Below are 114,772 nucleotides of genomic sequence, written 5' to 3' on the forward strand. Positions count from 1 at the left end.
GAGGCCGCGCATTCTACAGCAGCCTTGTGTCTCGTCAAGCTGTTTTTGAAGAAGTTTTTCTTTCTTCTCAACCGCTTGCGCTTCCGATCAACCTAATGCCTCTCGTCAGCGGGAGGCGAATCATACAGCGTCTAAAACCGCTGTCAACCACCTCTTTCAACCGCTTCCGATCAACCTGACCGAAGCCACCAACAGGACTCAACCACCACCCTGCCAGCCCGGCGCATTCTACTCGAATTCGCCATCCGTACAACCCTTTATTTTCGCTAACTTCTTGATTTACAAGAGGTTCGCTAAAGGCCTGCGCCGGAGAAGGTGCGCATTATAGGCACTCAGAAACTCACGTCAACGGTTTTCTCTGCCCTGCGAGCAGTGCGCATTTTTCTCTATATAAAGAGGCATCTCGTCTCGTATGAGCACTGCCCCTGGTTATGAGAAATGCCGAGGAGACAAAGACTCCGGAAAGAGGTTCATCATGATTGAGCACCAAGAAGTTAACTACTGCTCATCTCGAGCACACCCCTAGCGTCACGGAACGCTCCATTGGCCTAGATGGAAACCACTTCACAGTCGAACCCAGCCTTCCTGCCTAGCATTCGCATCTCAATGACGTGCGGGTTTAGCACGTGGCAAGTCGTTGCGCATGAAGCGCACCTGCAACAGTAAACGCTGACGCAGGCATTAATTGAGTCATGGAATGACGTTTTCGAACAAGCTAGCCGTCCATGTATTGACACTAGCAAAAGCACCCATCACAGCCACTTGCTTCGCAGGCGACGATGTTCGCTATGCCGCTGAATATGAGTTGCTGGAGCAGGAGCTTGGCAAGGCGGCGTCGCTACATGCCTCGGGGTCCGTAGACTGGGATACAGTGCGTGAGGGCAGCGAAAGCCTGCTGAGCACTCAGACTAAAGATTTACGTATTGCGGCTTGGCTGACTTGGAGCCTGTATCAACGTGATTCGTTTCTCGGGTTGCATGCCGGCCTGTCCATGCTTGGATTCTTTTGCCGCGACCACTGGGACGACATCCATCCACGCAAGGACCGCACGCGTGCTGCTGCGATCACGTGGCTGGTTCCTCGGATGGAACAGGTGCTTGCCGAACATGTGCCGATGGGCGAGCAACTTCAACTATTCGAGCAGATCACGGTCGAGCTACGCAGCCTCGAAAGCTGCCTAGCAGCGAAGTTAGGGACACAGGCTCCGCTCCTATTACCTCTATGTCGTCGGCTCGAGGAAATGGTCAAGCGAGCTGGCGCCGCGCATCCGCACCCAGGTGCTGTGGGCGCAGCTATAGCCCAGGTCAAACAGGTGGCTGCGCAAGTGTTCACCGCTGCAACACCGGTAGAGCACGAGAAAGACGCCCATAAGAGCCTGCGCAGCCTGCAGGATCAGGCCAGACCGCTTTGCGGCTGGTGGCTCAAGCAAAAAGCTACCGATCTCAAGCCTCTGCGGCTGGCTCGCACTCTTCTGTGGCTACCCATCGACTGTCTCCCCGAACGCAACGCCGATCAGATCACCGCACTACGCGGCATCCCGGCAGACAAACTCGCCAGCTATCGCGAGCGCTTCTCGCAGGGCCTATACGCCGACTTATTAGCCGACCTAGAAGCCAGCATTGCCCGCGCGCCGTTCTGGCTCGATGGTCAGCGCCTGGCCTGGGGATGCTTGAGCGAGCTCGACGCCGAACAGGCAATGCGCGAGGTAGAAATCCAGCTCGCGCTCTTCCTGCAACGAATGCCGGGGCTAGAGGAGCTGCGCTTTCATGACGGCGCACCCTTTGCCGACGCAGAAACTCGCGCCTGGATCAGCGCCCAAGTAATGCCTCATGTACAGCCCGCGCAGGCTGCAAGCGAATCGCCAATCAACCGGGGCGGTACTACGCCCGTCTGGGAAGAGGCGCTGCAGGAGGTACTTCCTCACTTACGCAAAGACGGCCTCAAAAGCGCCGTGCAGAAGCTCAAGCTCGGCCTCAACCAGGCACGCGGTGGGCGGGAGCGTTTCTACTGGCAACTGACTTTGGCCCGGCTGTGCTTGCAGGCCAAAAAATACGACCTGGCCAAGACCCAACTCGAATCCCTCGATCAGACGCTACAGGCCACGGGCCTGGGCGACTGGGAACCCGATCTCGCCCTCGAGGTGCTGCGTCTGCTGCATAGCTGTTGCGAGCTGCTGCCGCAGAACCACGCCGTGCGCGAAAGCAAGGATGAGATTTACCGCAGGCTGTGCCACCTCGACCTCGAAGTGGTACTCGATTAGGCCCCCGGGCCGTAAACCAAAGGAGAAGACCCATGGCCAAAGAAGGCTCGGTAGCCCCCAAAGAACGCATCAACGTCACCTTCAAGCCTGCCACCGGCGGCGCTCAGGAAGAACTCGAACTGCCACTGAAGTTGATGGTGCTCGGCGATTTCACCCAGCGCGCCGACCATCGCAAGATCGAGGACCGCAAGCCGATCGCCATCGACAAGAACAGCTTCGACGAGGTCCTGGCCAAGCAGGAGCTGAACCTCACTTTCTCGGTGCCGAACCGTCTGCAGGACGAGCCCACCGATGAAGAGCTGGCCGTACAGCTGAACATCAACTCGATGAAGGACTTCAACCCGGCCAACCTGGTCGAACAGGTTCCCGAATTGAAAAAGCTGATGGAACTGCGAGACGCGCTGGTCGCCCTCAAGGGCCCGCTGGGTAACGCCCCGGCCTTCCGCAAAGCGATCGAAAGTGTACTCGCCGACGACGACTCGCGTGACCGTGTACTCGGTGAGCTGGGTCTCGCCGCGAAAGAACAATTGGACGCCTGATTACTTCCGACAAGGAACGCCAACACCATGAGCACTAGCGCAGCAGCCGTTGAAAGTGGCAAGAACCTTGCCGAACTCGGCATTCTCGACCGCATCATCGCTGAAACCAAACTGACCCCCGAAGACGAGGCCTACGACATCGCCAAGCGCGGCGTGTCGGCTTTCATCGAAGAACTCCTCAAGCCACAGAACGAGCACGAGCCGGTCAAGAAGGCCATGGTCGACCGCATGATTGCGGAAATCGACGCCAAGCTCAGCCGTCAGATGGACGAGATTCTCCACCACCAGCAGTTCCAGACGCTGGAATCCTCCTGGCGCGGCCTCAAGCTGCTGGTCGATCGCACCAACTTCCGCGAGAACATCAAGCTCGAAGTCCTCAACGCGTCCAAGCAAGACCTGCTCGATGACTTCGAGGACAGCCCAGAAGTGGTCCAGTCCGGCCTGTACAAGCACATCTATACCGCTGAGTACGGCCAGTTCGGCGGCCAGCCGGTCGGTGCCCTGATTGCCAATTACTTCTTCGACCCGAGCGCACCGGACATCAAGACCATGCAGTACGTGGCCTCGGTCGCCAGCATGTCCCACGCGCCCTTCATAGCGGCGGCCGGCCCGAAATTCTTCGGTCTGGAAAGCTTCACCGGCCTGCCGGACGTGAAGGATCTGAAAGATCACTTCGAAGGCCCGCAGTTCGCCAAGTGGCAAAGCTTTCGCGAGCAGGAGGATGCCCGTTACGTCGGCCTGACCGTACCGCGCTTCCTGCTACGTAATCCCTACGACCCGGAAGACAACCCAGTCAAATCCTTCGTCTACAAGGAAAACGTGGCCAACAGCCACGAGCATTATCTTTGGGGCAACACCGCGTACACCTTCGCCAGCCGTCTGACCGACAGCTTCGCCAAGTTCCGCTGGTGCCCGAACATCATCGGCCCGCAAAGCGGTGGCGCGGTGGAAGACCTACCGCTGCACCACTTCGAGAGCATGGGCGAGATCGAAACCAAGATTCCGACCGAAGTGCTGGTCTCCGACCGTCGTGAATACGAACTGGCCGAAGAAGGCTTCATCGCTCTGACCATGCGTAAGGGCAGCGACAACGCCGCGTTCTTCTCCGCCAACTCTGCGCAAAAGCCGAAGTTCTTCGGCAACAGCGAAGAAGGCAAGAACGCCGAACTCAACTATAAGCTCGGCACTCAGCTGCCTTACCTGTTCATCGTCAACCGCCTGGCGCACTACCTCAAAGTGCTGCAGCGCGAACAGATCGGTGCCTGGAAAGAGCGTACCGACCTGGAACTGGAACTGAACAAGTGGATTCGCCAGTACGTGGCCGACCAGGAGAACCCAAGCTCCGAAGTCCGTAGCCGTCGTCCGCTGCGCGCCGCGCAAGTCGTCGTCAGCGATGTCGACGGAGAGCCGGGCTGGTACCGCGTCAGCCTGAACGTGCGCCCGCACTTCAAGTACATGGGTGCCGATTTCACGCTGTCGCTGGTTGGCAAGCTGGACAAGGAATAAGCATCCATGTCCTACGGCAGCCTTTTCGAACGCCTCGGCGGTGACGCCGACAAGCGCGCCGGCTGGAGTCGCGAAGTCGCGGCAATGGCTTCGGTGGCTGCCCATCTGGCCAAAATGCTCAGCACCCGGGCGGGCAGCGTGCAAACGTTGCCCGACTACGGGTTGCCCGATTTGAACGATATGCGCCTGTCGCTGCACGACTCGCTGCAACAGGCGCGTATCGCCATTGAACGCTTCATCGAAGCGTACGAACCCCGCTTGAGCCAGGTCCGGGTGATATCCCTGCCCCGCACGCACGATCCACTGAGCCTGTCCTTCGCCATCGAAGGTCTGCTGGAAGTCGACGGTTCGAAGCGCCAAGTAAGTTTTTCCGCGAGCCTGGACGGCAGCGGACAAGTGAAAGTCCACTAAGGAGAGCCTGATGTCCGGTAAACCCGCAGCCCGACTGGGCGACCCCACCAATTGCCCGAAGAAGGGCCACGGCACCAACCCGATCGCGGCCGGCTCTCCTGACGTTCTGTTCGAAGGCATGCCCGCCGCACGCATGGGTGATCCCACCTCGTGTGGCAGCGCGTTGGCCAGTGCGGTCATCCCAACAGTGCTGATCAACGGCAAACCGGCTACTACGGTGGGCACGATGGCTGATCACGGTAATCCGGTGATCGCCGGGTCCGGCACCATTGTGATTGGCGGTTGACCATGCGCCTTACAGGGATGGCCGGCTGATGTCCTTCAACCACTACTACCAGAGCGAACTCACCGCCCTGCGCCAACTCGGCAAGCGCTTCTCCGAGCGTAGTCCGGCGCTGGCACCATTCCTCGGACAGGCCGGGCGTGATCCGGATGTCGAGCGGTTGCTGGAAGGCTTCGCCTTTCTCACCGGGCGCCTGCGCCAGAAGCTCGATGACGAGCTGCCGGAGCTGACCCATTCCTTGATGCACCTGCTGTGGCCGAACTACATGCGCCCGCTGCCGGCGTTCAGCATGTTGCAGTTCGACCCGGTCAATCGACCAGGCCCTGCGTTGATGGTGCCGCGCAATACGCCGGTCGAATCCAAGCCGATCAAGGGTGTGACCTGCCGCTTCCGTACCGCCTACGCCACCGAGGTTCTGCCGTTGGCGCTCGGCGCGTTGGACTATTCAGTTAAAGGCGGTGGCGCATTGCTGAGCCTGCGTTTGCAGATGACGGCCGATGGGCATCTGGGTGAGTTGAATCTTAAGCAGCTGCGCCTTCATCTCGCTGGCGAGCGTTACATCAGCCAGATGCTTTATCTGAGCTTGCTGCGCAACGTCGCTGACGTGCAGCTGTTTGCCTTGGATGCCAACGGCAAACCATTCAGTGACGGCTTCGGCGTTGCGCTACCCGCACTCCATATCGATCCATCAAAGCTTCAGCCGGTGGGATTTGCCGAAGATCAGGCATTGATCCCCTATCCGCTCAACACCTTCCGCGGTTACCGCTACCTGCAAGAGTACTTCGCCTTCCAGGAGAAATTCCTGTTCGTCGACTTGCTTGGCCTCGATGCCATCAAGCGTCTGCCGCAGGAGGTGCTGGAACAGGCGCGTGGCTTCGAGCTGCGCTTCGACATCCACAAGGCTGGCGTGCAGCGCATCCGCCCGACGCTGGATAACGTGCGCCTGTACTGCACCCCGGTGGTCAACCTGTTCGAACACGACGCCATCCCGATTCGCCTGGACGGCAAGCAGGACCAGTATCTGCTGATGCCATCCGAACTCGACAGCACCCACTGCGGTGTCTTTTCGGTCGACCGTGTTACCGGCTGGAAGCCGGGCGGCATGGGCTACGAAGAATACGTGCCGTTCGAATCCTTCGAGCATGACCCCAGTTTCGACGTACCGGTGGCGCGCCCGCACTACAGCGTGCGTCAGCAGCCCTCGATGCTGGGCGACGGCCTTGAGACCTACCTCAGCTTTGGTCTGCGCAACCTGGACCAGCACGAGACACTGTCCATCGAGCTGACCTGCACCAACCAGAACCTGCCGCGCCAGCTGCGCCTGGGCGATATCTGTCTACCCAGCGAAGACACGCCGGAGTTCCTGACCTTCCGCAACATCAGCGCCGTGACGCCGAGCTATGCGCCGCCGCTGCATCGTGACTTCCTCTGGAAGTTGATCAGCAACATGTCGCTCAATTACCTGTCGCTGGCCAACGTCGAGGCGCTCAAGGTGATCCTCGAGACCTATGACCTGCCGCGCTATTACGACCAGCACGCGGAGAAGGTCAGCAAGCGCCTGCTCGGCGGCCTTAAGCAGATCGGCCATCAGCACGTTGACCGGCTGCACCGCGGCCTGCCGGTGCGCGGCGTGCGCACGGAACTGGTGATGGACCCCGAGGGCTATCTGGGCGATGGGGACCTGTTCCTTTTCGCCTCGATTCTCAATGAATTCTTTGCGCTGTACGCAAGCCTCAACTCGTATCACGAGCTGCGCGTCAAGAGCACACAGGGAGAGGTGTACCAATGGACGCCGCGTATGGGGCAGCAGCCCCTACTCTAAACCGGATCAGCCGGGGTATCCGCGAGTACAGCCTGTTCCAGGGTGTGCTCCTGGTGATGGACCGTCTGAAAGCCGCACATCCGGACCTGGACGAAGAGGCGCTCTGCGAGCACCTGGAGTTCCAGGCCAACCCGAGCCTGGGCTTCCCCGGCAGCGACGTCGACCGCGTGCACTTTTTCGAAGAGCATGGGCAACTGCGTGCGCAACTGCGGATCAACCTGGTCAGCCTCTTCGGGGCCGGCTCGCCATTGCCTGCCTTCTATGGTGAGCAGGCTCTCGGCGATAGCGCCGAAGGCAACCCGACACGCGAATTTCTCGACCTGTTCAACAATCGTCTGCAGCGTCTGATTCTGCCGATCTGGCAGAAGTACCGTTACCGCGCACGCTTCAGCACTGGCGCACGCGACCCGCTGTCCGAACAGCTGTTCGCCCTCATCGGCCTCGGCGGTGAGCAGATTCGTGCCGCCTCTGAGTTGAACTGGAAGCGCCTACTGCCGTACCTGGGGCTGCTCAGCCTGCGCGCACACTCGGCGGCTTTGATCGAGTCGGTACTGCGCTACTACTTCAAGCACGCCGACCTGCGCATCGAGCAATGCCTTGAGCGTCAGGTCGAGATTCTCGCCGAGCAGCAGAACCGCCTCGGTCGTGCCAACAGCCAGCTCGGTGAGAGTCTGGTGCTGGGCGAGCGGGTGCGGGATCGCGGCGGCAAGTTCCGCATCCATATCCGGCAACTCAGTTGGGACCGCTTTCACGAATTTCTGCCAGTCGGCACCGGCTATCAGCCGCTCTGTGCACTGGTGCGCTTCACCCTGCGCGATCCGCTGGACTATGACATCCGCCTGCAATTGCGCCAGGACGACATTCGTGACCTGCGCATCGGCGCCGAGAACACCTGCCGCCTCGGCTGGACCAGCTGGCTCGGCAGCGAGCGCGCCGACGGCATGGTCACCCTGGGCAGCCAGACTCATTAAGGAAGATGAAGATGATCAACGTAGACCTTCAACAACTGGTCCAGGCTCTGGATGCGCAGACCAAGCATGATCTGGAAACCGCGGCGGAGCGCTGCGTGGTCCGTGGCGGCAACAAGATACTCGTCGAAGACCTGCTGCTCGGCTTGCTGGAGCGCCCCGAAGGCCTGCTGAACCGCGCGCTGCAGGATGCAGACGTTGTTCCCGGCACGCTGGCCCAGGCGCTGCAACCACGTGGCGAGCACAGCGAGTCGCGCAATCCGGTGTTTTCCGCGGAGCTGGTGCAGTGGCTGCAGGATGCGCTGCTGGTCGGCAACCTCGAGCTCGGCCAGAGCCAGATCGACCAGGCCGCGCTGATCCTGGCGCTGTTGCGCAACCCGATGCGCTACGCCGGCAGTCACTACCAACCGTTGCTAGCCAGGCTCAACGCCGAGCGACTGCGTGAGTTCGCCTTGGCCCAACAGCCGACGCAACAACCCGCAGGCACCCCCACCGCCGGTGGCGAATCGAACCTCTCACGCTTCACGCATAACTTTACCCAGCAAGCCCGTGACGGCAAGCTCGACCCTGTCCTGTGCCGCGATGGCGCCATTCGCCAGATGATCGACATTCTCGCCCGCCGGCGCAAAAGTAATCCGATCGTGGTAGGCGAAGCCGGGGTCGGCAAGACCGCCATCGTCGAAGGCCTGGCGTTGCGCATTGCGGCCGGCGAAGTCCCGGACGCACTCAAGGGCGTCGAACTCATGGCCCTGGACCTTGGCCTGCTGCAGGCCGGCGCCAGCGTCAAAGGGGAATTCGAGCGCCGCCTGCAGGGCGTGATCGATGAAGTCAAAGGCTCGCCCAAGCCAATCATCCTGTTCATCGACGAAGCCCACACGCTGATCGGCGCGGGTGGCCAGGCAGGTAGCGGCGACGCGGCCAACCTGCTCAAGCCAGCACTGGCCCGGGGCGAGCTGCGCACCATCGCCGCCACGACATGGAGTGAATACAAAAAGTACTTCGAGAAGGACCCGGCCCTCGCACGTCGCTTCCAGCCGGTGCAGCTGCACGAGCCGACTGTTTCCGAAGCGGTGACCATCCTGCGCGGCCTAGCGCCGGTCTATGAAAAGAGCCACGGCATCTATCTGCGTGACGACGCAGTGGTAGCCGCCGCCGAACTGTCGGCCCGCTACCTGGCAGGCCGCCAACTGCCCGATAAGGCGGTGGATGTATTGGACACCGCCTGCGCCCGCGTGCGCATCAGCCTTGCAGCTGCACCGGAAGCACTGGAGCGCCTGCGCGGGGAAATTGCAGAAGGTGAACGCCAACGCGAAGCGGTACGTCGGGACCTCGATGCCGGATTGAGCGTAGACCGTGAGGCGCTCGACGCTTTGGACGTCCGACTGAGCGAAGCACGTGCCGAACTCGAACAAGTAGAAACCCGCTGGTCCGTCCAGCGCGAACTCGCCGAACGGCTGCTGGAACTGCGAAAGGCTTGCGCGACAGCTCGCCAAGTAGCTGTAGACGAAGCCTGCGCGCAACCGCCGCAGGATATCGAAACGCTGGAAGCCGAACTGCGTGACGTACAGGGTGAGCTGGCCAGCGCCCAGACCCACGAGCGCCTAGTCAGCTTCGAGGTGTGCCCACGTCTGGTGGCCGAGGTGATCAGCCACTGGACCGGCGTGCCGCTTTCGCAACTGGCACGCGAGCACAACAGCAAAGTGCTGACCTTCGCCAGCGACCTTCGCCAGCGGGTGCGTGGCCAGGAGCAAGCCGTCGAGGCACTGGACCGCTCGATGCGCGCGACCGCCGCCGGCCTCAACCGCGCCGACGCGCCGGTGGGCGTGTTCCTACTGGTCGGCCCCAGCGGGGTCGGCAAGACCGAGACTGCCCTGGCGCTGGCCGACCTGCTCTACGGCGGTGAGCGCTTTCTCACCACCATCAACATGTCCGAGTTTCAGGAAAAGCACAGTGTTTCTCGGCTCATCGGCGCGCCGCCAGGCTATGTGGGCTACGGTGAGGGCGGCATGCTCACCGAGGCCGTCCGGCAGAAACCCTACTCGGTGGTGCTACTCGACGAAGTCGAGAAGGCCGATCCGGATGTGATGAACGTGTTCTATCAGATCTTCGACAAGGGTGTGGCCAACGACGGCGAAGGGCGCGAAATCAACTTCCGCAACACCTTGATCCTGATGACCAGCAACCTGGCCAGTGAACGCATCGCCGGTCTCTGCGCCAACAGCCAGCGCCCCGCAGCCGACGATTTGGAGCAGGCCATTCGCCCGCAGCTGACGCAGCATTTCAAGCCGGCACTGCTCGGCCGGATGCGCGTGGTGCCTTATTACCCGATCGAGGGTGACGTGCTGGAGGAGCTGGTGGGGCTCAAGCTCACCCGTTTTGGCGAGCGCCTCGCCCGACGTCAGCTGCAGTTCAGCCATTGCCCGGCGTTGCTGGCGCATCTGGCCGAGCGCTGCACACATAGCGAAAGCGGCGCGCGGCTGATCGACCATCTCATCGACCAGCACCTGCAACCGCTGGTAGTCGACCGGCTGCTCGACGCCATGGCTGGCGGCGAAACCCTGCAGCGCGTGCATGCAACCCTCGACGGCAACGGGGCGGTGGTCTGTGAGTTCGCTTAAGGTCCCGCCCATGTTCGTCGAACCGCCCTCAACATTTGACCCGCGATCGCTGCTCGAGCGCTTCGCCGAGTTGGCATGGAACACCGACACGAACGCTTGGCTCAATGGGCTCACCGAACTGGTCGCACAACTGGCGCACTGCCCGCTCGCTCAGCTCTACCTGCTCGACGCAACCCATACGCGCCTGACGCTTTCGGCCGAATGGTTGGAGGGAGCGCGGGGGCACGAGGCGACCAGCGTGCCCAGCGACTATCGCGACGAACAATTGCTGCAGTATTGCCTCAGCCAGAACCAGCAACTGAGCATCGCGCCACTCGATGCCAGCCTGCACCAGACCAGCTTCCTGCCAGAAACATCGCGCCCATGGCGCAGCCTGCTGTGCCTGCCGCTGCAGGACGCTGAGGGCCATACCGCCGGGTTACTGGTGGCTGCCAGCAACACCCATCAAGATCTCGCGGCGGACTCGGCCACGCTGTCCAACCTTGGCCGGTTCGCCCTTGGCCAGGCGCAACTGCTCAATCGTTTGCGTGACACTCGGCAACCAGATCTCGCACCCGCTGCATCGACGCGTCCCTGCGCCAGCGGCTATGGCCTGATCGGCGACAGTCCACGGATGCGCGCAGTCTACGGGCTGATCAGCAAGGTATTGCATAACCCGGTAAGCGTTATGCTGACCGGTGAAACCGGCACGGGAAAGGAACTCGTTGCCCGCGCCATTCATGATTGCGGCTCGCGACGCAGCCAGGCCTTTATCGTCCAGAATTGCGCGGCTTTACCGGAGCATTTACTGGAAAGTGAGCTGTTCGGCTATCGCAAGGGGGCCTTTACCGGTGCTGATCGTGACCACGAAGGGCTGTTCGATGCGGCCAATGGCGGCACGCTGTTTCTAGACGAGATCGGTGACATGCCGTTGACCTTGCAGGCCAAGCTCTTACGGGTCCTGCAGGAAGGCGAAGTGCGGCCGCTGGGCAGCACTCGCACCCACAAGGTCGATGTCCGGGTCGTCGCTGCAACTCACCAAGACCTGCACAAGCGCGTCGAGGAAGGTCGTTTTCGCGAGGATCTTTACTACCGGCTCTCCATTTTCCCGATAGAACTGCCGCCCCTGCGCGAGCGCGGGCAAGACATCCTGCGCCTGGCGCGGCATTTTGCGGACAACGCCTGCGGCTTTCTGCAACGTGATGCCGTGCGCTGGTCCGATGCTGCACTGGAACAGCTCGCCGGCTATGGATTCCCGGGCAATGTGCGGGAGCTAAAGGGACTGGTCGAACGTGCCGTACTGCTCTGCGAGACCGGCGAACTGCTGCCGGAGCATTTCAGTCTGCGTAAGCTGGATGATGAACTCGACAGCACGCTGAGCCTGCGCGAACGGCTCGAGCGGGTCGAGCGCAACCTGTTGATCGACTGCCTGCGCAACAACGGTGGCAACCAGAGTCAGGCCGCACGCGAACTCGGCTTGCCGCGCCGCACCCTGCTCTATCGCATGGACCGGCTGAACATCAGCCCAGCATCCCTCTAAGTACGGACCGAAGACATGTTCAACCCGGCCAACGAAACTCACTTCAGTCTCGCCATCGATGGCATCGAGCACGACCTGCAGGTTCTAGAATTCAGGGGCCGCGAGGCGCTCTCTCAGCCCTTCTCCTTCGAGCTCGAACTGGTTAGCGAACGCCCTGATCTGGACCTGGAAAATCTGCTGCATCAGCCGGCCTTCCTGGCCCTATCGCCGGCCGGAAACGGCATCCATGGCCTGATCCACCGCGTCGCCCAAGGTGACTCCGGCAAGCGCCTGACCCGCTACCACATCACCCTACGTCCGCAGCTGGCCTATTTATCCCACCGTACCAACCAGCGGATCTTCCAGCACCTCACGGTGGAAAAGATCATCAGCCAGGTGCTCGAAGAGCATGGCATCCAGGCCAACGCTTTTCGCTTCCGCCTCGGCTCGGTCTACCCCGAGCGCAATTACTGTGTGCAGTACGACGAAAGCGATCTGCACTTCATCCAGCGCCTGTGCGAGGAAGAGGGCATTCACTACCACTCCCAGCACAGCGCGGCGGGCCATGTGCTGGTCTTCGGAGATGACCAGACGGGGTTTCCCAAGCTCGCACCGGTGACGTACCAGCAGGATTCCGGTTTGGTCGCGGACGAGCCGGTGGTCAAACGCTTCGGCCTGCGGGTCGAGACCCGCACCAGCCGCGTCACTCGCCGCGACTATGATTTCGAGAAACCGCGCCTGACCATGGAAGGTGCCTTCTACAGCGAGTTCCAACCGGACCTAGAAGATTACGACTACCCCGGCCGTTTCACCGAGCGAGCCCGCGGCAAGCACCTGTCCCAACGCGCGCTTGAACGCCACCGCAGCGACTACGAACTAGCCGAAGGTGAGAGCGACCAACCGCAGCTGGCCACCGGCCATTTTCTCGCGTTGACCGACCACCCGCTCAATGACTGGAACCAGCTCTGGCTGCTCAACGAAATCCTCCATGAAGGCAAGCAGCCGCAAGTGCTGGAAGAGTCGGTGACAAGCGATAGCCTGGCCCCTGACGGCTTCACCCAAGGCTACCGCAACCACTTCACCGCGACGCCCTGGCATGCCCCCTACCGCCCGGCCCTGAAGCATCCCAAGCCTAAGGTTCTCGGTAGCCAGACTGCCGTTGTCACAGGCCCTGCTGGTGAAGAAATCCACTGCGACGAGTACGGTCGCGTGAAAGTCCAGTTCCACTGGGACCGCGAAGGCCAGGCCGACGACAAGACCAGCTGCTGGCTGCGTGTCAGCACAAGCTGGGCCGGCGACCGCTACGGCGGCATCGCCATCCCCCGCGTTGGGATGGAAGTGCTGGTGACCTTCCTCGAAGGCGACCCAGACCAGCCTCTAGTCACCGGCTGCCTGTACCACAAGGAACATGTCGCCCCCTACGACCTGCCAGCCAACAAGACCCGCAGCGTCTTCAAGACCCTGAGTTCACCCGGTGGCGGCGGCTACAACGAACTGCGCATCGAAGACCGCAAAGGCGCCGAGCAGATCTACATCCACGCCCAGCGCGACTGGGACGAGAACATCGAACACGACCAAAAAATTCGCATCGGCCACGAACGCCACGACACCGTCGAGGCCAACAGCTACAGCGAATTCAAGGCAGAAGAACACCGCACCACCCACGCCGACCGCAAAACCGAGATCCGCGCCAACGACCACCTCACCGTGGGCAACGCCCAGCACGTGAAGATCGGCACAGGCCAGTTCGTCGAGGCGGGTAACGAAATCCACTACTACGCCGGCAGCAAAGTCGTCATCGATGCCGGAATGGAGCTCACCGCCAGCGGCGGTGGCAGCTTTCTAAAGCTCGACCCCAGCGGCGTCACGCTGAATGGCGCGACCATCAAGATGAATTCCGGTGGGGTCCCGGGTAAAGGCACAGGGTTGAGCATTTTGGCGCCAGTGGTTCCCTGGGCAGCCGATCAAGACAAGGCCGGCGCGCAGCCAAAGCTGGCACTGGCAAATACTCAACTGCAAATCGCGCGTAAGGCCAGACAGATTGGCGCAAGCCGTTGCCCGATTTGCGAGGCGTGTAGGGATGGAGTTTGCGAAACGGGAGCCAGCGAATGATCGAACTCGCTCGACACTGGCTAGACGATCAGCAATCCCGAGGGCGCGAGCTGCTATTGGTAGTCGATCGTTTAGCGGAACCCGATCCGATTGTGGAGCTATTCGGCGCGAACCTGATGCAGAACTACATCAACCTTTATCAAGGTACAGAGTTTGACGATATGGCCGTTGTTGGCCCATGGCTGGTACATGTAAACCATCCAGACGCAGCGTTTCTTCAAACCTTGTTGGATGATCCCCAAAGAAACTGGGGTTGGATGGCCAGCGCCGAGCACATCGACTTAAGCGTACTCGCTCAGCACTGGCGAGAGCGCATGCTGATCGATGGGCAAGAGCAACGGGCACTCTACCGTTTCCAGGACAACCGGGTAATCGCCCGCCATCTCGCAGAGCTCAGCGAGAATCAATATCCGTTGCTGCTGGGACAATTAAACAGTGCGCTATGTTGGGATGGTCAGACTTGGCAAAGCATCCATAACCCGTACCCAGGCCTATACCAAGCCCCCTTCGAAAAGCCCTGGCAGGAGCTCGCCGAGCCAGAGTGCGTCACTCATGAAATCCTGCACCATAACCTAGAACAATGGTTGTGGCAGAACCACTCAGCCGCAACCGCTCAGTTGGCTGAAACCCAGCCCCTGAGTAACTGGCTAGAGGCCCAGCTTGGTAAAGCCAAGAGGTGGCGGTGGCAGTCGTTAGAACGCATTCAGTTTCTCCTTCAGCATCAACTTCAACCTGAACTCGTCGGTCATTCGGCATGGGCTGTTTTGGATAACGAAACACCAGACGCACACTTCGAACGCACTAGCCGTGAGTTGGCAACTACTGCGGTTTACCCAGCGTAGAGGCTGTGCAGCCAAGCGCTAACGAGCGGCAACAATGATAAAGGAATTAGCATGAGCACTGTGATACGCGCCGGTTTATTGTTAGCCGCTTTACTTTGCCTAACCGCCTGCGGAACGTTAATAGGACGATCAGAACCCACGGCCATAGAGAGCAAATATTATAAAGGGACGCAGGGCAATCTCATGTTGCTCGGCCTGCACAACACTAACAAAGAAGCTAACGGCGCGACTGTAGCCTGCTGGATTATGGTGGTATGCCCCATAATAACATTAGCGTCACTGCCAATCGATGTTTCGATAGACACGTTATTAGTTCCTTATGACACATTCAATTATAAAAATTAAGTCCTGTTCAATGGCTAGGAGTAATCAGGAATGAAATCCTCTAATAAGACTAAACTTGGCCGCATAGTCTTATGCTCCAGTTTGCTTGGCCTCTCGCTCAGCGCGTGCAGTTCACTCAGCCCGATGATCGGTGAAAGCTTTACCTTGGAGGGCGAACTGCCGGCCAATTTTTCACTTAAGGCGCAGGCCCACTACGGTGTGGCCAATGGTTGTGACGGCGGACGGCGCCAAGCCAAGTCGTTCGAGAGTGGCTTTCAGGACGATAAGCAGCAGTACCGTTTCACTATCCCTGTCAGCTATCGCAATGGGTTGTGCGAAATGCGTTTGGCCAGGGTCGGGTTGTTTATACATGGTCGTTACGGCGACATGGACTGGCAACAGACGTACGACAACGGAGGTTTGGAGATAGTCGACAAACTCCCGGAGGGGGCTCCGGGCTTTGACGCAAACGGGATTCTCACCAGGCAGGCTGACTGTACTTGGTGGTTCCAGCAAAGCACTGCCAAATCACGTCTAGGTGAAATCAGCAAACTAATGAATTGCAAAGGTGCCGGGGCCCATTTAGCAGGCAACGAGCTGCGGGATAAAACTATCAGGTTGGATTTTCGGGTAAATCCTGAAGAACAGCCGTCTCGAGATAGAACCTGGGTTAAGTTCGCAAAGGGCTGGAAACCTTGCCTGCCAAAGGATGGATGGCAAAGCTGCCAAGTGCCCCCCGTATTTAAAACTTTCAAAATGAACGGCCGCGAATGCACCGTCTACCCCAATTGCACGGAGTGATCAGGGATGAATGACTCGGCGAAGTTAAGCAAGGTTGAAACACTGGATTGCCCGCAACGGAAGCATTGGGTCAGCTTTCGCCTAGTCGACGAGCACGGCGAAGGTATGCCTTATGCCAGCCTCGCTTATACGTTGCACGATAGCCAAGGGCAGAGGTACGAAGGGACTCTGGACGATGACGGGTTCGCACAAGTAGAGGGCTTCAACTGCGGCCCTGCTGTTCTTGATCTTTCAACCATCGATGCAGGAAGTCTCGACTGGTGGTACGAGGAGTTAACCATTAGAAAAGCTTTCAAGTTACCGCTCACATCTCTGCAAGTCGCCGCCGAACAATCCCCTATGGGCCCTCGCCGTGCGGACGGCAAAACCTATCTGGCAGAAGAGCGTGCAACGCGGGAAAAAGCACGCTTTCTGCGGGTGGAGGTCAGCGACTTTGCCGAAGCAACCAAGCACCTACCCGATCAGGATACTTCCTGGTGGCCGCGACCATCTGCGGTACTAAAGGAAAGTGCTGGACTGGCAGCCAAGGAGTTGGGCGCAGCCCTGACACCCAACCTGCATCACCTATTGGAGGTGAAGGCGCTACGTGCCTTTAGCCCCCTACTATCGCTGGACAAAACCTTCTGCGCCTTGAATGCATACCACTTGGCGGTGATGAGTGCATTTGTTTATGCGCCATTCGGTCAACGGATGATCACCGACAAGCCCTATGTTTCCTCAGCTCCACCCTATGATCTCGCTGGCACCATCGGCCATGTCTTGCGCGAGCAGCTGGCCCGCTTGGTAAAGCCGAGCCGCTTCAACGATGCGAAGTACCATCTGCTCTGCGAAGAAGTGCCCTACTCCAAACGTTTGGAGGTGATGCCGCACGATCCAGCTCGCTATCAAGCTGAAGCAGCTGAAGGCTGGAACAACCCCGAAGACGTTCACTTTATCTATCACGAAAAATCAGAAACCCAGGCCTTTATCACTCATAGCGACAAGGTAATTTTGATTACCGTACGGGGTACACAGGAGACATCGGATATTCTTCGCGACCTGGATGCCCGCCAAGTGCCCTATAAGGAAGGTGACGGCCAGGCACATCGTGGGTTTTACGAAGCCTTTCAGGCCGCTAAAGATTTCATACAGCGCTATCTAGATGCCTTCCATCGACCAGAACATCACATTGTGGTCTGCGGCCATAGCCTAGGCGGTGCAATTGCTCTGCTATTGGCAGAGTGGCTACGTCGCGACTGGTCGGACAACATTCAGCTCTACACCTTCGGCGCCCCGCGTGCAGGCGACCGTGCTTTCGCCGAAGGTGCAGCAGCCCTTATCCACCACCGCTTGGTCAACCATAACGACCCGGTGCCGGGCGTGCCCTTCACCTGGATGGATGCGGAGTGGAAACTCGCTCTACCCGGTACAGTGGCCCTACTCAGCTCACCGCTTCTGGGTATCGCAATGCTGTTAGGTGGGCTGCTGAATCTACGTGGCGATCCTTACGAACACCATGGTGAGCAGCGCCACTTTATGCCGCGTAAGCACAATGCCGGCAGTGAAGCGGCGATCCTCTGGCAACCCGGCTGTGCAGTTATTGACGAGCAAGCCTGCGCCACCTACGCCGGTGCGCTGGACCTCGAAAATGATATGCCCAAGCGTAAATCACTGATCGCCCAAGCCCTTTCTGCAGCGGAGCACTCCAGCGATGGCGGCTATAGCCGCTCCATGCTGACGACGCTGCTGCGCTGGAATGCTAGTGTCGAGAGCCGCAATGGTGCGCTGTTTACACCGGAGGAGTTGAGGGACATCCAGACGCAAGTGCAGCAAGTAGAGCAGCAGCTGGCAAATTGGCAGCCCGGCAGCTTCATCGAGTTTCGTCGCCAAGTACGTCTGCGTCATGACGCCCGTTTCTATAACAAGTCGGATATGGAACTACGCCAGCTTTATCACGATGGCATCAACTTGGCGCGCAAGCTCGGTAGCGAACAACGCGAGGCATTGGTGCGCGCGCGCACCCGTTTGCTCAAACAGGCGCAGCGACAACTGGCCAGTGAAGATGTCTTCGGCGATCTTAGCCAACGTCCAGATCTTGCGGAATTGGTCAGCGAGTGGCGTGCAATTGACGCAAATATGCAAGCCGAAAAGCTGGCCAAGATCCCAACCGTTGAGATGTGGGCCTATGCGTAACGCGGCCTCCAGCCCAAGCAGTTAACAACCTTGAAACTGGTCTTCAATGTGGTCAGTGCATAGCAATTCGCGCGCCAGGCCCATCGACTACCAAACAGTCAAGCACGCCGGGGTGTCATTGGTCTCCGGCGGAGCACGACTGAGGGGCGCTGGATGGCAAGCGCATGCTGATAAGCCGACATGTAAGGAGAGCCAGCCGATGGCTCCGGCTTTTTGACCGGCGTTAGCAGCCAAACGGCATCCGGCTCATGGACATCGGTGCGGGCCTGGACAAGCATCGAGCTAAGCGCACCACGCATGGTCGCGTCTAGCGCCCGGGCCACTTAACGCCGCAGCGGGGGCCACGGTCTTTAATAAACGGAGATCAACTGCACGCCACCCTCAGGCGACTCAGCTCCGAAGACGTCCTAGGAATTGGCCCCGCTTGTTGCGGCTTTAGAGTCTCAGCTCTCGTTTCCAAGCCAGCCCCACCCTTTTTCGTGACCGCGTTCACTCACAGGCACACCTGGGTGAACTTCAATGCACAGCCTGAGTCTCGCTTCGCCGTTATCGGTCAGCGGGGCCGTCTGCCCACACGCTTTCAAGGAGGAAATTGCGTGCTAGCCCGCTATTGCGCCCTCGTTTTATTCATCGCATCCCTCGCCCTTGCCGGCTGCTCCGGTAACTACAAATTCAACGATGACGAATATCGCCCTCTGGGCGATCCGCAAGCATCGACACGCAGCAGCTGACTCGCCAAGGAGAAGAAGCCATGGAACTGGTTTTCGATATGGTCAGTGCGCAGCAGTTCGCGCCGGGGCTGATCAGCAGTAAGACCTTCAAGCAGGCCGGCGGCATCATCGGCCGCGCTGAAGATTGTGACTGGGTAATCCCGGACCGTAAGCGGGTATTGTCCAGTCGACACGCCGAAGTAAGCTACCGCGACGGGGCGTTCTTCCTCACCGACACCAGCAGCAACGGCATCCAGCTCAAAGACACCGGCGCCAGCCTGGACAAAGGTCGGGCCCAGCGCATCGAGCATGGCAGCGTCTACTGCCTGGGTGACTTCGAAATTCGCGCGCGACTGATTCAGGACCCCGCTTCTTTCGAAGGCGACATTGGGCGCCCGCAGCCGGCCGGTAGCATCATCCCCGACGATGCCTTTCTTGACCTCGACCCGCTGACTGCGCTCGATCAGCAGGAGCGCGTCTACGCCGAGGTCGACGACCTGACTGCGGTGCTCGCGCCCCCACGCGCCCAAGCTCAGCAGCGCGACTATGCGCAGATCGACGAGGAGAGTCTGCGGGTTCCCGAATTAGTGATGCCCAAGGAGGCCACACCACCCCAGATCGCACCGGAGCCCGAACGTCTAGCACCAGATTTCTGGACGCGCTTCGGTGAAGCGCTCGGCGTCGATCTGGGCAGCCTGGACGAAGAAGCTCGTCAAGCATTGGCCCTCAAGGCTGCATGTCTGCTCAAGCAGAGCGTCGGTGGGCTTCAACAGGCGCTGCGCACCCGGGGCGAGCTGAAAAACGAGATGCGCCTGTCAGTGACCACTGTGCAGAGCGCCGGCAACAACCCGCTCAAGCACAGCATCGACAGCGGGGAAGCCCTGAACCTTCTGCTGCGCGGCGGCAAATCGGGGCAGCTACCCGCGGAACAGGCCATGGGGCGCGCTTACCGTGATCTTCAGGCACATCAAGTGGCCATGCTGGCCGCCAGTCGCGCTGCCATCAAAGGCATGCTGGAGCAATTGTCCCCAGATCAGCTGGCGCTGCGCTTCGAGCGTGACAACAAACCTCTTATTTCCACATCCGGTAACCGCTGGCGTGCCTATAAGCGGCTGCACTCGGCGATGCAGCGTGACGACGATTGGGGCGAACGTTTATTTGCTCGAGACTTCGCCCAGGCTTACGAGGAGCAGGCCCGCCTGATCGCCACGCTCAACACAGACCTTCAAGGATGATGTTCATGTCACGCTTTTTACCCGCCGCAGTGCTGGCGGCGCTTGCCGTTCTGAGCGGCTGCTCTGCCCTCTCGCCCAACTCAGACCTGACCAAGCTGGACCTGTCGCTGCAGGGGAGCGACAGGCTCAACCCCGACCTTAACGGCCGCCCGTCACCCGTCGTGATCCGCCTGTTGGAGCTCAAGCATCCGGTGGCCTTCGAGAACGCCGACTTCTTTTCGCTCTACCAGCGACCCAAGGAAGCCTTGTCCCCGGACATGGTGATTCAGGAAGAGCTGGAACTGCGGCCAGGGGAGCAGCGCGACCTCAAGCTGTTTGTTCAGGACGGTAGCCGCTATGTCGGCGTGATGGCCGCTTATCGCGACCTGCCCGAATCGAGCTGGAGTTTCGTTATCCCGCTGCAACACAAGGCGCAGAACCGCATTGAGCTGATGCTCGACGAGCACGGAATCAAGGCCATCGATCCGCTCGCGAAGGGAGACTGATCGATGAGCATGAACAAAGTCATCTGGCAGGAAGGCATGCTGTTGCGTCCACAGCATTTCCAGCAAAGCGATCGTTACTACGACGCGCAACTCAAGCTGCGGACACAGAAGTTAGGCCATTACGCCTGGGGCTTCTTCGGGCTGGAGATCGACCGTCAGTTCCTCAATATGGGCAAGCTGGTGCTTAGCCAGGCGAGTGGTCTACTTCCTGATGGCAGCCTGTTCGAGATTGGCGCAGAGCGTGAGCCACTGGCTCTGGACGTGCCGCCCAACACTGGCAATACGCCTGTGTACCTGGCGTTACCGCTGGTGACCGGCAATCACATCGAGAGCCGCCGTCCAGAACAGAAGGACGTACTGGCGCGCTACACCGCTTTCGACGAAGAGGTCACTGACTCCAACGCTGGCGACAGCAGCAGCAGCCAGGTCAGCACTGGGCGACCGGACTTTCGGCTGTTGCTGGGTGAGCAGCAGAGCGATCAGGCTTACGTGAAACTCAAGCTTTGCGACATCCTCGACACCACGCCGGATGGGGTCATCAGCCTCGACCCCGAGTACATACCGACCTTTATCGACTTCCAGGCATCCAGCTATCTACTGTCGTGCCTGAAAGAAGTGATCAGCATGCTGGGGCATCGCGGCGACATCCTGGCCGAGCGTATTCGCGCGACCGGCAAAGTAGGCGGCGCTGAAGTTGGTGACTTCATGATGTTGCAGCTGATCAACCGCTACGAACCCGTGCTACGCCATTACATGGGCATCGACCGGATCCATCCCGAACACATCTACCGTGAGCTGCTGGGGTTGCTGGGGGAACTGGCGACGTTCTCCAGCGAGACCAAGCGCCCTCGCCTGGAGGGTCGTTACCTGCACAACGATCAAGGGCTGTCGTTCCGCAAGCTGATGGATGCGATTCGCCAGGTGCTGTCGATGGTGCTTGAGCAGCATGCCATCGAGCTGCTACTGCAGCAGCGCCAGTACGGCATCCAGGTCTCACCACTGCACGATCACAAGCTGCTCGGCAGCGCCTCGTTCGTACTCGCAGCCAGCGCCCAATGTGACTCCGAAGAGTTGCGAACGCGCTTGCCAGCTCACCTCAAGGTCGGTCCGGTGGAGCGTATTCGCCAGTTGGTCAATCTTCACCTGCCGGGGATCAAGGTCAAACCGCTGCCGGTGGCGCCGCGGCAGATCCCATTTCATTCCGGCAAGACCTATTTCGCGCTGGAACTTAGTTCCGAGGAACTGGCGCAGCTGGAGCGTTCCGGCGGCTTCGCCTTCCACGTGTCCGGCGAATTTACCGGCCTTGAGCTGAAATTTTGGGCGATCAGGAACTGACCAACATGATCAGAGAAATGGACTACGCACAGGACGACAAGACCGTCATCCTCAATCGCCACGGCGATGCTCCGGCGCAAAGCCCGCTGACCGACTTCAGCGCGCCACCCAAATTCGAGCAGCTTGAAGAGCGGATGATCTACGCAGCGCGGCTGCGTCCGGCCGAAACCTTCAACATCAGCCTCAACCCATTGGTCGCGGCGGCCTCGTCACTGCTCTCGGAAGTGGTGCGGCTCAAGCACAGCTACGAAGGCGAAGACCTGCTCGTGCTGAACCAGCGCCTGTCCGGCGAACTCAAGCTGTTCGAACACCGGGCCCTGCACGATGGTGCGGAAAGCAGCCAGGTGATGGCCGCCCGTTATGTGTTATGCACGGCAATCGACGAGGCTGTGGTGACCACACCTTGGGGCAACGAAAGTGAATGGTCGCAGATGAGTCTGCTGTCCTCCTTCCACAACGAGACTTTTGGCGGCGAGAAGTTCTTCCAGCTACTCGAGCGCCTCTCGCGCAACCCGGTCAAGCACTTGCCGATGTTGGAGCTGATGTATCTCTGCCTGTCGCTGGGCTTCGAGGGCAAGTACCGGGTCATGCCGCGCGGCATGCTCGAACTCGAAGCGGTGCGAGACAGCCTCTACCGGCAGATTCGTCAACTGCGCGGCGACGTACCGCGCGAGGTCTCGCCGCACTGGCAGGGTCTGAAGGATACCCGCCGGCGCCTGGTACGCATCGTGCCGTGGTGGATGGTCGCGCTTTGCACCCTGATCTGCCTGGGGATGCTTTACGCCGGTTTCGCCTGGGTGCTGGGCGAGCAGCGCGAAACGGTCCTGCAACCATACCAATCCATCGATCCAACCATTCAGATCGAGCCCAAGCCGTAACAAGGACGTAACGCCATGAAGGTTTTTTTCGGCAAGCTTGCCGCGTTTTTCCGCAAGACCTGGGTATGGAGCCTGTGCGTCTTGCTGGCCCTGGACCTGTTGGTGTGGTTCGTCGGACCGCTACTGGCGGTGGATGACTACAAATTCTGGGAACCCTCGACCAGCCGCCTGCTGACCATTGCCGGCCTGTGCTTGGTCTGGGGGCTATTCATCGTATTCGCTAGCTGGCGTAGCACCCGCCGCAAAAAGGCCGAAGCCAGCGACGAAGAAATGCAGGAGCGACTTCGGCGTGAAGGCTTGGTCAGTGAGGAACAAGGCATCCTGAGCCAGCGCTACCGCGACGCCGTGCGCACGCTCAAGAGTTCGAGCCTGTACCGCGGGCGCAGTGAGAAATGGCGCAACGACCTGCCCTGGTACCTGTTGCTCGGCCCTCAGGGCAGTGGCAAAACCTCACTGCTGGACTTTTCCGGCCTCGACTTCCCGCTCAACCGCGGTGAAAACCAGCGTCTGACCAAGGATGTATCAGGCACCCGCTACGCTGACTGGTACTTCGCCGACCACGCCGTGCTGATCGATACCGCCGGCCGATACCTGACCCAACCGGACTCGGGAGTCGATGGCAAAGCTTGGGATACATTGCTTGGCCTGCTGCGCCGCCGCCGTGCACGGCCACTCAATGGCGTGCTGATCAACATCCCGGTCGAGCAGTTGCTGTACTCGAGCGAATTGGAGCTCGAGACACTGGCGCGCCAGAGCCGTCAGCGTTTACATGAAATTCACCAACGCCTCGGCGCCGACGTACCGGTTTATCTGGTGCTGAGTAAAGCGGACAAGGTGCTTGGCTTCGACGAGTTCTTCGATCAACTCTCGCGCGAAGAAAGCGATCAGGTCCTCGGCGCGAGCTTTCGCAAGGAGCAGGACGGCACCGACGTCAATGCAGTCCGGGGCGAGTTCGAGGAACTGCTGCGCCGACTCAACAGCCAGGTCATCCTGCGCATGCACCAGGAGCGCGACACCCAGCGCCGAGGTCGCATCCTCGATTTTCCACATCAGCTTGGCCAGATTGGCGAACGTCTGTGCCTGTTCGTCGAGCTGGCCTTCTCCGGCAACCGCTACCAGCGTGCCAGCCAACTGCGCGGGTTCTACCTGACCAGCGCACCGCAGCTGCAAGGTGAACTCGACCCGCTCACCAGCGGCATCGGACGCAACCTCGGTATGTCGAGCAGTACATTGCCGACGTTCCGTAGCGGTCGGGCGCGCTTCATTAATCATCTGCTAAGCCGCGTGATTTTCCCCGAGGCGGACCTGGCCGGCCTGGATCAGAAGGAAGTACGCCGCATCGACTGGGGTCAGCGCGCCCTGTATGCCGCGAGCTTCGCCTGCCTGGCACTGTTTGGTGCGCTCTGGGCAAACGGTTTCTCCGACAATCACGAACGACTCGAGCAGCTGCGCAACCTCGCTGACCAGCTGGGTCGCGAGCTCCAGGAAATCGCTCCCCAAGACGATGCATTGCGTACGCTCAAGGCGCTGGATACCAGCTATGCGGCCGCCCAGGTATTCCCAGATAAGGCTCAGGTGTCCTACCTGCAGCGCGGCGGGCTCTACCAGGGCGCGCTGGTCGATCCCACCGTCTATCAGGCCTACCGCCGCGAGCTGCAAACCCTGCTATTGCCTCGTGTTGCGCGTCAGCTCGAAGCCCAAATCCGCGCCAATCTCACTGATCGAGAGCGCCTGCTTGGCAGCTTGCGCGCCTACCTGATGCTCAACTTGGAAGAACGCCGCGACGACGACTTCCTCAAGGACTGGGTCGCCGCCGACTGGTCGCTGCGCTATGCCGGAAACGCCGTCGCGCAGAACGGTCTCAACACCCATTTCGAGCGGCTACTCAATGACGGATTCGCTCCTTATGCGCTTAACGACCAGCTCGTTACCGAGGCACGTCAGGTGCTGCGCAGCGAGTCGCTAGCCAACGTCGTCTATCGCATGTTGCGCGACCAGGCTCGCAGCTTGCCTGACTACCGGTTCAGTCAGCGTCTCGGCCCGCAGGGCGCATTGTTCAGCGGAAGCGACTACACAATTCCTGGCTTTTATACCCAGCATGGTTATCAGAAGTTTTATCTCGCCCAAGGCAGCGAGTTGGTACGCGAGATCCTCCGCGACAACTGGGTGCTCGGCGAAGGCGACAACTTGAGTCTGAAAGATGTTGGACGGCTAATGATTGAGATGGAGCAGCTCTATTTCCGTGACTACGCCAACTATTGGAGCGAAGCGGTAGCTCAGCTGGCGCTAGAGCCTATCGCAGGTGCTGGCCAGGGCGCGGCACTTCTCAGCGGCTTGAGCGCAGCCAATTCGCCGCTGCTGCAATTGCTGGTCGAGGTGCGCGATAACACCCGATTCGCCGGCGTAGCCGATGCCGCCGGCGATGCCACGGAGGCGGCCGATGCCCTCAAGGAAGCCAACGGCAAGCTCGGCAAGGCGGCCAAGCTGGCTTCGGCCGCTGCAGAGCAAACACAGGCAGCGTTAGCAAAGAACCTGCCTGATACGGCACGCAAAACACTCGAGCGCCGCTTCGAACCGCTGCATCGTTTGCTCGATGAAAACGCAGGCGCCAGCGCCGAGCTGGTCCCAACCCTGCAGGCCCTCGACGCACTTCAAATACAACTGGCTAGCCTGACCCACGCCAGCGCGCCTGATCAGGCGGCGTTCGAACTCGCCAAGGTGCGCATGGGCGGGCAACGTGATGCGATCAACCAGTTGCGGACGAGCGCAGCGCGCTTGCCACAACCGATCGGTAACTGGCTCGGCCTCCTCGCGGAAGACAGCTGGACGCTCGTTCTAAACGATGCCTATCACTACCTCAACCAGCGCTACCAGAGCGAGCTCTACGCGGTCTACAAAGGTTCGCTGCGCCAGCGCTATCCGTTCAGCGCCCACAGCGAGAGTGATGTGGCCATCGCTGACTTCAGGGAGTTCTTCAAGGCACAAGGCGTTGCTGACGGGTTCTTTGATCGCTACCTGAAAGCGTTCGTCAGCGGAAGCGCTGGCCATTATCAGCTTCGTCGAGTCGACGGCCGTGGCTTGCCCCTGTCACGCGAATTCCTATCGCAAATGAGCAACGCGCAAACCATCCGCCGCAGTTTCTTTGCCGAAAACCCGAACGAGCCGCAGATTCGTTTCAAACTCGAGCCTTACTCGTTGGATTCGAGCCTGGGTCGCGCCGACTTCCGCTTCGGCAATCAACAGATGGAATACCGCCACGGCCCGATCATGCAGACCGCCTTCAGCTGGCCAGCCGATGCAGATGACGGCCGTACCAGCCTGGTAGTCGAAGAGTTGGGCGGGCGCCGCGTCGGCATCGAGAAGAACTCCGGCCCCTGGTCGCTGTTCCGTCTGCTGGACCTGATGCAGGTCGACTACCACAGCGGTCGCGACGTGCTGATGCTCAAGGCCAATCTGGGAGGCCGCAACGCTAATTACCTGTTGCATAGTCAGCGCTCGCCGAACCCGTTCGACATCGCCCGGCTGCGTGACTTCAAGCTTCCGGCAACGCTCTGATGTCAGCCACCGCAAGCCTGGCTTACAGCTGGCGCAGCGCCGCGCGGACCGATACGGGTAAAGTTCGCGCGCGCAATGAAGACGCTTTTCTCGACCTACCCGAGAAGGGCCTATGGGTGGTGGCCGATGGGATGGGCGGCCACCACAACGGCGCGCTGGCCAGCCGTCTGATCGTCGAGCAACTCGCCGTGTTGCCTGAGGGCAATATGTCCGAGCGCCTGGTCAGCTTGCGCCGCTGCCTGCATGACCTTAACCGCAGGCTGGGACAGGAACTGACCGTCACGGCTGATCGCCCCGACCCCATAATCGGCAGCACCGTGGTTGCGCTGCTGATGGAGGCCGATCGCGCCGCCTGCGTCTGGGCTGGCGACAGCCGCTGCTACCTCTGGCGCCGCGGGCGGCTCTATCAGCTCTCGCGCGACCATTCGCTGCTGCAACAGCTGATCGACGAACAGAACCTGAACCCTGCCGAGGCTGCGCGTCATCCTGCCGCGCATGCCCTGACGCGCGCCATCGGCGCCAGCGAACAACTGACGCTGGATATCCTCGAGTTCGACGTATATCCAGGCGACACCTTGCTGTTGTGCAGCGACGGGCTCTACCAGAGCCTGTCGCCGGACAGTCTGGGAGCAGCGCTCAACGCGTCGTCAACGAGCCTGGCCCTGCAGCGGCTGTTTAACGAGGCCATGGACGGCCCGTGTCGAGACAACCTGAGCGCTGTGGTGATCCGCCTATGAACGAGCCCCTGCGTGCAGAGCCGGCATCAGACCGCACCTACTTCGCTTTCGCTGCCTCGGCCACCACGCCAGCGAGCCTCGCCACATCGGCCGCAGCCTCCGCCGCTAGCGACTTGCCCGAAGTCTTGGCAGGACGCTACCTGATCGAACGGCTGCTCGGCGTCGGCGGCATGGGCGCCGTTTACCGCGCACGGGACCTCCTGCGTGAGCAGTTTGGCGACCCGGAACCCTACATCGCCGTCAAAACCCTGAGCGACGAGTTCACCGAGTACCCCGACGCACACGCGCTGCTTTATACCGAGTTCGCGCTGACCGCACGTCTAAGCCATCGCCACGTCGTGCGGTTGTTCGGTTTTGACGTGGACGCCCTCAGCCAGCGCGCCTTCATTACGCTCGAACTGCTCAAGGGACCGACGCTCGACCAGTTGCTCAGCGAACGTCCCGAAGGCCTCACCTGGGACGAGTTACGCGAAATCGCCGTGCCGCTGATCGAAGCCTTGGCTTACTCCCACAGCCGCGGTGTCATTCACGGTGACATCAAACCAAGCAACGTAATACTGGCGGAGGATGGTCTGCGCTTGTTCGACTACGGGCTTGGCCAGCCGCTCGAAGGCGTGCTCAAGAACCTGCCTCGCCTGTCCCGCAACCGATTCAAGGCCTGGACCACGCGCTATGCAGCCCCTGAGCTTCTGGACGGCGGGGAGCCATCAGAAGCCAGCGATATGTACGCACTCAGTTGCCTGCTTTATGAAATGGCCAGCGGCAGCCACCCGTTCCGGCGGCTAAGTGCAAAGCAGGCAAAAGCGCTGGCCCTCGACAAGGAATTACGACGCCCACCGCACTTGGCTCATGGTTGGCTCACATTGCAGGCAGCGCTGGCGTTTGATGCTGATCAGCGCACAGCGAGCTTGACCCAACTGCTGGATATATTCCGTCGTCCCGCACCAAGCAGACTGCAGCGCTGGTTCGGGCGCGCCCATGGATGACAAGGAAACAAGGAAGCGCCATGTTCAACGCGGCCAATGAAACCCATTTCAGCCTCACCATCGAAGGCATCGATCACGACCTGCAGGTACTCGCCTTCAACGGTCGCGAGGCCATCAGCCAGCCCTACCGCTTCGACTTGGAGCTTGTCAGCGAGCACGCCGATCTGAATCTGCAAAGCCTGCTGCACCAGCCAGCCTTCCTAGCACTCTCGCCGGCAGGCAACGGTATCAATGGGGTGATCTATCGCGTCGCCCAGGGCCAGTCCGGCAAACGCTTGACCCGCTACCAGGTGACCATCGTTCCGCAACTGGCCTACCTCGCGCACCGCACCGATCAGCGCATCTTTCAACACCTGACCGTCCCGCAAATCATCGCTCAGGTGCTCGAGGGTCACGGCATACAAGCGGACGCCTATCGATTTCAGCTCGGCCCGGCGATCTATCCCGAGCGTGACTACTGCACTCAGTACGACGAAACCGACCTGCATTTCGTCCAGCGGCTGTGTGAAGAAGAAGGCATCCACTATCACTTCGAGCACTGCGCACAGGGCCATGTGCTGGTGTTCGGTGATGACCAGACGAGCTTCCCGAAACTCGGCCAGCCCACTGCGTACCTGCAGGACAGCGGGCTGGTCGCCGACGAGCCGGTGATCAAACGCTTCTCGGTGCGCCTGGAGACCCGCACCAACCGCGTCATCCGGCGCGATTACGACTTCGAACAGCCGCGCCTGGTGATGGAGGCCGCGCAGAAGGGCCAGCCGGCAGACGGGCAAAAATTGCCGGAGCCAGACCTAGAAGATTATGACTACCCGGGCCGCTTCACTGATCGCACACGCGGCAAGCACCTATCCCAGCGGTCCCTGGAACGCCACCGCGCCGACTACCGCCTGGCTGAAGGCCGAAGCGACCAGCCACGGCTGGTCAGCGGGCACCTACTGGAAATCTCAGATCACCCGCGCCGTGAATGGAATGACCTCTGGCTGCTCACCGAGGTGCTTCACGAAGGCAAACAGCCTCAGGTGCTGGAGGAGTCGGTTACGCAATCAGGCGAAAGCACAGATTTTACCCAAGGCTACCGCAACCGCTTCACCGCGACGCCCTGGGATATCCCTCACCGCCCTCCCCTGAACCACCCCAAGCCTAAGGTGCTCGGTAGCCAGAGCGCTGTGGTCACAGGCCCGGCCGGCGAAGAGATCCATTGCGATGAATACGGCCGCGTGAAGGTCCAGTTCTTCTGGGATCGCCACGGCCAAGCTGATGACAAGACAAGCTGCTGGCTACGCGTTAGTTCAAGCTGGGCAGGCGACCGTTACGGCGGCATAGCCATCCCACGCGTTGGGATGGAGGTGCTGATCACCTATTTGGAAGGCGACCCAGATCAGCCGCTTGTTACCGGTTGCCTGTACCACAAGGAGCATCAGGTCCCTTACGATCTGCCAGCCAACAGGACCCGCAGCGTCTTCAAGACGCTTAGCTCGCCCGGTGGTGACGGCTATAACGAGTTGCGCATCGAAGACCGCAAGGGCGCCGAGCAAATCTATATCCATGCCCAGCGCGACTGGGACGTGAACATCGAGCACGACCAGAAGATCCGCGTCGGCCACGAACGCCACGACACCGTCGAGAAGAACAGCTACAGCGAGTTCCGCGCCGAAGAACACCTGACCGTCGTCGGCCACCGCAAGGTCGAAGTCAAACCCGAAGATCACCTCACCGTCGGCCAGGCCCAGCACATCAAGCTCGGCACCGCCCAACTGACCAAAGCCGGCCGCGAGATTCACCTAAAAGCCGGCCAGAAGATGGTCATCGAAGCCGGCATCGAACTGACCCTGAAAGCAGGCGGCAGCTTTATCAAGCTCGACCCCGGCGGCATCACCGTCAGCGGCCCGATGATCAAGATCAACGCCGGTGGTGCGCCAGGTAAGGGATCAGGGATAAAGATCAAGCCGCCGGTGCCGCCGGGAATGGCAGATAGGGATAAGGCGGGGAGCCTGTTGGAACAGGCACCACCGGGCGAGGGAGCAAAGGTAACCAGCAAACGCAAGCGCTCTCTCAGTTTCTCAGGCTAGAAAAGGACAGGGGCGGCCGTCAGGCCAGCTCGAACAGTAAGGAAGCATCGATGGCCGAACACAAGCCGATCAACTGGGCATACCCGTTTCCCAGCAAGGAACCGAACAGCAATCCACTGCAGCTGATGATCCATATGGCCAACGCCAAGGGTGGCTACTACCCCACTGGGGAGAATGGCCTATGGCACGGCGGCGTACATTTCGACGAGGGCACGGCGGCGTTTTTCGATCAGTCGAGCGTGCGCTGTATAGCCGATGGCGAAGTGATTGCCTACCGCATCGACGAGCGCTACCCGGTCAGCGAATTCACTGACGAGATCCCGCGCGTGAAACGAGCGCCCTTTTCCACGGGATTCGTGCTGGTCAAGCACAGCCTCCAGCCACCGCCACTGAAGAACGCCGACGGCAGCATTACCGACGGACAAACTCCTCCAAGCCTGACCCTCTACAGCCTGTACATGCACCTGCTGGACTGGGCAGGCTACCAAGCGCAACCGGACCTGCCGCGCCCCGCCTTCTGGGAGACCAAGCGCTATACCGTGAATACGCAGAAGGACGGTCTGAGCGTCCGCGCAGGCCCGAGCAAGAACAGCACCAAGCTGTCAGAGCTGTGCAAGGGTGCCGAAATCACCATTGGCGAAACGGAAGGCGAATTCAGCAAGCTGATCAGCATCATCAGCGGGACGGCACAGCCCGCGCTGGCTGCTGAGGATGAAGGGCAACTGCCCGGCTATGTATCCACCAGTTTGCTCAAACCGCACAGCGAACCAACGGAATACGACAAGGTTGTCGTCCTCGAGAGCGGGCTGCCGATCAAGGCCGGTGATCTGATCGGCCATCCAGGCCTGTACCAGAACCACGACAGCGCCGCCCAGCACAGGGTCCATGTCGAACTGTTCAGCTGCGATGATGTACCTGCGTTCATCGCCCGAAGCCGCGCCTGGGCCAGCCGCTTGCCAGACGACCAGCAAACCCTGCTCAAGGTCTACAAAGGCGCCAGCAAACTGATCGCTCATCGAGAGGACATAGGTGCTGAGAATCCACCCAAACTCAGCGATGAAGGCTCGCAAGTCGGTGTCGACCTGATAATTCCGCAAACGCTGCTGGATGGATTGCCGGCTTCGCACAAGATTAAGGTCACCATCCCTGCCGAAGGCAGTACGCCAGCAAGCACAACCATATGGTGGCGACTGAACGGCCTGTTCGCCGACGAAAACGGCAACCCCATCGATGGCTGGCTCGCCGAACAGGAACTGATCACTACCCGCCATAGCCCTTGGGAATGGGAAGGCTTTCAGTGCGTCGAAGAAACCGGGACTGCTGTCGAGAAGCTTGCTTATAGTCTCAACGCCCGCCGCCTGCTGAGCACGGAAGAACAGCAAAACTACCGCGCCCAGATCAACAAGGCAGACGGTGCTCCCACCCTGACGTTGGCCCGGTTGCATGACATCGTCGACACAGACAAGGACAGCACACTGAGCAGCCGGGAAATCCGCGCTGCCCTAGCCAAACCTTGGCAGGCGCAACTGCTCGGACAGTTGATCACCGGACATGAAAGCGAATGGTTCTGGGAAAAAAGTAAATGGGATGAGCTGGATCCGTTACTGGAGGAAGAGCCTGGAACGCCCAATCCGATTTGGCAAAAGGAAAAGCAGCGAATCGAGAGGCTGAGCTGGTGGAGCGATCTAGCCGAAAAACACGGGATCGGTGGGAACGGGAAGGCATGGCACATCAACGCTCTTGGGCTTTCCAGCTGCCTTTCTTCACCCAAAGCGGAGGAGATAACCGTTCCCTTCCTAGAGAAGATGTTAAGCAAGCCCGGGGCCTGGTTTACTGGGCGTGGTGGGTCCCAACGCTTTATCACGATGTTCCGAGAACGTTACCCTGCCATCTACGATTTCGATAAAAAAGAGTTCGTGAATCTTTTGAATGCCGCCCTGATAAGGCACGGCATCATTACGGGTTACCAAAAAGCCCACTTCTTGGCACAGTGCTTCCATGAGTCGGCCCACTTTGAAACAACAATTGAGTTTGCGTCAGGAGAAGGATACAACCCGGGGAGACACCGGGATGCAGAAGCCAACGGGAATACTACATTCGGAGATGGACCTAAATATAAAGGAAAAGGGCTACTCCAGCTGACGTGGAAAAAGAACTACGCCACCTACTCCAAGTATAGCGGAATAGACTTTACGTCAGTACCCGACCTAATCGCTGCTGACATGTACAACGCTATAGACGTATCGTGCTGGTTCTGGAGAAACAACGGTGGCGTATACAAAAAGCACAATGCGAAAGGCGACATTAACATATTAATTGAGCGCGAAAAGGACAACGTCGAACTTGTCACCTTAGCCGTTAACGGTGGCGACAACGGACTAGATGAGCGCAAGGCAATATTTGAGGCGATTAAAAAAGAATGGAGACTTGAATAATGAAGCTAGTTTTACATCCTAGACGCTTCTGGAAAATGATCTTTTGCTTTGGCGTTGTACAAACGCTCTTCACTATGTCAACAATCAACTACTTGGCGGCAAACGAAGCTGGAATAAACAAGTTATCTAAAGACGGGCTGACGCTCGTTCTGACTGGCTCACCCTCATCGCCGGTAAAAGTATGCAAACAGGAAGAATGCGAACGCATTGGCTTTCCGAAGGGCATGCATGAGTCGATAGCAAATGGTTACTCGGATGCCTCACTGGAAGACCTGACAGGAGATGGAATTCCAGAATTAATCTTGACCCATGCCGAAGAAGGCAGCATTAACACTTGCTCAGCAATATACCGATACGACTCAATTCGAAGCTCTTTTGCTAAATTTAAAAGTATTTCAAAGCCGATCTGCAATTATACTCTGGAAGACAGCTACATAATCAGCCGCTATAGAAGCGGAGCGAAATGGCACGAAGATATCTATGCAATAGAAAGCGGCGACCCAGTTCTTAAGGTCACGGACAGCTGCCTCGGATGTGATTATATAGAGAGAACGGTTCACTTACTGGAAGATAAAGTGGAGCACCTACTCGTCACAAACGACTCAAACCATAACCAGCGCGTGCCATTATCAACAGTCGTCACATCCCATAAAGCGATACTGTACAAAGCGCCAAGCTTCGATCAAGCGACAACGATGTATTTAGTAACCGGTGACAAAGTAATCTTAACGGACTTCACCGAGACTGAAAGCAATTCTTTTTGGTATAAGATCAAATACTACTCCGCAACAGACAAGGTAATTCAAGCCTGGATTAGCTGCGACGACTTAGATATCTGCAAATAATAGGTGAACGCGGCAAGACGCATACCAAGCTTGCCCCATATCGGTAGCTCTAAGGTTAGTCAGACCTCCGACTGTATCGGGTCAAGATGCGAAGCCGGACGCCAGCCGTATCGACTCGGTCAATACTCTTTCGCCAGATAGAAAAAAGCCCCCGCCGGCGGGGGCTTTCAGTAACCAAAAGCTATATCAGTTCTTGGCTTTCTTCGCAGCGCGGTTGCGCTCGCCTTCGTCGAGGATCTTCTTGCGAAGACGGATCGACTTCGGCGTGACTTCGCACAGCTCGTCGTCCTGGATGAATTCCAGCGCCTGCTCCAGGGTGAACTTCACCGGCGGAACCAGGGCGATGGTTTCGTCCTTGCCCGATGCGCGCATGTTGTCGAGCTTCTTGCCCTTGGTGGGGTTGACGCCCATGTCGTTGTCACGGCTGTTCAGGCCGACGATCTGACCGTTGTAGATTTCCTGGCCGTGCTCGACGAACAGCTTGCCGCGCGCCTGCAGGGTTTCCAGGGAATAGGTCAGTGCCTTGCCGGTTTCGACCGATACCAGCACGCCGTTCTGACGACCGGACATGTGGCCGGACTTCATCACGTCGTAGCGGTCGAAGATCGAGGTCAGGATGCCCGCACCGTTGGTGATGGTCAGGAAGTGGTTACGGAAACCGATCAGGCCACGGGCCGGGATGTTGTATTCAAGGCGCACACGGCCCTTGCCATCCGGGACCATGTTGCTCAGGTCGCCCTTACGCAAGCCCATCTCTTCCATGACCTTGCCCTGAGCTTCTTCCGGGATGTCGATGGTGACGTTCTCGAACGGCTCGTGCTTGGCACCGTCAACGTCACGAATGATCACTTCCGGACGGCCTACGGCCATTTCGAAGCCTTCGCGGCGCATGTTCTCGATCAGTACCGACAGGTGCAGCTCACCACGGCCGGATACCTTGAACTTGTCGGCCGAGTCGCCTTCTTCAACGCGCAGGGCCACGTTGTACAGCAGCTCCTTGTCGAGACGGTCCTTGATGTTACGGCTGGTGACGAACTTGCCTTCCTTGCCGCAGAACGGTGAATCGTTGACCTGGAAGGTCATGGAAACGGTCGGCTCGTCAACGGTCAGCGGCTTCATCGCTTCGACGTTGTTCTGGTCGCACAGGGTGTCGGAGATGAACAGCTCATCCATACCGCTGATGCAGACGATGTCGCCGGCAGTGGCTTCTTCGACGTCGACACGGTGCAGACCGTGGTGACCCATCAGCTTGAGGATACGGCCGTTACGCTTCTTGCCATGCATGTCGATGGCAGTGACCGGGGTGTTCGGCTTGACGCGACCACGGGCGATACGGCCTACGCCGATGATGCCGAGGAAGCTGTTGTAGTCCAGCGCTGAGATCTGCATCTGGAACGGGCCGTCGATGTCGACATTCGGGGCCGGTACGTGATCGACGATGGCCTGGTACAGCGGGGTCATGTCTTCGGCCATGTCGGTGTGATCCAGACCGGCAATGCCGTTCAGGGCCGAGGCGTAGACGACCTGGAAGTCCAGCTGCTCTTCGGTGGCGCCGAGGTTGTCGAACAGGTCGAAGATCTGGTCCAGCACCCAATCAGGACGCGCGCCCGGACGGTCGACCTTGTTGATCACCACGATCGGACGCAGGCCGGCTTCGAAGGCCTTCTTGGTCACGAAGCGGGTTTGCGGCATAGGGCCGTCTTGAGCGTCAACCAGCAGCAGCACGGAGTCGACCATCGACATTACGCGCTCTACTTCGCCGCCGAAGTCGGCGTGGCCGGGGGTGTCGACGATGTTGATGCGATAGTCGTTCCAACGGATCGCAGTGTTCTTGGCGAGAATGGTGATACCACGCTCTTTTTCCTGGTCGTTCGAATCCATCACGCGCTCGTCGTTGAGCTCGCCGCGTTCCAGAGTGCCGGACTGACGCAGGAGCTTGTCGACCAGGGTAGTTTTGCCATGGTCAACGTGAGCGATGATGGCGATGTTGCGAAGATTGTCGATCACAGTAGTGGTCTCGTAGTTGGGTTGGGCTACTCGGCAAATGCTTCAAGCTGCCCAACGCGAAAAAATTGGATGAAGGGAAGAAATCGTTAGCGACGTGTTGCGGCGATTCAGCCGCAAAGCGGGTCGGGAGGGCGGTGGCGGATACTGCCGCCCAGCAGGCCGGGCTGTTTAGCTCGGACGATAAACGCGCACATTGACATGCCCCTCGCTCAGCAAATGATGAGCATGCAGGCGGCTCATGACACCTTTATCGCAATACAGCAGGTACTGGCGATTGTCGTCCAGTTCCTTGAATCGGTTGTTCAGTGCATAAAACGGCAATGTTTGCACTTCGATGCCCTGCAGTTGCAGAGGTTCGTCCTCGGCAAGGTCGGGATGGCGAATGTCGATGACAACCTGCCCGGCACTCGCCTCGATAACTTCTTCAACTTGCAAATCCTGGCCCAGCTCGTCGATCACCCGATCGATGGCCACTTGCCGGGCATTCGCCAGAGCGCGCTCGAGAATCGCCATGTCGAACTGTTTCTCTTCGTGCTCGACGCGATAGCGTTTGGCTTTGGTCGTCGGGTTCACCGAAATTACGCCACAGTACTCGGGCATGTTCTTGGCAAACTCCGCCGTACCGATCTCTAAAGCGGTGTCGATGATGTCCTGTTTGTGGCTGGCGATCAGCGGGCGCAGCACCAGCATATCGGTAGCTGAGTCGATAACCGACAAATTCGGCAGCGTCTGGCTCGAAACCTGAGAGATCGCTTCACCGGTTACCAGCGCGTCGATATGCAAACGTTCGGCGATCTGAGTCGAGACGCGCAGCATCATGCGTTTCAACACTACGCCCATGTGGCTGTTATCGACCTTCTCCAGGATCTCACCGACCACTTCCTCGAACGGCACGCTGATAAACAGTACGCGATGGGAGCTGCCGTACTTCTTCCATAAATAGTGGGCCACTTCCATCACGCCCAGCTCATGGGCGCGGCCACCCAGATTGAAGAAGCAGAAATGGGTCATCAACCCGCGGCGCATCATCTGATACGCCGCCACTGTGGAATCGAAACCGCCGGACATCAGTACCAGCGTTTGCTCAAGCGCGCCCAGCGGGTAGCCGCCAATACCGTCGTGCTGTGCATGCACGACAAACAGGCGCTGGTCGCGGATTTCCATCCGCACTTCGATTTCCGGTGCTTTGAGCGAGATGCCAGCGGCGCCGCACTGTTGGCGAAGCTCGCTGCCAACATATCGCTCTACATCCATCGAGCTGAATGGGTGCTTGCCTGCCCGCTTGCATCGCACGGCGAAGATCCTGCCCGGCAGACGGTCGGCGCAATGCGCTTTGCACTTGGCGAGGATGTCATCCAGATCGCCTAGCGGGTACTCGTGCACTTCCAAGCAATGGGCGATGCCCGGCGTGCAGCGCAGGCGCTCGATCATCTGGTGCAAGGTTTTCGAATCACTGAGCGCGGTTTCCACCTCAACGTTGTCCCACACCCCCTCCACCCGCAGTTCGGGATCGAGGTCGCGCAGCACGGTACGGATGTTCTTCGCCAATTGGCGAATGAAGCCCTTGCGTACCGGTGGGCTCTTAATGGTGATTTCGGGGAAAACCTTGACGATCAGCTTCATGGAAACAGCGCAGCGCCAGCATGGCGTGAAAAGAGGGGGGCGGAGTATATCGGAATTTGGTCAAGCTTTAGACAGTTTTATCGGAAAGCCCAACCTTGCACCCTTATGGAACAAGCTCATCATTTTTGCACCAACTTAGAGCGATCCTAAGCGGGCACAGCTGCACTAAACGACAGCGAGTGCGGCAAGACGGCTTAATAAGGGTGTTCGGATCCATCTCGGAGCACTGGCATGCAATTTGCTCCCTTGTGAGGCAGGTCGCCTTGACGGAGTATCGCCCGCTCGGCTTCACCCCCTAGATTCCGGAAGCATATCTGTCAACGCTTCCACCACTTGGAGAGCACCATGTCGAAGTCGCTTCAACTGATCAAAGATTACGATGTGAAGTGGATTGATCTGCGCTTCACCGACACCAAGGGCAAGCAGCACCACGTGACCGTTCCGGCGCGCGATGCTCACGACGAAGATTTCTTCGAGCACGGCAAAATGTTCGACGGCTCGTCCATCCATGGCTGGAAGGGCATCGAAGCCTCCGACATGATCCTGATGCCGGTCGATGAAACTGCCGTTCTGGATCCGTTCACCGAAGAGCCAACCCTGATTCTGGTCTGCGACATCGTCGAGCCAAGCACCATGCAGGGCTATGACCGCGACCCGCGCTCCATTGCCAAGCGCGCCGAGGAATTCCTCAAGTCCACTGGCATCGGCGACACTGTATTCGTTGGCCCGGAGCCTGAGTTCTTCATCTTCGACCAGGTGAAGTTCAAGTCCGACATCTCCGGCTCGATGTTCAAGATCTACTCCGAGCAAGGCTCCTGGATGACTGACCAGGACGTCGAAGGCGGCAACAAGGGCCATCGTCCGGCCGTGAAGGGTGGCTACTTCCCAGTTCCGCCGTGCGACCACGACCACGAAATCCGTACTGCCATGTGCAACGCCATGGAAGAGATGGGCCTGGTCGTCGAAGTGCATCACCACGAAGTGGCGACTGCCGGTCAGAACGAAATCGGCGTCAAGTTCAACACGCTGGTAAACAAGGCTGACGAAGTTCAGACCCTGAAGTACTGCGTGCACAACGTGGCCGATGTCTACGGCAAGACCGCGACCTTTATGCCGAAGCCGCTGTATGGCGACAACGGTTCGGGCATGCACGTACACATGTCGATCTCCAAAGACGGCAAGAACACCTTCGCTGGCGAAGGCTATGCCGGCCTGTCCGAGACCGCTCTGTACTTCATCGGCGGCATCATCAAGCACGGCAAGGCGCTGAACGGCTTCACCAACCCGGCCACTAACTCCTACAAGCGCCTGGTTCCGGGCTTCGAAGCACCGGTCATGCTGGCCTACTCGGCTCGTAACCGTTCCGCCTCGATCCGTATCCCGTACGTTTCCAGCCCGAAAGCTCGCCGTATCGAAGCGCGCTTCCCGGATCCGGCTGCCAACCCCTACCTGTGCTTCGCCGCACTGCTGATGGCTGGCCTGGACGGCATCCAAAACAAAATCCACCCCGGCGATGCTGCTGACAAGAACCTGTACGATCTGCCGCCAGAAGAAGGCAAGCTGATCCCGCAGGTCTGCGGAAGCCTGAAGGAAGCCCTGGAAGAACTCGACAAGGGCCGTGCGTTCCTGACCAAGGGCGGCGTGTTCTCCGATGACTTCATCGACGCCTACCTCGAGCTGAAGAGCGAGGAAGAAATCAAGGTCCGTACCTTCGTTCACCCGCTGGAATACGACCTGTACTACAGCGTCTAAGCCAGTCCGCGTGACAGAAAAGGCCTCCTTCGGGAGGCTTTTTCGTTTCTGCGATGTCACTAGCCAGTGACACCGACGTTGCGACAAGCGACCGAAGTGGCGTCGATCTCAAATCCCAAAGGTCGCACTTGCCTCGCCGCCTGCGCGGTGCAAGGCTTCCAGTCATCCCTACCGCGGAGCTTCCCATGCGCATTGCATTGTTCAGCCTGCTACTCGTCCTCATGGCTCCCGCCATGGCGCAGATCTACAAATACACTGACGACAAGGGCAACACCGTCTTCACCAATCAGCCACCCGAAGGCGTCGAGGCAAACGCTGTCGACCTTCCGCCCGCCAACACCGTTGATATCAAGACGCCCACAGCTCCGCCACCGTTGGCCAACGAGCAGAGCAGCGGGGAGCGCCAGCAACCCTATCGGAGCGTCGCGATCGGCGGTATTCCGGACGAGCAGGCGCTGCGCGCAAACAGCGGCACCTTTATCGTCAACGCTCAGCTCGATCCGCCGCTAAAGCAGGGTCACCAACTCCGCTTCCTACTTGACGGTGTTCCCCAGGCAGAACCCAGCAGCGCGACCGCACTGCAGTTGATAAATGTGGATCGCGGCACCCACCTGCTCGAAGTTCAGGTGCTCAGCGGGGGCCAAGTCGTGCAGCAGGCTGAGGAGCAGTTCACCGTTCAGCGCGTCCACACCTCCAGCCCGGCGCGCCGATGAGACGCACCACGCGGCTCGGGCTTTCGGCGCTGCTGCTAGCGTTCGCATTGCCCGCGAGCGCAGCCATTTACAGCTACATCGATGCCGAGGGTAACCGCGTATTCACCGATCGCCCGGGCGGCCACGCCGCCGAGCAGGTCGAGACCAAACCGGCTAACAGCATGGCGGCACAGCCCGTACCGCCGCCGAAGCAAGCGGTTAAGGTTCTAAAGGCGACCACACCAGGCTACACATTGCTCGATATCGTGCAGCCCGATCCCGACGCCACCATTCGCAACAATGCCGGTGAGCTGGCCGTCAGTGTGACCAGTACCCCTACCCTGCATCCGGGCCATCAGTATCGGTTGCTGCTTGATGGTGCGGCTGTGGGCGCGCCCGGTGAAAGCCCGGCATTGATGCTGCAAAACGTCGACCGAGGTAGCCACCAGTTGGTGGTCGAAGTGATCGACAGCCAGGGCGAGCGCCTGCAGGCCAGCGCGCCTCGCGTGTTCCACATGATGCGCACTTCCCTTGCGCAACGCCGCATGGTCAACCCATGCAAGAAAGGCGATTACGGCGTTCGCCCAGAGTGTCCGCTGAAGGATAAACCGAAGGAAAAGAAAGATATTCCATTCGTGCCCTTTCTGTGACCATGCTGCGCACCTGAATGGTGCATAGTTTAAGCCATCTTGTTTAGCGCTCCCCTTCCGGATCGACGCCCTGCTCTGGAGCGCTAGTGCTCGCGGCGCCGCGCCGAAAAGGAGCGCCTTGGTTTGCTTCTTGCATTTCCTGACGTACACCCCGGATGCAGACTGCCATGATCAACGAAGCCCTACAGCGCCTGCTGATCGAGAATCTCACCACCGCTACCCTTTTGCTTAATTCACGGTTGCGCCTGGAATACATGAACCCCGCTGCCGAGATGCTGCTGGCAGTCAGCGGCCAACGTAGCCACGGCCAGTTCATCAGCGAACTGTTCACCGAGTCGTCGGAAGCCCTGGCGGCATTGCGCCTTGCCGTCGAAGAAGCCCATCCGTTTACCAAGCGGGAAGCGACCCTGACATCCGCCAGCGGCCAGACGCTGACCGTCGACTACGCCGTGACGCCGGTACTGACGAAGCAGGAGACGATGCTGCTGCTGGAAGTGCTGCCACGCGACCGGCTGCTGCGCATCACCAAGGAAGAGGCGCAGCTGTCCAAGCAGGAAACCACCAAGATGCTGGTCCGCGGGCTTGCCCATGAAATCAAGAACCCGCTTGGCGGAATACGCGGCGCCGCCCAACTGCTGGCTCGCGAACTGCCCGAAGAACACCTCAAGGATTACACCGAAGTCATCATCGAAGAGGCCGACCGCCTGCGTAACCTGGTCGATCGGATGCTCGGCTCAAACAAGTTGCCATCGTTGGCGATGACCAACATTCACGAGGTGCTCGAACATGTCGCCAGCCTGATCGAAGCCGAATGCCAAGGCAGCCTCATTTTGGTGCGTGATTACGACCCAAGTATTCCCGAGGTCCTGATGGACCACGAGCAGATGATTCAGGCCGTGCTCAACATCATGCGTAACGCCATGCAGGCGCTTGCCGGGCAAACCGAACTGGGGCTGGGCCGCCTGACGCTACGTACTCGCACGCTGCGCCAGTTCACCATTGGTCATATCCGCCATCGGCTGGTCGCCCGGATCGAAATCATCGACAACGGGCCAGGCATTCCCGCCGAACTGCAGAACACGCTTTTCTACCCGATGGTCAGCGGCCGCCCCGACGGCACCGGTCTCGGCCTGGCCATTACCCAGAACATCATCAGCCAGCATCAGGGACTGATCGAATGCGAAAGCCATCCCGGGCACACCTCGTTTTCGATCTTCCTGCCGCTGGAACAAGGAGTACCAACCGCATGAGCCGCAGCGAAACTGTCTGGATTGTCGACGATGACCGCTCCATCCGCTGGGTCCTGGAGAAAGCGCTGCAACAGGAAGGCATGACCACCCAAAGCTTCGAAAGCGCTGATGGTGTACTGGCGAAACTCGCACGGCAGCAGCCGGATGTGATCATTTCCGACATCCGCATGCCGGGTGTGAGCGGTCTCGACATGCTGGCGCAGATCCGCGACCTCTACCCGCGCCTGCCCGTGATCATCATGACCGCGCATTCGGACCTCGACAGCGCGGTAGCCTCCTACCAGGGCGGCGCGTTCGAATACCTGCCCAAGCCTTTCGATGTGGATGAAGCGGTATCGCTGGTCAAGCGCGCCAACCAGCATGCCAAAGAGCAGCAAGGGCTCAAGGCACCCGTCGATCAACGCCACACAACGGAAATCATCGGCGAAGCACCAGCGATGCAGGAAGTGTTTCGCGCCATTGGCCGCCTCTCCCACTCAAACATCACTGTGTTGATCAACGGTGAGTCCGGTACCGGAAAGGAGCTGGTCGCTCATGCCTTGCACCGGCATAGCCCACGTTCGGCCTCCCCATTTATTGCGCTGAATATGGCCGCGATTCCAAAGGATCTGATGGAATCGGAGCTGTTCGGTCACGAGAAAGGGGCCTTCACCGGTGCTGCCAACCAGCGTCGTGGCCGCTTCGAGCAGGCCGATGGCGGCACGCTGTTCCTCGACGAGATCGGTGACATGCCCGCCGACACCCAGACCCGCCTCCTGCGCGTACTGGCTGACGGCGAGTTCTATCGGGTCGGCGGTCATACACCGGTCAAGGTCGACGTACGCATCATTGCCGCTACCCACCAGGACCTGGAAACCTTGGTTCAGGCCGGCAAGTTTCGCGAAGACCTGTTTCATCGGCTGAATGTCATCCGCATCCATATCCCACGCCTGTCCGACCGCCGCGAAGACATTCCGACGCTGGCCTCACATTTCCTTGCCAGTGCCGCTACCGAACTGGCAGTCGAGACCAAGCTGCTCAAGCCCGAAACCGAGGAATACCTGCAAAACCTGCCGTGGCCGGGCAACGTGCGCCAGCTGGAGAACACCTGCCGCTGGATCACGGTGATGGCGTCCGGGCGCGAAGTGCATGTCGACGACCTGCCCCCGGAACTGCTCAATCAGCCGGCCGATGCCATGCCGTCGAACAACTGGGAGCAGGCGCTGCGCCATTGGGCCGACCTGGCACTGGCTCGCGGCCAATCGAATCTGCTCGACGAGGCGGTACCGGCTTTCGAACGCATCATGATCGAGACTGCACTCAAGCACACCGCCGGCCGCCGCCGTGATGCGGCTCTGCTATTGGGCTGGGGACGGAATACGCTGACGCGCAAAATCAAAGAGCTGGGAATGGGCGACAGCGCAGACGAGGATGAGGGCGACGAAGCCTGACCTGAACTGGCGCAGCCAGCGGCTGCGCCTTAGCGCGGCTTGACCTCGACCAGCAAGCGCCACTCGCCATCGATTTTTTCACCCGACCAGGCCGCTACGAGCGGTCGGGTCGCCACAAAATGCAGCAACAACCCCTTCTCGGTCGTCTGCACGCGCCAGCCAGCACTGGTGCTCCCAACCGCTATACGCCCGGCATCGGCGCTGCCCTTGGACTGAAACAGCATGCCCACGGCGCCTTCGACGTCCTGGCTGTAGAGCTCCGGCTCGCGGTTAAACCATAGCTGCAGCCCACTCGCTACAGGCTCGATACGCAACAGCTCGGCCGGGCCAGGCCGAAAGACGTGGCCGAGAAAAGAGCCGAACAACAGCCCGAGCAGCACCAGCGAGCCGAAAAAGCGCCGGCGAAGGCGAGGTAGCGGGTCGTTAGCCGCAGTAGAATGCCGGTCGTTTTCAGAGTCGGTGCCGCGCATGTTTCATGTAATCCTTTTTCAACCGGAGATTCCGCCGAATACCGGCAACATTATCAGGCTCTGCGCCAATGCCGGTTGTAGCCTGCACCTGATCGAACCGCTGGGCTTTGAGCTGGATGACAAACGGTTGCGCCGCGCCGGGCTGGATTATCACGAGTACGCGCCGCTCAAGCGACACGCCGATCTCGATAGTTGCCTAGAGAGCCTCGGCCGCCCTCGCCTGTTCGCCTTTACCACCAAAGGCTCACAACCCTTTCATGAGGTTCGGTTTCAGCGCGGCGATGCCTTCCTGTTCGGCCCGGAAAGCCGCGGTTTGCCGCCGGAGATCCGCGACGCGCTGCCCAACGAGCAGCGCCTGCGCCTGCCGATGCGTCCAGACAGCCGCAGTCTGAACCTCTCCAACACCGTGGCCGTCGCCGTCTACGAGGCCTGGCGACAGCTGGACTTCGCGCTGCAATAGCGCTGCCTCGCTAACAGCGGGCCCGTGCGTGTCGCTTGGCAATCCGTAGCGCTCAGCCCTGCCTGCACGGCGAGTCGCCTGCGTCACGTCGGTAGATTCAAAAGGGGCAAGACGCGATTCCCTCGCATCGGTTGAAATGCGCGGCAGCGTCCCCCATATCAAGCGCATTCGGGCATTCATCGCCCCGCTGCGTGGAGATTTTCCTTTGACCACCATCGTTTCAGTACGCCGCAACGGCAAAGTCGTCATGGGCGGCGACGGCCAGGTTTCCCTCGGTAACACCGTCATGAAAGGCAACGCCAAGAAAGTCCGGCGCCTCTATCACGGCCAAGTCCTGGCGGGCTTCGCTGGCGCCACCGCCGATGCCTTCACCCTATTCGAGCGTTTCGAAGGTCAGCTGGAAAAACATCAGGGTCATTTGGTTCGGGCGGCCGTTGAGTTGGCTAAAGACTGGCGGACCGATCGCTCATTGAGCCGCTTGGAAGCCATGCTAGCGGTAGCCAACAAAGACGCCTCGCTGATCATCACCGGCAATGGCGACGTGGTGCAGCCGGAGAACGATCTGATCGCCATGGGCTCCGGTGGCGGATTCGCCCAGGCCGCCGCCATGGCACTGATGCAGAAAGGTGACCAGAGCATGTCGGCCCAGGACATCACCGAAACCGCGTTGAACATTGCCGGCACCATCTGTGTCTTCACCAACCAGAATCTCACCATCGAGGAGCTCGACAGCGCGATCTAATCGCCCTCGAGTCCCGGAGTACCGCACCATGTCCATGACGCCCCGCGAGATCGTCCACGAACTCAATCGCCATATCATCGGCCAGGACGACGCCAAGCGTGCCGTCGCCATTGCGCTGCGCAACCGCTGGCGGCGGATGCAGCTCTCCGCCGAGCTGCGCCCGGAAGTGACGCCAAAGAATATCCTGATGATCGGCCCCACTGGCGTGGGCAAGACCGAGATCGCTCGCCGCCTGGCGAAGCTGGCCAATGCGCCGTTTATCAAGGTGGAGGCGACCAAGTTCACCGAAGTGGGTTATGTCGGCCGTGATGTCGAGTCGATCATCCGCGACCTCGCCGATGCCGCACTGAAGATGCTCCGCGAGCAGGAAGTAGTGAAGATGCGTCATCGCGCCGAAGATGCCGCCGAAGAGCGCATCCTCGACGCGCTGCTACCACAGGCTCGCCCGGCCGGCTTCAATGAGGAGCAACCGGTGCAGAGCACTGATTCCAATACGCGCCAGCTGTTCCGCAAGCGTCTGCGTGAGGGCCAGCTCGACGACAAGGAAATCGATATCGAAGTGGCCGAGAGCCCAGCCGGTGTCGAGATCATGGCTCCCCCAGGCATGGAGGAGATGACCAATCAGCTGCAGAGCCTTTTCTCCAACATGGGTAAAGGCAAGAAGAAAAGCCGCAAGCTGAAGATCAAGGACGCACTCAAACTGGTCCGCGATGAAGAAGCCGCGCGCCTGGTCAATGAAGAAGAGCTCAAAGCCCGCGCACTGGAAGCGGTAGAGCAGCACGGCATCGTCTTCATCGACGAGATCGACAAGGTCGCCAAGCGCGGCAACACCAGCGGCGCCGATGTCTCCCGTGAAGGCGTGCAGCGCGACTTGCTGCCGTTGATCGAAGGCAGCACGGTCAACACCAAGCTGGGCATGGTCAAGACCGACCACATCCTGTTCATCGCCTCGGGCGCGTTCCACCTGTCCAAGCCCAGCGATCTGGTGCCGGAGCTTCAGGGTCGACTGCCGATCCGCGTCGAGCTGAAACCGCTGTCGCCGGAAGACTTCGAGCGCATCCTCACCGAGCCACATGCCTCGCTGACCGAGCAGTATCGTGAGCTGCTGAAGACCGAAGGGCTGGGCATCGAGTTCACCGAGGACGGCATCAAGCGCCTGGCGCAGATCGCCTGGCAGGTCAACGAGAAGACCGAGAACATCGGCGCTCGTCGCCTGCACACGCTGCTTGAGCGCCTGCTGGAAGAGGTCTCGTTCAGCGCTGGCGACCTGGCCGGACAGCAGAATGGCGAGCCGATCCGCATCGATACCGCTTACGTCAACAGCCACCTCGGTGAGCTGGCCGAAGACGAAGACCTGTCGCGCTATATCCTTTGAAACAAGCGACTGCGCCTCATGGACGAGGCTCGGCGCGCTGTCAGGAGCAATCGATGCGTATCCCTACTGCAATCAAGCTGCACAAAACGTCGAAAACACTGGAGCTGGAATACGGGCCAGAGCAGCGCTATGTGCTATCCGCTGAGTTTCTGCGGGTCCACTCGCCTTCAGCCGAGGTGCAGGGTCATGGCAATCCGATCCTGCAGACCGGCAAGATCAACGTCGGCCTTGAAGGCGTCGAGCCGGCCGGGCAGTACGCACTCAAGCTGACCTTCAGCGATGGCCACGACAGCGGCTTGTACAGCTGGGACTATCTCTATCGGTTGTCGACCGATCAGCAGCAGATGTGGGCGGAGTACCTCGACGCACTTGCCCGCGCTGGAAAGTCCCGTGATCCGGACATCTCACCGGTCAAGCTGATGCTCTAATCTTCAACGTGTAGGCACCTGCTACGGTGGACCGCGCTTCATTGATCCACGACCGGGTCACCGAGGTGTAAAAAATCGCATGCGCCTTGCGCTCAAGTGGGGTTCAGGATCGAAGCGCCTGCACCAGGGCTTGCTCGATTTGCGTCTGAACGCCGCCGCCCAACGCCGACTGTCAGGCTGTGTTCGGCCAGCCATGGGCTGCGCTGACTTGCCGCTCGCGGCTTGGCGCTCGAGGATGCTTTTAGGTTTAGAATGCCGGCACATTCTTCCGGTGACAGTGACATGACCGATCCCCGCAAAGAGCGTGACGCAGAAGCCACCACCCACTTCGGCTACAAGAACGTGCCGGAGAGCGAAAAAGCGCAGAAGGTGGCAGAGGTATTCCATTCTGTGGCCGCCAAGTACGACCTCATGAACGACCTGATGTCCGGCGGCGTGCATCGCCTCTGGAAGCGCTTCACTATCGAGCTGTCCGGTGTCCGCCACGGCAACCGGGTGCTGGATATCGCCGGCGGCACCGGCGACCTGGCGCGCCAGTTCTCACGCATCGTCGGGCCGACCGGCGAAGTCGTACTCGCCGACATCAATGCTTCGATGCTCAAGGTTGGACGTGACCGCCTGCTGGATAAAGGCGTGGCAGATAACGTCAAGTTCGTTCAGGCCGATGCCGAAAAGCTGCCGTTCCCGGACAACCACTTCGATGTGGTTACCATCGCCTTCGGCCTGCGCAACGTGACGCACAAGGAAGACGCCATCGCGTCCATGCTGCGCGTGCTCAAGCCCGGCGGTCGGCTGCTGGTTCTGGAGTTTTCCAAACCGACCAACCAGCTGTTCTCCAAGGCCTACGACGCCTACTCGTTCAGCCTCCTGCCGATGATGGGCAAGCTGATCACCAACGACTCCGAAAGCTACCGCTACCTAGCCGAGTCGATCCGCATGCATCCGGATCAGGAAACCCTGAAGGGCATGATGGCCGACGCCGGCTTCGAGCGCGTCACCTACCACAACATGACCGGCGGCATCGTCGCCCTGCACCGCGGCATCAAGCCCTGATGCTGCGCGCTGCCCTGCTGGCCGGCGCCGAGCGCGGTCTCAATGGCGTTCTGCGCCTGGATCCGACCGCCCTGCCGCGGCTGGCCAAGCTCAGTGGTCGAATCATAGAAATCGACTGCACGGCACCGGCTTTGAAACTGTTCATCCTGGCCGATGCCGATGGCCTGCGGTTGGCAACGCAATGGGGCAGCGAGCCGGATTGCCGCTTGCGCGCTTCCGCCACGGATCTGCTGCGCCTGGCGACTAACCGCAACAAGACGGCCATTCTGCATGGTCCAGATGTCGACATCGATGGCGACAGCGGCGCGCTGATGAGCCTCGCCGAAGTGCTGCAGGATCTCGAGCTGGACTGGGAATACGAGGTGTCGCGCTGGCTGGGTCCGGTTGGTGCGCATCTGCTCGGTTCCAGCGCTCGGCGTCAATCCGCCTGGTTGCGACAAACTACCGATAGCCTGCAGCAGAACCTGGCCGAATACCTCAGCGAAGAATCACGCACACTGGTCGGCATAGCCGAGGCTGAAACGCGCTTCGCTGAACTCGACCGCCTCAAGCTCGACCTCGACCGACTCGACGCCCGTATCGAGCGGCTCACCCACTTCCAGAAACCAGACCGACCCGAATGAAGCTGTTCGCCGCGGCCCGCCGCCTGTTTCGCATCCTGCTGGTGGTGATCCGCTACCGCCTGGACGACATCATTCTCGACCTGCCGATGCCGTGGTGGCTGCGTGCGACCAGCTACCTGCTGCCATGGCGTTGGCTGCCACGCCGGCGCACCGAACTTTCTCGAGGGGCGCGCCTGCGCTTGGCGCTGGAAGGGCTCGGCCCGATTTTCATCAAATTTGGCCAGATTCTTTCGACCCGACGCGACCTCCTGCCGCTCGACATCGCCGAAGAGCTGGCCATGCTTCAGGACCGCGTACCGCCGTTCGACTCGGCAGTCGCCACGGCACTCATCGAACGTGAGCTGGGCGCGCCAGTGGGCGAAGTGTTCGCCCGATTCGACAGCAAGCCGTTAGCGTCCGCCTCGGTCGCCCAGGTGCACGCCGCCAAACTGCGCAGCGGTGAAGAGGTGGTGGTCAAGGTGGTGCGACCGAACCTGCGGCCGATCATCAGCCAGGACATTGCCTGGCTGTTCCTGCTGGCGAAGACCGCCGAACGCGCCTCCAACGAGGCCCGCCGCCTACACCTGGTAGAAGTGGTCGACGACTACGCCAAGACCATCTACGACGAACTCGACCTGCTGCGCGAAGCGGCCAACGCCAGTCAGCTCAAGCGCAACTTCCAGGGTTCTCCGCTGCTTTACGTCCCTCAGATCTACTGGGATTACTGCCGCCCGCAAGTGCTGGTGATGGAGCGCATCTACGGCGTGCCGGTGACCGACATGAAGCGTCTGGCCGAGCAGCGCACCGACATGAAACAGCTGGCCGAGCGCGGCGTGGAGATTTTTTTCACCCAGGTCTTCCGCGACAGTTTCTTCCACGCCGACATGCATCCCGGCAACATTTTCGTCAGCACGCACCAGCCGTGGAACCCGCAATACATTGCGGTCGACTTCGGCATCGTCGGCAGTCTCACGCCGGAGGATCAGGACTATCTCGCACGCAACTTGATGGCCTTCTTCCGACGCGACTACCGCAAGGTGGCACAGCTGCACATCGACTCGGGCTGGGTGCCGGCAGAAACCAAGGTCAATGAATTCGAGGCGGCAATCCGTACCGTCTGCGAGCCAATCTTTGAAAAACCGCTAAAGGACATCTCCTTCGGTCAGCTGCTGGTCCGCCTGTTCCAGGTCGCGCGCCGCTTTAACATGGAAGTCCAGCCGCAGCTGGTCCTGCTCCAGAAAACGCTGCTCAACATCGAAGGCCTGGGCCGTGAGCTCTACCCGGAACTGGACCTATGGACCACTGGCCAGCCTTACCTCGAGCGCTGGATGCGCGAACGCATGAGCCCGAAACAGCTATTGAAGAACGCCCAGGCGCAGATCGAACAGCTGCCGCACCTGGCGGGTATGACGCGCGAGCTGCTCGAGCGGATGTCGGGACCTCACGCGAACAACCTGCCGCCGCCCTGGCGCGAACACCATCATCACTGGCCATTGCGTCTAGTCGGCGCCGCCTTGCTAGCCGGGGGCGCCACGCTGGCGGCGGCGGCCGAGAGTATTTCCGCGCTGGCGACCTGGCCCGCCTGGCTGATGCTGGCGGCCGGCATCTACATCGTGGTGCGCCGATAGCCAGCGGTCGGGCAGGCTGGCACACTGAGCGTACAGAGTGGAGAATCCGATGAACTGGCTGGATCAAATCAACTGGAACGAAGACGGGCTGGTACCGGCGATCGCCCAGGACCATCAGACCGGGCGCATCCTGATGATGGCCTGGATGAATCGCGAAGCGCTGGAGCTGACCACCACGGAGAACCGCGCCATCTATTGGTCACGTTCGCGTGGCAAGCTGTGGCGCAAGGGGGAGGAATCCGGCCACGTGCAGAAGCTGCACGAGCTGCGCCTGGACTGCGACGCCGACGTGATTGTATTGATGGTCGAACAGCTTGGTGGCATTGCCTGCCACACCGGGCGTGAAAGCTGTTTCTACCGAGTCTTCGAGAACGGTGATTGGAAGACTGTCGAACCGGTCCTCAAGGACCCGCACGCGATATACGCGGAGCAGACGCATGAGTGATACGTTTTCCCGTCTGGCCGAGGTGCTGGAAGCCCGCAAGGGCGCCGCGGCGGACAGTTCCTATGTGGCCAGCCTCTACCATAAGGGACTGAACAAAATTCTTGAGAAGGTCGGCGAGGAGTCGGTGGAAACCATACTGGCCGCCAAAGACGCTGCCGCAAGCGGTGACGCCAGCGACCTGATCTACGAAACCGCCGACCTCTGGTTTCACAGTTTGGTAATGCTGGCCGCGCTGGATCAGCATCCACAGGCGGTTCTGGACGAACTCGACCGGCGATTCGGTCTCTCTGGGCATGCGGAAAAAGCCGCGCGCCCACATTCCTGATAGACAACTTCGGAGTACTGCAGCATGGGTTTTGGTGGAATCAGCATCTGGCAGCTCCTGATCGTTCTGCTCATCGTGGTCATGCTTTTTGGCACCAAGCGCCTCAAGGGCATGGGCTCCGACCTTGGCGATGCGATCAAGGGCTTCCGCAAGTCCATGGGCACCGATGAGGAAAAGCCCAGCGTCGAAGAAAAGCAGAGTCACACCATCGATGCCGAGGCCCGCAAGGTCGAAGATCCGACAAAGAAGAACTGAGGCGCCATGTTCGATATCGGCTTCACTGAACTGCTGCTGATCGGCCTGGTTGCGCTGTTTGTGCTGGGCCCGGAGCGCTTGCCTGGTGCCGTGCGCACCGCTGGGCTCTGGATTGGCCGGGCCAAGCGCAGCTTTGCCAACATCAAATCTGAGGTCGAGCGCGAGATCGGCGCCGACGAGATTCGCCGTCAGCTGCACAACGAGCGCATCCTCGACCTTGAACGGGAAATGAAGCAGAGCATCATGCCCAGCTCGCCCAGCGCCAACAGCACGCCATCCCCGCAATCGGCCACTCCGCCACCGGATGCCAGCCATCTCGAAGAGGCAGCGTCCACACAAGCCAAACCCGCCGACACGGCCCCCGTACCTCGCCCGGACAAATCGCCTGAGCCATGAGCAATACATCCATTGATGATCAGGAAATGCCGCTGATTGCCCACCTGACCGAATTGCGCAAGCGGCTACTGCGCTGCGTGGTGGCGATACTGCTGCTGTTTGGCGGGTTGTTTTACTTCTCCCAGCAGATCTACGCGCTGGTGGCCGCACCGCTGCGGGCCTACCTGCCAGAAGGCGCGACGATGATCGCCACAGGCGTGGCCTCGCCGTTCCTGACGCCGTTCAAACTGACGATGATGGTGGCGCTGTTCCTGTCGATGCCGGTCATCCTGCATCAGATCTGGAGCTTTATTGCGCCCGGTCTGTACAAGCATGAAAAGCGCGTTGCGGTGCCGTTGCTGATCTCCAGCATCTTCCTCTTCTACGGCGGCATGGCCTTCGCGTACTTCGTGGTCTTCCCGATCATGTTCGGCTTCTTTGCCAGCGTGACGCCCGAAGGCGTGGAGATGATGACCGACATCGGTCAGTACCTCGACTTCGTGCTGACATTGTTCTTCGCTTTTGGCGTGGCGTTCGAAATCCCGGTAGCGACCTTCCTGCTGATATGGGTGGGCATCGTCGACGTAGCCACCCTGCGCAAAAGCCGTCCCTACGTTGTGGTCGGCTGCTTCGTCGTTGGCATGGTGTTGACGCCGCCCGACGTGTTCTCCCAGGCTTTGCTCGCTGTGCCTATGTGGATACTGTTCGAGGCCGGTCTACTCTGCGGCAGCATGGTGAAGAAGCGCGAAGAAGAATTTCGCGGTGATGCAGACGGCAGCGAGCCCGACCCCGGCGATCAACCGCCCGTTTCACGTCCGTGAATCTGTTGCTGCTGGAGGCGGTCGACTTTGTCGCCGCCGATCGGGTAGTTCTGCGTGACCGCCGTCTGACACACCTCCATGAGGTTCACCGCGCCGAGGCGGGAGAGTGCCTGAGGGTCGGACTGCTAGGCGGCCAAATGGGCCAGGGACAGCTGCTGCGTCTGGACGCCACGGAAGCCGAACTCAGGATCGAGCTGCAGCAAACCCCGCCAGCCAAATTGCCCGTCACTCTGCTGTTGGCCTTGCCCCGGCCGAAGATGCTGCGCCGCGTGCTGCAGACGGTAGCCAGCATGGGCGTGCCCAAGCTTGTCTTGCTTAACAGCTACCGCGTAGAGAAGAGTTTCTGGCAGACCCCTTTCCTGGAGCCGCAGGCCATCCGCGAACAGCTGCTACTCGGGCTGGAGCAGGCCCGCGATACCGTGTTGCCTGAAGTCATCATCGAGAAGCGCTTCAAACCCTTCGTAGAAGACCGCCTGCCACAGCTGGCTGCCGGTACCCGCGGCCTGGTCGGTCACCCAGGCGACTACCCGGACTGCCCTCGCGCACTGAGCGAGCCGGTGACGCTGGCTATTGGTCCCGAAGGCGGCTGGATACCCTATGAAGTGGAGAAACTGACCGAGGCCGGCCTGCAGCCAGTGCAGCTTGGGGATCGCATTCTGCGAGTTGAGACCGCCGTCAGCGCCCTGCTGGCGCGCTTGTTCTGAAGATCATTTAGCCGAGATGCGACGCAGTACCGATGAACGTAGTGCACGCAAGCGGTGCACACGGGTCAGAGCCTGTGAACCCCTCAATCATAGTTGTAGCCATGCGACCTTTGACCATAGATCTTCACCGCCTGGAATACGCCTTGGAAAACCGCGACGCCAGCGAGCATTACTTGGACTTGGAGTCCGGCCAGATTCAGGTGGTTTTCCCCGGAGAAGCCGCCCCAGGTGCCGATGAAAAATATGATGTGCAAGAAGATCGCTACTTGCACATCGAGTCTCTCGGGCTGGCGCAGTCGATCGCGATGCGTGAAGCCTTCCTGTTCACCCAGCACGACCCCAACGCACATACCGTCCTTGCCCATGCCTTGCAGGGACGCAAGCCGCTGCGAACGTTCGACTTCAAGCTGGAAGACTTTCCGGATGTTCGCCAGGCCTGGCTGGACTATCAGGCGGTGCAGTTGCGTGAGTACGCTATTACCTGGCTGCACGAAAACGGGCTCGAATCGTCGAAACACTGACCGAGCCCCGCCGCCTTATCCTCAGCTTTCCAGCAGGAAGGTCACCGGCCCGTCGTTCTGAAGATAGACCTGCATATCGGCACCGAAACGGCCGCAGGCCAAATTCGGATGCTGCAGACGCGCCTGACCGACCAGGTAATTGTAGAGCTCTTCGCCCAGCTCTGGAGGCGCAGCAGTTGAGAAGCTCGGCCGTAGACCACTGTTCGTGTCCGCCGCTAGGGTGAATTGAGAAACCAGCAACAGACCACCACCGACGTCAGAAAGTGAGCGGTTCATCTTGTGGTTCTCGTCGCTGAACACTCGGTATCGCAACAGCTTGTGCAGGAGCTTATCGGCACGCGCTCGATCATCCTCCCGCTCGACCCCGACCAGCACCAGCAGGCCCTGATCGATCGAGCCGATCACCTCGCCAGCCACCTCGACCCGCGCCTGACGCACGCGCTGGATCAATGCCTTCATCAGGCCTCCTCAGGGGGCAGGTCGAGCAGGCGCCGTGCTATCTCGGCCGCGGCTCGGACCAGTGCATCGCAGATGCCATGTTCGGATGCTGAATGGCCAGCCTCGCGAATGATCTGCAGCTCACTGTTGGGCCAGGCCTCGTGCAGCGCCCACGCATTGTCCAGCGGGCAGATCACGTCATAACGGCCATGCACGATGATGCCCGGCAGGTGTGCAATCTTGTGCACGTCGCGCAGTAACTGGTTCGGCTCAAGAAAGGCCTGGTTGACGAAGTAATGGCACTCGATACGCGCCATTGCCAGCGCACGATGAGTATCGGAGAAACGATCGACTACCTGAGTATTGGGCCGCAGCGTGGCCGTGCGTCCCTCCCAGCAGGACCAAGCCTTGGCCGCATGCATTTGGGCGATCTGGTCAGTACCGGTCAGACGCTTGTAGAACGCCTGCATGAGATCGCCGCGTTCTTCTGGCGGAATCGGGGCGATGAAGTCCTGCCAATAATCTGGAAACAGGCGGCTAGCACCTTCCTGATAGAACCAGTGGAAGTCCTCCGGCCGACACAGAAAGATGCCCCGCAAGATGAGTGCATGGACACGCTCAGGAAAGGTTTGGGCATACGCGAGCGACAGCGTCGAACCCCAGGAGCCGCCAAACAGCACCCATTTATCGATTCCGAGAAACTCTCGGATGTGCTCCATGTCCGCGATCAGGTGCGCCGTGGTGTTATTTTCGAGGCTTGCATGGGGGGTGGAACGACCGCAGCCACGCTGATCGAACGTGATGATGCGGTAAAGGTTGGGGTCGAAGAAGCGACGACTCAGCGCATCACAACCACCGCCCGGGCCACCGTGAACGAACACAACAGGCAGGCCCTCCGGCGACCCACTCTCGTCGACGTAAAGCACATGCGGCGCTTCGACCGCCAGCTCATGCCGGGCGTAGGGTTTGATCTCCGGATACAAGGTTTGCATGGCACACTCCATGATCGGTACGCGGGTTAGGCCGCCTGACGTTTCCGGCATCATAACGAGGTTCGAGAGGTTAGGCATGCCCGTATGGAAATTAGCCGTCGCGTTCATGGCGGTAGCGCTGATGCTGGTCGGATGTGGTCGCGATGATCCAGAGGCTGCGCTGCAGGCGGCTGTTGAATCGCTGCAGGAGAGCATCGAAAGCAAGGACACCTCACGCCTCATGGACCTCATTCACCAGGAGTTCAGCGCTAACCAAGAGGCGGATCGGGACTGGGCAAGACGCACGGCTACCTTGATGTTCCTACGTCATCGCAACGTGAACGTCATCGCACTCAACAGCCGCAGCTGGATTGACCCGACCTACCCTGACAAAGGCTACAGCGAGGCACAGGTGGCGCTGACCGGTGCCGAAGCCCTCCTGCCTCAGCGGCTCGGGCATTACAACGCCCGGCTCGAATGGTGGCTAGCCGATGGGAAATGGCAACTGGCTCGATTGAACTGGGACTAGCCGACCTGCCCCTGCGAAATGGCAACTCAGCCCGTTTCACCGCGCCAGATCAGCTCGCTGGTGTCATAGCCACGCTTACGGGCCTCGTCGAGCAACCGGTCCCGGGTTGCATCATCGATCTCCTTTTCTCGCGATAGCAACCAGAGGTAATCCCGATCAGGACTGCCGACCAGCGCCACACTGTAGTCATCGGCAAGATAAAGGATCCAGTAATGTCCGTTGGTCAGGCCCGGGAAGAGGTTGCTGAACCAGTTGTCGAAGCGAACCCACAGCTTGTCCGTCTCGCCCTTCTGCTGTGGTACCGCCTGCCCCGTGGCCTCTTGCTGTTCACCATCTTCGGTTTCGCAGCGATTGGTCACCGCCACGCGGCCGTCATCCTGCAGCCGGTAATTCGCCTGCGAGCGCACGCAGTTGCGCTGAAAAAACATCGGCAGGCGCGCCTGCTCGTACCAGGTGCCTTGATAGCGTTCCAGATTCACCTGTCTGGCCGTCTCAGGTCCGTTCACGTTACTGCCGGAACCTGCGCACCCGGCGATCAGTAGTGCAGTGAAAAGCGCAACGAACAAACGCATTAGGGCTCCTTATTTCAGACCTTGGCCCGAAAACATCATGACTTTGTCACCCGCGAACTGGATGCTGATAAAGCGATTTTTCTGCCCCCAGGTGCAGCTCGACATGCCCAGCGCGCCGGCGCACTCGCCTGGCTTGCCCAATAGCTTTTCGACCTCTACACGGGACATCCCCGCCTGCAACTTGGCGAAGTTTTCCTGCGTCACCGGACTGCACGCAGCCAACAGCACGACAGCGACGACCAGCGATACATAGCGCAACGACATGTCGGATTCCTTTTTTGAGTCAACGGCTGGCCTTGCTTGGCCTTGCGGTAACAGATAGAAAACAAGCCGCCCAGGATGGTTCCTCAGCAGGACTAGAAGCCTGAACCAGGCCCAGCGAGAAAAGTCTGTTCAGCCTCGCTTGAGCTGCGACCCAGAATGGCATTGCGATGAGGAAAGCGGCCGAAGCGAGCAATGACCTGCCGATGGCGTTCAGCAAAGTCGAGGAAATCGGCAAACAGCTTTTGCTCGCCCGCATCGGCGATGCCAAGGAGCTGCTCGAACTGCTGCACGGCCTGATCCTGCACGCTGAGATTTTCCGCGTGTTCCAGCACAAGGTAAATGAATACACGCTGTATAGGCGCCAGCAGGACATCGCCGCCGTGGGCCATGCCGTCCCGCACGAGCTGCAGAGCGCGCTCGTCGCCGACGAATGCCTTCGGTGTGCCACGATGGATCATGCGCGGAAGCTGATCAAGGAGAAGGACAAGTGCGAGCCAGCCATGTGGCGACTCGGCCCACTCGTTCAGCTCGCCTGCGAGTGCGCGCTCGGTGAGATCGCCGAAACGCTCGTGGGCTTCTTCATCCTGTTCGGGCTTGTAACCGAACCAGAGGCCATTCTTTGCGCCAGCTACCTCAGTAGCGGTGGTGCCCTCACCGAACCACCAGTTCAGCAATTCCTGTGAGGGCGACGTCATCTTTCAGGCCTTGTGGTAGCCAGTGACGCGCTCGACTTCTTCCTTCGACCCCAGGAACACTGGCACACGCTGGTGCAGCGACTCGGGCTGGACGTCGAGAATGCGCTGAGTGCCGGTGGTTGCCGCGCCGCCGGCCTGCTCGATGATAAAGGACATCGGGTTGGCTTCGTACATCAAGCGCAGCTTGCCGGCCTTGCCAGGCTCGCGCGAATCGCGTGGGTACATGAACATGCCGCCACGGGTCAGGATGCGGTGCACGTCGGCCACCATCGACGCGATCCAGCGCATGTTGTAGTTCTTGCTCAGCGGGCCTTCATTGCCGGCCAGCAATTCACTCACGTAGCGCTGCACCGGTGCTTCCCAGTGACGCTGATTTGACATGTTGATGGCGAACTCAGCGGTGCTTTCCGGCACACGGATGTTTTCATGAGTCAGCACGAAGCTACCCAGTTCACGGTCGAGGGTGAAGCCCATGACGCCGTTGCCCAGCGTCAGCATGAGCATGGTCTGCGGTCCGTAGATCGCATAACCGGCTGCAACCTGCTTGGTACCTGGCTGGAGGAAAGCCTCCTCGCCAAGGGCGTCATTTTGGGAGAAGCACGCGTCTGGGCAGCGCAGTACGGAGAAGATGGTGCCGACCGACACATTGACGTCAATGTTGCTGGAGCCGTCCAGCGGGTCGAAGACCAGCAGGTAGGCGCCTTTCGGGTACTTGCCAGGAATCTGGTAGGCGTTGTCCATTTCTTCCGAGGCCATACCGGCCAGGTGACCGCCCCACTCGTTCGCTTCGAGCAGGATTTCGTTGGAAAGGACGTCGAGTTTCTTCTGGACTTCGCCCTGGATGTTCTCAGTTTCGGTCGCCCCGAGAACACCGCCCAATGCGCCTTTGGAGACGGCGTGGCTGATTTCCTTGCACGCTCGAGCCACTACTTCGATAAGGAAGCGCAGATCTGCAGGGGTGTTGTTGCTGCGGGTCTGCTCAATCAAGTAGCGACTCAGGGTTACGCGTGACATGGAATGGCTCCGGAGGGATGGATAAGCCCGCGCAGTTTAGCAGGCCAGGGGGAAACTAACCCTCCCTCAGACCTGTCGACAGGGCGCAGAGTTCAGCGAAGCGGCAAAGTGCCTGCAAGCCATGTCTTCCGTCTTCCCGGAGCCCCTCCCATTATGCGGAAGCGGCGGCGGTCCGATCCATCAACCCGCCAAGCCGCCCCACATCGCCCGTCAGAGCACCTTCCAGATCTCCTGAGCGTACTCACGGATAGTACGGTCCGACGAGAACCAGCCAGTACGCGCCGTATTGAGCACTGCCGAGCGCCACCAGCTGTCGGCGTCGCGCCAGCGCGCTTCAACCTCCAGCTGCGCCGCCCAGTAGGCTTCGAAGTCGGCACACACCATGAAGGTGTCGTGCCATTTCAAGCCGTCAATCAAGGCGGTATAACGACCCGGGTCTTCAGCCGAGAAGGCGCCGTTGCGGATCGCCATCAGGACTTCGTTGAGCCGCGGCGAACCGATAATGGTGGCTTCGGCGTTGTACTCGTTGGCCTGTTTGCGCGCCTCGACCTCCTGTGCGGTCATGCCAAAGATAAACATGTGGTCGGCACCAATCTGCTCGCACATCTCGACGTTGGCGCCATCCAGCGTTCCGATGGTCAGCGCGCCGTTGAGGGCGAACTTCATGTTGCTGGTCCCCGACGCCTCGAGTCCGGCGGTGGAGATCTGCTCGGACAGATCCGCGGCGGGGATGATGCGCTCGGCCAGACTGACGTTGTAGTTCGGCAGGAACACGACCTTCAGCAGACCACGCACCGTCGGATCATCGTTGATGGTCCGTGCGATATCGTTGGTCAGTTTGATGATCAGTTTGGCCGTGTGATAACTGGCCGCCGCCTTGCCGGCGAAGATCTTCACGCGCGGCACCCAATGGCCGCCTGGATCCGAGCGAATCGCCTGATACAACGCGACGGTATGCAGCAGGTTCAGCAGCTGACGCTTGTACTCGTGGATGCGTTTGACGTGCACATCGAACAGCGCATTTGGGTCAACGGTAATCCCCAGTCGCTCCTGAATCATGCGCGCCAGCAACTTCTTGTTGCCCAGGCGCTGGGCGGCGAAGCGGGCGCGGAAGTCTGGCTGATCAGCGTAGGGCTCCAGCTGGCGCAGCAATGTCTCCGGCGAGTCGAGCAGTTCCTCGCCGATATGATCGACCAGCAGACGGGTCAGCTGAGGGTTGGCCTGATACAGCCAGCGGCGGAAGGTGATGCCGTTGGTCTTGTTGCTGATCCGCTTGGGGTACAGCGAATGCAGATCGGTGAACACCGTTTCGCGCATCAGGCCGGTGTGCAGCGCTGATACACCGTTGACGCAATGCGAACCGAGAAACGCCAGGTTGCCCATACGCACGCGACGGCCGTGGCCTTCTTCGATCAGCGAGACCGAGCGCAGGAGGTTGACGTCATGGATGCCGCGCTCACGCAAGGCATCGAGATGCTGGGCGTTGATCAGATAGATGATCTGCATGTGCCGCGGCAGCAGGCGCTCCATCAGCCCGACGGGCCAGGTTTCTAGTGCCTCGGGCAGCAGCGTGTGGTTGGTGTAGGACAGGGTGCCGACCGTCAGCTCCCAGGCCTTGCGCCACGGGATGTCGTGCACGTCCACCAGCAAGCGCATCAACTCGGCAACGGCAATGGCCGGGTGCGTGTCGTTGAGCTGGATCGAAGCGAATTCGGGCAGGTTAATCAGTGTGCCGCGCTGGTCCAGATGCCGGCGCAAGAGGTCCTGCAAGGATGCCGCAACGAAGAAATACTCCTGCCGCAGCCGCAATTCCTGCCCTGCTTCGGTGCTGTCGGCGGGGTACAGCACGCGGGAAATACTCTCAGCGCGTGCTTCCTCGGCGACCGCACCGATGTGATCGCCGGCGTTGAAGCGCTCCAGATGGAAGTCCGCCTCCGCCCGCGCACGCCAGAGGCGCAGCGTGTTGACGCTAGCACCGCGCCACCCCACCACGGGCGTGTCATAGGCAATCGCGCGAACCCCTTCGGCCCAATGCCAGAAATGCTTGGGTTGATCGCTGCTGCTGCCATCGGAGGGCATCGCCGCCACGCTGCCGCCAAAGCCGATCAGGTAGCTGACTTCCGGACGCTCGAACTCCCATGGATTGCCGAAGTTCAGCCAGGTTTCGGTCTGCTCGTGTTGCCAGCCATCGACGATGGCCTGGCGGAACAGACCATGGTCGTAGCGGATGCCGTAGCCATGCGCGGCCACTCCAAGGGTCGCCATGCTTTCCATGAAGCAAGCCGCAAGCCGACCCAGCCCACCATTGCCCAGTGCAGCATCAGGTTCCAATGTACGGATGCGCTCGAAGTCGATATCTACGCCGGCCAGCGCCTCGCGCGCCACATCGAGCAGGCCCAGATTGCTCAGGCTGTCAGTAAGCAGGCGGCCGATGAGAAATTCCAGCGAGAGGTAATAGACCCGCTTCTTCCCTTCACGGTAACCCTGCCGAGTACGGTCCATCCACTGATCGATCATGCGGTCACGCGTGGCCAGCGCCACCGCCTCGAACCAGTCATGGTCGGAGGCATGCTCGGGGTCCTTGCCAATTGAATAGGTCAGCTTGCTGATCACGTTTTCCCGAAAAGCGGCGACCTCGTCAGCGTTGGGAGCAGTCGTTTCTTGCGTCATGGACAGACCTCATGCAGCGGGTGAAAAGATATGAAGGATTCATGGCAGCGCCAAGCCACCTCGGAAAAACCGCACTACAGACAGGTTTGCAGGTTTCTGCAGCATCCGGGCGACCGTCTGTCCGGCGTTCGACTCGTCGGTTTCACTGGAAATTCCACCCCGTGTCGCTATGATCGCGCGCCGCCATTACCGATGCCCCCGCCGTGAAGACACGTTTGATCGCCTCTGCCGACCCCGAACGCCTGGAAACCTGGGCGCGCTACAGCAACGGCCTGTGCCGAGATTGCCACGCCACGTGTTGCACCTTGCCGGTCGAAGTACGAATTGACGACCTGATCCGTCTCGAGGTGGTCGATGCCTTCGAGCGTGATGAGCCGCTGAAGAGTGTTGCCAAACGCCTGAGCAAGGAAGGCCTCATCGAACACTTCAATCAGAAGCACGGCATTTTCACCCTCACGCGACTGGCCAACGGCGACTGTCTCTACCTCGATCGCAAGACTCGCTTGTGCACGGTCTATGCCAAGCGCCCGGACACTTGCCGCAACCACCCGCATGTCGGTCCACGGCCCGGCTACTGTGCCTATCAGCAGAAAACCGCAGCGCGCTGATGGCAGCTTCCGGGTCATCCGGAACGGCGACTCCTGGTCGCCAAAAAGCGTTGCGGAAACTGGCAATATCGTGACTCAGCAGTCATGCTTGACGTCTGCCTGTATCCGCACACGTTAGGAATCCACCCGGCATGAGCCGCGATAGCCGCTACCTGGAAGCCATTCTGCACCACGACATCCCACTGACCCGGGCGATGGGCCTGCGCGTCGAGCATTGGGAAAACCATGAGCTGCGTGTGAAGGTGCCGCTGCAAGCGAACATCAACCACAAAAGCAGCATGTTCGGCGGCAGTCTTTACTGCGTATCGGTGCTGGCTGGCTGGGGCTGGCTGCACCTGCGCCTGCGCGAGGCCGGGATCGACGACGGTCATATCGTCATCCAGGAAGGCCAGATTGACTATCCGCTGCCAGTGGTGGATGACGCCACTGCTATCTGCTCGGCGCCGGACGAGGGTGCCTGGGAGCGATTCGAGACGATTTACCGTCGCCGTGGCCGCTCACGCCTTACCCTGCACAGCCGCATTCTCGCTTCAGATGGCCGGGATGCGGTGCGCTTCACCGGTCAGTTCGTGCTGCATAAGTAACCGCACAGCCGCTCCATCTGCACTGCCGGGGTGCGCGCAGCTTGTTGAGCACGCGGACGCCCCGGCGTCGCTGAATCCTCGGGCGCCACTGCAACCGCTTAAGTCGACGCGTGATCGCCGCCGGTACACGCGTCTCGCCTCCGCCTTGGCCACCGCGCCAGCACCCTCCTCCGACTGGCATGCAAGCCCCCAGCAGACTACGCTGCAACCGCCAACAATAAAAAAACAGCGTCAAGGAGCCGATGCCATGGGCCTGCCCCGTATAGCCATCCTATTGCTCAGTATTCTGCTCGCCATCAGCGGTGAGGCGCATGCCGAGTTACCGAAGAACTATCAGATCATCCTGCAGACCGACAACTTCCCACCCTTCAACATGGGGCCCAGCCACAAGAACTTCGCCCGTGGTGATGAGGTTCAAGGCATCGCCACCGACACCGTTCGGGAAATCTTCAAACGCGCCGGCATCGGCTACAGCCTGACGCTGCGCTCCCCCTGGGACCGCATTTACACCCAGACCCTCACAGACAGCGGTCACGGATTGTTTTCCGTCGCCCGCACGCCGCAGAACGATGGGCAGTTCAAATGGGTAGGCCCCCTCGCCCGCTATGAAAGCGTACTGCTCGCTACCGCGGAAAAGCGCATCGACCTGAGCACCCTGACGCAGGCCAAGGGGTTGCAGATCGGTGCACAGAAAAGCAGCGGTATCAGCCAGTACCTGGAGAGCCAGGGCTTGCGGCCGACCGACAGTCTTAGCGAAGAGGAAAACCTGCGCAAACTGCTCAGTGGCCGCCTCGATCTATGGGCCACGGCCGATCCAGTCTGGCGTTATCACGCCAAGGAGCAGGGAGCAGAAGGCCTCACGCAAGTGCTGAGTTTTCGCGCTGAAGACCTCTACCTGGCGCTGCACAAGGACACGCCCGACGAAGCCGTCGAGCGTTTGCAGGGCGCGCTCAATGAGGTGATCGGTGAGGGATATGCCGGCTGCAGCAAGACCCCTGACCTCTGCTACCTCATACGTGACCGCAAGGTGCCGTGACCGCAACGGGTCGCGACAAGCTCACACATAGCGCGACTTGGGCGTAGCCATGGGCAACGGGCCGTCGCCGATCAGACGGAACTCGCCCTTGGACGCATCGTAGGCGCGAATTTCGCTGGTACCGATGTTGTAGACCCAACCGTGAATGAACAGCTGCCCACTGGCCAACCGCGCTGCGACCGAAGGGTGCGTGCGCAGGTGATCAAGCTGCGCAAGGACGTTTTCCTCGGTCAGCACGCCCAGTGTGTTGTGGTCGGCGCAGCCGCAATTTTCTTCGACAACGGTGCGGGCCACTTCAGCGTGACGCAGCCAGCTGCGTACGGTCGGCATGCCGTCGAGGCTCGAAGGGTTCAGCACCGCTTTCATCGCGCCGCAATCGGAATGCCCGCAGACAATGATGTGATGCACGCCAAGCGCCATCACAGCGAATTCGATAGCGGTCGATACACCGCCATTCATGATCCCGTAGGGTGGCACGATGTTGCCGACATTGCGGGTCACGAACAGGTCGCCCGGCGAGCTCTGGGTGATCAACTCGGGCAGGATGCGCGAGTCTGCACAGGTGATGAACATCGCCCGCGGCGTCTGCTCGTGGGCAAGCTTGTTGAATAGCTCGCGCTGCTCCGGATAGATATCTTCGCGGAACTGAATAACCCCTGCGATCAGGTTGTCGAGCGCCTCCTGCGCTGTTTCGGTCGTCTTCTCATCGAGACTCATAACACGATCTCTCTTGTGGTTTGGTTAGGTACGACGTTGCACGTTCAAGGCCGGACACTGCACAGATGTGACAGACCGTAACGAACGCCGGAGCCTGGCCCGGCGTGATGAATTAGAAGATAGACCAGCCAATGCGCTGCGAGAGCTTCTCCAGTGCCGCCATGCCAATCAGCGAATTGCCAGCCTGGTTCAGCTCCGGCGACCAGACGCAGACCGTGAAGCGCCCCGGCACGACCGCCACGATGCCACCGCCTACGCCGCTCTTGCCGGGCAACCCGACGCGATAAGCAAAGTTGCCGGCTTCGTCATAAAGGCCGCTGGTGGCCATGATCGCATTGACCTGCTTCGCTTGGCGCGGCGTCAGCACCGGCTCGCCGCCCGCCAGGCACGCCCCGTCGCGGGCCAGAAAGCCAAACGCACGGGCCAGGTCGACGCAGCTCATGCGCAGCGCGCAATGATGGAAGTAGCTGCGCAACACCGCCTCGACATCGTTATGGAAATTGCCGAATGCCTGCATCAGATACGCCATCGCGGCGTTACGCGCACGGTGCTGGTACTCCGAATCTGCCACTACCGAGTCGGACACAATCAGCGGATTGCCCGACAGATGCCGAACAAAGTCGCGCATGGACAGGGCCGGCACGGCGAAGCGCGACTGGTTGATGTCGCAGATCACCAGCGCCCCGGCATTGATAAAAGGGTTACGTGGCTTGCCGCGTTCGAACTCCAGCTGCACCAGCGAATTGAACGGTTGCCCTGACGGCTCGTGCCCCAGCCGCTCCCACAACGACTCACCACCATGCTGAATCGCCTGCACCAGGCTGAAGACCTTCGAAATACTCTGGATAGAAAACGGCGTTTTCGCATCGCCAGCGTGATAGAGCTCACCGTCGGCGCTGTACACCGCGATCCCCAACTGATCAGCCGGCACGTGTGCCAGCGCCGGAATGTAGCTTGCTACCTTGCCCTGCCCAAGTAACGGGCGGACTTCAGCAAGGATTTCACTCAGCAGGTCCTGCATGAAAACCCCATGTAAGTTCCGCGAAACGCATTAGGCTACTAGACGCCCGAACAGCCCCGGCCATCACAGTGCGACCAGATGCGCCTGCTCCATGAATCGTTCTCCGCCGCCTGCTCGTTAGCTACCGCCTCGCACCTTGAGCAAACGCGGAAGACTCGGCGCTGTTGAGATTTCACCGCACACCGGCGGGACTTGTACGACACATAGCACCCTGTTTTCGCGATCGTGATGGGCTCCGGTATAGTGCCGCCCGCTTCACGGGGCACGGCCTGTGCCTCGGGCATCACGACAAGGAAAGAAAACAGATGAAACTGAAACGTGCGGCGGGCCTGCTGGCGCTCGCGATCGCAGTCAGCGGCTGCTCTACCGCGACCTACTTCAAGCTGCCCGAGAACAGCAAAGTCTCCGTCTATGAGCGGCCTCAGCAGTACCCTCAAGGACTGGTCAAAACGCGTCCATTCTTCTGGACCGCCGCTGGCGGCATTCCCTACAAACTCAGCAGCGAAAACGGAGAGCTGCTACAGCAAGGCAAACTGCGTGCGCGCTTCCGTGTCGCCTCCATTTTCTGGCCACCGGGCGGCATCATCTATTGGCCGATGGGCTTCGGTCAGCGCTGCTACGACCTGACCGGCGCTGCGCCGCTCAGCTGCACTCAGGGCGACCTGAAGGATCTTCGCAGTCAGCACCGTCTCGACCGCTAGCTCCAGCGACGCCTCGCCCCGGCACACACCGGGGCGGTGCTCGATCCAGCCGTCGACCCGCGAACACGCGCATCAAATCGTCTAAAACTTTTCCGGCCGCAGCACGTCGACCTCAGCCAGGTAGCAGACCATGGCGAAGTTATCGTAGTAGCGAACCTGCAGGTGCTCGGCGATGCGCTCGGCGAGTTCGCGGTTGCAGATGATCTCCAACCGGATATTGCTCTCGGTGTCCCACTCGGCACTGCGCACACCACGGCTGCCTCGCCCACGCGCTTCGGACAGCGTCCAGCCCGGTGCGCCGAGGTAGTCGAGGTCTGCTACCAGTTTCTTTTCCAGCGCTGCTTCGCAGATCACAGTAAGCAGGGTTCGGGTTGCGATTGTCATGTCTACAGCCCCCAGGCGATCAGGGTTTCGGCCAGCGCGAGATACAGCGGAATGCCGACCAGAATGTTGAACGGAAAGGTGATCCCCAGCGACGCGGTGAGTGACAGCGAGGGGTTGGCCTCAGGCAACGCCAGTCGCATAGCCGCCGGCACCGCAATATAGGAGGCGCTGGCGGCCAGCGTGGCGAGCATGGCTGTGCCCCCGAGCGACAGGCCCATCAGTCGCGCCAGCAGCGCACCGATTATCGCGCCCACCAGAGGCATGCCCAGGCCGAACACCGCCAGCCGCAGGCCATAGCGGCGCAGAGAGCCCATCTGGCCGGACGCAATCAACCCCATTTCCAGCAGGAAGAGTGCGAGCACCGGCTTGAACATGCTGGTGTAGAAGGGCTCGAGCGGCTTGATCCCCTCCTTGCCGGCGATGGCGCCGATGATCAGTCCGCCCAGTAGCAGCATGATGCTCTTGCCGAGAAAAATCTCCCGCCCCAGCTCCTTCCAATGTGTATCGCGGCTGATCCCCTTGGCCAGGATTATGCCGATAAGGATCGCCGGGATTTCCAGGATCGCCACGAACAGCGGCATGTAGCTTTCGAAGGCGATTTTGTTGGCCAACAGAAAGGCCACTACCACGGCAAAGGTACCGGCACTGACCGAACCGTAGTGCGCCGCCACGCTGGCCGAGTCGACCCGCGAAAAGCCCAGCAGCCGCAGAAACGGAAACGCCAACAATGGCAGCGTACAACCCAGCAGCAACACAAGCGCGGACTGGCCCAGCAGCGCTGCGCTGGCTTGTTCGGCCAGCTCGACACCACCGTGCAGACCGATCGCCAGCAGCAGCAGAATAGACAGCGTGTCATACAACGCCGGTGGCAGCTTCAGCTCACTCTTCACCAACCCGGCAAACAGGCCGAACAGGAAGAACAGCACTACTGGGTCGAGCCCCATCGATACCTCCCGAATTCATTGAACAGAAAAAAGGGAGCCTTTCGGCTCCCAGAGGACAATTGCTTAGGCTTCGATCTCGATAAGAAGATCGCCGGGGGTCACCCGGTCACCTTTGGCCACATGCACCGCTTTCACCTTGCCGGCGATCGGCGCCTGGATCTCGGTTTCCATCTTCATCGCTTCGCTGATCAGCACGGCCTGGCCGGCCTTGACCACGTCGCCCTCCTTGACCAGCACGTCGACCACGTTGCCCGGCATGCTGGTGCTTACGTCACCCGGACCATTGGCTTGTTTGCGCTGACCGCCACTGCCGCCGCCGACGAAGTTGTTCAGCGGTTCGAATACCACTTCCTCCGGCATACCGTCGATGGAGAGGAAGAAGTGCCGCTTGCCTTCACCCTTCACGCCGACGCCGGTGATATCGACGCGGTAGGTTTCACCGTGCACGTCGATGACGAACTCGGTCGGCACGCCCTGTGCGCCCGCGGCAGTTGCCGTGCTGCCATCCGGAATCGGCAGCAGCACTTCTGGCACCAGCGTACCGGCTTCGCGCTCCTCAAGGAATTTGCGGCCAATGTCGGGGAACATGGCGTAGGTCAGCACGTCTTCTTCGGATTTCGCCAGCGCACCGACCTCCCGCCGCAGCTTGTCCAGTTCGGGTTTAATCAGATCGGCCGGACGCACCTCGATGAGCTCCTCCCCGCCGATAGCCTGGCGCTGCAGCGTGGCGTCGATGGTGCCCGGCGCCTTGCCGTAGCCGCCCTGCAGGTAGAGCTTCACCTCATTGGTAATAGTCTTGTAGCGCTCACCAGCGAGCACGTTGAAGAACGCCTGGGTGCCGACGATCTGCGAGGTCGGCGTCACCAGCGGCGGGTAGCCGAGGTCCTTGCGCACGCGCGGGATCTCGGCCAGCACTTCATCCATGCGGTTGAGCGCGCCCTGCTCCTTGAGCTGGTTGGCCAGGTTGGAAATCATCCCGCCCGGTACCTGATTGATCTGCACACGAGTGTCGACGCCGGTGAAGTCGCTCTCGAACTGGTGGTATTTCTTGCGCACTGCATAGAAGTACAGACCGATCTCCTGGATCAGCTCCAGGTGGAGGCCGGTGTCGTAGGGCGTGCCGCGCAGCGCAGCGACCATCGACTCGGTGCCAGGGTGGCTGGTGCCCCAGGCCATGGACGAGATGGCCGTGTCGATGTGATCCGCGCCGTTTTCGATGGCTTTCAACTGGCACATGCTGGCGACACCGGCGGTGTCGTGCGAATGGATGAACACTGGCAGGTCGACCTCAGCCTTCAGCGCGCGGACCAGATCACCAGTGGCGAACGGTGTCAGCAAACCGGCCATGTCCTTGATGGCGATGGAGTCGACGCCCATGTCGCGCATCGCCCGTGCCTGTTCGACGAACAGCTCGACGGTATGCACCGGGCTGGTGGTGTAGGCGATGGTGCCTTGCGCGTGCTTGCCGGTCTTCTTTACCGCGCGGATGGCGGTTTCCAGGTTCCGCACGTCGTTCATCGCATCGAAGATGCGGAACACGTCGATGCCATTTTTCGCCGCCTTGGCGCAGAACGCCTCGACCACGTCATCGGCGTAGTGCCGGTAGCCCAGCAGGTTTTGTCCGCGCAGCAACATCTGCAGGCGGGTGTTGGGCAGCGCCGCCTTGAGCTGGCGCAGGCGCTCCCAGGGGTCTTCCTTGAGAAAACGCACGCAGGCGTCGAAGGTCGCGCCGCCCCACACTTCGAGGGACCAATAGCCGACGCGGTCGAGCTTGTCGCAGATCGGCAGCATGTCCTCGGTGCGCATGCGGGTGGCCAGCAGCGACTGGTGGGCGTCACGCAGGATGGTGTCGGTAACGGTGATTTTCTTCTGAGCAGTCATGGTTCGTTCCTCACAGGCCTGCGTGGGCGGCGATGGCGGCAGCGATGGCCAGGGCCAGTTCGCCCGGCTTGCGTTTGATCGAGTAGTTCAGCAGTTCCGGATGGTTGTCGACGAAGCTGGTATTGAACTGCCCGCTGCGGAAATCCGGGTTGGCGAGAATCTGCTGGTAATAGGTGGCGGTGGTTTTCACACCTTGCACGCGCATGTCGTCCAATGCGCGCGAACCGCGGGCCAGGGCCTCTTCCCACGTCAGTGCCCAGACGATCAGCTTCAGGCACATGGAGTCGTAGTACGGCGGAATGGTGTAGCCGGTATAAATCGCCGTATCGGTGCGCACACCGGGGCCGCCGGGGGCGTAGTAACGGGTGATCTTGCCGAAGCAGGGCAGGAAGTTGTTACGCGGCTCCTCGGCGTTGATGCGGAATTGCAGGGCGAAGCCGCGATACTGGATGTCTTCCTGCTTGACCGAGAGCGGCAGACCGGAGGCGATGCGGATCTGCTCGCGGACGATGTCGATGCCGGTGATTTCCTCGGTGATGGTGTGCTCCACCTGCACGCGGGTATTCATTTCCATGAAGTACACCTCGCCCTCGGCGAGCAAGAACTCCACGGTGCCGGCGTTCTCGTAACCCACCGCCTTGGCCGCACGTACCGCCAGGTCGCCGATATAGGCGCGCTGTTCCGGGGTGAGCTGCGGGCTGGGGGCAATCTCGATGAGCTTCTGGTTGCGCCGCTGGATCGAGCAGTCGCGCTCGAACAGGTGCACGGTATTGCCGAATGAATCGGCGAGGATCTGCGCCTCGATGTGCTTGGGCTCGACGATGCATTTCTCAAGGAATACATCAGCCGATCCGAAGGCTTTGGTCGCCTCGGAGATGACGCGCGGGTAGGCCTGGGCCAGCTCGTCACGCGAGTTACAGCGGCGGATACCACGACCGCCGCCACCCGAGGTGGCTTTGAGCATCACCGGATAGCCGATGCCCTCAGCTGCGGCCAGCGCTTCTTCGACATCCGCCACGTTGCCTTCGGTGCCCGGCGTGACCGGCACGCCGGCCTTGATCATGCTGCGCCGCGCCTCGGTTTTGTCGCCCATGCGTCGAATCACTTCGGCGCTTGGGCCAACGAAGCGGATGCCACGCTCGGCGCAGATTTCCGCCAGTTCGGCGTTTTCGGACAGGAATCCATAGCCTGGATGCAACGCATCACAGCCGGTCTCCACGGCCAGGTTCACCAGCTTGCGCGGATTGAGGTAGCCGGCAAGCGGATCGTCGCCGATGAAATGGGCCTCGTCGGCACGCTTGACGTGCAACGCGTGGCGGTCGGGCTCGGCAAACACCGCCACCGAGCGTACGTCCATTTCGGCACAGGCCCGCACGATGCGGACGGCGATTTCACCGCGGTTAGCGATCAGCAGCTTCTTGATCACGCTGTCATTCCCTCGGTCGATGAGCAGAAGGCCGCCTTGAGGGGCCATGTCACGCCAGCACGTTGTGCAAGCCTATAAACCCTACGCCTACCGGCATGATTACTGAAAATGAATAATAGTTTGATCTTGCATAAGTAATTACTTATATATTCAATCAAAGCTGCACAGGACGGGCCTTAGCGGCCTTGCAATCACCAGAAGCAGTGAAGCTAGACAGGAGCGGCGGAATCAATGCGCAAAAGCATGATGCGGATAACCTTGCGTCAGCTGCAGGTGTTCCGGGCGGTATGCGAAAGCCTTTCCTACAGCCGGGCAGCGGAGGAAATGGCGCTGACCCAGCCAGCAGTGAGCTTGCAGATTCGCCAACTCGAGGAGCTGATCGGCCAGCCGCTGTTCGAGTATCTGGGCAAAAAACTCTACCTGACCGCCGCTGCCGAAGCGCTGCAGCGCGCCAGCACCGACATATTTGGGCGCCTGGACAGCCTGGATATGCAGCTGTCCGACATGCAGGGCTCGCTACAGGGTCAGCTGAATCTGGCGGTCGAGTCGAGCGCCAAATACATCACGCCGCACCTGTTTGCGGCTTTCAAACGCAAGCATCCAGAGGTCAGCCTGGAACTCGTGGTGGTCAATCACGCGCAGGCGGTCAAACGCCTTTCGATCAGCCGCGACGATCTACTGATCATGTCGCAGGTGCCGACTGACATGGATCTGGAATTCATGCCATTCCTGAACAACCCCATCGTGGCGGTCGCACCGACTGATCATCCACTGAGCCAGGCAGCAGCCCTGACCTTGCAGGACCTGACCGCCTACCCACTGCTGGTCCGGGAGCCGGGCTCGGGCACGCGCAAGGCAGGCGAAGACTATCTGCGCCAGAAGCGTGCGCATTTCGCTCAGACGATCCAGGTGGCCTCACTGGATGCCCTACGCGAGAGCGTCGTAGCAGGGCTCGGCGTAGCGCTGATGCCACGCCATGCAGTCCACTTGGAGCTGGCTCACGGCCTGCTGCGAGAGCTGCCAGTCGAGGAGCTACCGCTGTACCGCAGCTGGTGCGTGGTGCATCCGCGAGCCAAGCGGCTGAGCCCGGTGGCTCAGGCGTTCTTCACTTTTATTCGCGAAGAACGCGCGCAGATCATCGCCCTGGCTGCGCGCTTTGACGGCTCGCAGGCAAACCCTCAAGCAGCGGGCTGACCATCAGCAGGTCGGGGAACTCCATCAGCTGCGCATGCAGCTGGCGCTGCTCGTCGTAGCTTTCGATGGCACGGCGGAAATGCATGCGGCGCTCGTCCAGCTGCTTGCGGCGGGCACGGGCATCGAGGTTGACGTAGGGTTCACGGTGCTGGGACATGCGCGGTCTCCGGAACAGGTGTCGGGAGAGCCCAGCATCGAAGCCCCGGGTGACGCTATGAGGACAAGCAGATGACGGAGCGATGAACGCCGCTTAAGCGCTCGTCAATCTTCGTGCGGCTTCACCGATTTCGGCGACAGGCGCAGGCTACGCAAGCTGCGCTTCACGCTCTTGAGGTGATTGACCAGGCTCGGACCGCGCGCCATGGCGACGCCCATCGCCAACACGTCGATCACCACCAGATGCGCGATACGCGAGGTCAGCGGGGTGTAGATCTCGGTGTCTTCCTGCACGTCGATGGCCAGGTTGATGGTCGCCAGTTCCGCGAGCGGGGTCTGGCTCGGACAGAGGGTGATCAGCGTGGCGCCGGATTCGCGGACCACATTCGCCGTGATCAGCAAGTCCTTGGAGCGGCCCGACTGGGAAATGCAGATCGCCACGTCGGTGGGCTTCAGCGTGACAGCCGACATCGCCTGCATGTGCGGGTCGGAATAGGCCGCGGCGCTGAGCAGCAGGCGAAAGAACTTGTGCTGGGCATCGGTCGCCACCGCGCCGGACGCACCAAAGCCGTAAAACTCGACTCGCTCGGCCTTGGCCATCGCCGCCACTGCGCGCTCGAGCGCATCGGAGTCGAGCTTCTCGCGCACTTCCATCAGCGTGTGCAGGGTGGTGTCGAAGATTTTCAGCGCGAAATCGGTGACCGAGTCATTTTCGCTGATGGCGAACTGGCCGAAGCTGGCGCCGGCAGCAAGGCTCTGCGCCAGTTTCAATTTGAGGTCCTGAAATCCCAGGCAACCGATGGCGCGGCAGAAGCGCACGATGGTCGGCTCACTGACCCCCACCACATGGGCCAGGTCGGCCATTGAACTGTGCATCACGGCAGCTGGATCGAGGAGTACATGGTCGGCGACTTTCAGCTCCGACTTGCGTAACGAACCTCTCGATTGGGCAATGTGTTGCAGCAGGTTCACGTGGCGGTCTCGCTATGATCAAAACCTGGCAAGAATGGTCGAACGCTGCGGGTGCGCTCGCATCCGTCAAGCCGGCTGGGTTGTAGTGGGCTTGTAGTTATACTACAAGCCTCGCAGTATCGCCCACCTATCGAGTCTGTCCACCTTCTAGGAGTGACGCTGTGTCCATTTCCTGCGACATGCTGGTATTTGGCGGTACCGGCGACCTGGCGCTACACAAACTCATCCCTGCACTCTATTACCTGCACCGTGAGCATCGTCTGCATGATGATGTCCGCATCCTGGCGATTGCGCGCCAGGATATTGATCGCAACGCCTATCTCTCGTTGGCCGAGCGACATATCCGAGCGCAAATCGCGCGCACGGACTTCGAGGCTGAAATCTGGAATGCGTTCAGCCAGCGCCTCGACTACTTCCCCATGGACGCCACTCAGAGGGGTGAATACGTCCGTCTCGCGCATCACCTCGGCCAGGCCGAAGGCCGCGTGCGGGTGCACTACCTGGCGACCGCGCCCAACCTGTTCGAGCCCATTGCCTCGAACCTTGAGAGCGCAGGGCTGGCCGGAGAAGACGCGCGCATCGTCCTGGAGAAGCCCATCGGCCACTCCCTCGAATCAGCACTCGAGATCAACGAGGCCATCGGTAACGTCTTCCCCGAATCGCGCATTTATCGGATCGACCACTACCTCGGCAAGGAAACCGTGCAGAACCTCATGGCGCTGCGTTTTGCCAACGCTCTGTTCGAGCCCATCTGGCGCAGCGGCCATATCGATCATGTGCAGATCACGGTGGCCGAGACCCTCGGCGTCGAGGAGCGGGGCAGCTATTACGACCATGCCGGCGCCATGCGCGACATGCTGCAGAATCACCTCCTGCAACTGCTCTGCCTGGTGGCGATGGAAGCCCCGGTGCGCTTCGATGCCAAATCGATACGCGGCGAAAAGGTCAAGATTATGGAAGCACTCAAACCGATTACCGGTAACGACGTGCAGGACAAGACCGTGCGCGGGCAGTACGTCGCCGGGCAGATCGGCGGCAATGATGTGCAGGCTTACTACTTCGAAAAGGATGTGGATAACGACAGCGATACCGAAACCTTCGTCGCTGTAAAGGCCGAAATCGACAATTGGCGCTGGGCTGGCGTGCCCTTCTACCTGCGTACTGGCAAGCGCATGGCGAAGAAGCGCTCGGAAATCATCATCACCTTCAAACAGGTGCCGCACATGCTGTTCACCAAAGGCGAGGTCAACCGCCTGGTGATCCGCCTGCAGCCGGAGGAGAGCATCAGCCTGCAGCTCATGGCCAAGGCACCCGGTAAAGGGATGCAACTGGAGCCCGTCGAGCTCGATCTGAATCTGGCCCATGCATTCAGCAGCACACGCCGCTGGGAGGCGTACGAGCGGCTGTTGCTGGACGTGATCGAAGGTGACTCGACACTGTTCATGCGCCGCGATGAGGTGGAAGCGGCCTGGAACTGGGTCGATCCGATCCTCTGCGGCTGGCAGAGTCACTACCGCAAGCCCAGGCCCTATCCGGCCGGAACGGACGGTCCTGAGCAAGCACACCAACTGATTGAGCATCAGGGTCGGCAATGGTGGCGCTGAGCCAGCCGAAGCATCCAAGTGGCCGCCCTGCAAAGTCGCTTGCAGCCCCGAGCTAGAGCAGTCCAACGCAAGTAGCGGCAACTAACAAACCGGGTGCTTGGCAACTATTGATTGAACTTTCAAGCATCATCAACTTGTCGCGCTGACAAAAAAAATTAACAGAACGCGACGAAGTCGCCATCTCCGCGGAGCAGATCGCCGATATCTCGGCATGATATCGGCGACTGAACTCGCTCGCACTAGCCCGTCGAGCCGGGCTTAATTCAGCCGTAACTTTGGCTAGCTCTAGCCAGAATAATGCGCACGTTATCCACAACCAAACCGCTATCACCACGATCAGCTAAACGCCTTGTTTTTCGCGGGCTCTGTCAAATTTCGTCAGTACTGTAACGTACTCTTCTGCCGCACCCGAAACAGGCTGCTCTATTCGCCCAGCACATGGGCCAAATCCGATGCCCATATTCGGCTGTATATACATTCCAGATCGAGCCCGGTGACGGCGACTGACCGGCAAGTTCAACTTTCGCGATAAACGGCGAACTTCGGAGATATCAGCGGCGAATCAACGCCCATGATCGGCGACTGAGGTTGAGATTAATTTTTTGATGTGTTTATTCTAGAAAAGGATTTCAATCAGCAACCCCAAAGGTCTTGTTTTGAGTGTTCCTACCGTAACGCTCCGTCGCCCAACCGACGGCGACGGTTTCCCCCTCCATGAGCTGGTAGCACGCTGCCAACCTCTGGACACAAATTCGGCGTACTGCAACCTCCTGCAATGCTCCGATTTCGCCGACACCTCCATTGCCGCCACAGACGCGGATGGCCAATTGGTAGGTTTCATTTCCGGTTACTGCCCTCCTGCTCGCCCAGACACTTTGTTCGTCTGGCAAGTCGCAGTCGACGCGTCGATGCGCGGTCAGGGGCTGGCGCTGCGCATGCTGATGGCTCTGGTCGCACGAGTCGCCAGAGAGCAGGGCGTCACCAACCTGGAAACCACCATCTCGCCGGACAACGGGGCATCCCAGGCGCTGTTTAAAAAGGCCTTCGCCAAACTTGGCGTCGACTACAGCACCCGCACCCTGTTCTCCCGCGCCGAACACTTTGCCGGCAAGCATGAAGACGAAGTGCTCTACCGCGCCGGCCCGTTCGCCGCACCCAATTCAGAAGAAGAACTAGAGGAAAACGCATGAAAACTTTCGAACTGCACGAATCTGGCGTTCGCAGCTACTGCCGCTCCTTTCCAGTGGTCTTCAAGCAAGCCCGCGGCGCTGAACTCACCACCCGCGAAGGCAAGACGTACATCGACTTTCTCGCTGGTGCTGGCACGCTGAACTACGGCCACAACCATCCTGTGCTCAAGCAGGCGCTGCTCGATTACATCGAAGCCGACGGCATCACTCACGGCCTGGACATGTATTCCGAAGCGAAGGAGACCTTCCTCTCCACCTTCGATCGCCTGATCCTCAAGCCGCGCAACATGGACTACGTCATGCAGTTCACCGGCCCGACCGGCACCAACGCGGTGGAAGCCGCGCTGAAGCTGGCGCGCAAGGTGACCGGCCGCAACAACATCATCAGCTTCACCAACGGCTTCCATGGCTGCAGCATCGGCGCGCTCGCCGCGACCGGCAACAAGCATCACCGCGGTGCTGCCGGCGTTCCGCTGACCGACGTCAGCCGCATGCCCTATGCCAACTATTTCGGTGACAAGGTCAACACCATCGCAATGATGGACAAGCTGCTGACCGACCCATCCAGCGGTGTCGACAAGCCGGCGGCGGTGATCGTGGAAGTGGTTCAGGGCGAAGGCGGCCTCAACGCCGCCTCGGCTGAATGGGTCCGCAAGCTGGAAAAACTCTGCCGCAAGCACGAGATGCTGTTGATCATCGACGACATCCAGGCCGGTTGCGGCCGGACCGGCACCTTCTTCAGCTTTGAAGAGATGGGCATCAAGCCGGACATGATCACGCTGTCCAAGTCGCTGTCGGGCTATGGCCTGCCATTCGCCATGGTGCTGCTGCGCAAGGAGCTGGACCAGTGGAAGCCGGGCGAGCACAACGGCACCTTCCGCGGTAACAACCACGCGTTCGTCACTGCTGCGGCTGCCATCGAGCACTTCTGGAAAGACGACGAGTTCGCCAATAGCGTCAAGGCCAAGGGCAAGCGCATTGCCGACGGCATGAACAAAATCGTCCGCCGCTACGGCCCGGATTCACTGTTCGTCAAAGGCCGCGGCATGATGATCGGCATCAGCTGCCCGGACGGCGACACTGCCGCCGCGATTTGCCGCCATGCCTTCGAAAACGGCCTGGTCGTCGAAACCAGCGGCGCCCACAGTGAAGTGGTCAAGTGTCTCTGCCCGCTGATCATCAGCGAAGAGCAGATCGACAAGGCCATGAGCATCCTGGACAAGGCGTTCGCCGCCGTAATGTCCGATCAAGCCGCCAACCAAGCTTCTTGAGGATTGAAGAATGATCGTACGTACCCTGGCTGAATGCGAGCAGTCCAACCGCAAGATCAAGACCGATACCTGGGACAGCACGCGGATGCTGCTCAAGGACGACAAGATGGGCTTCTCGTTCCACATCACCACCATCTACGCTAACACCGAGACGCACATCCACTACCAGAACCATCTGGAGTCGGTGTATTGCATGAGCGGCAATGGCGAGATCGAGACCATCGCTGACGGCAAGATCTACAAGATCGAGCCCGGCACGCTGTACATCCTCGACAAGCACGACGAGCACCTGCTCCGTGGCGGCAGCGAGGAAATGAAGTTGGCGTGCGTGTTCAACCCGCCACTCAACGGCAAAGAAGTGCATGACGAAAGCGGTGTGTATCCGCTTGAGGCCGAAACCGTAGTCTGATGCGACTCCGCAGGGCGGCTGCACCCCGCCCTGCGACACCCGTTTCAAGGAGAGTTTAAAGTGAACCCCGTGCAAGCCGACCTGTACCCTTCGCGCCAGCACGACGAACCTAGCTGGCAAGAGCGTCTGGACCCGGTCGTCTACCGCAGTGACCTGGCCAACGCCCCGATCGCACCAGAGATGATCGAACGCTTCGAGCGTGACGGCTATCTGGTCATCCCCAATCTGTTCAGCGCCGAGGAAGTCGCGGTATTCCGCGAAGAACTCGACCGCATGCGTCAGGACCCGGCCGTTGCCGAGTCCGGCAAGACCATCAAGGAACCCGACAGCGGCGCAATCCGCTCGGTGTTCGCCATCCACGCCGACAATCCGTTGTTTGCCCGTGTCGCCAGCGACGAGCGCATTGCCGCCATCGCCAGCTTCATCCTCGGTGGTGACATTTATGTGCACCAGTCGCGGATGAACTTCAAACCCGGCTTCACTGGCAAGGAGTTCTACTGGCACTCCGATTTCGAAACCTGGCACGTCGAAGACGGCTTGCCACGCATGCGCACCCTGAGCTGCTCGATCCTGCTCACCGACAATGAGCCGCACAACGGCCCGCTGATGCTGGTGCCGGGATCACACAAGCACTACATCCGCTGCGTTGGTGCGACACCGGAGAACCACTACCAGAAGTCCCTGCGCAAGCAGGAGTTCGGTGTACCGGATCACGACAGCCTGACCCAGCTGGCGGACCGTTATGGCATCGAGACCGCTACGGGCCCGGCGGGCAGTGTGGTGTTCTTCGATTGCAACACCATGCACGGCTCCAACAGCAACATTACACCCAGCGCGCGCAGCAATCTGTTCTATGTCTACAACCATGTAGATAATGCCGCGCAGGCGCCGTTCTGCGGCCTCTCGCCACGTCCGGCCTTTGTCGGTGAACGCGAGAACTTCGAGCCCCTGCAGATCCAGAAGCAAAAGTATCTCTGACGTACCCGATCAGGCCCGACTACCGGGCCTGTTCTTTGTTGGCGGCCGAGAGGCGGCCCAGGGATGAAAATTCACCCCCAAGACGGGAAGTTGAATCGATGCATACCGTAGAAAAAATCGGCGGCACATCCATGAGCCGCTTCGACGAGCTACTGGACAATATCTTTATCGGCGGACGCGAAGGCGACGAGCTCTATCAGCGCGTCTTCGTCGTTTCGGCCTACAGCGGCATGACCAACCTGCTGTTGGAACACAAGAAGACTGGCGAACCCGGCGTCTACCAACGCTTCGCCGACGCTCGCAACGAGGGCGCCTGGCTCGATGCACTGGACATCGTCCGCGAGCGCATGCTCGGCAAGAACGCTGAGCTGTTCGCCAGCGACTTCGAGCTGCGTGCCGCCAACCAGTTCATCAACTCGCGCATCGACGATGCCCGCGAGTGCATGAGCAGTCTGCAGCGCCTCTGTGCCTACGGCCATTTCCAGCTCGACGAGCACTTGATGAAGGTGCGCGAGATGCTAGCCTCCCTCGGCGAAGCGCACAGCGCCTTCAACTCGGTGCTGGCGCTCAAGCACCGCGGCATCAACGCGAAGATGGTCGACCTCACCGGCTGGCACCGCGACGCACCGCTGCCCTTCGATGAGATGGTGCGGCACAGCTTCGAAGATGTGGACCTGGCCCGCGAACTGGTGGTCGCCACAGGCTACACGCACTGCAGCGAAGGCCTGATGAACACCTTCGACCGCGGCTACAGCGAGATCACCTTTGCTCAGATTGCCGCTGCTACCGGTGCCCGTGAAGCGATCATCCACAAGGAATTCCACCTCTCCAGCGCCGACCCGAACCTGGTCGGAGCGGACAAGGTGGTCACCATCGGCCGTACCAACTATGACGTGGCCGACCAGTTGTCGAACCTCGGCATGGAAGCGATCCACCCACGTGCCGCCAAGACACTACGCCGCGCCGGCATCGAGCTGCGCATCAAGAATGCCTTCGAGCCGGAACACGCCGGTACGCTCATCAGCCAGGACTACAAGAGCGAGCGGCCCTGCGTCGAGATCATCGCCGGGCGCAAGGACGTCTTCGGTATCGAGGTGTTCGATCAGGACATGCTCGGGGACGTCGGCTACGACATCGAGATCAGCAAGCTGCTCAAGCAGCTGCGCCTCTACGTGGTGAACAAGGACTCCGACGCCAACAGCATCACCTACTACGCGTCGGGCTCGCGCAAGCTGATCAACCGCGCCGCGCGACTGATCGAGGAGAAGTATCCGGCTGCGGAAGTTACCGTGCACAACGTCGCCATCGTCTCGGCTATCGGCTCCGACCTCAAGGTCAAAGGCATCCTCGCCAAGACCGTCGCGGCGCTGGCCGGTGCCGGCATCAGCATCCAGGCGGTGCATCAGTCGATCCGCCAGGTTGAGATGCAGTGTGTGGTCAACGAGGAAGACTACGACGACGCCGTCGCGGCCCTGCACCGCGCGCTGATCGAGCCGGAAAACCACGGTGATGTGATCGCCGCAGCCTAAGCTACGGCTGAACCTGACCGCCGGCCTTGGCTCTAGCCAGGGTCGGCGGTTTGCCGTCCGCCGTCGCTGGCGGACCCGGCCAGCTTGCGCCGCCGATACCAGGTGGCGAAAAACACCACCGCCAGCAACAGCTCGGCGAGATCGCCGCCGTAATACATCAATTGTGCAGCCGCTTCGATTTCCGCCAGGTCGTGGCCGGCGTCGCGCGGAAAGCCGTAGGCATACATGAGTTTGCCCAGCACGGCATGAGCGGCAATCGCCACGAACAATACGATCAGCCGCAACCACATGCCGGGACGATGCGGCGCGGGGTCCGGTCCGGCAATCGACCAGCTGAAAAGATAGCCTGCCAGTACGAAGTGCAGGTGCAACCATACATGGAGGACGGGTTCGCTGAAGCTCAGCTGGTACAGCGGCGTGAGATAGAGGATATACAGCGCGCCGACATTCAACATCAGTGCGGTCACCGGATGGCTCAGGCAGCGCACCGGCACGCTGCCCGCAAACTCGGTAATCCGTCGGGCGGTCACGACCGGCACATTGCGCAACAGCAGCGTGCCCGGCGCGCCGAGCATCATCGCAATGGGCGCGAACATGCCGAGCAGAAGATGCTGCGCCATGTGCCCGCGCAGGTCTGCATGGCCCCACTCGACCATAAAAGGCGAAAACGCGGCCACCAGAAGCCCGCACCCCAGACTGAAACTGACGGTGCGCCAGCAATGCCAAGTCTTTCGACGCCGCCGTTGCGCGCGCACACCGAGAACATAAGCAAACCAGAGAGCCAGCGTCAGCAAGACCAGCAGCGAGGTGCCAGCCAGGGTGAGCAGATGAGTATCGTGGGCCACCGGCTACCGGCCCCCTTGCAACGAGCCAAGGGATGACCGAGCTGTTCGCCAGATCATGAAGCCTATCGCCAGCAGCAGCGCGCCAAAGGCATTCCACGCCAGGTCGTAGAGCAGAAGGTTGTCCACGTAGCGCACCTGATGCAGCCGCAGAATCTTGTGATCGACGATCCCATCGAACAGCTGAAAGCCGCCTGCGCCAAGAAACAAACCGGCCCAGGCGTGCAAGCGCGACACCGCGCGGCGGCTGCTCAGCTGCACGAACAGGTAAAAGCCGGCGGCCAGCATCAGCAGTTCAGCTGAATGCAACAGACCGTCAGATATCAGCCCGACGGTTTGTGTGGATCGGTCGAAGAAATGGTGCCAGGCGAGTATCTGGTGAAAGACGATCTCGTCGATGGCGGCCATCAAACCAATCCCGAAAAAGCTCGTCGCGATCAGACTACCTCTGGCATCGACGGGGAGTTTGCTCACGATGGGCCTCCGGCTGATAACGGTTGGCTTGCATCGGAACTCGGTACGCTCGACTCAAGCCCTGTCTATGAGTGACTGGGGTCAGCCTCAAGAGTTCTCCATCGGCTTGATCTGACGGGGCGAAAAGCGCCGGCCAACTCAGTAGAATCCGCACACTTTCTGCTGGTATATAGAGCCACCGCACCATGACCCACCCTCGCACCGAACTGCTGTCGCCCGCCGGCACCCTGAAATCCATGCGCTACGCCTTTGCCTACGGCGCCGACGCGGTCTATGCGGGACAGCCGCGCTACAGCCTGCGCGTGCGCAACAACGAATTCGACCACGCCAACCTGCGCCTGGGAATCGATGAGGCCCATGCTCAGGGCAAGCAGTTCTATGTGGTGGTCAACATCGCGCCGCACAACGCCAAGCTGCGCACCTTCATCAAGGATCTCGAGCCGGTGGTCGCCATGGGTCCGGATGCGCTGATCATGTCCGACCCCGGTCTGATCATGCTGGTTCGCCAGCACTTCCCCCATATGACCATTCACCTGTCGGTACAGGCCAACGCGGTGAACTGGGCCAGCGTCGAGTTCTGGCGTCAGCAGGGCCTCACCCGCGCCATCCTCTCGCGCGAGCTGTCGCTGGAAGAGATCGGCGAGATCCGTGAAAAGGTGCCGGGCATGGAGCTGGAGGTCTTCGTTCACGGCGCGCTGTGCATGGCCTATTCCGGGCGCTGCCTGCTCTCCGGCTACATCAACAAGCGCGACCCCAACCAGGGTTCCTGCACCAACGCCTGCCGTTGGGAATACAAGGCGCACGAAGGCAAGGAAGACGAGCTGGGCAATATCGTCCAGCAGTATCAGCCGATCCCCGTGCAGCAGCTTGGAGCAGGCGCCATCCAGCCGACTCTGGGTGCCGGCGCGCCGACCGATCAGGTCTTCCTGCTCGAAGACAGCAGCCGTCCTGGCGAAATGATGGAAGCATTCGAGGACGAGCACGGCACCTACATCATGAACTCCAAGGACTTGCGTGCCGTCCAGCATGTCGAGCGGCTGGTGCAGATGGGCGTGCATTCGCTGAAGATCGAAGGCCGGACCAAATCCCACTACTACGTGGCGCGCACCGCCCAGGTCTATCGCAAGGCAATCGACGATGCGGTCGCAGGCAGACCCTTCGACAAGTCGCTGATGGACACCTTGGAATCGCTCGCGCACCGCGGCTACACCGAAGGCTTCCTGCGTCGTCACGTGCATGACGAATACCAGAACTATGAGCGAGGCTTTTCGCTATCGGAGCGCCAGCAGTTTGTCGGCGAGCTGACCGGCGAACGGCGCAACGGGCTGGCTGAAGTGATCGTCAAGAACCGCTTCGCCGTCGGCGACCGGCTGGAGCTGATGACCCCGCACGGCAATCTGAACTTCCGCCTGGAGGCACTGGAAAACAAGCGCGGCGAACGTGTCGATGTGGCGCCCGGAGACGGTCACGTACTCCACCTGCCGGTGCCGGAGCATGTCGACCTTCAGCATGCATTGCTGATGCGCGAACTGGAAGGCACCACCACCCGCGGCTAACAGCTAGATCCTTGTAGGGTGGGCTTCAGCCCACCGCTTGGGCTACGCCACCCTAACCGCTGGTGGGCTGAAGCCCACCCTACGAAGCAGTCCTCAGACCAATAGCTTCACGAACTCGTCAGCCGGCACCGGGCGGCTGATCAGGTAACCCTGCATTTCGTCGCAGCCGTGAGCTTTGAGGAAGTCCGCCTGTGCCTGGGTTTCGACGCCCTCGGCGACGACCTTCAGCTCCAGGCTATGGACCATGGCGATGATGGCCCGGACGATGGCTGAATCTTCTCCGACCTGATCCAGTTCGGAAATGAACGAGCGATCGATCTTCACGTAGTCCACCGGGAAGCGCTTGAGGTAGCTGAGCGAGGAATAGCCGGTGCCGAAGTCATCGATTGCCAGCTTCACACCCAGCGCGCGTAACTGGCGGCTGATGTTGATCGCGTTGTCGATGTCATCGAGCAGCTGACTTTCGGTCAGTTCCAGCTCGAGCCGGTCGGCGGGCAACCCAGTCTCTTCCAGTACCTGTCGCACCAGGCTGACGAAATTGCCCTGGCGCAACTGTTTGACGGACAGGTTCACCGACACCCGAATGGCGGCCAGTCCATCGAGTTGCCATTGACGCGCCTGCCGGCAGGCTTCGCGCAGAACAAACTCACCCAGCGGGATGATCAGCCCGGTTTCCTCGGCTAGGGGAATGAAAAAGCCTGGCGCAATAAGGCCTTTCTGCGGATGCCGCCAGCGCACCAGTGCTTCGGCCGCATCCAGGCTGTCTTCCGCCACGTTCAGTCGCGGTTGATAGAAGACTTCCAGCTGGCCTTCCTCGAGTGCGCGACGGAGTTGGTTCTCCAGCTTGAGATTTTCCAGGCTCGACACCTGCAAGCGCTCGGTGAAGAACTGCAGGGTGTTGCCGCCAAGATGTTTGGCATGTTGCATGGCCATGTTCGCCTGCAACAGCAGCGAGGTCGCCTCGCGCGAGTTGTCTGGCATCAGGCTGACGCCGATGGACGCGGTGATGACCAGTTCCTGATCGTCGAGCCGAATGGGTTTGCTGATGCGCGACAGCAAGCGGCTGCCGCTGTGCGCCAGGCTGGCAAGGCTGCCGTAACCTTCGAGCACCACCACGAACTCGTCACCGGATAAACGGGCAATGGTGTCGGCGTCCGACAGCGTGTGGGACAGACGGCGGGAAACTTCACGCAACAGCTGATCAGCCGCCTCGTGCCCAAGGCTTTCATTAAGCGTCTTGAAACGGTCCAGATCGATATACAAAACCGCCAGCCCGCGATTGCTGCAACGGCTACGCTCGCAGGCGCTGTGCAGACGCTCCTTGAGCAAGCTGCGATTGGCCAACCCGGTGAGTTCGTCGAAGTGGGTCAGGTAACGCAGACGTTCCTCGACCTGACGCCTGACGCTGAGATCGGAAACGAACGCGACCACATTGGTGATGTTGCCGTGTCGGTCGTGCACCACTCGCATCTGTGCCCATTGCGGGTAGACCTCGCCATTCTTGCGGGTCTCGATCAGCTCGCCTTGCCAGATACCGTGCTGCGCCAGGCTTTCGCGAATAGCCGAATATTGCTGGCGGCTGTCCTCGGAACTCGCCAGCAGGGCGACGCTTCTTCCGATCAGTTCCTCTCGGCTGAAACCGGACAGCGTGCAACAGGCCTGGTTGACTGCCAGCAGGTGGAATTCGGGATCCATGATCGCCATGCCCTCACCTGCCGCTTCGAACACCGTGGCCGCCAACCGCAATTGCTCGGCCTGACGATGGCTCTCGCTGATGTCTCGCCGGGTGCCGATCATTCGTAAGGCCCGGCCGTTAGCATCGCGCTCGGTGACACGCCCGCGATCTTCGATCCAAATCGAACTGCCGTCGTTGAGCATGGCCCGGTATTGCACGGCATAGCTTTCGGTCTTGCCCTTCAAGTGGTCGATCATGTCCTGGCGTACACGCGGGCCGTCTTCGGGATGCACTTCGGGACGCTGCTGCTCGGCCAGCAGCAGTCGATCACTCAGGCCGACACCAAAAACCACGTCCATCCTCGAGTGATGGACCTCACGGTTGGCCATGTCCCAGTCCCACATGCCCAATTCACTGGCTTCCAGCGCCAGGCTCAAACGAGCCTCGCTTTCACGCAGCGCGGCGGTGCGCTCAATCACCCGCCGTTCGAGCCCGTCGAAGGCCTCTCGCATCCGGCCCTCGGCATGGCGCCGCTGCTCGACCTCCCGGGCCAGCTCGCCATTCAGATCGGTGGCTTCACCCCGCATGCGTTGCAATCGCCGTATCAGCAACTGGTTGTGCAGACGTTGCGCCAGGCTGGCCGTCACCAGCCGGTTCATCTGCCAGGCAATCATGCTCAGCGTCAGCAGCACGATTGCGGCCAGCAGCCCCCAACCCTGCAGATGGGGCTCGCCGCTGCTTAACAGCACCGCCGCAGCGGGAAGCAGCCCGGGAATGGCAAAGGCGCCGAACGCGCGGAGCGATACGCCGCAGGCCACGCAGCCTGCAAAAAACACCGAGGCAAGCGAACCGAGCAGTACCGTTTGTTGCAGGAACGGCCCGTCTAGGGCCAGCTTGATGATCGCGTAGTCCAGCGTCACCGCGCTGGCGACACTGGCCATCAGGAAGGATCGATACCAGCGGGGATGCTGCTGCTCCTCGGCGCTGGCCTTGGCGAAGCTGCGCGTCTGCTGCAGCCTCAGCAGGGCGATTGCAAAGGTCACACCCGACCAGATCGCCAATTGCAGCTTCGGTCCTTCCGCCCAGAGTACGGCGGGGAATACCAGGCTGGTGATGATCATCAGCAGCAGTGCGAGCCGCGAGCCCTCATAGAGCAGCCGCGTGCGCTCGGCCCGCTGATCCATCTCTGCAAGGTTGAAAGCGGCGTGGTCCTCCATGGCCATTGACGCCGACGGATTGGCTTGTGCGGAATCGGTCATCGGGTTGTTCTTGTAATGGATGTCTGGAGCGGTAGGCGTGCATTCAGCACGTCTCGATAATGGCACGACGCTAGCGTCTGGTCATCGTCTCTCCGACCAAAGACCGTGGATGACGATACGCTGGTATCGATCAGATGGATTTTCAACAGGTCGATGACCACAACCCGCCCCGGCTCCCGGCGCGGTTTCTGTCCTCTCCCAGCCAAGCCCTTTGTCTGCCCATGGCTTGACTGGCGCCCGTCCGTTGCACGAGCGGGTCGGCTGGATTTCCGGCTAGAATGGCGCCCATGCATGACGATCTCTCTCTCCTCCTGAACTCCCTTAACGATGCCCAGCGCCAGGCCGTGGCCGCGCCGCTGGGTCGTCAATTGGTCCTCGCTGGTGCCGGCTCGGGCAAGACCCGCGTATTGGTGCACCGCATCGCCTGGCTGCACCAGGTTGAGCGCGCATCTTTGCACTCGATCCTTTCAGTTACCTTTACCAACAAGGCCGCCGCCGAGATGCGCCAGCGCATCGAGCAGCTGATGAAGGTCAACCCGCAGGGCATGTGGGTCGGCACCTTCCACGGCCTTGCGCACCGCTTGCTGCGTGCTCATTGGCAGGAAGCGAAGCTGGCGCAGAACTTCCAGATCCTCGACTCGGACGACCAGCAACGCCTGGTCAAGCGTGTGATCCGCGAGCTCGGTCTCGACGAGCAGCGCTGGCCGGCTCGCCAGGCCCAGTGGTGGATCAATGGACAGAAGGACGAAGGTCTGCGGCCCAAGCACATCCAGCCCAGCGGTGACCTGTTTCTGGCGACGATGCTGAGCATCTACCAAGCCTACGAAGAAGCCTGTGCCCGCGCCGGCGTCATCGATTTTTCCGAGCTGCTGTTGCGCGCGCTGGATCTGTGGCGCGACAACCCGGGCCTGCTCGATCATTACCAGCGCCGCTTCCGCCACATTCTGGTGGACGAGTTCCAGGACACCAACGCCGTTCAGTACGCCTGGTTGCGTTTGCTGGCCAAGGGCGGCGACAGCCTGATGGTGGTGGGTGACGATGACCAGTCGATCTACGGCTGGCGCGGCGCGCGGGTCGAAAACCTGCATCAGTTCAGCGAAGACTTCCAGGACGCCGTAACCATCCGCCTGGAACAGAACTACCGCTCCACGGCCTGCATCCTCAAGGCCGCCAACGCGCTGATCGCCAACAACCAGGGCCGTCTGGGCAAGGAACTGTGGACCGAAGGCTGCGAAGGTGAGCCGATCAGCCTGTACGCCGCGTTCAACGAGCACGACGAAGCGCGCTACGTGGTCGAGAGCATCGAGAAAGCGATCCGCGACGGCATGAGCCGCAGCGAGATCGCCATCCTCTATCGCTCCAACGCCCAGTCGCGGGTACTCGAAGAAGCCTTGCTGCGTGAACGCATCCCCTACCGCATCTATGGCGGCCAGCGCTTCTTCGAGCGCGCCGAGATCAAGAACGCCATGGCCTACCTGCGCCTGATTCAGGCACGGGACAACGATGCGGCGCTGGAGCGGGTGATCAACGTGCCGGCGCGTGGCATTGGCGAGAAGACTGTCGAATGCCTTCGCCAGCTGGCCCGGCAGCAGGAAAGCTCGATGTGGGCCGCGCTGCATCAGGCGGTCGGCACAAAGGTGGTGTCGGGCCGTGCGGCGAGCGCGCTGAACGGCTTCGTCGAGCTGATCGATACCCTCGCGCTGAAGGTCGAGGGCATGCAGCTGCACAGCATGGCGCAGCTGGTCATCGAACAGTCCGGTCTGCTGGCCTACCACCGTGACGAGAAAGGTGAGAAAGCCCAGGCACGGGTGGAAAACCTTGAGGAACTGGTTTCCGCTGCGCGCGCCTTCGACAACTACAGCGAAGACCAGGAAGACGAGCAGACCCCGCTCGCCGCCTTCCTCGATCACGCCTCGCTGGAAGCCGGTGAACAGCAGGCCGGCGACCACGAAGACAGCGTGCAGCTGATGACCCTGCACAGCGCCAAGGGCCTGGAGTTTCCGTTGGTGTTCCTGGTCGGCATGGAAGAAGGCCTGTTCCCGCATAAGATGAGCCTGGAAGAACCGGGCCGCTTGGAAGAGGAACGCCGCCTGGCCTACGTCGGCATCACCCGCGCCATGCAGCAGCTGATCGTCACCTACGCAGAAACCCGTCGGCTCTACGGGAGCGAGACCTACAATAAAATCTCGCGCTTCATCCGCGAATTGCCACCAGCGCTGATCAGCGAAGTCCGTCTGAGCAATACCGTCAGCCGCAGCTTCAACACACGTGGCATGGGTGGCGGCTCGCTGTTCGACGGCGCCAATGTGCCGGATACCCCGTTCAACCTCGGTCAGCGCGTCCGCCATTCGCTGTTTGGCGAAGGCACCATCCTCAACTTCGAAGGCTCCGGCGCCCAGGCGCGGGTGCAGGTGAATTTCGAAAGTGAAGGAAGCAAGTGGTTGATGCTCAGTTATGCCAAACTGGAACCGCTATGACGTTTACGTCAACCTATACCGATACTAATAAAATTCGCCAAAGGAAATAGCCATTCATGAAACGCCGTCACTTGTTTGGTGCCGCCGCTGCCCTGCTTGCCTCCCTCAGCCTCGCAGGCTGCAACGACGAAAAGAAAGTCGAACCCTCCGCCGAGCCGAAGGCCGCCGCCAGCGAAGCACCCGAGACCTACAACTGGAAAATGGTCACCGCCTGGCCGAAGAACTACCCGGGCCTGGGCACTGCCGCCCAGCGTCTGGCCGATAGAGTCGAGGCCATGAGCGATGGTCGCCTGACCATCAAGGTTTATGCCGCAGGTGAGCTGGTCCCCGCACTCGAAGTGTTTGATGCCGTCTCGCGCGGTACCGCCGAGCTAGGCCATGGCGCGGCCTACTACTGGAAGGGCAAGGTGCCCACCGCGCAATTCTTCACCTCGGTACCGTTCGGCCTGTCGACCAGCGAAATGAACGCCTGGCTGACCCGCGGCGGCGGCCAGGCGTTCTGGGACGAAGCCTACGCACCCTACGGCGTCAAGCCGATGGTCGTGGGTAACACCGGCATGCAGATGGGCGGTTGGTTCAACAAGGAAATCAACTCGCTGCAGGACCTGCAGGGCCTGAAGATCCGCACCCCAGGCCTGGGCGGCGAAGTGCTGACCCGCCTAGGCGCGACCACCGTCAACATGCCTGGCGGCGAAGTGTTCACCGCGCTACAAACCGGCGCGATCGATGCCACCGACTGGGTCAGCCCGTACAACGACCTCGCCTTTGGTCTGCACAAGGCCGCCAAGTACTACTACTACCCCGGCTGGCAGGAACCCCAGGCCGTGCTGGAGCTGTTGGTCAACCAGAAGGCGCTCGACACCCTGCCGGACGACTTGCGTGCCATCCTCACCGAGGCCGCCGGTGCCGCCAGCCGCGACATGATCGACGATTACGTTTATAACAACGCCATGGCGCTCGAGCAGCTCAAGCAACAAGGTACGCAACTCAAGCGCTTCCCTGACGAGGTGCTGAACGCCATGCGCGAGCAGTCCGACGTCGTCCTCGGCGAACTGGCCGCACAAAGCGAGCTGAATGGCCGCATCTGGGCCTCGATGAAGGCCTTCCAGGCGCAGGTCAAGCCGATGCACGAAATCTCCGAGAAAGAGCTGTACAACTGGCGTTGAGTCAGACGATCCGTTGCGCTTGTCGGTGAGCCGGCAAGCGCAACGAAGCAAAAGCCCGAAACACTCTACAACTGGCGCGCCCGCGCCGGGCCGTGCACCATCCGCTCAGTTTGTTCATTACTCAGGAATACCAAATGCAACGTGTGCTCAGCATATTCATGGCGCTGTGTATCAGCCTGACCTTCAGCCTTGACGTCCACGCCAAGCGTTTCGGCGGCGGCAAGAGCTTCGGCTCGGCGCCCAGCCATCAGACTCGCCAGACACCCCAACAAACTCAGGCGGCGCCCAACCAGGCTGGCCGTCAAACCCCCGCAGCTGCCAGTGGCGCGTCGCGTTGGCTCGGCCCGCTGGCCGGTCTCGCCGCAGGTGGCCTGCTGGCTTCGATGTTCATGGGAGATGGCTTCGAAGGCATCCAGTTCATGGACATCCTGATCTTCGGCGGCATCGCCTTCCTGTTGTTCCGATTCCTTGCGGCGCGTCGTCGCCAGCAGCAACCGGCCATGGCCGGACACGGAAACGCACCGATGCAGCGCGAAATGCCTGCCCAGCAATCGATTTTCGGCGGCGCTAGCGCTGCACGTCCGGCTGCCGCACCGGTGATCAATGCACCGGCCTGGTTCAACGAGCAGAACTTCGTGGCGGCCGCTCGCGAACATTTCATCTCGCTGCAGCAGCACTGGGATGCCAACGAGATGGATAAGATCAGCGAGTTCGTCACGCCGCAGCTGTTCGAATTCCTCCAGCGCGAACGTGCCGAGATCGGCGATGCCTATCAATCCACCTACGTTGACGACCTGCAGATTCAGCTCGATGGCGTGGATGATCAAGCCGACAAGACCGTCGCCACCCTGACCTTCGTAGGCGTGTCGAAGAACTCACGCTTCGACCAGGGCGAGCCGTTCAGCGAAAGCTGGCGCATGGAGCGTGCACAGGGCGAGAACCAGCCTTGGCTGGTGGCCGGTATCCGCCAGAACGCCTGAGTTGAGGTTTGACGCGACTCCGCTACGCACAGAGTCGTTTGATAAAAGCCCCGCCGCACGGCGGGGCTTTGTTATTGCGCGCTTGCTTTGCTTCCTGAGCGCAACGAACCGGCCAGGGGTCGAGCAGCCCTCCCCGACCGCGCCCATGGCTGAATAGAGCCGGTCCTACAGCGCCTGTCAGCACACCCACCCAACACACCCCCACCGGTTCCAACCCTTGCCCATCCTGGCGAGGCCATCTGAACCCTGCCAGCAAATGGACGTCTATGCTGTTCGCATAACAGCAATAGTCGAGAGGTCCTGCGTGTCAGGCAGCATCGAAACAAGGGTTGGCGCCACTGCTGTAGCCAGGGCGGTGTGTTCACCGCACGCCAGTACTGCGGTACACCCACGATGAATAGCGTTCGCCTGCCTTCCGTCGACAAGCTGCTGCGCGCTCCCGCCTGTGCGCCACTGCAACAGCGTTACGGCCGCGATGCCCTGCTCGGCACCCTGCGCGATCTGCTCGATGAATTGCGGGAACCGGCCCGCCACGGTCAGCTGGCGGCGCTGGAGCTGTCCGAAGCAGTGCTTGCAGGCCGCGCGGGCGAACGGCTCGCCAATCAGCACCGCAGCCGAGTGCGACGCGTCTTTAACCTGACTGGCACGGTGCTGCACACCAACCTCGGCCGCGCGCTGCTGCCGGATGAAGCCATCGAGGCGATTACTCTGGCGGCGCGCTATCCGCTGAACCTGGAGTTCGACCTGGCGACGGGCAAGCGCGGCGACCGCGACGACCTCATCGAAGGCCTGATCCGCGAATTGACCGGCGCTGAAGCCGTCACCGTGGTGAACAACAACGCCGCCGCCGTGCTGCTTGCGCTGAACAGCCTTGGCGCACGCAAGGAAGGCATCATTTCCCGCGGCGAGTTGATCGAGATTGGCGGCGCCTTTCGCATCCCGGACATCATGGCCCGCGCCGGCGTGAAGCTGCATGAGGTCGGCACCACCAACCGCACCCATGCCCAGGATTACGAAGCGGCGATCAATCCCCGTTCCGGCCTGCTGATGCGTGTGCACACCAGCAACTACAGCGTGCAGGGCTTCACTGCCAGCGTCGCCACGGCCGAGCTGGCATCCATCGCCCGAGCGCATGGCCTGCCGCTGCTGGAAGACCTCGGCAGTGGCAGCCTTGTCGATCTATCTCGCTGGGGCCTGCCAAAAGAGCCCACCGTGCAGGAGGCCCTACGCGATGGCGCTGACATCGTCACCTTCAGCGGCGACAAGCTGCTTGGCGGACCCCAGGCAGGGTTGATTGTCGGCAGCCGTGAGCTGATCCAGAAGATCAAGAAAAACCCGCTCAAGCGCGCCCTGCGTGTCGATAAGCTGACCCTCGCCGCACTGGAAGCCGTCCTTAATCTGTACCGCGATCCGGATCGCCTCGGTGAACGACTGACCAGCCTGCGCCTGCTCAGCCGTCCGCAGCCGGACATCCGCACCCAGGCCGAACGCCTGGCACCGGCGCTGACCGGCGCCTTGGGCGAGTCCTGGCAGGTCGCGGTTGAAGACGCCCTCGGCATGATCGGCAGTGGTGCACAACCCGTGGCGCGCCTGCCGAGCGCCGCCTTGTGCATTCGCCCGCACCAGCCCAGGCGTCTGCGCGGCCGCAGCCTGCGGCTGTTAGAAGAGGCACTGCGTGACCTGCCGATCCCGATTCTGGGTCGAGTCGCCGACGACGCGCTCTGGCTCGACCTGCGCCAGCTGGATGACGAGCCGGCATTTCTCAGACAACTACCGCACCTCGAGCAGGCGCTGGCATCATGATCATCGGTACCGCAGGACACATCGACCATGGCAAGACGGCCCTGCTCCAGGCGTTGACCGGGCAGGCCGGCGACCGGCGCCAGGAAGAACGTCTGCGCGGCATTACCATTGATCTCGGCTACCTCTACGCCTCGCTGGGTGAACCCGACCTGACCGGTTTCATCGACGTACCCGGTCATGAACGCTTCGTGCATAACATGCTTGCCGGGGCCTGCGGTATCGACTGCGTGCTGCTGGTCGTCGCCGCAGATGACGGCGTGATGCCGCAGACCCGCGAGCACCTGGCCATCGTCGAGCTGCTGGGCATTCGCCGTGCACTGGTGGCACTGACCAAAATCGACCGGGTCGAGCCATCGCGTATCGCCGAAGTGCAGCTGCAAGTCGAAGCACTGCTGGAAGCTGGGCCGCTCTGCGGCGCGCCGATCCTTCCGGTGTCCAGCGTGTCCGGCGAAGGCGTTGACGCGCTTCGCGCCCAGTTGCTCGAGCAGGCCAGCGAAGTGCGCGCGCGCCGCGAAGACGGGCATTTCCGCCTCTCCATCGACCGCGCGTTCAGCGTGACTGGCGCTGGCGTGGTCGTGACCGGCACCGCCTTCGCAGGTCGCGTCAAGGTGGGTGACGAACTGAGTCTGGGGCCATCCGGCCGCAAGGTCCGCGTCCGCGGGCTGCATGCGCAGAATCAGAAGGCCCACGAGGCTAAGGCTGGTCAGCGCGTCGCCCTCAACCTCAGCGGTGAGCGGCTCTCGGTAGCTGATATCAGGCGCGGCGATTGGCTGGTGACGCCCGAACTGCAGGCTGGCAGCCAGCGTATCGACATCGAATTCACGCTCCTTCCCAGCGAAACCCGTGAGCTGCGCCACTGGACACCGGTACACGTCCACCTTGGTGCCCAGGATGTGACCGGCCGTATCGCCGTGCTAGAAGGCGAATGTCTGGCTCCCGGTGGGCACGTGCATGCGCAGTTGCTGCTCAATGCACCCGCACATGCCGTGCATGGCGACCGCGTGGTGCTGCGCGATCAATCCGCCCAGCGCACCCTTGGCGGCGGCCGCGTCCTCGACCCTTCCGCACCGCCACGCAATCGACACCGTCAGGCGCGCCTGGCGGTGCTGCGCGCGCTGGCCGGCGACACTCTGGAAGACATTTTGCCGGGGCTGCTGCCAAGCGCCCTCAACGGTTTGGACCCAGCCTTGCTGGAGCGGCAATTCAATCGTCCCCGGCAGACCTGGCGGCTGCCAGACGAAGCGCTGGAGATTGATACGCGGCTGGGCCCGAGGCTGTTCGAACGCGGCACCTGGGATTACCTCGGTCAAAGCCTGGTAGCGGCTCTGCAACGCTTTCACGAAACCCAACCGGACGAGCTTGGGCCGGATCGTGATCGCCTGCGCCGCTACGCCCTACCTCAGCTTGAGCGACCGGCCTACCTGGCACTGCTGGAAAGCCTGCTGGCGGTTGGCACCATCGAAGCCAGCGGCCCGTGGTTGCACCTCCCCGGACACCGGGTTCGCCTGAGCGAGGAAGAAGAAGCCCTGAAGGCCCGGCTCTGGCCATTGCTCGAAGCGGCGCGTTTCAACCCGCCCTGGGTTCGCGACCTGGCCAGCGCACTGAACGTCGAGGAAGAGCGCATCCGGCACCTGCTGCGCAAGCTGTCGCGCATCGGCGAGTTGCAGCAGGTCGTCAAAGACCTCTTCTACCCCGATGCAACGATCCGCCAACTGGCCAGCCAGGTACTGGACATGGAGCGCCAGTCCGGCGTGATCCGCGCCGCCGCTTTCCGCGACCAGATCCAGCTGGGCCGTAAACGCAGCATCCAACTGCTCGAACATTTCGACCGCATCGGCCTTACCCGTCGGTTCGGCAACGAACGCAAGGTGCGACGCGACAGCGCCTTGGCCTCGGACACGGAGCTCAGGTAGGCTGTCGCACGCTTATGACCAACAGGTCAATTTCTCGGAAGGCAATCGCACCCGGTGGTGCGGCCGGGCTTCAAACCCGGTTGGGGGCGGCAGCCGTTCCTGGGTGGGTTCGACTCCCACTGCCTTCCGCCATCTTCGAAGCAGCCTCGTTAACCGGGCAGCGCGTCAGCGCTCATGACGCCGCAGCCACTCGCAGGCCACCTGCCCCATGGTTTTGGATGTTCCATCCTTTATCCAGCCCATAAAATCCCGGTCGAACTTGAAATCGGGCCCGCAAGCCTCGGCCATAAACCTTCGTACGTTTTGCGTGTTTCTATAGCTAGCGTTCACCACTGTTTCGTTCGTTATCGAATCGCTATGCCAGTCGAAATCGGTCATCACTTTGCCTTTTATTGTTCGCGCGCCAAACAGGCCGTAGGTTCCAACAGGAGTACACGAAACAGGCTTATCGCTGTCGCTCTAGCGACACGTTACCGCCTTGCAAAGCCCATTGCATCTGGCGCGAAGGCTTTCGCAAACAGCCGTCACTCCTAACATTGCTCCAATCATTTTCCGTCCATCTCCCGATAGCCGAAACCATCGGCCGATGGAGCGCAAGCGGAAAAAAGCTGGGCTAGGCTTTCATGCACGCCAAATCCAGGAGAACGAGCATGTTGGCCACATTGCTTCCTACCTTGCGAGAATTGGAGTTGCCGTTGCGTCTGCGGCTCTGGGACGGCAACGAGATCGATCTCGGGCCCGCACCCAGCGTGACACTGGAGATCAAGGACCCCAACCTGATTCCGCAGCTGGCCCACCCCAGCCTGGCCTTGCTTGGCGGCGCTTATGTCGAAGGCAAGGTCGATCTGCACGGTCCGCTGGAAGAGGTGATTCGCATCGGCGACGAGATCAGCCGGGCACTCGGCGACGGACATTCGCAGTTGCCGGTGCGCGAGGCGCACGACAAGGCCACCGACGCCGAGGCGATTTCCTATCACTACGACCTGTCCAACGAGTTCTATCAGCTATGGCTAGACCACGACATGATCTACTCCTGCGCCTATTTCGAGACGGGCAGCGAAGACCTCGATCAGGCGCAGCAGGCCAAGCTCCGGCACCTGTGTCGCAAGTTGCGCCTGCAGCCCGGCGATCGGCTGCTGGATGTCGGTTGTGGCTGGGGTGGGCTGACGCGGTTTGCCGCTCGTGAATACGGGGCACAGGTGCTCGGCATAACGCTCAGCGCTGAACAGCTGAAGCTCGGACGTGAGCGGGTCGCGGCCGAGGGGCTGGAAGATCGAGTCCAGATTGAGCTGATGGACTATCGAGACTTACCCCAGGAGGGACAGTTCGACAAGGTAGTCAGTGTCGGCATGTTCGAGCATGTCGGGCACGCCAATATGCCGCTGTATTGCCAACAGCTGTCCGCGGTGGTTCGCCCAGGCGGCTTGGTCCTCAACCATGGCATCACCTCGCGGCATACCGATGGCCGGCCGGTTGCCCATGGCGCAGGCGAGTTCATCGACCAATACGTGTTCCCCCACGGCGAGCTGCCGCATTTGACGAGCATCGGTGCCTGCATCAGCGAATCAGGGCTGGAAATCGTCGATGTGGAGAGCCTGCGCCTGCATTACGCACGTACCCTGCAGTTCTGGAGCGAGCGGTTGGAATCGCGCGCAGCGGATGGTTCCAGAACGCGCCTTGCGCATCTGGCGGGTGTATCTGGCAGGCTGTGCCTATGGCTTTCGCCGCAACTGGATCAACCTGCATCAGATCCTGGCAAGTAAACCCTTGCCTGATGGCGGCCATGAATTGCCTTGGTCGCGGGCAGACATCTACCGTTAACGAATGCCGTCGCCGCACCGTGGCCAATGAAAAAGCCCACCGAGCAACGGTGGGCTTCTTATATTTCAGGCAAGTCGGTTGACCGCACGCCTCATCCGACAGCCAGACCCGGCTGCATCTATCTGTTCCGGCACCACACCGGTCAACTGGCGAAACGGGGCCTGCCCTGGCGGTAAGACGCCTGCTTTACTGGCGCCCTAACGCCAATCAGCGCAACAGCAGCAGTGGCGTGGTGGTCGAGCGAATCATGCTGGTGGTCGTACTGCCAACGAGGAACTGGCGAATCCGTGAGTGCCCATAAGCGCCCATCACCAGCAGCCCGATGCCATGTTCGGCCTGGTAGGCATGCAAGGTCGGTCCTACTTCGCCGGCACGAATCGCGATGTGCACTTCGAAGCCTGCCGCCGTCAGCGCATCGCGCGCGGACTCCAACAGTGCGCGGCTGTCGCCGGTATCCTCACCGACCATCACTAGATGGATCGGTATGCCTTTGAACAGCGGACTGGAGGCCAGCATTTCTACGCCCTTGCGAGTGGTAGCGCTGCCATCGAACGCGAGCATGACGCTGTTGGGCACAGAGAAGCTCGCGGGGGTGACCAGGATCGGCCGGTGCAAGGTACGAATTACGCTTTCCAGCTGGCTGCCGATGAGCTGCAGGTCGGTGCCGCTGTCCTCACCCTGCTTGCCGATCACCAGCAGGCGCGTGTCGGACTCCAGCTCGCGCAGACTTTCCACTAGGTCGCCATGGCGCTGGCGGACGTCAGGTTGCATAACCCCGGCAGTCACGACGCGCTGCTTGGCTGAGTCGAGCATCATCCGGCCTTCCTCGAGCGCCAGCTTGCTGCGCTTCTCGTCCAGCGCGGCGAGTTCTTCGAGCAGGTACTCGCGGCTACCGAGGCCGATGATGCCGCTTAGGTTGCCGGCTGCCGGGTACTGCTGCTGGTCGAGCACATGCAGCAAGGTCAGCGGTGCATCCAGCTGCAGGCTGGCCCAGGCGGCGCAATCGCAGACGGCCGCAGCTTGGGGGGAACCGTCGATGCAAGCCAATACGTTGTTCATTGTTGTGCTCCTGGTCAGTGGCTCATCAGCTCGTCGATGGCTTCGGGTTTGTCATGTACACCGAAGCGGTCGACGATGGTCGCGCTGGCTTCGTTCAACCCCAGCACTTCGACCTCGGTACCTTCACGGCGAAGCTTGACGACGACCTTATCAAGCGCGGCAACCGCAGTGATGTCCCAGAAGTGCGCATGGGTCAGGTCGATGATGACGCGGGAAAGCGCTTCCTTGAAGTCGAACGCGGCGGTGAATTTGTCGGACGAGCTGAAGAAAACCTGGCCCACCACCCGGTAGGTACGCTGGTTGCCTTCGGCGTCCAGTTGCGAGTCGATATGCAGGTAGTGGCCGACCTTGTTGGCGAAGAACAGCGCCGCCAGCAGCACACCCGCCAGCACGCCGTACGCCAGGTTGTGGGTGAAGACCACCACCACCACGGTTACCACCATCACGATGTTGGTCGACAGCGGGTAGCGTTTGAGGTTGCGCAGCGAATCCCAGCTGAAGGTGCCGATGGAAACCATGATCATCACCGCCACCAGCGCCGCCATGGGTATCTGACCGACCCAGTCGCTCAAGAACACCACCATCAGCAGCAGCACGACGCCGGCGATCAGGGTCGACAGCCGGGTGCGACCGCCGGATTTCACGTTGATCACCGATTGGCCGATCATGGCGCAGCCAGCCATGCCACCAAACAGGCCAGAGACGATGTTGGCCACACCCTGGCCTTTGCACTCGCGGTTCTTGTCGCTGCCGGTGTCGGTGAGGTCATCGACGATGGTCGCCGTCATCAGCGACTCCAGCAGGCCGACCACGGCCAGCGCAGCCGAGTACGGGAAGATGATCGCGAGGGTCTCGAAATTCAGCGGCACTTCGGGCCAGAGGAAAATCGGCAGCGTATCCGGCAGATCGCCCATGTCAGCCACGGTGCGGATATCCAAGCCAAAGTACACAGCGACTGCAGTCATCGAGAGGATGCAGACAAGCGGCGACGGGATGATCCGGCCGATCGTCGGTACGTAGGGGAACAGGTAAATGATGCCGAGCCCGGCGGCGGTCATGGCGTAGACGTGCCAGGTGACGTTCGTCAGTTCCGGCAGCTGCGCCATGAAGATCAGAATCGCCAGTGCGTTGACGAAGCCAGTGACCACCGAACGCGAGACGAAGCGCATCAGCGAGCCGAGGCGCAGATAGCCCGCGCCAATCTGCAGCACACCACAGAGCAGCGTCGCCGCCAGCAGGTATTGCAGGCCGTGCTCGCGCACCAGCGTCACCATCAGCAGCGCCATCGCCCCGGTGGCGGCGGAAATCATGCCCGGACGGCCGCCCACAAAGGCAATCACCACGGCGATACAGAAGGAGGCATAGAGGCCGACGCGTGGGTCGACCCCGGCGATGATCGAGAAGGCGATCGCTTCTGGGATCAGCGCCAGCGCGACGACGAGACCGGCGAGCACGTCGCCACGAATGTTGCAGAACCAGTTTTGTTTGATCGAGTGAAGCATGGTGATTTCCAAAGCAAAGGCATCGCCGGCAGGCCGGAGGCGGCACGCGGTTGATACAAGGCTAGTTTCTGAATTCGATTAACGTGCGATTCGCGCACATGCGACGTGGCGCGCAGCCGTGTTCGCCCGCATCCGATTACAGGCGATCGCGGCGAGGCGGGGGCATTGCGCTAAGGCGGACTGGGCAGCCAGATCATGCGGCAGAATTTACTCGGTGGCGGGCTTCGACAGCTCGAAGCCGCTGAAAACAGGCCGCGGATGATAGCGCAGCAAGCCGCCTGGCGCGACCCACAGCGGCCGTCCGAGCCTCCGCCGACACCCGACGCACCCGACGGATTTGGTCGAGTGCCTCCAAGCCCGGCATGACCGGCCTACCGCCAGAAGTCATCCAGATTGCCGAAGCCCCACTGAGCAGGATCTTCCCGGCCCACGATGCGGTCATTCGCACCCGGCCGAGAGAGATCCAGGTCCACCTGCTGGATTGGGGCCTTGGCCTTCGCCGAGAAGAACACCCGCACCAGCGGTTCGGTGAGTTTTTCCGGGTGCTGGTCGATCACCACACCGAGCCGGCCGGATTCCAGCCGCACCAAGGAGCCGAGCGGATAGATGCCCACCGAGCGTACGAAGGCGTGAAACACCTGGGTATCGAAGTGGCCGGTCCATTGCGCCATGCGGGCCAGCGATTCCGCCGGGTTCCATGCCTTCTTATAAGGACGGTTGGAGGTGATGGCGTCGTATACATCGCAGACCGCACCCATCCGCGCGAACAGGCTGATGGCCTCGCCTTGCATGCGATGCGGATAGCCGCTGCCGTCGTATTTCTCATGATGGTGCAAGCAGACGTCCAGTGCGGATGCGGGAATTGACCCTGCTGCCAGCAGCAGCGCATGCCCCCGCTCGGGATGGCTGCGCATCACGACGAATTCGGCATCGGTCAGGCTGCCGGGTTTGTTCAGTACCTCCACTGGCATGGTCATCTTGCCCACGTCGTGTAACAACCCCGCCAGGCCGGCCTCACGCACGAGGTCTTCGCTCAGGCCGAGCTGCCGGGCCAGCGAAACCATCAATGCGCAAACGGCCACCGAGTGCATGTAGGTGTATTCGTCCTTGTGCTTGAGCCGCGCCAGACCGATCAGCGCCGAGCTGTTGCGCGCCAACGAGTCGCTGATCTCCGCCACCAGCGGCAGGCAGCTTTCGACGTTGATCGCATTGCCCAGCCGTGCCTCGTTGAACAGTTCGGTGATCGCCTTCTTCGAACGGTTGAGCACGCGGGCAGCACGCTGCAGTTCATCACGCGCACTGCAGCGCGCCACGACCGGAGCGGTCGGCGCTTCAGGCGGAGGAGTCGAGGCCGGCGTCGTGGACAGCACCACCGCCGGATCGACGACATCGAGGCCCTTGCTGGTATTGATCCAAACGGCAGTCAGCCCGCTCTGGCGCAGACGCTGCACATCTTCAGGATCGTCGAGGATGAACTTGTTTTTCCAGAACGGATGCGAAAGCCAGCTGCCTTCGAATGCGTGGAGATACATGCCTAAACGCACCGCATCGGCAGGAATTTTCTTCAGCATGGGCGCCTCTAGACGACAGTACGCAACGGTAGGTAGAGCTGATCTCGCTGTAACCTGTCGTCCCTGCTAGCCGGTCAACATTTCGGACGACACGGCTATCGTGCCACCATTCAACCAGGCCTGTACATTACCCAAAAGATGTACAGGTATTGGAATCCAACGTGTGCCGCGCTTTACCATGCGATTCCACTATCGCGAGCCGACCATGCCAGCCCAGACCAGCCGCTACCGTGTCGCCCTGATCACCTCGCTTATTCTGGCCGGGCTACTGCTGAGCATGTATTGGGCCGGGCGCATCGCCGAGCAACGTGCCTGGACCGAGCGCAGCCAGGAAGCCGCTGGCCAGCTCGAGTTATATGCCCAAGCGATCCACACCCAGGTGCAACGCTTCCGCTCGGTGCCCGCGCTGCTGGCGCTCGACAGTGACATTCAGGCGCTGCTGAACAACCCCAGCGACCAAGCCCTGCGTGAGCAGCTCAATCATCGACTGGAGGAGCAGAATCAGGCCGCGGGCTCCTCGGTGCTGTACCTGCTCGACCGCCATGGCGAAACCCTGGCGGCCAGCAACTGGCGCGACTGGAGCAGCTTCGTCGGCAATAACTACGCCTTTCGGCCCTATTTCATCGATGCGGTGGCCAACGACTCGGGCCGCTACTTCGCCGTCGGCGTAACCACCGGCATCCCCGGCTATTTCCTCTCCAGCTCGGTCAAGAATGCCGACGGCGAAGTGATCGGCGTGCTGGTGGTCAAGCTCGAACTTGAAGACATGCAGCGCGAATGGGTCGGGCAATCCGGCATCCTGCTGATCTCCGACTCGCTGGACATCGTCATCCTGACCAACCGTCCGGCCTGGCGCTTCCGTTACCTACGCCCGCTCAGCGACGCCGTGCGCGACCGCCTCGTCGCGGTCCGCCGCTACGCCGAACAGAACCTGCAGCCGCTGGCCAGCCAAAGCCTGCAGCGTATCGCCGATAACAGCGAGCGGCGCCTGGTCGACGGGCCCGATGGCCGCCGCGACTACCTCTGGCAACGCCTGGCCCTACCGGAGGAAGACTGGACCCTGCACCTGCTGCAGGAGCCGCAACTGGTGGCCGCCAACGTCCGCAGCTACCGCCTGGCCGCGGCGGGCGTCTGGATGACGCTGGCGTTCCTGCTCTTGTACCTGGCCCAGCGGCGCAAGACCCTGCGTGTGGAGCGACGCAGCCGAAACGAGCTGGAGCGTTTGGTAGAGGAACGCACCCGCGAGCTGAATACGGCACAGGATGAACTGGTGCATGCCGCGCGCATGGCCGCGCTGGGACAGATGTCAGCCGCCCTCGCCCACGAAATCAACCAGCCACTGACCGCCCTGCGCATGCAACTGGCCAGCCAGCGGTTGCTGCTGGACAGCGGCCGCACCGACGCTGTGCGCGAAGGCATCGGCCAGGTCGAAGGCCTGCTCGAACGCATGGCCGCGCTGACCAGTCACCTGAAGACCTTCGCGCGCAAGAGCCCCGCCGGGCTGCGCCAACAATTGAGCCTGGCCGAGGTACTGGACCAGGCGCTGCAATTGCTCGGCCCGCGCATTCGCAGCGAAGGAGTCGAGGTGATCTGTCAGGTGCCGTCTGAGGCCTGGGTCAATGGCGATGCGATTCGCCTGGAGCAGGTGCTGATCAACCTGCTGACCAACGCGCTGGACGCCATGTGCAATGCCGAGACCAAAGCGCTGCGCATCCTCTGCCAGCCGCAGGGCGACGGCTGGACGCTGAGTGTCGCCGACAGCGGTGGTGGCATTGCTGATGAGCATCTGGATCAGGTCTTCGAGCCGTTCTTCACCACCAAACCGGTCGGCCACGGGCTCGGCCTCGGCCTTGCCGTCTCCTACGGCATCGTGCGCGACCTTGGCGGCAGCCTCAGCGTACACAACGATGCGCAGGGCGCGGTATTCGAGCTGCATCTGCCAGCGGCCGAATCGCATGGCGACGAGTAAACTGGCCGCTCACAGGAGGAGTGAAACATGAGCGGTCAGGTGATCTTCATCGATGACGAAGCGGCGATTCGCCAGGCGGTGCAGCAGTGGCTGGAGCTGTCGGGCTTCAGTGTCCGTACCTGCGCACGCGCTCAGGAAGCCCTGGCCATCGTCGACCGGGGCTTTCCCGGTGTGCTGATCAGCGATGTGCGCATGCCAGACCTGGACGGCCTTGGCCTGCTGGAGAAGCTGGTGGCGCTGGACGCGGAGCTGCCGGTGATCATGGTGACCGGCCACGGCGATGTGCCGATGGCAGTCCAGGCGCTGCGCCAGGGCGCCTACGACTTCATCGAGAAACCCTTCACCCCGGAACGCCTGCTCGACAGCGTGCGTCGCGCCCAGGATAAGCGCCGGCTGGTCTGCGAGAACCGGCAGTTGCGGGAACAGTTCACCCGCAAAGGCCGCATCGAATCGATGCTGCTGGGCGTCTCGCGGACGATGGAGAACCTTCGCCGCCAGGTGCTGGAACTGGCGGGTACGGACGTCAACGTGCTGATTCGCGGCGACACCGGGAGCGGCAAGGAGCAGGTTGCGCGCTGCCTGCATGATTTCAGCCCGCGGGCGCGCAACCCCTTCGTCGCGCTCAATTGCGCGGCGATTCCGGAAACCATCTTCGAAAGCGAGCTATTCGGCCACGAGAGCGGCGCGTTCACCGGCGCCCAGGGCAAACGCATCGGCCGCATCGAGCACGCCCACGGCGGCACCCTGTTTCTCGACGAGATTGAGAGCATGCCGCTGGCCCAGCAGGTCAAGCTGCTGCGCGTCCTGCAGGAAAAAACGCTGGAGCGGCTGGGCTCGAACCGCAGCATCGAGGTCGACCTGCGAGTGATCAGCGCGTCCAAGCCGGACCTGCTGGAAGAGGTGCGTGGCGGGCGCTTCCGTGAGGACCTGTTGTACCGCCTGAACGTCGCCGAACTGCACATCCCGCCGCTGCGTGATCGCCGCGAGGACATTCCCCTGTTGTTCGATCACTTTGCCACCCAGGCCGCACAGCGCCACGGCCGCGATCCGGTCCCGGCCAGCCCGGCCGAACTGGCGCAGCTGCTCACCCACGACTGGCCCGGCAACGTGCGCGAACTGATCAACGCCGCCGAGCGCCACGCCCTGGGCCTGACGCCACCTCCACCCGCCACGCCGCCGACAGCCATCACCGGCACGTCACTGGCCGACCAGATGGAAGCCTTCGAAGCCCAGTGCCTGCACAGCGCCCTGCAACAGCACAAAGGCAACATCAGCGAAGTCATGGCGCAACTGCAGCTGCCCCGCCGCACCCTTAACGAAAAGATGCAACGCCACGGGCTGAGCCGCAGCGATTACCTGCCTGCCGGCGCTGCAGAGGGTTGAGCAGTTGCCAAGGGAACCGGGATCGTGGCCGATCAGCCTGCATGCTTTTGTAGAAGCCAAGGCACGTCGAGTCGTTGCTGGCCATCACCGTCACGCCGTGCAGCAGCGGATCGCGGGCAAAGCTCGCTCCTACGATAAGCGGGCCGTGGGGTGCAGCGATAGCAGGCGGAAAGCGATCAGTACAGGGCAGTTGATCGCGGCCATAACCTCGACTCCGCTGACTATCCCTACCCCAGTAACTGCCTCACCTACACCCTGTACGGCAGTTCGGTTCTCGTCGTGAAGGCCGGTGAAGCGCCTAGACCCGAGGAAGGAGCTGAAGATGCACTCTCCGGCAAAGTCACACCCGTAGAAGCGAGTTTGCTCGAGAATCCTTAGCACACCTTGGGTGTACCGCTTCGCCAGCAAGCTGGCTCCTACGAAAGCTTGTGCGAATGTGCCCTTGAACCGGGTGCAGACATGCTTCGTGCGCTGCAAAGTAATCGCAGAAAGCCATTGGGATGAATAACCCCGCGCGGACGCGCAGCAAGTCCCTGTAGGAGCGAGCTTGCTCGCGATCGCCTTCAAGCCTCACGCGGCCCGGTATCCAGCTCATTGAGCCGCTGCTGCAAATAGCGCTTTTCCGGCTCCAGCTGAGCCAAGGCTAGCGCGGTTCGGTAGGCCTCGCGGGCCTCGTCCAGACGGCCCAGTTGGCGACAGAAGTCAGCGCGGGCGGCGTGCAGCAGGTGGTAGTCACGCAGTTCGCCGAGGGCCAGCAATCTGTCGATCGCGGCCAGCCCGACCGTGGCACCGTCACGCATTGCCAGCGCCACCGCGCGATTGAGCTCGATGACCGGCGACGGGCTGATGCGCAGCAACAGGTCATAGAGCCCGACAATCTGCGCCCAATCAGTCTCAGCTGAAGATGCGGCCTCGGCGTGTACGGCGACGATGGCGGCCTGCACGGTATAAGGGCCGAAGCGCCTGGAGGCGAGCGCACGCTGCACCAGCGCGGCACCTTCAACGATCTGCGCCTGATTCCAGCGGCTGCGGTCCTGCTCGTCGAGGCGCACCAGCTCGCCGGCCTCATCGGTACGCGCGGCACGACGCGAATCGTGCAGCAGCATCAGCGCCAGCAACCCCATCAGCTCTGGGTCCGGCAACAGTTCGAGCAGCAGACGACCGAGACGGATAGCCTCCGCGCTGAGGTCTGCACGGGTCAGCTTGCTGCCGCTGGAGGCGGAATAGCCTTCGTTGAAGACCAGATAGATCACCCGCAACACGTTATCCAGTCGAGCCGGCAGCTCTTCGCGTGTGGGCACCCGGTAGGGAATCCCCGCGTCGCGGATCTTCTGCTTGGCCCGCACGATGCGCTGGGCAATGGTGCTGGGGGAGACGAGAAAGGCTCGGGCGATCTCTTCGGTCTTGAGATCGCAGACCTCACGCAGCGTCAGCGCCACCTGCGCATCGGCCGGTAACGCCGGGTGGCAGCAGGTGAAGATCAGTCGCAGGCGATCGTCTTCGAGGTCTTCACGCTCCCATTCGGGTTCGTCGCGACCGTCCAGCTGATCAGCTAACAGGGTCAGGGATGCGTCGAAACGTGCCCGCCGGCGCAGCCCGTCGATGGCCTTGAAGCGACCCGCCGAGACCAGCCAGGCACAGGGATTGGAGGGCAGACCATCACGCGGCCACTGCTGCACCGCTGCGATAAAGGCGTCGTGCAAGGCTTCTTCGGCCAGTTCGAAATCACCCAACAAACGAATCAGCGTCGCCAACACCCGCCGCGATTGAGTGCGGTAAAGAATGTCGATTTCGGCCAGAGTCGGCCCGTTACCGACATGATCGGTTGGTGTCGGCCTGCCCCGCTCAGGCATCGACTAACGATCAGGTAACTGGCGCAACGGGCGAACTTCGATACTGCCCAGTTGCGCGGGCGGGATCTTTGCCGCCAGGTGCAGGGCCTCGTCCAGGTCCTGCGCTTCGAGCAGATAGAAGCCCGCCAGCTGCTCTCGGGTTTCGGCGAACGGGCCGTCGACGACCGAAACCGCACCCTCACGGACCCGCACCGTTTTGGCGGTGCGCACCGATTGCAGCGGCTCGCCGGCGATGAACTGCCCGCTCTGCTTGAGCCGCTCGCTGTTGGTAATGCATTGCTCGACCAGCGCCGCCCACTGCTCGTCAGTCATCGAATCCACGCGCTGCTCGTCGTAATAGACCAGACACAGGTATTTCATTTCATTCTCCGATGGCGCCCGTCGGCTGCCACCCTGGCAGCCGCGACGGGACGAAGGGTCGATCAGCCGGCTACGCCAGCCTGTGGTTCGGGTTCGATGCCGAAGTTGACTTGGCCGCTGGCCATGTCGAATGGCATCGAGAAATGCTCATGGACGACCTTCCAGTCGCCGTCCTGACGACGCCAGCAGCGGCTGCCGCGCATCCATCCGGACTGCATGTCACCTTTTTCATCGGTGCCGCCGCAGTGGCTCAGAAAATGACTATAGGCCAGGTCGCCGCTGACGTTGATCTCGAGCTCACTGATGTCGAAAAAGCCTTCGCCCTGGCAAAAATCAAAGCAGCTCTGCCAGTGCTGGCGGTACGCCTCGGCGCTTTTGAATTGCAGCGGGCCAACCGCATCGAAGGCCCGTACGTCTGCTGCGTACTGCGCCATGATGGTGTCCAGATCCTTGCGCACGGTGGCCTGCTGGAAGGTTTCGGTGAGTTGGCGGATCCGGGCTTCGTCCTGCGTTTGGGTAAGGTTGTTCATGTCGTAATCCTCGGGGTCGATGGTTCGGGCCGATCACAGTCGCTAGCACTCAAGGCGGCGCTCGCGCCTCCAGCGCATGCACCTCGACGCAGCCCAGCCGCGCCGAGGGCAGGCGGGATGCCAGACGGATCGCGCCGTTGAGGTCCTGGGTCTCGAACAGATAGATGGCCGCAGGCTGCTCGTGCCCGTCGCGCACTGGCCCGTCGTGCAGAAGCAGGCGGTCGCCTTGTCGGCGCACCGTGGTGGTGCTCGACACCGGCTGCAGGGCTTCGCCGACGACCAGCTCGCCGCTGTGCCGCAGCTGCGCGTGGTACTCACAGCATTCGGCATCGAGCGCGGCGTGAACGCCTGGCGGCAGTGCCGCCACGGCGTCTTCGTTCAGGTAGACCAGGCACAGATAGCGCATCGCAGCTTCCTCGGCAGCGGCTTCTCTCGTGTACTGGTCGTCTGGCCGTGCCGGAAATCGACAGCTTGCTGAAAAAACTCAGCCCTTGAGGATCGCCTCGAGCTGCTCGAAGGTATAGGGCTTGCCCAACGAGCGTGCCGGAATGCTGGTTTCCACCGCACCTTCGCCAGAGAGCAACACGACCTGCAACTTCGGCTGTTCTTGCAAGGCGAGCCTGGCAAACTCGGGGCCGGACATGCCTGGGAGGTTCACGTCGACCAACAGGTACTCAAAGTGCTTCTCGCGCAGGGCTGGTAGTGCTGCTTCGGCCGAAGGAAAGCCCTCTGCGGTCAGCCCCAGCTCCTGAACCATCTCGCAGGTCAGGGCTAGCAGCTGCAGCTGGTCTTCGACCACCAATACCGCTGGCCGCACCGCTTCGGGAGGCAGCGCCGGGGTCTGTCGAGGCGCCAGTAATTGCCGCAGTTTGCGCGCCAGCTCTTCCTGCCGGTACGGCTTGCTCAGCAGCTCGACGCCGGTATCGAGCTTGCCGCCGTGGACGATGGCGTTACGCGTGTAGCCGGAGGTAAAGAGAACAGCGATAGCGGGCAGCAAGAGCTTGGCCTGTCGTGCCAGCTCGGTCGTGCTGAGCGCGCCGGGCATGACCACGTCGGTGAACAAAACATCGATGCGCAGGCCACTTTGCAGGATGCTCAGGGCACTCTGCGCATCGTTGGCCCGCAGCACCTGATAGCCGAGCCCATTGAGCAGCTCGACCACCGTACCCTGTACCGCCAGGTCATCCTCGACCACCAAAATGGTTTCGTCGCCACCCACAGCCGGCCCGACCGGCAGTGGCACGGCTAGGACTTCCGGCTGTTCGGTTCGCGGCAGGTACAGCTTTACCGTGGTGCCGCTGCCGGGCTCGCTGTAGATCCGTATGTGTCCGCCACTCTGCTTGGCAAAGCCGTAAGCCATGCTGAGGCCGAGGCCGGTACCTTCTCCCTCGGGCTTGGTGGTGTAAAAGGGTTCGAACGCATGCTCGAGGGTTTGCGCCGACATGCCAGAACCGGTATCGGACACGGCCAGCAGCACGTACTGTCCGGGCTCGACATCCACTTGAGTCTGGGTATACAGCTCGTCAAGCATCGCGTTGCTCAGTTCCAGCGTCAGCTTGCCGCTGGCCTGCATGGCATCGCGCGCGTTGATCGCCAGGTTGAGCACGACGTTTTCAAGCTGGTGGGGGTCCACCATGGTGGTCCACAGCCCGCCGGCAACGGCCGTCTCGATCTCGATCGCCTCGCCGAGTGCCTGGCGCAGCAGTGCATCCATGTTGCGCAACAGACGGGCCAGTTGCGTGGGCGCCGGACGCAAAGGCTGTTTGCGAGCGAAGGCAAGCAACTCCGCCGCCAGCTTGGCGCCCCGGTCGACTGCGCCGGTCGCTGCATCGAGCCGGCCGGTACCAAGGCGATTGCCGCTCAGCAGCGGACGCAACAGCTGTAGATTGCCGCTGACGACCTGAAGCACGTTATTGAAATCATGGGCCACACCCCCGGTCAGCTTGCCGATGGCTTCCAATTTCTGCGACTGGTAGAGCGCGTGACGGCTCTGCTCCAGCTCCCGGGTCCGTTCGTCCACCAGCGCTTGCAGGTCCTCTTGTGAGCGCTGCAGCGCCAGCTGCGCCAGCACCTGCTGAGTTACGTCATGGCCCTGACAGAAAACGCCAGTGAGCTGATCCTGCTCGGACAGCACCGGCTGGAAGACGAAATCGACATAACCTCTGCGCGGCTGCTCTTCGCCAGCACGAGTGACCAATATTGGCGTGCCGCGACCCACGTAGGGCCGCCTGGTGATGTAGACCCGTTGCAACAGGCTGCCAACGTCCTGTCCCTCAATCTGAGGAAACACGACTGCAGCGGGCAGGCCGATCACGTCACGTAACCCAACGAGCTGGTGAAACGAGCGATTGGCGATTTCAACAACGTGCTGCGGACCCTGAGTGATGGCGATGAAGCCGGGCGCCTGTTCAAACAGCCGATGCAGGTGCTGGCGCTCCTCGCTCAGCTGACGCCCCCGCTCTGCGTTGGCGCGACGTTCCGCGGCCAGGGCCGTAATGTCGCGGATAGTCAGGGACGCGCCCACGGCCAAACCATCGCCACCACTCACTGCCGAGACGTTGACCTCGAGGGCCAGCTCGACTTCCCCAACTACGCAGCTGCATTCATGGCTTTGCGTACCGCTACCCGACAACACCTGGCGCACCGCGGTTACCAGCGCTTCCGACCAGAACGGCAGCTGCTCGGCCTGTCGCCCGACCGTGTCACGAGCAGAGAGCCGGAACAACTCGCAAGCGCCAGCACTCCAGTACAACACCTCAAGCGTGGTATCTAGCCCGACAATGGCATCACGGGCAGCGTCGATGATGTTATGCACGTAGTAATCGGCGTTCAGCCGACGCTGCGATATGCCTTCGAACTCCGTACGGGGTTTTGCAATCGTCGCATTGGCACGGTCCAGCGTGGTTCGCAGCTTGCTACGCCGCCGCCCCGCGTTCAGCGAGCGAGCCACCTCACGGGCGAGCTGGTCACGCTCCATCTCGGCGATGGACCAGTGCGTCCCTATGAGCGGTGCGATACCGAACGACTGACGCAGCGTATCGAAGCCGCCCGGCAGGCAGAGAAAAATCAGCTCGCATTGCGGCCATCGCTTGCGCACCGCGCGGGCCAGCGACAACGTCTTGCCAAGCCCAGGTGCCAGCAGCACCAGCGAGGGTTCATCTTCTGTCTGGAGCCGCTCGCTTAATGATGATTGGTCAAGGATATCCAGCCGTAATTGCTGCCCTACCGCGATGTCTTCAAGCATGCGGCGCGGTGCTTCCTGATTTGCCACGGCGGTGAGCAAGAGCAGCGATTGCACGGCCTCGGTCCTCTTCAAAGCAGTGGCAGGCCGAGCAAGCTACGGCCTGCCCAGAGTTTCAACAGATCGGTCGTAGGACTCATGATGTGAGCGGCACGGGCGTCACGCAGCATTTGGCCGATGCGGCTGTTCTCCCGGTACGCAGCTCCACCACAGAGCGTCATCGCCTCATTGGTGACTCGCACCACCGTGTCACCGGCGTCAGCCTTGCAGGAGAGGATGAACGGCAGCGCCTCGGGATGGTTCATGTCCCCGCGCCGACTCGCCTCGCGAATCAGCGCACGGGTCTTCTCAACCGCCATCCACATTTCGGCGTAACGCGTCTGCATCGATTCGATATCGCGCAACGATTCGCCCGAATGGGTATAACGCCGCGCTCGCAAATGCTCACCGGTAACGTCGAGCGCAGCCTGAGCCAGGCCGAGATAGGTGCCGGCCATGGCCATCAGGAAGAACGGCGCGACTACCTCGAAGACATACCAGACCTGGTCGCCCTCTTCTCCGAGCAGATTTTCGTGCCTCACCTGCACCCGATCCAGATGCAGCGGACGCGATGAGTTGCCGCGCATGCCGAAACCCCGCCAGGGATCGAGCCAGTTCATGCCAGCGCTGTCGGAATCAACGATCAGACAGCTGAAGTCGCCAGCATCACTGTCCGAACTCGCGACCGAGGAAACAACATAGGAGTCGGCGTGTCCGCCATTGGTAACAAACTGCTTGGTGCCGTCGACGAGAAAATGCTGGCCGGTGTCCTCGATTCGGGTCTGGGGTACGTAGAAATGCGCACCGGAACCATGCTCGGACAACGCCAGCGTGGTGATGTGACGCCCTTCAGCGATGGCCCGCAGATAGTGTTCCTGCTGGAACTCGGTAGCCTTGGCGGCGATAACCGCCGTGCCCACGCAATGCATGCCGAAACACAGCGCAGACGACGGACAAGCCCGCCCGATGGCTTCGGTAATCACGCTCAACCCCAGTAGTCCTTGGCCATGGCCGCCGAGCGCGGCTGGCACCATCAGCCCCAGCAGCCCTGCTTCGCCAAGCGCCTTCATCGAATGGGCTGGCCACTGAGCGGCCTGATCCACCTGTGAAGAGCGAGGCACGATTTCGGCTTCAACGACGGCGGCCGTGCGTTCCTGGAGCGACTGAAGGTAAGCAGGTAGTTCCATGAGAGATAAGCCACGCTGATGAGAGTCAGTGCCCGGAAGGGTTCGGGATGGAATCTGGTGGGATTGGCCCCGTCATAATGCCCGAGCTTTTCGCTTGGGCAATGGTCTAGTCAGGGAAATGACACAGATCGCCCTACGCAGTTCGGCAGAGAGCTTCACAACGTACCGCCAGTAAGTTGGTCAAAGACGATCCACAGGCAAGAACGGCTCCCAGCCACGCGCCGCCATCAAAAGGATGCAGGCATGCACGAACCACGCACCTTTCGCCACGGCATAGCCGCGGCACTCCTAGCCATTTGTACCAGCGGAGCAGCGGCCCCCATGCATCAGATATTGATCGGTAGCTACACCAGCGAAGGAAACAGCGAAGGGATTTATCGCATGCAGTTCGACGCTGAGAGCGGCCAGATCGAACCGCAACCGCTACAGGTCGTGCGGACCCACAACCCGTCCTGGCTGACGCTGGATCTCAACCGCAACCGGCTCTACGCGGTAAACGAGAACGGGCCGGGCCATCCTGATCCGGTGGGTCGGGTCAGCGCATTCATCCTGGCCCCGACCAGCGGCAAGCTGTCGGTTCTGGAGCAGCAGATCACCCTGGGCGACGAACCCACGCACCTGAGTCAGAGCCGCGACGGGCGTTATCTGTTCGTCTCCAACTACGGGTCGCGCGCAAACCCGGGTGGCAGCCTCGCGGTGGTCCCGCTAGCCAAGGATGGGACGCTTTTGCCGGTCACCCAGATCGCGACCCACAAGGCCAGCGAAGTGCACCCGGAGCGCCAGCAATCGCCTCACGTGCACTCCGCGGTAATGTCGCCCAACGGCAAGACGCTGTTCGTCAGCGACCTGGGCGCCGACAAGATCTTCGTCTATCGCTACGACCCGACCAACGCCGAGCGACCGTTGTCGCCAGCCGACCCGGCCTTCATCAGCCTGCCGGACGGCAGCGGCCCACGTCATCTGGTGTTCAGCCCGGATGGCAGCCAGGCCTACGCAACGCTGGAGCTGAGCGCCCAGATCGCGCGCTTCGATCATGTCGATGGCAGCCTGGTGCAGCGTCAGTTGGTCGATCTAGCCGCTGGCGGCGACGTCAGCCTGCACTCGCCCGGCGCCATTCATCCTTCACCGGACGGTCGCTTTCTCTACGTCAGTGACCGCGCCGAGAAGAACCGCATCATGGTTTACGCCATCGAGGAGAACGACAATCTGCGCGAGATCCAGCAGCGCGACAGTGAGGGCCGCGAGCCGCGGGAGTTCGCGATCGACCCGAGCGGCCAGTTCATGATCATTGCCAATCAGAAGAGTGATGCACTGGTGATCGTGCAGCGCGACCCCGACAGCGGCAAGCTGGGCGATACCGTGCAGACGTTGCCGATGGGCCGGCCTTCGGATGTGAAATTCATCGATCGAACCGGGCCGTAATCAAGGCAGGCCCGGCGCAGGATCGATCAGGAGAGCAGACTGACCACCGCGAAGCGGCTGATGGTCGCCTGGGCCACCACCGTCTGGGTGACCGCCGCGTAGCTGGAGGGGCTGCGCTGCATCAGGTTGAACACTGAGCGGGAGAAGTCCATGGCCCACTGTTTCTCGTCGGCGTGGGCCTGACGGGCAAGAAACTCGCGGATCTCCTGCTGGCGGTTGCTCAGCTGCTCGCGCAGCGAGGTGACCTTGTCGAGCCCGGCCACCACCGAGTCAAGCAGACGGCGCAGCTCGCGGAAGGAATCGAGCTGCAGCTCTTCGGGGAAGCTCAGCAGCTGCTCGTCCTCGCTCTGCACGCGGACGTATCGGCCTTTGTCGAACAGCTTGCCTTCGCCCTGCACCGCCAGCTGGTCCTTGAGCTTTTGCCAGTCGCCTTCGCGGGCGGAAAACTTCAGCTCGCCGTTCTGATCCAGTTCGGCGCGGATACCGGCCTGGCCCAGGCTGCCATTGAAGCGGCGCAGAATCTGCTCGTCGCTCATCTCGTCGTCGAGCACTACGGCCACCGGCTCGGCCAGTTGGCGACCGCCGCTGAACAGCAGTGTCTCGCGGCCTGACTGGCGAATCTTTTCCAGCGACTCCAGCCCTTGCAGGCTGAAGCGGCTGCGCACCGGCTCGGTCAGGCGCAGTTTGAGATTGGCGTCCAGAGAATTGCCGGAGCGTTTGCTGCGCTCTTTGAGCAACTCACCCACCTGCTGGACGGTCTGGCGAATGCTTTCCTCGCCGTTGGGCTGCGGCGAGCTGATCTGGCGACTGAGGTTCAGCTTGAGCTGCGACAGACGCGTCTGCAGGTCGCCCAGGTAGCTGTCGGCCGACTGCATCGAGGACAGTTGCTGATTGAGCTGCAGGCTGAAGCTGGTGTTCTTGCTAGGGGCCGTCTCGGTGTGCGGTGTGTCAGCCGGCGTACCGGCCCGCAGCGGCGCAGGCGCATCCCGCAGCAGCGCCTCGCGGCGTTCCTGTGGGTTGATTGCGGAAACAGCGGGGAGCTGCTTGCCAATCTTCATTCACGCTACCTCGGTCAGAGCATGCCGAACAGCGACAGCCCGTTGATCTTCAAATAGGTTTTCTGCGTCGCCTGCAGCGACAGCTGATAGTTGTTCAGGTCAATGCTGGCCGAGGCGTAGTCGAGTTGCGACAGCTCGCCGTCGATTTTCTGGTTCACCAGCGAAACATCCTCGTTGCTGCTCGACAGCAACGTCAGCGTGTTCTGCCGCCCGCCCAACTCCGAGACCGCACCGAGCAGGTCGCCGTGAGTCTTGTCGAGGCTGTTGAGCGTAGCGCTGATCGAAGCCTGTGCTGCCGGATCGTTGGCATCCAGTGCCGGGTCGGCGAGCATTTTGACCAGCGCGTTGAGGTCGTTGAGCATGCCGACGCCGCCACCGAAGACCTGCGCAGCGGTGACATTCTCCTCGACCAGTACGCCATTGGCGACTGCCGCCTGGCGGTATTGATCGTTGCCGGTCAGCTGGTAGCTCTGGGTGGCGGCATCGAAGGTAATGGCCGGCCGGTCGCTGAGGGTGCCGGAGAACAGATAGCGACCTTCCTCGTCGCGCACGTTGGCGAAACTGACGATGGTCCGTTCCAAATTGCCCATCTCATTGGCGATGGCGGCCAGGTCTTCGCTGGTGTTGCTGCCGTTGGCGGCCCACAACAGCAGGTCGCGCACGTTGAGCATGGTGTCGGACGACGCCTTGAGGTTGGCTTCCTGCTTGGACAGGTTGCCGGACACGTTGGCGATGTTGGTGCGGTACTGGGTCAGTGTCGCTTCCTCGCGCTGGATGCGCAGCACGCGCACAGCGGAGATCGGGTCATCCGAGGGCATCAGCATGCGCTCGCCGGTGGCCATCTGCTGCATCAGCTTGCCGAGCTTCTCGGAGCTGGTGTTCATCGAGCCGTGCATCATGGCGGTGATTTGGGCGTTGGAGATGCGCATGGTGTCTTTCTCGTCAGTCGAGTCGGCTTGCGCCAGCTCAGAACATCGCCAGTACGGCGTTAAACAGATCGTTGGAAGTGCTGATCACTTTCATGTTGGCTTGGTAGGCCTGCTCGTAGGCCATGAGGTTGACGGCCTCCTCGTCGAGGTTGACCGCACTGACGCTGTCGCGCTGGGCCTGAGCCTGCTCGGCTACCGTGGTCGCGGCGCGCAAATCCGCCTGGTTCTGCCGGCTGGCACTGGCAACGCGGCCAACCAGGCCGGCGTAGGCGTCGTTGAGCGGTACGGTGTTGCCGGCGACCGTGACACCCGCCGATTTGAGTTCGAGCATGGTGAGCAGGGTCTTGTTGTTACCCACCTCGCCTGCCGTGCCGGAAAAGGCCAGTTCCGAGGCGCCCAGCGTGTTGACCGCCAGCATCCCGCTGGTGCTGCCCGCGTTGTAGCTGAACAGCGGCTGGCCCGGGTTGCCGTTGAGGTCGAAGCCACCGGCGAGGGCGTCGTTGACCATGGTCGCCACGGCCGAGGCCATGTCGTGCAAATCCTGCTGGGCCGGGCGTAGCGCGCCGTATTCCATGTCGTAAAGACCGCCGAGCGAGCCGCCGATGCCCTGCTGGTTGAGCGGAAAGGTGGTCTTGGCGAACACCAGCGTCATCTCCTGCTCGCCGGCCAGGTTGGCATTGACCTTCAACTGCCCCGCCGTCGCACCGGCAACCAGCGGCTGACCGTTGGCCAGCGAGACATTCAGAGTGCCATCAGCGGCTTCCTGCACGCGGATGCCGGCGTATTGGCTAAGGTCCTTGACCAGGTTGTCGCGGTAATCGCGCAGTGTCGCGGTATCACGACCCGAGGATTCCATCTCGCGAATCTGTGCGTTCAACTCGGCGATGTTGCCGGACAGCCCGTTGATTTCGCTGGTCATGGCCACGCGCTGGCCCTGCAGGGCGTTGAGCTGGGTGCCGATGTTGCTGTTCAGCCCGTTGAAGCGCTGCGCCAACTGCTTCGACTCGCCGATGATCTGCTGGCGCAGGGCGATGGATTCGGGGGTGGAACTGGCTTCGCTGAGCGCGGCGAAGAAGTTGTCCAGGCCAACGCTGACGCTCGAGCCTTCGCTGTCGATCAGGCCTTCGAGGGCGGTGAGGTATTGCTGGCTGGTGTTGAAGTAGTTCTTGTCGGTGCTGGCGCGCCAGAGCTGCTGATTCTGGAAGTCGTTGGACAGACGCCGAATGCTGCTGACCTGTACACCACCACCGATGCTGACCGAGGTCTGCCCGCCCACCGACTTCATGTCTGGCGTCAGACGGCTGAAGCCCGGCGTGTTGACGTTGGCGATGTTCTGCCCGGTCGCCGAGAGGGCGATCTGCGAGGCGCGAACGCCGCTGTAGCCAATTTGACCAAGAATACTCACGACACGACTTCCTTCGGCTCGATCCGGATCGGTTGCGCGAACGCCACCGAGAGGCGGGCGCCAGCAACAACACTGTGCCCAGTAGAAAGAGCGACCGAATCGCCAGCGGAATTAAGCGGCGACGGCACAACAGGCGGAACGGCTTGCAGCTGCGCACGCGGTTCGGCCTGCCGAGGTGCGGCGGCGCTCAGATCGTTGAGGATGTTGCGGGTGTAGTTGCGGGTCTCCGCAAAAGGGATCTTCTGCACCCAGGCGCCGGTGCCGATCTCGCCCTTGCGGGGGTCACCGTGGCTCTTCAGCCACTCGTCTACCCGGCCGGGGCCGGCGTTATAGGCGGCCAGCGCCAGCGCCTGATGGCCGTCGTAGCGGTCGAGCATCTTGTTCAGGTAGGCACTGCCGAGGCGCTTGTTGTATTCCGCATCGGTGGTCAGCCGCGCTTCACTGAACGGCAAACCCAACTCGGCCGCCATGTCCCGTGCGGTGCCGGGCATCAACTGCATCAGGCC

100 protein-coding genes, 1 tRNA gene and 1 pseudogene (1 of these 102 cut by a window edge) are annotated in these 114,772 nt (G+C 61.1%); 67 read left to right on the top strand and 35 right to left on the bottom strand.

What is annotated here, in order from left to right; translation table 11 throughout:
- Positions 1-697: 697 nt before the first annotated feature.
- The 25 genes from tssA (at position 698) to ACQKIK_RS16635 (ending at position 33,426) form a co-directional block, all read left to right on the top strand.
- Complete coding sequence (gene tssA / locus ACQKIK_RS16515) at positions 698-2,260, top strand: type VI secretion system protein TssA (protein WP_499136743.1); 1,563 nt, start codon at positions 698-700, stop codon at positions 2,258-2,260.
- Positions 2,261-2,292: 32 nt separating this feature from the next.
- Positions 2,293-2,799, top strand: coding sequence for a type VI secretion system contractile sheath small subunit (gene tssB / locus ACQKIK_RS16520; RefSeq protein WP_045422460.1), 507 nt, complete (start codon positions 2,293-2,295; stop codon positions 2,797-2,799).
- Positions 2,800-2,826: 27 nt separating this feature from the next.
- Positions 2,827-4,305, top strand: a complete 1,479-nt coding sequence (gene tssC, locus ACQKIK_RS16525) for a type VI secretion system contractile sheath large subunit (RefSeq protein WP_499136744.1) — start codon at positions 2,827-2,829, stop codon at positions 4,303-4,305.
- Positions 4,306-4,311: 6 nt separating this feature from the next.
- Positions 4,312-4,716 (top strand): type VI secretion system baseplate subunit TssE, encoded by a 405-nt coding sequence (tssE, locus tag ACQKIK_RS16530; protein ID WP_127838208.1) that lies wholly within the window; start codon positions 4,312-4,314, stop codon positions 4,714-4,716.
- Between the two features lie 10 nt (positions 4,717-4,726).
- Positions 4,727-5,002: a PAAR domain-containing protein gene (locus ACQKIK_RS16535; RefSeq protein ID WP_499136745.1), complete on the top strand. Its 276-nt coding sequence runs from the start codon at positions 4,727-4,729 to the stop codon at positions 5,000-5,002.
- Positions 5,003-5,030: 28 nt separating this feature from the next.
- Complete coding sequence (gene tssF / locus ACQKIK_RS16540) at positions 5,031-6,821, top strand: type VI secretion system baseplate subunit TssF (RefSeq protein WP_499136746.1); 1,791 nt, start codon at positions 5,031-5,033, stop codon at positions 6,819-6,821.
- The gene (tssG, locus tag ACQKIK_RS16545; protein ID WP_499136748.1) at positions 6,785-7,792 is read left to right on the top strand and encodes a type VI secretion system baseplate subunit TssG; all 1,008 of its coding nucleotides are present in this window, start codon (positions 6,785-6,787) and stop codon (positions 7,790-7,792) included. The genes tssF and tssG overlap by 37 nt, the downstream gene beginning before the upstream one ends.
- 5 nt (positions 7,793-7,797) lie before the next feature.
- Positions 7,798-10,407: a type VI secretion system ATPase TssH gene (tssH, locus tag ACQKIK_RS16550; protein WP_499136749.1), complete on the top strand. Its 2,610-nt coding sequence runs from the start codon at positions 7,798-7,800 to the stop codon at positions 10,405-10,407.
- 10 nt (positions 10,408-10,417) lie between these two features.
- A complete protein-coding gene (locus ACQKIK_RS16555; RefSeq protein WP_499136750.1) occupies positions 10,418-11,926 on the top strand; it encodes a sigma-54 interaction domain-containing protein in 1,509 nt (502 codons plus the stop codon).
- 15 nt (positions 11,927-11,941) lie between these two features.
- Complete coding sequence (locus ACQKIK_RS16560) at positions 11,942-14,017, top strand: type VI secretion system Vgr family protein (protein ID WP_499136751.1); 2,076 nt, start codon at positions 11,942-11,944, stop codon at positions 14,015-14,017.
- Positions 14,014-14,859, top strand: a complete 846-nt coding sequence (locus ACQKIK_RS16565) for a DUF4123 domain-containing protein (RefSeq protein ID WP_499136753.1) — start codon at positions 14,014-14,016, stop codon at positions 14,857-14,859. Before ACQKIK_RS16560 ends, ACQKIK_RS16565 begins: the two co-directional genes overlap by 4 nt.
- 51 nt (positions 14,860-14,910) lie before the next feature.
- Positions 14,911-15,204 carry a YceK/YidQ family lipoprotein gene (locus tag ACQKIK_RS16570; protein WP_081262859.1) on the top strand — a complete coding sequence of 98 codons (294 nt, stop codon included), beginning with the start codon at positions 14,911-14,913 and terminating at the stop codon, positions 15,202-15,204.
- A gap of 30 nt (positions 15,205-15,234) precedes the next feature.
- The gene (locus ACQKIK_RS16575; RefSeq protein WP_499136754.1) at positions 15,235-15,984 is read left to right on the top strand and encodes a hypothetical protein; all 750 of its coding nucleotides are present in this window, start codon (positions 15,235-15,237) and stop codon (positions 15,982-15,984) included.
- 6 nt (positions 15,985-15,990) lie between these two features.
- Positions 15,991-18,156: a lipase family protein gene (locus ACQKIK_RS16580; RefSeq protein ID WP_499136756.1), complete on the top strand. Its 2,166-nt coding sequence runs from the start codon at positions 15,991-15,993 to the stop codon at positions 18,154-18,156.
- 596 nt (positions 18,157-18,752) lie between these two features.
- Positions 18,753-18,887: a hypothetical protein gene (locus tag ACQKIK_RS16585; RefSeq protein WP_045422479.1), complete on the top strand. Its 135-nt coding sequence runs from the start codon at positions 18,753-18,755 to the stop codon at positions 18,885-18,887.
- 20 nt (positions 18,888-18,907) lie between these two features.
- The gene (tagH, locus tag ACQKIK_RS16590; protein WP_499136757.1) at positions 18,908-20,101 is read left to right on the top strand and encodes a type VI secretion system-associated FHA domain protein TagH; all 1,194 of its coding nucleotides are present in this window, start codon (positions 18,908-18,910) and stop codon (positions 20,099-20,101) included.
- A gap of 5 nt (positions 20,102-20,106) precedes the next feature.
- Positions 20,107-20,586, top strand: a complete 480-nt coding sequence (tssJ, locus tag ACQKIK_RS16595; RefSeq protein ID WP_499136758.1) for a type VI secretion system lipoprotein TssJ — start codon at positions 20,107-20,109, stop codon at positions 20,584-20,586.
- A gap of 3 nt (positions 20,587-20,589) precedes the next feature.
- A complete protein-coding gene (tssK, locus tag ACQKIK_RS16600) occupies positions 20,590-21,921 on the top strand; it encodes a type VI secretion system baseplate subunit TssK (protein WP_045422483.1) in 1,332 nt (443 codons plus the stop codon).
- Positions 21,922-21,926: 5 nt separating this feature from the next.
- Complete coding sequence (gene icmH, locus ACQKIK_RS16605) at positions 21,927-22,799, top strand: type IVB secretion system protein IcmH/DotU (RefSeq protein ID WP_499136759.1); 873 nt, start codon at positions 21,927-21,929, stop codon at positions 22,797-22,799.
- 15 nt (positions 22,800-22,814) lie between these two features.
- The gene (gene tssM / locus ACQKIK_RS16610) at positions 22,815-26,354 is read left to right on the top strand and encodes a type VI secretion system membrane subunit TssM (protein WP_499136760.1); all 3,540 of its coding nucleotides are present in this window, start codon (positions 22,815-22,817) and stop codon (positions 26,352-26,354) included.
- Complete coding sequence (locus ACQKIK_RS16615; protein ID WP_499136761.1) at positions 26,354-27,091, top strand: PP2C family protein-serine/threonine phosphatase; 738 nt, start codon at positions 26,354-26,356, stop codon at positions 27,089-27,091. Before tssM ends, ACQKIK_RS16615 begins: the two co-directional genes overlap by 1 nt.
- A complete protein-coding gene (locus ACQKIK_RS16620) occupies positions 27,088-28,077 on the top strand; it encodes a serine/threonine-protein kinase (protein ID WP_499136762.1) in 990 nt (329 codons plus the stop codon). The genes ACQKIK_RS16615 and ACQKIK_RS16620 overlap by 4 nt, the downstream gene beginning before the upstream one ends.
- A 20-nt stretch (positions 28,078-28,097) precedes the next feature.
- Positions 28,098-30,146, top strand: a complete 2,049-nt coding sequence (locus tag ACQKIK_RS16625) for a type VI secretion system Vgr family protein (protein WP_499136763.1) — start codon at positions 28,098-28,100, stop codon at positions 30,144-30,146.
- Between the two features lie 50 nt (positions 30,147-30,196).
- Positions 30,197-32,581 carry a glycoside hydrolase family 19 protein gene (locus ACQKIK_RS16630; protein WP_499136764.1) on the top strand — a complete coding sequence of 795 codons (2,385 nt, stop codon included), beginning with the start codon at positions 30,197-30,199 and terminating at the stop codon, positions 32,579-32,581.
- On the top strand, positions 32,581-33,426 hold the full coding sequence (locus ACQKIK_RS16635) for a hypothetical protein (protein ID WP_499136766.1): 846 nt from the start codon (positions 32,581-32,583) through the stop codon (positions 33,424-33,426). The genes ACQKIK_RS16630 and ACQKIK_RS16635 overlap by 1 nt, the downstream gene beginning before the upstream one ends.
- Positions 33,427-33,612: 186 nt before the next feature.
- Here ACQKIK_RS16635 and typA read toward each other — a convergent pair whose 3' ends face one another.
- Both typA and thiI read right to left on the bottom strand, forming a co-directional pair.
- Positions 33,613-35,433, bottom strand: coding sequence for a translational GTPase TypA (gene typA / locus ACQKIK_RS16640; RefSeq protein WP_499136767.1), 1,821 nt, complete (start codon positions 35,431-35,433; stop codon positions 33,613-33,615).
- 168 nt (positions 35,434-35,601) lie between these two features.
- The gene (gene thiI, locus ACQKIK_RS16645; protein WP_499136769.1) at positions 35,602-37,056 is read right to left on the bottom strand and encodes a tRNA uracil 4-sulfurtransferase ThiI; all 1,455 of its coding nucleotides are present in this window, start codon (positions 37,054-37,056) and stop codon (positions 35,602-35,604) included.
- 345 nt (positions 37,057-37,401) lie between these two features.
- Between thiI and glnA the strand changes: the two genes are divergently transcribed.
- From glnA to ntrC, 5 genes are all read left to right on the top strand, one after another.
- The gene (gene glnA, locus ACQKIK_RS16650; protein WP_045422502.1) at positions 37,402-38,808 is read left to right on the top strand and encodes a glutamate--ammonia ligase; all 1,407 of its coding nucleotides are present in this window, start codon (positions 37,402-37,404) and stop codon (positions 38,806-38,808) included.
- A 185-nt stretch (positions 38,809-38,993) separates the two neighbouring features.
- A complete protein-coding gene (locus tag ACQKIK_RS16655; protein WP_499136771.1) occupies positions 38,994-39,521 on the top strand; it encodes a DUF4124 domain-containing protein in 528 nt (175 codons plus the stop codon).
- A complete protein-coding gene (locus ACQKIK_RS16660) occupies positions 39,518-40,150 on the top strand; it encodes a DUF4124 domain-containing protein (RefSeq protein ID WP_499136772.1) in 633 nt (210 codons plus the stop codon). Before ACQKIK_RS16655 ends, ACQKIK_RS16660 begins: the two co-directional genes overlap by 4 nt.
- A 167-nt stretch (positions 40,151-40,317) precedes the next feature.
- The gene (gene glnL, locus ACQKIK_RS16665; protein WP_046163551.1) at positions 40,318-41,400 is read left to right on the top strand and encodes a nitrogen regulation protein NR(II); all 1,083 of its coding nucleotides are present in this window, start codon (positions 40,318-40,320) and stop codon (positions 41,398-41,400) included.
- Positions 41,397-42,830, top strand: a complete 1,434-nt coding sequence (gene ntrC / locus ACQKIK_RS16670) for a nitrogen regulation protein NR(I) (RefSeq protein WP_064481256.1) — start codon at positions 41,397-41,399, stop codon at positions 42,828-42,830. The genes glnL and ntrC overlap by 4 nt, the downstream gene beginning before the upstream one ends.
- A 29-nt stretch (positions 42,831-42,859) precedes the next feature.
- Here ntrC and ACQKIK_RS16675 read toward each other — a convergent pair whose 3' ends face one another.
- On the bottom strand, positions 42,860-43,300 hold the full coding sequence (locus ACQKIK_RS16675) for a hypothetical protein (protein WP_045422510.1): 441 nt from the start codon (positions 43,298-43,300) through the stop codon (positions 42,860-42,862).
- On the opposite strand from ACQKIK_RS16675, the gene trmL reads away from it, so the two are divergent.
- The 14 genes from trmL to ACQKIK_RS16745 all read left to right on the top strand — a co-directional run bounded on the left by trmL (position 43,299) and on the right by ACQKIK_RS16745 (position 53,034).
- A complete protein-coding gene (gene trmL / locus ACQKIK_RS16680; protein ID WP_463308635.1) occupies positions 43,299-43,760 on the top strand; it encodes a tRNA (uridine(34)/cytosine(34)/5-carboxymethylaminomethyluridine(34)-2'-O)-methyltransferase TrmL in 462 nt (153 codons plus the stop codon). The two genes, ACQKIK_RS16675 and trmL, sit on opposite strands and share 2 nt — an antisense overlap.
- A gap of 205 nt (positions 43,761-43,965) precedes the next feature.
- Positions 43,966-44,502: an ATP-dependent protease subunit HslV gene (hslV, locus tag ACQKIK_RS16685; RefSeq protein WP_045431382.1), complete on the top strand. Its 537-nt coding sequence runs from the start codon at positions 43,966-43,968 to the stop codon at positions 44,500-44,502.
- 28 nt (positions 44,503-44,530) lie between these two features.
- Positions 44,531-45,877, top strand: a complete 1,347-nt coding sequence (gene hslU, locus ACQKIK_RS16690) for an ATP-dependent protease ATPase subunit HslU (protein WP_499136773.1) — start codon at positions 44,531-44,533, stop codon at positions 45,875-45,877.
- Positions 45,878-45,930: 53 nt separating this feature from the next.
- Entirely contained in the window at positions 45,931-46,305 is a 375-nt protein-coding gene (locus ACQKIK_RS16695) for a gamma-butyrobetaine hydroxylase family protein (RefSeq protein WP_499136774.1), read from the top strand.
- A 282-nt stretch (positions 46,306-46,587) separates the two neighbouring features.
- Positions 46,588-47,358 (top strand): bifunctional demethylmenaquinone methyltransferase/2-methoxy-6-polyprenyl-1,4-benzoquinol methylase UbiE, encoded by a 771-nt coding sequence (gene ubiE, locus ACQKIK_RS16700; protein WP_045422518.1) that lies wholly within the window; start codon positions 46,588-46,590, stop codon positions 47,356-47,358.
- Positions 47,358-47,981: a ubiquinone biosynthesis accessory factor UbiJ gene (locus ACQKIK_RS16705; protein WP_499136775.1), complete on the top strand. Its 624-nt coding sequence runs from the start codon at positions 47,358-47,360 to the stop codon at positions 47,979-47,981. The genes ubiE and ACQKIK_RS16705 overlap by 1 nt, the downstream gene beginning before the upstream one ends.
- Complete coding sequence (gene ubiB, locus ACQKIK_RS16710) at positions 47,978-49,588, top strand: ubiquinone biosynthesis regulatory protein kinase UbiB (RefSeq protein WP_046163545.1); 1,611 nt, start codon at positions 47,978-47,980, stop codon at positions 49,586-49,588. Before ACQKIK_RS16705 ends, ubiB begins: the two co-directional genes overlap by 4 nt.
- Positions 49,589-49,637: 49 nt before the next feature.
- On the top strand, positions 49,638-50,033 hold the full coding sequence (gene hisI / locus ACQKIK_RS16715) for a phosphoribosyl-AMP cyclohydrolase (protein WP_046163544.1): 396 nt from the start codon (positions 49,638-49,640) through the stop codon (positions 50,031-50,033).
- Entirely contained in the window at positions 50,026-50,358 is a 333-nt protein-coding gene (locus tag ACQKIK_RS16720; protein ID WP_045422524.1) for a phosphoribosyl-ATP diphosphatase, read from the top strand. Before hisI ends, ACQKIK_RS16720 begins: the two co-directional genes overlap by 8 nt.
- Positions 50,359-50,382: 24 nt before the next feature.
- Entirely contained in the window at positions 50,383-50,613 is a 231-nt protein-coding gene (gene tatA / locus ACQKIK_RS16725; RefSeq protein WP_045422526.1) for a twin-arginine translocase TatA/TatE family subunit, read from the top strand.
- 6 nt (positions 50,614-50,619) lie between these two features.
- Entirely contained in the window at positions 50,620-51,009 is a 390-nt protein-coding gene (gene tatB / locus ACQKIK_RS16730) for a Sec-independent protein translocase protein TatB (protein ID WP_499136776.1), read from the top strand.
- The gene (gene tatC, locus ACQKIK_RS16735) at positions 51,006-51,809 is read left to right on the top strand and encodes a twin-arginine translocase subunit TatC (RefSeq protein ID WP_499136777.1); all 804 of its coding nucleotides are present in this window, start codon (positions 51,006-51,008) and stop codon (positions 51,807-51,809) included. The genes tatB and tatC overlap by 4 nt, the downstream gene beginning before the upstream one ends.
- Positions 51,806-52,513 (top strand): 16S rRNA (uracil(1498)-N(3))-methyltransferase, encoded by a 708-nt coding sequence (locus ACQKIK_RS16740; RefSeq protein ID WP_499136778.1) that lies wholly within the window; start codon positions 51,806-51,808, stop codon positions 52,511-52,513. Before tatC ends, ACQKIK_RS16740 begins: the two co-directional genes overlap by 4 nt.
- Before the next feature lie 101 nt (positions 52,514-52,614).
- Positions 52,615-53,034, top strand: coding sequence for a UPF0158 family protein (locus ACQKIK_RS16745; protein ID WP_499136779.1), 420 nt, complete (start codon positions 52,615-52,617; stop codon positions 53,032-53,034).
- A 21-nt stretch (positions 53,035-53,055) separates the two neighbouring features.
- Here ACQKIK_RS16745 and dtd read toward each other — a convergent pair whose 3' ends face one another.
- Together dtd and pip are read right to left on the bottom strand one after the other, a co-directional pair.
- On the bottom strand, positions 53,056-53,493 hold the full coding sequence (dtd, locus tag ACQKIK_RS16750; RefSeq protein WP_499136780.1) for a D-aminoacyl-tRNA deacylase: 438 nt from the start codon (positions 53,491-53,493) through the stop codon (positions 53,056-53,058).
- Entirely contained in the window at positions 53,493-54,464 is a 972-nt protein-coding gene (gene pip / locus ACQKIK_RS16755) for a prolyl aminopeptidase (protein WP_499136781.1), read from the bottom strand. Before pip ends, dtd begins: the two co-directional genes overlap by 1 nt.
- Positions 54,465-54,540: 76 nt before the next feature.
- Here pip and ACQKIK_RS16760 point away from each other — a divergent pair, with 76 nt between their 5' ends.
- Complete coding sequence (locus tag ACQKIK_RS16760) at positions 54,541-54,972, top strand: hypothetical protein (RefSeq protein WP_045422540.1); 432 nt, start codon at positions 54,541-54,543, stop codon at positions 54,970-54,972.
- A gap of 26 nt (positions 54,973-54,998) precedes the next feature.
- On the opposite strand, the gene ACQKIK_RS16765 is transcribed toward ACQKIK_RS16760, so the two are convergent.
- The 5 genes from ACQKIK_RS16765 to ACQKIK_RS16785 form a co-directional block, all read right to left on the bottom strand.
- Positions 54,999-55,544, bottom strand: coding sequence for a lipocalin family protein (locus ACQKIK_RS16765; protein ID WP_499136782.1), 546 nt, complete (start codon positions 55,542-55,544; stop codon positions 54,999-55,001).
- Positions 55,545-55,553: 9 nt separating this feature from the next.
- Positions 55,554-55,808 carry a lipoprotein gene (locus ACQKIK_RS16770; RefSeq protein ID WP_045422544.1) on the bottom strand — a complete coding sequence of 85 codons (255 nt, stop codon included), beginning with the start codon at positions 55,806-55,808 and terminating at the stop codon, positions 55,554-55,556.
- A gap of 92 nt (positions 55,809-55,900) precedes the next feature.
- Positions 55,901-56,503: a DUF924 family protein gene (locus ACQKIK_RS16775; RefSeq protein WP_499136783.1), complete on the bottom strand. Its 603-nt coding sequence runs from the start codon at positions 56,501-56,503 to the stop codon at positions 55,901-55,903.
- 3 nt (positions 56,504-56,506) lie between these two features.
- Entirely contained in the window at positions 56,507-57,517 is a 1,011-nt protein-coding gene (locus tag ACQKIK_RS16780) for a class 1 fructose-bisphosphatase (RefSeq protein WP_499136784.1), read from the bottom strand.
- Positions 57,518-57,727: 210 nt separating this feature from the next.
- Positions 57,728-60,187 (bottom strand): glycogen/starch/alpha-glucan phosphorylase, encoded by a 2,460-nt coding sequence (locus ACQKIK_RS16785; protein WP_499136785.1) that lies wholly within the window; start codon positions 60,185-60,187, stop codon positions 57,728-57,730.
- Between the two features lie 203 nt (positions 60,188-60,390).
- On the opposite strand from ACQKIK_RS16785, the gene ACQKIK_RS16790 reads away from it, so the two are divergent.
- From ACQKIK_RS16790 to ACQKIK_RS16800, 3 genes are all read left to right on the top strand, one after another.
- The gene (locus ACQKIK_RS16790; protein ID WP_102837086.1) at positions 60,391-60,795 is read left to right on the top strand and encodes a YkgJ family cysteine cluster protein; all 405 of its coding nucleotides are present in this window, start codon (positions 60,391-60,393) and stop codon (positions 60,793-60,795) included.
- 131 nt (positions 60,796-60,926) lie between these two features.
- Positions 60,927-61,379, top strand: a complete 453-nt coding sequence (locus tag ACQKIK_RS16795) for a thioesterase domain-containing protein (RefSeq protein WP_319298479.1) — start codon at positions 60,927-60,929, stop codon at positions 61,377-61,379.
- 247 nt (positions 61,380-61,626) lie between these two features.
- Positions 61,627-62,415, top strand: coding sequence for a substrate-binding periplasmic protein (locus ACQKIK_RS16800; RefSeq protein WP_499136786.1), 789 nt, complete (start codon positions 61,627-61,629; stop codon positions 62,413-62,415).
- Positions 62,416-62,436: 21 nt separating this feature from the next.
- Here ACQKIK_RS16800 and ACQKIK_RS16805 read toward each other — a convergent pair whose 3' ends face one another.
- Together ACQKIK_RS16805 and glsB are read right to left on the bottom strand one after the other, a co-directional pair.
- On the bottom strand, positions 62,437-63,132 hold the full coding sequence (locus ACQKIK_RS16805; protein WP_102837089.1) for a carbonic anhydrase: 696 nt from the start codon (positions 63,130-63,132) through the stop codon (positions 62,437-62,439).
- 112 nt (positions 63,133-63,244) lie between these two features.
- Positions 63,245-64,153: a glutaminase B gene (glsB, locus tag ACQKIK_RS16810; RefSeq protein WP_499136787.1), complete on the bottom strand. Its 909-nt coding sequence runs from the start codon at positions 64,151-64,153 to the stop codon at positions 63,245-63,247.
- 305 nt (positions 64,154-64,458) lie between these two features.
- Between glsB and ACQKIK_RS16815 the strand changes: the two genes are divergently transcribed.
- A complete protein-coding gene (locus ACQKIK_RS16815; protein ID WP_499136788.1) occupies positions 64,459-64,854 on the top strand; it encodes a hypothetical protein in 396 nt (131 codons plus the stop codon).
- Between the two features lie 81 nt (positions 64,855-64,935).
- Here the strand turns inward: ACQKIK_RS16815 and ACQKIK_RS16820 are convergent, their stop codons facing one another.
- The 4 genes from ACQKIK_RS16820 to ACQKIK_RS16835 form a co-directional block, all read right to left on the bottom strand.
- Positions 64,936-65,238, bottom strand: a complete 303-nt coding sequence (locus ACQKIK_RS16820; RefSeq protein ID WP_499136790.1) for a P-II family nitrogen regulator — start codon at positions 65,236-65,238, stop codon at positions 64,936-64,938.
- A 2-nt stretch (positions 65,239-65,240) separates the two neighbouring features.
- The gene (locus tag ACQKIK_RS16825; protein ID WP_499136791.1) at positions 65,241-66,182 is read right to left on the bottom strand and encodes a sodium-dependent bicarbonate transport family permease; all 942 of its coding nucleotides are present in this window, start codon (positions 66,180-66,182) and stop codon (positions 65,241-65,243) included.
- 63 nt (positions 66,183-66,245) lie between these two features.
- Positions 66,246-68,063 (bottom strand): sodium-extruding oxaloacetate decarboxylase subunit alpha, encoded by a 1,818-nt coding sequence (gene oadA / locus ACQKIK_RS16830; RefSeq protein ID WP_499136792.1) that lies wholly within the window; start codon positions 68,061-68,063, stop codon positions 66,246-66,248.
- A 10-nt stretch (positions 68,064-68,073) separates the two neighbouring features.
- On the bottom strand, positions 68,074-69,489 hold the full coding sequence (locus tag ACQKIK_RS16835; protein WP_045422571.1) for an acetyl-CoA carboxylase biotin carboxylase subunit: 1,416 nt from the start codon (positions 69,487-69,489) through the stop codon (positions 68,074-68,076).
- A gap of 246 nt (positions 69,490-69,735) precedes the next feature.
- Here ACQKIK_RS16835 and ACQKIK_RS16840 point away from each other — a divergent pair, with 246 nt between their 5' ends.
- The gene (locus ACQKIK_RS16840; RefSeq protein ID WP_177327100.1) at positions 69,736-70,683 is read left to right on the top strand and encodes a LysR family transcriptional regulator; all 948 of its coding nucleotides are present in this window, start codon (positions 69,736-69,738) and stop codon (positions 70,681-70,683) included.
- Here ACQKIK_RS16840 and ACQKIK_RS16845 read toward each other — a convergent pair.
- Together ACQKIK_RS16845 and hexR are read right to left on the bottom strand one after the other, a co-directional pair.
- Complete coding sequence (locus ACQKIK_RS16845) at positions 70,625-70,840, bottom strand: PA3496 family putative envelope integrity protein (protein ID WP_046163526.1); 216 nt, start codon at positions 70,838-70,840, stop codon at positions 70,625-70,627. The two genes, ACQKIK_RS16840 and ACQKIK_RS16845, sit on opposite strands and share 59 nt — an antisense overlap.
- Positions 70,841-70,944: 104 nt before the next feature.
- The gene (gene hexR, locus ACQKIK_RS16850) at positions 70,945-71,811 is read right to left on the bottom strand and encodes a transcriptional regulator HexR (protein ID WP_046163525.1); all 867 of its coding nucleotides are present in this window, start codon (positions 71,809-71,811) and stop codon (positions 70,945-70,947) included.
- Between the two features lie 161 nt (positions 71,812-71,972).
- On the opposite strand from hexR, the gene zwf reads away from it, so the two are divergent.
- From zwf to ACQKIK_RS16880, 6 genes are all read left to right on the top strand, one after another.
- The gene (zwf, locus tag ACQKIK_RS16855; protein WP_499136794.1) at positions 71,973-73,415 is read left to right on the top strand and encodes a glucose-6-phosphate dehydrogenase; all 1,443 of its coding nucleotides are present in this window, start codon (positions 71,973-71,975) and stop codon (positions 73,413-73,415) included.
- A gap of 656 nt (positions 73,416-74,071) precedes the next feature.
- Positions 74,072-74,605, top strand: a complete 534-nt coding sequence (ectA, locus tag ACQKIK_RS16860; RefSeq protein WP_499136796.1) for a diaminobutyrate acetyltransferase — start codon at positions 74,072-74,074, stop codon at positions 74,603-74,605.
- Positions 74,602-75,876 (top strand): diaminobutyrate--2-oxoglutarate transaminase, encoded by a 1,275-nt coding sequence (gene ectB, locus ACQKIK_RS16865; protein WP_046163522.1) that lies wholly within the window; start codon positions 74,602-74,604, stop codon positions 75,874-75,876. Before ectA ends, ectB begins: the two co-directional genes overlap by 4 nt.
- 10 nt (positions 75,877-75,886) lie before the next feature.
- Complete coding sequence (locus ACQKIK_RS16870; protein ID WP_045422582.1) at positions 75,887-76,285, top strand: ectoine synthase; 399 nt, start codon at positions 75,887-75,889, stop codon at positions 76,283-76,285.
- Between the two features lie 69 nt (positions 76,286-76,354).
- Positions 76,355-77,263 (top strand): ectoine hydroxylase, encoded by a 909-nt coding sequence (gene thpD, locus ACQKIK_RS16875; RefSeq protein ID WP_045431388.1) that lies wholly within the window; start codon positions 76,355-76,357, stop codon positions 77,261-77,263.
- Between the two features lie 98 nt (positions 77,264-77,361).
- Positions 77,362-78,792 carry an aspartate kinase gene (locus ACQKIK_RS16880; RefSeq protein ID WP_045422584.1) on the top strand — a complete coding sequence of 477 codons (1,431 nt, stop codon included), beginning with the start codon at positions 77,362-77,364 and terminating at the stop codon, positions 78,790-78,792.
- A 32-nt stretch (positions 78,793-78,824) separates the two neighbouring features.
- Here ACQKIK_RS16880 and ACQKIK_RS16885 read toward each other — a convergent pair whose 3' ends face one another.
- Together ACQKIK_RS16885 and ACQKIK_RS16890 are read right to left on the bottom strand one after the other, a co-directional pair.
- The gene (locus tag ACQKIK_RS16885; protein WP_127838166.1) at positions 78,825-79,637 is read right to left on the bottom strand and encodes a cytochrome c oxidase assembly protein; all 813 of its coding nucleotides are present in this window, start codon (positions 79,635-79,637) and stop codon (positions 78,825-78,827) included.
- 3 nt (positions 79,638-79,640) lie between these two features.
- Positions 79,641-80,108: a DUF2243 domain-containing protein gene (locus tag ACQKIK_RS16890; RefSeq protein WP_499136798.1), complete on the bottom strand. Its 468-nt coding sequence runs from the start codon at positions 80,106-80,108 to the stop codon at positions 79,641-79,643.
- 185 nt (positions 80,109-80,293) lie between these two features.
- Here ACQKIK_RS16890 and trhP point away from each other — a divergent pair, with 185 nt between their 5' ends.
- Complete coding sequence (trhP, locus tag ACQKIK_RS16895) at positions 80,294-81,664, top strand: prephenate-dependent tRNA uridine(34) hydroxylase TrhP (RefSeq protein WP_499136799.1); 1,371 nt, start codon at positions 80,294-80,296, stop codon at positions 81,662-81,664.
- A 93-nt stretch (positions 81,665-81,757) separates the two neighbouring features.
- Here the strand turns inward: trhP and ACQKIK_RS16900 are convergent, their stop codons facing one another.
- Entirely contained in the window at positions 81,758-84,598 is a 2,841-nt protein-coding gene (locus ACQKIK_RS16900) for a putative bifunctional diguanylate cyclase/phosphodiesterase (RefSeq protein WP_499136800.1), read from the bottom strand.
- 287 nt (positions 84,599-84,885) lie between these two features.
- On the opposite strand from ACQKIK_RS16900, the gene uvrD reads away from it, so the two are divergent.
- The 6 genes from uvrD (at position 84,886) to ACQKIK_RS16930 (ending at position 93,069) form a co-directional block, all read left to right on the top strand.
- Positions 84,886-87,075: a DNA helicase II gene (uvrD, locus tag ACQKIK_RS16905; protein WP_127838162.1), complete on the top strand. Its 2,190-nt coding sequence runs from the start codon at positions 84,886-84,888 to the stop codon at positions 87,073-87,075.
- 56 nt (positions 87,076-87,131) lie between these two features.
- Entirely contained in the window at positions 87,132-88,241 is a 1,110-nt protein-coding gene (locus ACQKIK_RS16910) for a TRAP transporter substrate-binding protein (protein WP_045422595.1), read from the top strand.
- 134 nt (positions 88,242-88,375) lie between these two features.
- Positions 88,376-89,221: a Tim44 domain-containing protein gene (locus tag ACQKIK_RS16915; protein WP_499136801.1), complete on the top strand. Its 846-nt coding sequence runs from the start codon at positions 88,376-88,378 to the stop codon at positions 89,219-89,221.
- 393 nt (positions 89,222-89,614) lie between these two features.
- Entirely contained in the window at positions 89,615-91,024 is a 1,410-nt protein-coding gene (gene selA, locus ACQKIK_RS16920) for an L-seryl-tRNA(Sec) selenium transferase (protein WP_499136802.1), read from the top strand.
- Positions 91,021-92,937 (top strand): selenocysteine-specific translation elongation factor, encoded by a 1,917-nt coding sequence (gene selB / locus ACQKIK_RS16925; protein ID WP_499136803.1) that lies wholly within the window; start codon positions 91,021-91,023, stop codon positions 92,935-92,937. Before selA ends, selB begins: the two co-directional genes overlap by 4 nt.
- 36 nt (positions 92,938-92,973) lie before the next feature.
- Positions 92,974-93,069 (top strand) — tRNA-Sec (locus ACQKIK_RS16930).
- Positions 93,070-93,102: 33 nt separating this feature from the next.
- On the opposite strand, the gene ACQKIK_RS16935 is transcribed toward ACQKIK_RS16930, so the two are convergent.
- The gene (locus ACQKIK_RS16935; protein WP_046163512.1) at positions 93,103-93,315 is read right to left on the bottom strand and encodes a DUF6434 domain-containing protein; all 213 of its coding nucleotides are present in this window, start codon (positions 93,313-93,315) and stop codon (positions 93,103-93,105) included.
- Positions 93,316-93,587: 272 nt separating this feature from the next.
- Between ACQKIK_RS16935 and cfaB the strand changes: the two are divergent.
- A pseudogene (cfaB, locus tag ACQKIK_RS16940) lies at positions 93,588-94,758 on the top strand (C17 cyclopropane fatty acid synthase CfaB).
- A 207-nt stretch (positions 94,759-94,965) separates the two neighbouring features.
- Here cfaB and ACQKIK_RS16945 read toward each other — a convergent pair.
- The 3 genes from ACQKIK_RS16945 to ACQKIK_RS16955 all read right to left on the bottom strand — a co-directional run bounded on the left by ACQKIK_RS16945 (position 94,966) and on the right by ACQKIK_RS16955 (position 98,890).
- Positions 94,966-95,817, bottom strand: coding sequence for a universal stress protein (locus tag ACQKIK_RS16945; RefSeq protein WP_046163510.1), 852 nt, complete (start codon positions 95,815-95,817; stop codon positions 94,966-94,968).
- 14 nt (positions 95,818-95,831) lie between these two features.
- Positions 95,832-97,319, bottom strand: coding sequence for a SulP family inorganic anion transporter (locus ACQKIK_RS16950; protein WP_499136804.1), 1,488 nt, complete (start codon positions 97,317-97,319; stop codon positions 95,832-95,834).
- 371 nt (positions 97,320-97,690) lie between these two features.
- On the bottom strand, positions 97,691-98,890 hold the full coding sequence (locus tag ACQKIK_RS16955) for an HD-GYP domain-containing protein (protein ID WP_499136806.1): 1,200 nt from the start codon (positions 98,888-98,890) through the stop codon (positions 97,691-97,693).
- 205 nt (positions 98,891-99,095) lie between these two features.
- Here ACQKIK_RS16955 and ACQKIK_RS16960 point away from each other — a divergent pair, with 205 nt between their 5' ends.
- Positions 99,096-100,859 carry a sensor histidine kinase gene (locus tag ACQKIK_RS16960; RefSeq protein ID WP_499137028.1) on the top strand — a complete coding sequence of 588 codons (1,764 nt, stop codon included), beginning with the start codon at positions 99,096-99,098 and terminating at the stop codon, positions 100,857-100,859.
- A gap of 27 nt (positions 100,860-100,886) precedes the next feature.
- Entirely contained in the window at positions 100,887-102,242 is a 1,356-nt protein-coding gene (locus ACQKIK_RS16965) for a sigma-54-dependent transcriptional regulator (RefSeq protein ID WP_499136807.1), read from the top strand.
- A gap of 563 nt (positions 102,243-102,805) precedes the next feature.
- On the opposite strand, the gene ACQKIK_RS16970 is transcribed toward ACQKIK_RS16965, so the two are convergent.
- From ACQKIK_RS16970 to ACQKIK_RS16995, 6 genes are all read right to left on the bottom strand, one after another.
- Positions 102,806-104,095, bottom strand: coding sequence for an RNA polymerase sigma factor (locus ACQKIK_RS16970; protein ID WP_499136809.1), 1,290 nt, complete (start codon positions 104,093-104,095; stop codon positions 102,806-102,808).
- A gap of 3 nt (positions 104,096-104,098) precedes the next feature.
- A complete protein-coding gene (locus ACQKIK_RS16975) occupies positions 104,099-104,455 on the bottom strand; it encodes a YciI family protein (protein WP_499136810.1) in 357 nt (118 codons plus the stop codon).
- A gap of 62 nt (positions 104,456-104,517) precedes the next feature.
- Positions 104,518-104,985 carry a YybH family protein gene (locus ACQKIK_RS16980; RefSeq protein WP_499136811.1) on the bottom strand — a complete coding sequence of 156 codons (468 nt, stop codon included), beginning with the start codon at positions 104,983-104,985 and terminating at the stop codon, positions 104,518-104,520.
- 49 nt (positions 104,986-105,034) lie between these two features.
- The gene (locus tag ACQKIK_RS16985) at positions 105,035-105,391 is read right to left on the bottom strand and encodes a YciI family protein (protein WP_045422620.1); all 357 of its coding nucleotides are present in this window, start codon (positions 105,389-105,391) and stop codon (positions 105,035-105,037) included.
- A gap of 78 nt (positions 105,392-105,469) precedes the next feature.
- On the bottom strand, positions 105,470-108,229 hold the full coding sequence (locus ACQKIK_RS16990) for a response regulator (RefSeq protein ID WP_499137029.1): 2,760 nt from the start codon (positions 108,227-108,229) through the stop codon (positions 105,470-105,472).
- A gap of 68 nt (positions 108,230-108,297) precedes the next feature.
- Positions 108,298-109,452, bottom strand: coding sequence for an acyl-CoA dehydrogenase family protein (locus tag ACQKIK_RS16995; RefSeq protein WP_499136813.1), 1,155 nt, complete (start codon positions 109,450-109,452; stop codon positions 108,298-108,300).
- Between the two features lie 243 nt (positions 109,453-109,695).
- On the opposite strand from ACQKIK_RS16995, the gene ACQKIK_RS17000 reads away from it, so the two are divergent.
- Entirely contained in the window at positions 109,696-110,874 is a 1,179-nt protein-coding gene (locus ACQKIK_RS17000; RefSeq protein ID WP_499136814.1) for a lactonase family protein, read from the top strand.
- A gap of 26 nt (positions 110,875-110,900) precedes the next feature.
- On the opposite strand, the gene ACQKIK_RS17005 is transcribed toward ACQKIK_RS17000, so the two are convergent.
- The 4 genes in view from ACQKIK_RS17005 to ACQKIK_RS17020 are tightly spaced (at most 37 nt apart) and all read right to left on the bottom strand, a layout consistent with a single transcriptional unit that may run on beyond the window.
- Positions 110,901-111,932, bottom strand: a complete 1,032-nt coding sequence (locus ACQKIK_RS17005) for a hypothetical protein (protein ID WP_064481222.1) — start codon at positions 111,930-111,932, stop codon at positions 110,901-110,903.
- 14 nt (positions 111,933-111,946) lie between these two features.
- Entirely contained in the window at positions 111,947-112,861 is a 915-nt protein-coding gene (gene flgL / locus ACQKIK_RS17010) for a flagellar hook-associated protein FlgL (protein WP_499136815.1), read from the bottom strand.
- Between the two features lie 37 nt (positions 112,862-112,898).
- On the bottom strand, positions 112,899-114,266 hold the full coding sequence (flgK, locus tag ACQKIK_RS17015; protein ID WP_499136816.1) for a flagellar hook-associated protein FlgK: 1,368 nt from the start codon (positions 114,264-114,266) through the stop codon (positions 112,899-112,901).
- A protein-coding gene (locus ACQKIK_RS17020; protein ID WP_046163498.1) for a lytic transglycosylase domain-containing protein crosses the window boundary here: on the bottom strand, positions 114,263-114,772 show its end. Its footprint extends 516 nt past the window's final position; the window shows 510 of its 1,026 coding nt (coding positions 517-1,026); its start codon lies off the right edge, out of view; the stop codon is at positions 114,263-114,265. Before ACQKIK_RS17020 ends, flgK begins: the two co-directional genes overlap by 4 nt.

Source organism: Pseudomonas sp. NPDC047961, from assembly GCF_050272435.1.
GTDB lineage: Bacteria > Pseudomonadota > Gammaproteobacteria > Pseudomonadales > Pseudomonadaceae > Stutzerimonas.

What these genes read in the sequence shown, in the direction of transcription:
- tssA (WP_499136743.1), top strand. Translation starts at nt 698, where the DNA reads ATGACGTTTTCGAACAAGCTAGCCGTCCATGTATTGACACTAGCAAAA.
- tssB (WP_045422460.1), top strand. Translation starts at nt 2,293, where the DNA reads ATGGCCAAAGAAGGCTCGGTAGCCCCCAAAGAACGCATCAACGTCACC.
- tssC (WP_499136744.1), top strand. Translation starts at nt 2,827, where the DNA reads ATGAGCACTAGCGCAGCAGCCGTTGAAAGTGGCAAGAACCTTGCCGAA.
- tssE (WP_127838208.1), top strand. Translation starts at nt 4,312, where the DNA reads ATGTCCTACGGCAGCCTTTTCGAACGCCTCGGCGGTGACGCCGACAAG.
- ACQKIK_RS16535 (WP_499136745.1), top strand. Translation starts at nt 4,727, where the DNA reads ATGTCCGGTAAACCCGCAGCCCGACTGGGCGACCCCACCAATTGCCCG.
- tssF (WP_499136746.1), top strand. Translation starts at nt 5,031, where the DNA reads ATGTCCTTCAACCACTACTACCAGAGCGAACTCACCGCCCTGCGCCAA.
- tssG (WP_499136748.1), top strand. Translation starts at nt 6,785, where the DNA reads ATGGACGCCGCGTATGGGGCAGCAGCCCCTACTCTAAACCGGATCAGC.
- tssH (WP_499136749.1), top strand. Translation starts at nt 7,798, where the DNA reads ATGAAGATGATCAACGTAGACCTTCAACAACTGGTCCAGGCTCTGGAT.
- ACQKIK_RS16555 (WP_499136750.1), top strand. Translation starts at nt 10,418, where the DNA reads ATGTTCGTCGAACCGCCCTCAACATTTGACCCGCGATCGCTGCTCGAG.
- ACQKIK_RS16560 (WP_499136751.1), top strand. Translation starts at nt 11,942, where the DNA reads ATGTTCAACCCGGCCAACGAAACTCACTTCAGTCTCGCCATCGATGGC.
- ACQKIK_RS16565 (WP_499136753.1), top strand. Translation starts at nt 14,014, where the DNA reads ATGATCGAACTCGCTCGACACTGGCTAGACGATCAGCAATCCCGAGGG.
- ACQKIK_RS16570 (WP_081262859.1), top strand. Translation starts at nt 14,911, where the DNA reads ATGAGCACTGTGATACGCGCCGGTTTATTGTTAGCCGCTTTACTTTGC.
- ACQKIK_RS16575 (WP_499136754.1), top strand. Translation starts at nt 15,235, where the DNA reads ATGAAATCCTCTAATAAGACTAAACTTGGCCGCATAGTCTTATGCTCC.
- ACQKIK_RS16580 (WP_499136756.1), top strand. Translation starts at nt 15,991, where the DNA reads ATGAATGACTCGGCGAAGTTAAGCAAGGTTGAAACACTGGATTGCCCG.
- tagH (WP_499136757.1), top strand. Translation starts at nt 18,908, where the DNA reads ATGGAACTGGTTTTCGATATGGTCAGTGCGCAGCAGTTCGCGCCGGGG.
- tssJ (WP_499136758.1), top strand. Translation starts at nt 20,107, where the DNA reads ATGTCACGCTTTTTACCCGCCGCAGTGCTGGCGGCGCTTGCCGTTCTG.
- tssK (WP_045422483.1), top strand. Translation starts at nt 20,590, where the DNA reads ATGAGCATGAACAAAGTCATCTGGCAGGAAGGCATGCTGTTGCGTCCA.
- icmH (WP_499136759.1), top strand. Translation starts at nt 21,927, where the DNA reads ATGATCAGAGAAATGGACTACGCACAGGACGACAAGACCGTCATCCTC.
- tssM (WP_499136760.1), top strand. Translation starts at nt 22,815, where the DNA reads ATGAAGGTTTTTTTCGGCAAGCTTGCCGCGTTTTTCCGCAAGACCTGG.
- ACQKIK_RS16615 (WP_499136761.1), top strand. Translation starts at nt 26,354, where the DNA reads ATGTCAGCCACCGCAAGCCTGGCTTACAGCTGGCGCAGCGCCGCGCGG.
- ACQKIK_RS16620 (WP_499136762.1), top strand. Translation starts at nt 27,088, where the DNA reads ATGAACGAGCCCCTGCGTGCAGAGCCGGCATCAGACCGCACCTACTTC.
- ACQKIK_RS16625 (WP_499136763.1), top strand. Translation starts at nt 28,098, where the DNA reads ATGTTCAACGCGGCCAATGAAACCCATTTCAGCCTCACCATCGAAGGC.
- ACQKIK_RS16630 (WP_499136764.1), top strand. Translation starts at nt 30,197, where the DNA reads ATGGCCGAACACAAGCCGATCAACTGGGCATACCCGTTTCCCAGCAAG.
- ACQKIK_RS16635 (WP_499136766.1), top strand. Translation starts at nt 32,581, where the DNA reads ATGAAGCTAGTTTTACATCCTAGACGCTTCTGGAAAATGATCTTTTGC.
- thiI (WP_499136769.1), bottom strand. Translation starts at nt 37,056, where the DNA reads ATGAAGCTGATCGTCAAGGTTTTCCCCGAAATCACCATTAAGAGCCCA.
- glnA (WP_045422502.1), top strand. Translation starts at nt 37,402, where the DNA reads ATGTCGAAGTCGCTTCAACTGATCAAAGATTACGATGTGAAGTGGATT.
- ACQKIK_RS16655 (WP_499136771.1), top strand. Translation starts at nt 38,994, where the DNA reads ATGCGCATTGCATTGTTCAGCCTGCTACTCGTCCTCATGGCTCCCGCC.
- ACQKIK_RS16660 (WP_499136772.1), top strand. Translation starts at nt 39,518, where the DNA reads ATGAGACGCACCACGCGGCTCGGGCTTTCGGCGCTGCTGCTAGCGTTC.
- glnL (WP_046163551.1), top strand. Translation starts at nt 40,318, where the DNA reads ATGATCAACGAAGCCCTACAGCGCCTGCTGATCGAGAATCTCACCACC.
- ntrC (WP_064481256.1), top strand. Translation starts at nt 41,397, where the DNA reads ATGAGCCGCAGCGAAACTGTCTGGATTGTCGACGATGACCGCTCCATC.
- trmL (WP_463308635.1), top strand. Translation starts at nt 43,299, where the DNA reads ATGTTTCATGTAATCCTTTTTCAACCGGAGATTCCGCCGAATACCGGC.
- ACQKIK_RS16675 (WP_045422510.1), bottom strand. Translation starts at nt 43,300, where the DNA reads ATGCGCGGCACCGACTCTGAAAACGACCGGCATTCTACTGCGGCTAAC.
- hslU (WP_499136773.1), top strand. Translation starts at nt 44,531, where the DNA reads ATGTCCATGACGCCCCGCGAGATCGTCCACGAACTCAATCGCCATATC.
- ACQKIK_RS16695 (WP_499136774.1), top strand. Translation starts at nt 45,931, where the DNA reads ATGCGTATCCCTACTGCAATCAAGCTGCACAAAACGTCGAAAACACTG.
- ubiE (WP_045422518.1), top strand. Translation starts at nt 46,588, where the DNA reads ATGACCGATCCCCGCAAAGAGCGTGACGCAGAAGCCACCACCCACTTC.
- ACQKIK_RS16705 (WP_499136775.1), top strand. Translation starts at nt 47,358, where the DNA reads ATGCTGCGCGCTGCCCTGCTGGCCGGCGCCGAGCGCGGTCTCAATGGC.
- ubiB (WP_046163545.1), top strand. Translation starts at nt 47,978, where the DNA reads ATGAAGCTGTTCGCCGCGGCCCGCCGCCTGTTTCGCATCCTGCTGGTG.
- hisI (WP_046163544.1), top strand. Translation starts at nt 49,638, where the DNA reads ATGAACTGGCTGGATCAAATCAACTGGAACGAAGACGGGCTGGTACCG.
- ACQKIK_RS16720 (WP_045422524.1), top strand. Translation starts at nt 50,026, where the DNA reads ATGAGTGATACGTTTTCCCGTCTGGCCGAGGTGCTGGAAGCCCGCAAG.
- tatA (WP_045422526.1), top strand. Translation starts at nt 50,383, where the DNA reads ATGGGTTTTGGTGGAATCAGCATCTGGCAGCTCCTGATCGTTCTGCTC.
- tatB (WP_499136776.1), top strand. Translation starts at nt 50,620, where the DNA reads ATGTTCGATATCGGCTTCACTGAACTGCTGCTGATCGGCCTGGTTGCG.
- tatC (WP_499136777.1), top strand. Translation starts at nt 51,006, where the DNA reads ATGAGCAATACATCCATTGATGATCAGGAAATGCCGCTGATTGCCCAC.
- ACQKIK_RS16745 (WP_499136779.1), top strand. Translation starts at nt 52,615, where the DNA reads ATGCGACCTTTGACCATAGATCTTCACCGCCTGGAATACGCCTTGGAA.
- dtd (WP_499136780.1), bottom strand. Translation starts at nt 53,493, where the DNA reads ATGAAGGCATTGATCCAGCGCGTGCGTCAGGCGCGGGTCGAGGTGGCT.
- pip (WP_499136781.1), bottom strand. Translation starts at nt 54,464, where the DNA reads ATGCAAACCTTGTATCCGGAGATCAAACCCTACGCCCGGCATGAGCTG.
- ACQKIK_RS16760 (WP_045422540.1), top strand. Translation starts at nt 54,541, where the DNA reads ATGCCCGTATGGAAATTAGCCGTCGCGTTCATGGCGGTAGCGCTGATG.
- ACQKIK_RS16765 (WP_499136782.1), bottom strand. Translation starts at nt 55,544, where the DNA reads ATGCGTTTGTTCGTTGCGCTTTTCACTGCACTACTGATCGCCGGGTGC.
- ACQKIK_RS16770 (WP_045422544.1), bottom strand. Translation starts at nt 55,808, where the DNA reads ATGTCGTTGCGCTATGTATCGCTGGTCGTCGCTGTCGTGCTGTTGGCT.
- ACQKIK_RS16775 (WP_499136783.1), bottom strand. Translation starts at nt 56,503, where the DNA reads ATGACGTCGCCCTCACAGGAATTGCTGAACTGGTGGTTCGGTGAGGGC.
- ACQKIK_RS16780 (WP_499136784.1), bottom strand. Translation starts at nt 57,517, where the DNA reads ATGTCACGCGTAACCCTGAGTCGCTACTTGATTGAGCAGACCCGCAGC.
- ACQKIK_RS16785 (WP_499136785.1), bottom strand. Translation starts at nt 60,187, where the DNA reads ATGACGCAAGAAACGACTGCTCCCAACGCTGACGAGGTCGCCGCTTTT.
- ACQKIK_RS16795 (WP_319298479.1), top strand. Translation starts at nt 60,927, where the DNA reads ATGAGCCGCGATAGCCGCTACCTGGAAGCCATTCTGCACCACGACATC.
- ACQKIK_RS16800 (WP_499136786.1), top strand. Translation starts at nt 61,627, where the DNA reads ATGGGCCTGCCCCGTATAGCCATCCTATTGCTCAGTATTCTGCTCGCC.
- ACQKIK_RS16805 (WP_102837089.1), bottom strand. Translation starts at nt 63,132, where the DNA reads ATGAGTCTCGATGAGAAGACGACCGAAACAGCGCAGGAGGCGCTCGAC.
- glsB (WP_499136787.1), bottom strand. Translation starts at nt 64,153, where the DNA reads ATGCAGGACCTGCTGAGTGAAATCCTTGCTGAAGTCCGCCCGTTACTT.
- ACQKIK_RS16815 (WP_499136788.1), top strand. Translation starts at nt 64,459, where the DNA reads ATGAAACTGAAACGTGCGGCGGGCCTGCTGGCGCTCGCGATCGCAGTC.
- ACQKIK_RS16820 (WP_499136790.1), bottom strand. Translation starts at nt 65,238, where the DNA reads ATGACAATCGCAACCCGAACCCTGCTTACTGTGATCTGCGAAGCAGCG.
- ACQKIK_RS16825 (WP_499136791.1), bottom strand. Translation starts at nt 66,182, where the DNA reads ATGGGGCTCGACCCAGTAGTGCTGTTCTTCCTGTTCGGCCTGTTTGCC.
- oadA (WP_499136792.1), bottom strand. Translation starts at nt 68,063, where the DNA reads ATGACTGCTCAGAAGAAAATCACCGTTACCGACACCATCCTGCGTGAC.
- ACQKIK_RS16840 (WP_177327100.1), top strand. Translation starts at nt 69,736, where the DNA reads ATGCGGATAACCTTGCGTCAGCTGCAGGTGTTCCGGGCGGTATGCGAA.
- ACQKIK_RS16845 (WP_046163526.1), bottom strand. Translation starts at nt 70,840, where the DNA reads ATGTCCCAGCACCGTGAACCCTACGTCAACCTCGATGCCCGTGCCCGC.
- ectB (WP_046163522.1), top strand. Translation starts at nt 74,602, where the DNA reads ATGAAAACTTTCGAACTGCACGAATCTGGCGTTCGCAGCTACTGCCGC.
- ACQKIK_RS16870 (WP_045422582.1), top strand. Translation starts at nt 75,887, where the DNA reads ATGATCGTACGTACCCTGGCTGAATGCGAGCAGTCCAACCGCAAGATC.
- ACQKIK_RS16880 (WP_045422584.1), top strand. Translation starts at nt 77,362, where the DNA reads ATGCATACCGTAGAAAAAATCGGCGGCACATCCATGAGCCGCTTCGAC.
- trhP (WP_499136799.1), top strand. Translation starts at nt 80,294, where the DNA reads ATGACCCACCCTCGCACCGAACTGCTGTCGCCCGCCGGCACCCTGAAA.
- ACQKIK_RS16900 (WP_499136800.1), bottom strand. Translation starts at nt 84,598, where the DNA reads ATGACCGATTCCGCACAAGCCAATCCGTCGGCGTCAATGGCCATGGAG.
- uvrD (WP_127838162.1), top strand. Translation starts at nt 84,886, where the DNA reads ATGCATGACGATCTCTCTCTCCTCCTGAACTCCCTTAACGATGCCCAG.
- ACQKIK_RS16910 (WP_045422595.1), top strand. Translation starts at nt 87,132, where the DNA reads ATGAAACGCCGTCACTTGTTTGGTGCCGCCGCTGCCCTGCTTGCCTCC.
- ACQKIK_RS16915 (WP_499136801.1), top strand. Translation starts at nt 88,376, where the DNA reads ATGCAACGTGTGCTCAGCATATTCATGGCGCTGTGTATCAGCCTGACC.
- selA (WP_499136802.1), top strand. Translation starts at nt 89,615, where the DNA reads ATGAATAGCGTTCGCCTGCCTTCCGTCGACAAGCTGCTGCGCGCTCCC.
- selB (WP_499136803.1), top strand. Translation starts at nt 91,021, where the DNA reads ATGATCATCGGTACCGCAGGACACATCGACCATGGCAAGACGGCCCTG.
- ACQKIK_RS16935 (WP_046163512.1), bottom strand. Translation starts at nt 93,315, where the DNA reads ATGACCGATTTCGACTGGCATAGCGATTCGATAACGAACGAAACAGTG.
- ACQKIK_RS16945 (WP_046163510.1), bottom strand. Translation starts at nt 95,817, where the DNA reads ATGAACAACGTATTGGCTTGCATCGACGGTTCCCCCCAAGCTGCGGCC.
- ACQKIK_RS16950 (WP_499136804.1), bottom strand. Translation starts at nt 97,319, where the DNA reads ATGCTTCACTCGATCAAACAAAACTGGTTCTGCAACATTCGTGGCGAC.
- ACQKIK_RS16955 (WP_499136806.1), bottom strand. Translation starts at nt 98,890, where the DNA reads ATGCTGAAGAAAATTCCTGCCGATGCGGTGCGTTTAGGCATGTATCTC.
- ACQKIK_RS16960 (WP_499137028.1), top strand. Translation starts at nt 99,096, where the DNA reads ATGCCAGCCCAGACCAGCCGCTACCGTGTCGCCCTGATCACCTCGCTT.
- ACQKIK_RS16965 (WP_499136807.1), top strand. Translation starts at nt 100,887, where the DNA reads ATGAGCGGTCAGGTGATCTTCATCGATGACGAAGCGGCGATTCGCCAG.
- ACQKIK_RS16970 (WP_499136809.1), bottom strand. Translation starts at nt 104,095, where the DNA reads ATGCCTGAGCGGGGCAGGCCGACACCAACCGATCATGTCGGTAACGGG.
- ACQKIK_RS16975 (WP_499136810.1), bottom strand. Translation starts at nt 104,455, where the DNA reads ATGAAATACCTGTGTCTGGTCTATTACGACGAGCAGCGCGTGGATTCG.
- ACQKIK_RS16980 (WP_499136811.1), bottom strand. Translation starts at nt 104,985, where the DNA reads ATGAACAACCTTACCCAAACGCAGGACGAAGCCCGGATCCGCCAACTC.
- ACQKIK_RS16985 (WP_045422620.1), bottom strand. Translation starts at nt 105,391, where the DNA reads ATGCGCTATCTGTGCCTGGTCTACCTGAACGAAGACGCCGTGGCGGCA.
- ACQKIK_RS16990 (WP_499137029.1), bottom strand. Translation starts at nt 108,229, where the DNA reads ATGCTTGAAGACATCGCGGTAGGGCAGCAATTACGGCTGGATATCCTT.
- ACQKIK_RS16995 (WP_499136813.1), bottom strand. Translation starts at nt 109,452, where the DNA reads ATGGAACTACCTGCTTACCTTCAGTCGCTCCAGGAACGCACGGCCGCC.
- ACQKIK_RS17000 (WP_499136814.1), top strand. Translation starts at nt 109,696, where the DNA reads ATGCACGAACCACGCACCTTTCGCCACGGCATAGCCGCGGCACTCCTA.
- ACQKIK_RS17005 (WP_064481222.1), bottom strand. Translation starts at nt 111,932, where the DNA reads ATGAAGATTGGCAAGCAGCTCCCCGCTGTTTCCGCAATCAACCCACAG.
- flgL (WP_499136815.1), bottom strand. Translation starts at nt 112,861, where the DNA reads ATGCGCATCTCCAACGCCCAAATCACCGCCATGATGCACGGCTCGATG.